This is a genomic window from Cupriavidus sp. 05T41, from assembly GCF_056396525.1.
This window is the reverse complement of record NZ_JBFTLQ010000041.1, coordinates 1-90,535: the sequence shown is the minus strand read 5'-3', so window position 1 is coordinate 90,535 and position 90,535 is coordinate 1. Positions and strand designations below refer to the sequence as shown.

Below are 90,535 nucleotides of genomic sequence, written 5' to 3'. Positions count from 1 at the left end.
GCCCAAGGTCGACTTCGCCAAGTTCGGCCCGGTCGAGCGCAAKGAACTGAGCCGCATCAAGAAGATCTCGGGCGCCAACCTGCACCGCAACTGGGTGGTGATCCCGCACGTCACCACGCACGACGAAGCCGATATCACCGACCTGGAGCAGTTCCGCGTGCAGATGAACAAGGAACTGGAGAAGAGCGGCGTCAAGATCAGCATGCTGCCCTTCATGATGAAGGCAGCCGTGGCCACGCTCAAGAAATTCCCCGAGTTCAACGCCAGCCTGGACGGCGACACCCTGGTGCTCAAGCAGTACTACCACATCGGCTTCGCGGCCGACACGCCCAACGGCCTGATGGTGCCGGTGATCCGCGACGTCGACAAGAAGAGCATCCCCGACATCGCGCGGGAGATGGGCGAACTGGCCAAGCTGGCGCGCGAGGGCAAGCTCAAGCCCGACCAGATGTCGGGCGGCACCTTCACCATCAGCTCGCTCGGCGGCATTGGCGGCATCAACTTCACCCCCATCATCAACGCGCCCGAGGTCGCGATCATGGGCGTGTGCAAGAGCTTCTGGAAGCAGCACTCCAGCGATGGCAAGAACTGGGCTTCGCGCCTGACGCTGCCGCTGTCGTTGTCATGGGACCACCGTGTCATCGACGGCGCCGCGGCGGCCCGCTTCAACGTCTATTTTGCCAACCTGCTCGCCGATCTGCGGCGTGTGCTGTTCTGAGGGGCGCGCTGCAATGACCCAACGTGTCGAAGTCAAAGTGCCGGATATCGGTGATTTCAAGGATGTCACGGTGATCGAGGTCATGGTCAAGCCCGGCGAGACCATCGCCGTGGATACCAGCCTGATCGCGGTCGAGTCCGACAAGGCCTCGATGGAGATCCCATCCACCCACGCCGGCGTGGTMAAGGAGATCACCGTCAAGGTCAACGACAAGGTGAGCGAGGGATCGGTGATCCTGGTGGTGGAGGCTGCCGAGGCCGCTGCAACCGCTGCGGCACCCGCCGTGCCCGCGGCCCCATCGGCGCCGCCCAAGCCAGCGCCAGCCGCCGCGCCCGCGCCCAACGCCGCCAGCTACACCGGCAAGGCGGACCTGGAATGCGAAATGCTGGTGCTGGGCGCCGGCCCCGGTGGCTATTCCGCCGCGTTCCGCAGCGCCGACCTGGGCATGAAGACCGTCCTGGTGGAGCGCTACGACACGCTTGGCGGGGTCTGCCTCAACGTGGGCTGCATCCCCTCCAAGGCGTTGCTGCACACCGCATCGGTCATGGATGAAGTGGCGACCCTGMCCGACCACGGCATCCGCTACGGCGCGCCCGAKATCGACCTGGACAAGCTGCGTGGCTTCAAGGACAGCGTCATCAAGAAGCTSACCGGCGGCCTGGCCGGCATGGCSAAGGCGCGCAAGGTCGAGGTGGTGACCGGCGTCKGCAGCTTCCTCGACCCGTATCACCTGGAGGTGGTGGCGGCCGATGGCGGCAAGCGCGTGATCAGGTTCGCCAAGGCCATCATCGCGGCGGGCAGCCAGGCGGTGAAGCTGCCGTTCATGCCCGACGACGAGCGCGTGGTCGACTCCACCGGCGCGCTGCTGCTCAAGTCGATCCCCAAGCGCATGCTGGTGGTGGGCGGCGGCATCATCGGGCTGGAGATGGCCACGGTCTACTCCACGCTGGGCACGCGCATCGACGTGGTGGAGATGCTCGATGGCCTGATGCAGGGCGCGGACCGCGACCTGGTCAAGGTGTGGGAGAAGAAGAACACCCACCGCTTCGACCACGTCATGCTCAAGACCAAGACGGTGGGCGCCAAGGCGACGCCCGCCGGCATCGAAGTCAGCTTCGAGGGCGAGAAGGCGCCGGCCCCGCAGGTCTATGACCTGGTGCTGGTGGCGGTGGGCCGCAGCCCGAATGGCCGTGCCATCGGCGCGGAAAAGGCCGGCGTGGCCGTCACCGAGCGCGGCTATATCGACGTCGACCGGCAGATGCGCACCAACGTTGCGCACATCCACGCCATCGGCGACATCGTCGGCCAGCCGATGCTGGCGCACAAGGCCGTGCATGAAGCGCACGTGGCGGCCGAGGCCGCGCACGGTGAAGCGGCATTCTTCGACGCACGCCAGATTCCGTCGGTCGCGTACACCGATCCGGAAGTGGCGTGGGCCGGMAAGACCGAGGAGCAGTGCAAGGCCGAAGGCATCAAGATCGGCAAGGCAGTGTTCCCGTGGGCCGCGTCMGGTCGCGCCATCGCCAACGGGCGCGACGAGGGCTTCACCAAGCTGCTGTTCGACGAAGCCACGCATCGCGTGATCGGCGGCGGCATCGTCGGCACGCACGCCGGCGACCTCATCAGCGAGGTGTGCCTGRCCATCGAGATGGGCTGCGAGCCCGCCGACATCGGCAAGACGATCCACCCGCACCCGACGCTGGGCGAATCCATCGGCATGGCCGCCGAGGTATTCGAGGGTCATTGCACCGACTTGCCGCCGGTGAAGAAGAAATAGGCTTGTCGGGCGTCCGAGTGAGCGCGATGCCGCACCACGGCAGCAGTGTTTATGCGCCCACCTGGAAGTCCGACCCACCAGACAGATCTGGCAAGGCCGCCACACCGGCCTTGCATCCCGCACCAAGCACACCTGATCCGACGCCCCGGCGGCGCCATGGAGACAATATGACMGACAACCTGCGCGAAGCCGCACTCGATTACCACCGCTACCCGACCCCCGGCAAGATTTCCGTGACGCCGACCAAGGCCATGGCCACGCAGCGCGACCTCGCCCTCGCCTACTCGCCGGGCGTCGCCGACGCCTGCATGGAGATCGTGCGCGATCCGGCCGAGGCGATGAACCTCACGTCGCGCGCCAACCTGGTCGCCGTGATTACCAACGGCACCGCGGTGCTGGGCCTGGGCAATATCGGGCCGCTGGCGGGCAAGCCGGTGATGGAGGGCAAGGGCTGCCTGTTCAAGAAGTTCGCCGGCATCGATGTATTCGACATCGAACTGGCGGAGGACGACCCGGATGCGCTGATCGATACCATCGCCCGCATGGAGCCGACCTTTGGCGGCATCAACCTGGAAGACATCAAGGCGCCCGAGTGCTTCTACATCGAGAAGAAGCTGCGCGAGCGCATGAAGATCCCGGTCTTCCATGACGACCAGCACGGCACCGCCATCGTGGCTGCCGCGGCCATCCTCAATGCGCTCAAGCACGTCGGCAAGGATATCTCCGAGGTCAAGCTGGTGGCTTCCGGCGCGGGCGCGGCGGCGCTGGCCTGCCTGGATCTGATCGTCAGCCTGGGCCTGCCGATCGGCAATGTGTTCGTCTCCGACAGCAACGGCGTGGTCTATCTTGGCCGCAAGGAGCAGATGGACCCGAACAAGGCACGCTACGCGCAGGACACCTCCGCGCGCACGCTGGCCGACATCATCGGCGGCGCGGATATCTTCCTGGGCCTGTCGGCTGGCGGCGTGCTCAAGCCCGAAATGGTCAAGGTGATGGCACGCGACCCGATCATCCTGGCCATGGCCAACCCCACGCCGGAGATCGCGCCGGAGGATGCGCTGGCGGTGCGCCCCGATGCCATCCTGGGCACCGGGCGCTCGGATTACCCGAACCAGGTCAACAACGTCCTGTGCTTCCCGTTTATCTTCCGCGGCGCGCTGGACGTGGGCGCCACCACCATCAACGAGGAAATGAAACTGGCCGCCGTGCGGGCCATCGCCGAACTCGCCCACGCGGAGATCCCTGAAGTGGTCGCCCAGGCATACGGCGCGGTGGGCCTGCGCTTCGGCGCCGAATACCTGATCCCCAAGCCGTTCGACCCGCGCCTGATCGAAGCGGTGGCGCMCGCCGTGGCCCGTGCCGCGATGGACAGCGGCGTGGCAACGCGCCCGATCGCCGACATGGAGGCGTATCGCCAGCGCCTTGGCCAGTTCGTCTACCAGTCGCGCAGCGCCATGGGGCCGGTGTTTGCCGCCGCCAAGCGCGCGCCMAAGCGGGTGATCTACGCCGAAGGCGAGGACGAGCGCGTGCTGCGCGCCGCCCAGGTGGTGATCGACGAGGGCATCGCGCGCCCGTTGCTGGTAGGCCGCCCCGATGCGATCGTCGAGCGCATTTCCCAATTCGGCCTGCGCCTGCGGCCCGGCGTGGATTGCGAGTGCGTGGATCCGCTGGACCCCGCCGTCTACCGCGACGCCGCCGAGGCGTACTACCAGCTGAGCTCCCGCGACGGCGTCTCGCGCGCGCTGGCACAGACGGAGGTGCGCAGCCGCGGCACGCTGCTGGGCGCCATGCTGGTGCGCCAGGGCCGGGCCGACGCCATGCTGTGCGGCACCGTTGGCCGCTTCCAGGACCATCTCGCCTACGTGCGGGACACCATCGGCCTCAAGTCCGGCAGCGAGACACTCGCGGCCATGCAGATGCTGATGCTGCCCGGTCGGCAGCTGTTTATCTGCGACACCCACGTCAACCTCGACCCGACGGCCCAGCAGATCGCMGACATCACCCTGCTGGCGGCCGAAGCGGTCCGGCGCTTCGGCATCACGCCCAGCGTGGCCCTGCTTTCCCACTCCAACTTCGGCGGCTCCACCGCGCCGGCGGCGGTGAAGATGCGCGAAGCGCTGGCACTGGTCAAGGCGCGCGAACCCTCGCTGGCCGTGGAAGGCGAGATGCGCGGCGATGCGGCGTTGTCCAGGCAGATCCTGGAGCACGAGTTCCCCGAATCCTGCCTGCCCACGGAAGCCAACGTGCTGGTGATGCCAAACGTGGATGCCGCMAACATCTCGTACAACCTGATGCGCATCGCCGCGGGCGGCGGCATCACGGTGGGAGGCATCCTGCTCGGCGCCGCGCGCCCGGTGCACATCCTGACGTCCTCGTCCACGGTCCGCCGCATCGTCAACATGAGCGCCGTGGCAACGGTCGACGCCAACGCGCAGCGCGCAACGGCCTGGGCGCTCGATTGAGCGGCCCTCCCCCCGGCGCCGGCGACAAGTAAAACCACAAAGGAGACACCCATGGACAATCAGAGTCACCCCAAGCCGTTTTACCGATCCCTGTACTTCCAGGTCATCACCGCGATCGTTATCGGCGTGATCCTGGGGCACTTCTATCCGCAGGCCGGCGCGGCGATGAAACCGTTGGGAGACGGCTTCATCAAGMTGATCAAGATGATCATCGCGCCGATCATCTTCTGCACCGTGGTGGTAGGCATCGCCGGCATGGAGGACATGAAGAAGGTCGGCAAGACCGGCGGGCTGGCGCTGCTGTACTTCGAGGTGGTGAGCGGCATTGCGCTGGTCGTCGGCCTGGTGATCATCAATATCGTCAGGCCCGGGGCGGGCATGAATGTCGACGTGAGCACGCTYGATACCAAGAGCATTGCCGCCTACACCGAGCCGGGCAAGATGCAGGGCACGGTGGATTTCCTGCTGCATGTGATCCCCAATACCGTGGTGGACGCCTTTGCCAAGGGCGAGATCCTGCAGGTGCTGCTGTTCGCCGTGATGTTTGGTTTCGCCCTGCATAAGTTTGGCGGGCGCGGCACGCTGGTGTTCGATTTCATCGAGAAGTTCTCGCATGTGCTGTTCACCATCGTCGGCTACATCATGAAGGTGGCCCCCATCGGCGCATTCGGGGCGATGGCGTTCACCATCGGGAAATACGGCGTGGGCTCGCTGCTGCAGCTTGGCCAGCTGATGGCGACGTTCTACGCGACCTGCCTGTTCTTCATCTTTGTCGTGCTTGGCGGCATCGCGCGCGCGCATGGGTTCTCGATCTGGAAGTTCATCAAGTACATCAAGGAGGAACTGCTGATCGTGCTGKGCACGTCGTCGTCCGAGTCGGTGCTGCCGCGGATGATGGCCAAGCTGGAGAACCTGGGCGCGCGCAAGTCCGTCGTGGGGCTGGTGATCCCTACCGGCTACTCGTTCAACCTGGATGGCACGTCCATCTACCTGACCATGGCGGCCGTGTTCATCGCCCAGGCGACCAACACCGACATGAGCCTGACGCAGCAACTCACGCTGCTGGCCGTGCTGCTCCTCACCTCCAAGGGCGCCGCCGGCGTCACCGGCAGCGGCTTCATCGTGCTGGCGGCCACGCTGTCGGCGGTGGGGCATGTGCCGGTGGCTGGCCTGGCCCTGATCCTGGGCATCGACCGCTTCATGTCGGAGGCGCGCGCCCTGACCAACCTCATCGGCAACGGCGTGGCCACGGTGGTGGTCGCCAAATGGACCGGCGACCTGGATGTTGCGCGTATGCACCGCCGGCTGGACAACGAATCGGATGCCGAGGCCGACGAGCCGGAAGCGGTGCTGGATCCGCTGGTTGCCCGCATGCCGGCCCCCGGCACCACCCTGACCCGGTGAACGGCAGGCCACGATGAAACCCTCCACMTATCGTCCCGGTGCTTCCCTGAAGGCACCGCATCGCATCGTCATCGTCGGCGGCGGCGCGGGCGGGCTTGAACTCGCCACCCGGCTGGGCGACACCCTCGGCCGGCGCGGGCAAGCCGAAGTCACGCTCATCGAGAAGACCCGCACCCACGTGTGGAAGCCCAAGCTGCACGAGATCGCCGCCGGCAGCATGGACATGAGCGCCCACGAGGTGGGCTATCTCGCGCAATCGCACTGGCACCACTTCCGCTACCGCGTCGGCGAAATGGTAGGCCTGGACCGGGAGCGCCGGGAGGTGCTGGTGGCGCCTTATGTAGACGACGAAGGCGCGCAGATCACGCCGCTGCGCACCTTTGGCTACGACACCCTGGTCATCGCGGTGGGCAGCCAGAGCAATGACTTCGGCACGCCGGGCGTCTACGAGCACGCCATGCGCCTGGAGTCCGCCGCGGACGCGCTGCGCTTTCACTCGCGCATGGTCAACGCCTGCATCCGCGCCCATGCGCAGACCGCGCCCCTGCTGGCCCAGCAGCTGCACGTAGCCATCATCGGCGCCGGCGCCACGGGCGTGGAACTGGCGGCCGAGCTGCACCGCACCACCCGCGAGGTGGTGGCCTTCGGCCTGGACCGTGTCGACGCCGACAAGGACATCCGGGTCACGCTGATCGAAGCCGCGCCGCGCGTGCTGCCGGCGCTGCCGCCGCGCTTGTCCAGCGCCACGGAGGGCCTGCTGCGCAAGCTCGGCGTGGAAGTGCTCACCGACGCCAAGGTGGCCGAGGTGCTGCCCGGTGGCGTGCAGCTGGGCGATGGCCGGCTGCTGCCGGCRGAGCTGGTGGTATGGGCGGCGGGCGTGAAGGCGCCCGACTTCCTCAAGGATCTTGCCGGCCTTGAAACCAACCGGATCAACCAGCTGGTGGTGCACCCCACGCTGCAGACCAGCCGCGACGAGAACATCTTCGCGATTGGCGACTGCGCGGCGTGCGCATGGCCCGAGGCCAACCAGGGCAAGGGCGGCTTCGTGCCGCCGCGCGCCCAGGCCGCGCACCAGCAGGCTTCGCACATGGCCAGGCAGGTCCGCGCCCGCATGGCGGGCAAGGCGCTGGCCAACTATCGCTACCGCGATTTCGGCTCGCTGGTATCGCTGGGCGAGTTCAGCACCGTGGGCAACATGATGGGCGGCCTGATCGGCGGGAGCCTGATGGTGGAGGGATTGTTCGCCCGGATGATGTACCTGTCGCTCTACAAGATGCATGAACTGGCATTGCACGGCTTTGCCAAGGTCGCCCTCGACACGCTGGCGCGCTCCATCGTCAGGCGCACCGAGCCGCATGTGAAGCTGCACTGAGCCCCGTGCCGCCGTCCCGCACACGCACACGCACAAGCACAAGCACACGCACAAGCAACCGCACTCTTCCGGACCCCATGACCAATCCCACCTCCGATCCCTCCCGCTGGATTGCCGAGCTCTTCAGCGCGCAACAGACCATGCTGCGCGCGTTCGGCGCCGCACCCGGAGAGGCGCCGCAAGACGCCGACGCCACGCCCGCGCCGGTCTCCATGCTGGCGGCGGCGCGCGCGCTCGCCGCCTGGCCGGAACAGGCCCTCAGGCAAATGAGCGCGCTCTGGCCGGCGGGCGAGCCCGCCGGCAGCCCGGACCGCCGCTTTGCCGCACAAGCCTGGCGCGACGACCCGCGCTTTGCGCTGGCGGTGCGCCATTACCAGAGCTACGCCACGCTGCTGCAAGGCGCGATCGAGCAAGCGCCGGCCGATGCGCAGACMAAAGGCCAGTGGCAATTTGCGCTGCGCCAGGTGCTGGATGCGCTCAGCCCGGCCAATTGCCTGGCCACCAACCCCGAGGCGCTGCAGCTGGCGGTGGACTCCGGCGGCGCCAGCTTGGTGGAAGGCATGCGCCTGTTCCTGCAGGACCTGGCCAAGGGACGCGTCTCGATGACCGATGAGCAGAGCTTCGAGGTCGGGCGCAACGTGGCCACCACGCCGGGCGCGGTGGTGTATGAGAACGAGCTGATGCAGCTCATCCAGTACGCGCCGGGCGCGGGCAARGTCCATCAGCGCCCGTTGCTGATCGTGCCGCCCTGCATCAACAAGTTCTACATCCTCGACCTGCAGCCCGAGAACTCATTCGTCGCCCATGCGGTGGCGCAAGGGCATACGGTCTTMCTGGTGTCCTGGCGCAACGTGGAGCAAGCGCAGGGACACCTGACCTGGGACGACTACCTTGAACAAGGCGTGCTGCGCCCCATCGATGTGGCGCAGGAGATCAGCGGCGCCGACCGCGTCAACACCCTGGGCTTCTGCGTCGGCGGCACGCTGCTGGCCTGCGCGCTGGCCGTGGCCGCCGCGCGCGGCCAGGACAAGGTTGCCAGCGTCACGCTGCTCACCACGATGCTGGACTTCGTTGATACCGGCGAGATCGGCCTGCTGGTCAACGAAGCCATGGTCGCGATGCGGGAGGCCACGATCGGCCGCGGCGGGCTGCTGCGCGGCCGCGAGCTGGCCCATGTGTTCGCCGCGCTGCGCGCCAACGACCTGATCTGGCCCTATGCGGTCAACAGCTACCTGAAGGGCAGCGCGCCGCCGGCGTTCGACCTGCTGTCCTGGAACTGCGACGACACCAACCTGCCGGGGCCGATGTACTGCTGGTACCTGCGCAACGCTTACCTGGAGAACCGCCTGCGCGTGCCGGGCGGCACCGTGCAATGCGGGGAGCCGGTGGACTTTGCCCGGGTCCGGGTGCCCGCTTTCCTCTATGCCTCGCAGGACGACCACATCGTGCCGTGGGGCAGCGCCTATGCCACCACGCGCCTGTTGGGCGGCCCGACGACCTTCGTGCTGGGCGCCAGCGGCCACATCGCCGGCGTGATCAACCCGCCGGCCAAAGGCAAGCGCCACCACTGGACCGGCCCGCTCCAGGGCGATCCGCAACGCTGGCTTGACGGCGCCGAGCGCGCCGAAGGCAGCTGGTGGCCGGCCTGGACCCGCTGGCTGGCGCAACACGCCGGCGCGCGCACCGCTACGCGCCGGTCGCTCGGCAACGCCGCCTACCCCGTGATCKAGCCCGCACCCGGGCGCTACGTCAAGGCGAAGGCCGGCTAGCTATCCGCAGTCTGGCCTGCCAATCCCCTATCCACCCTACCCCCGATTCACCMAGGAGAGTCACATGGAAGATGTTGTTATCGTCGCCGCAGCCAGAACCGCCGTCGGCAAGTTCGGCGGCTCGCTGGCCAAGGTGCCGGCCCCCGAACTCGGCGCCACGGTCATCAAGGCCTTGCTCGAGCGCAGCGGCCTGAAGCCGGAAATGGTCGACGAGGTGCTGCTGGGCCAGGTGCTGACCGCGGGCAGCGGGCAGAACCCCGCGCGCCAGGCCGCCCTCAAGGCGGGCCTGCCGAACACCGTGCCCGCCATGACCATCGGCAAGGTCTGCGGCTCCGGCCTGAAGGCCGTGCACCTGGCGGCCCAGGCCATCAAGTGCGGCGATTCGGATATCGTCATCGCCGGCGGCCAGGAGAACATGAGCGCATCGCCGCACGTGCTGGCGGGATCGCGCGACGGCCAGCGCATGGGCGACTGGAAGCTCACCGACACGATGATCGTCGACGGCCTGTGGGACGCCTTCAACCAGTACCACATGGGCACCACCGCCGAGAACGTCGCCAAGGCGTACAACATCTCGCGCGAGCAGCAGGACGCGTTCGCGGCCGCGTCGCAGCAGAAGGCCGAACAGGCGCAGAAGACCGGCCGCTTCAAGGACGAGATCGTGCCGGTCTCGATCGTCTCGAAGAAAGGCACCGTGATCTTCGATACCGACGAGTTCATCAAGCACGGCACCACCGCCGATGCCCTGGCGGGCCTGCGGCCGGCCTTCGACAAAGCCGGCTCCGTCACCGCCGGCAATGCCTCCGGCCTGAACGACGGCGCCGCGGCGGTCCTGATGATGTCGGCCAGCAAGGCGCGCGAACTGGGACTCAAGCCCCTGGCCCGCATCGCCTCCTATGCCTCGGCCGGGCTCGACCCGACCATCATGGGCATGGGCCCGGTCCCGGCCTCGCAGCGTTGCCTGCAAAAGGCCGGCTGGAGCATCAACGACCTGGACCTGATGGAGATCAACGAGGCCTTCGCCGCCCAGGCGTGCGCGGTCAACCAGGAGATGGACTGGGACGMCAGCAAGATCAACGTCAATGGCGGCGCCATCGCCATCGGGCATCCCATCGGGGCATCGGGCTGCCGCATCCTGGTCACCCTGCTGCACGAGATGGCCCGGCGCGACGCCCGGCGCGGCCTGGCGTCGCTATGCATCGGCGGCGGCATGGGCGTGGCGCTGGCTGTCGAGCGCTAAGACAGCATTCATTACACAAGGAGAAAACGATGAGCAAGCAACGCGTAGTACTGGTCACGGGCGGCATGGGCGGCCTGGGTGAAACCATTTCCACCAAGATGGCCGATGCCGGCTACCGGGTGGCGGTCACCTATTCGCCGGGCAACACCACCCATGGCGAATGGGTCCAGCAGATGAAGGCGCGCGGCTACGACATCCTCGCCGTGCCCTGCGACGTGGCGGACCTCGATTCGTGCGCGAAGGCGGTGGCGGCCGTGATGGAAGTCGCCGGCCCGGTCGACGTGCTGGTCAACAACGCCGGCATCACGCGCGACATGACCTTCAAGAAGATGGACAAGGTGAACTGGGACACGGTGCTGCGCACCAACCTGGACAGCCTGTTCAACATGACCAAGCAGGTCGCCGACGGCATGGTGGAGCGCGGCTGGGGCCGCATCGTCAATGTCTCGTCGGTCAACGGCTCGAAGGGCGCGTTCGGCCAGACCAACTACTCGGCAGCCAAGGCTGGCGTGCACGGCTTCACCAAGGCGCTGGCGCTGGAAGTCGCCAGGAAAGGCGTCACGGTAAACACCATCTCGCCCGGCTACATCGGCACCAAGATGGTCACCGCCATTCCCGAGGAGATCCTGAACACCAAGATTCTGCCGCAGATCCCGGTAGGCCGGCTGGGCAAGCCGGAAGAAGTGGCGGGCCTGATCATCTACCTGGCCTCCGAGGAAGCCGCCTTCGTGACCGGCGCCAACATCGCCATCAACGGCGGCCAGCATATGCAGTGACGTCTGGCAGTGGCGGCCGGCGCACGGCCGCCGCATGGCCACCGCATGGCCACCGCATGGCAACAGAACAACTACGCAAGGCAGCAACCGGAGACCACATGAAATCCATGGGCATCGATCGCGACGCGCTGATTCAGCAGTTCACGCAAGCGTCGGAGAAGCAAGGCGAATCCCTGCAGCAAGCGGTCCAGCAAGCGACGCTCAAGGCATTGCAAAGCCGGGAACTGACGCTCAAGAGCATCAAGGACACGCTGAAGATGGTCACCCAGGCGGCCTCCTCCGGGGCGGCCAGCAGCGGGCTCGCGGGAGCAGGGCTCGAGCCGATGCTGTCGCAGGTGGCGCAGGGCATGGACGCCGCGCTGGTGCAGGCGGTGGAGGCAAATCGCCGGGCGTTGCAGCAGATCGTCGACCAGGGCGCGCAATTGCGTGAAACGCACCTCAAGAAGGCCGTGGCCKACATCGAGAAGATGGAGGACGCGCTGTTCAGTACGGTGGCCAAATCCATCGGCGAGTTGCCGCAGGCCGTGCAGGGGCCGTGGTCGACGGTGCTGGACGGCATGAAGCTCAAGGGCACGGCCACCGGGGCCAGCGCGACGGCGGTGGTCGAGCAGCTGGCCACCCAGGCGCGCGAGTTCACGCGCGAGGGACGGGCCTTTGCGCAAAACAGCACCGAGGCCTGGCTCGAGCACTACGCCACGCTGGTCAGCGGCGTGCTGATCGGCATGTCGAATGGCTTGAGCGGCGAAGGCAAGCGCTGATCTCGTTCAAGCCACACCGCGGCCCGGCAATCTGCGTTGCCGCACGCCCCTCTCCCGCAAGCGGGAGAGGGGCGCATACCAGCCGCCCCCGCGGCGCCCATCCATAACCCACGGCGGAGGCCCGGATAGATGGATCCCATCCTGCTGGCGCGCATGCAGTTCGCTGCCAACATCACTTTCCATATCCTGTTCCCGACCATCAGCATCGGCCTGGGATGGTTGCTGCTGTTCTTTCGCTGGCGCTACCTGGCGGCCGACTCGCCACAGGTCCGCCATGCATGGCTGAATGCCTACCGGTTCTGGACCAAGGTGTTCGCGCTGACGTTCGCGCTTGGCGTGGTCAGCGGCATCACCATGAGCTTCCAGTTCGGCACCAACTGGCCGGGCTTCATGGAAACGGTCGGCAATATTGCCGGGCCCCTGCTCGCCTATGAGGTCCTGACCGCATTCTTTCTCGAAGCCGGCTTTCTCGGCGTGATGCTGTTCGGCCACGGCAAGGTAAGCGAACGGGTGCACCTGATGTCGACCTTCTTCGTCGCCTTCGGCACCACGCTCAGCGCCTTCTGGATCCTGGCGCTGAACTCCTGGATGCAGACGCCACAGGGCTACGAGATCATCAATGGTGAGTTCCACGTGCAGAGCTGGGTGGCCGTGGTCTTCAACCCCTCCTTCCCCTACCGCTTCTGCCATATGCTGCTGGCCTCGGCGCTGACCTGCGCCTTCCTGCTCGCCGGGCTGAGCGCGTGGCAGCTGCTCAAAGGCACGGCGCAGCTGTCCGCGCCCAAGGTGCTGCGGGTCGGGCTGACCCTTGCCGCGGCCGCGATCCCGCTGCAGATCGTGGTCGGCGACATGCACGGCCTGAACACGCTCGAGCACCAGCCGCAGAAGATTGCCGCCATGGAGGGCGTATGGGAGACGGAGCGCGGCGCGCCCTTGCTGCTCTTCGCCATTCCCGACGCAGGCGCTCGCACCAATCGCGCGGCCATCGGCATCCCCCATCTCGCCAGCCTGATCCTGACCCACCGCTCCGATGGCGAGATCCGCGGGCTGAACACGTTCGGCGATGCGCATCCGCCGGTCCTGCCGCTGTTTTTCGCCTTTCGCGTGATGGTGGGCATGGGCGTGCTGATGCTGGCGGCCAGCTGGCTGGGCTGGTGGTGGTACCGCCGCGCCGGCTGGCAGCCGCAGCGGCTGCCGCGCGCGCTCCTGTGGGGACTCGCGGGCATGACCTTCTCCGGCTGGATCGCCACGGTGGCCGGCTGGTACGTMACCGAGATCGGGCGCCAGCCCTTTATCGTCTACGGCCTGCTGCGCACCGCCGATGTGGCCTCCAGCGTGCCGGCGCCCCATATCGCGCTCACGCTGGCGCTGTTCGTCACGGTGTACCTCGCGCTGATCGTCGCCTATGTCAGCGTGTTGAAGTACCTGGCGGAGAAGCCGGAGGCGCCGCCCGGGGACGAKCCCGCCGGACAAATCACCACTGCGCCCGGCGCCGTCGCCACGCACGCCTTGCCAATMGGGAGCCAGCCATGACCTGGATGCGTTTTGACGATGCCCTGCCCGTGATCTTCATGGCGCTGATKGGCGTGGCCATGCTGGTCTACGTGATCAGCGACGGCTATGACCTGGGCGTCGGCATGCTGATGCACCGGGCCACCCCGGCCGAGAAAGACGTCATGGTGGCATCGATCGGCCCGTTCTGGGATGCCAACGAAACCTGGCTGGTGCTCGGCATCGGCATCCTCMTCGTGGCTTTCCCTAGGGCGCACGGATTGATATTGACCGAGCTCTACCTGCCTGTCACGCTGATGCTGGTGGGACTGATCCTGCGCGGCGTGGCGTTCGACTTCCGGGTGAAGGTGAAGAGCGCGCACAAGCCGATATGGGATCGCCTCTTCTTCGCCGGCTCGACGATCGCGTCGGTCTCGCAAGGTTGGATGCTGGGACGTTACATCAGTGGCTTCGGTACCGGTTGGAACTATCCCCTGTTCGCTGCGGCCATCGCCGTGGCGTTGCCAATGGCTTATGTGCTGCTCGGCGCGTGCTGGCTCATCATGAAGACCGAGGGCGAACTCCAGCAGCGCGCGGTGCACTGGGCCAGGATCGCGTGGGCACCGATGGTATGCGGGCTGGCATTGATCTCGATTGCCACGCCCTGGATCAGCCCGGTGGTGCGCGAGCGCTGGTTCGTGCTGCCGCAGATCGTCGCCCTCGCCTCCATCCCGCTGGTGACCGGCCTCGCGCTCGTGGCCCTGCGCATGCTGCTGAACACCCGCGTGGTGCGCGGGCCGGTGAGCTGGCTGCCCTTCGTGCTGCTGATCGGAGTCTTTGTGCTCAGCTTCCTCGGGCTGGCCTACAGCATCTTTCCGTTTGTCGTGATCCACCGCCTGACCATCTGGCAGGCCGCCAGCAGCCCGGAGGCCTTGAAGGTGATCCTGGTGGGCGTGTGCATCTCGGTGCCGGCCATCGCCGGCTATACGGTGTTCTCGTACCGGGTATTCCGTGGCAAGACCGGCGAGCTCCGCTATGCCTAGCTGGCCCCGGAACATGCTGCGGCGCGACACGACGCACATCCCCGCCGACGGCTGCGCGGGTTTCGCGCAGCCGTGCTCCGGGAGTACACTGCATTCACTCGACCTGTGCCTGGACGAGCACAGGTCTCGCTTCCATCACTGGTATCCGCACGACAAGTCCTGCCTCGCCGAGGACCGCGGAGAAAGGGCTCGCGACATGAATCTMGGCCGTATGCGCATGGGAATCTGGTGCGGTATGGCATTGGTAGCGATCGCGCTGGCCACGTGGCTGGCCTATGCCATGGCGTTGCGCGCCGGGCTCGATCAGCTGCGGGTTGCCGCCCAGCATCGCCTCGATGTCGTGTCCGCGCGGCTTGACGGCGAGTTGTCCCGGTTCGACTACCTGCCATCGTTGCTCGAATCCACCACGGATGTCTTCGCGTTGCTCAGCCGGCCCGATGACGTGGCGCTCAAGCAGCAGGTCAGCCGTTACCTGCACGGCATCACCGCAACCGCCGGCGCCGACAACCTGTACGTCACCCAGCGCTCCGGCCTGACCCTGGCAGCGGCCGACTGGKACCAGCCGGGCACCCCGGTGGGCGCCGATCTCTCGTTCCGGCCGTATATGCGCGATGCGCTCGAGCACGGCCGGGGCCGCTTCTACGGCGTAGGGTTTACCTCCGGGCGGCCCGGCTATTACCTCGCCTACGCGCTACAGCAAGGCGGCGCGCAGCGCGGCGTGGCTACCGTCAAGGTCAACCTCGACGCGGTGGAACGCAACTGGGTCCAGATCCCGGGCAAGGTGCTGGTGGTCGACGCCCGCGATGTGGTCATCCTGGCGTCGCTCGCGCCGTGGCGGCTGCGCCCGCTGGCGCCGCTGACGCAAGCGATGCTGGCCGAGGCCGGCCTGGCGCGCACCTACGGCAAGTCCGACCTGATGCCGCTGGACTGGCAGGTACGCGCCAGGCTGGACGCCCACACCACGCGCGTGCGCCTCGATGGCATGGATTACCTGGCCTCGGAGCGCACGGTCAACCACGGCCTCTGGCGCATCATGCTGCTCGATGACGAACTGCCGGCGCGCAACCTGGCCCGCAACGCCGCCATCGGCGCCCTGCTGGCCTGCATGGTGATACTGCTGCTGGCGCTGGTGATTGCACTGCGCCTGCGCGCCGGGCAACAACAAGCCGCGGCGCAACGCGCGCTGCGCGCCGCGCACGATGGCCTGGAGGCCAAGGTGCTGGAGCGCACGGCCGAGCTGCGCGCGCTGCAGAACGACCTGGTCCATGCCGGCAAGCTGGCCGCGCTCGGGCAGATGTCCGCCGGCGTGGTGCACGAGCTCAACCAGCCGCTGGCGGCCATGCGCACGCTGTCGGACAACGCCGAGGTGCTGCTGGAAAAGGGCCGGCTCAAGGATGTGGCGGGCAATCTCCAGCGCATCGCCAAGCTGATCGACCGCCTTGGCCGCCTGACGCAGCAGCTCAAGGTCTTTGCCTTCAAGTCCCAGGACGCGGTGCAGCCGGTGCTGGTACGCCAGGCGGTGCAGGACGCACTGCTGCTCGTCAGCACCCGGATGCGCGAGCGCGATATCACGGTCAGCGTGGCGATCGACCCCGCCGACATCAGCGTCCTGGCCGACGAGATCCGCATCGAGCAGGTGATGGTCAACCTGCTGGGCAATGCCGCCGATGCCTTGTCGGGCGCGCCGGTGCKGGAGCTGGAGATCCACGCGGCCCGGCAAGAGCACCTCTGCATCGTCACCATMCGCGACACAGGCCCCGGCATCCATCCCGACGTGCTGCCCCGCCTGTTCGACCCATTCATTACAACCAAGCCGGCGGGCAAGGGCCTGGGCCTTGGCCTGATGATCTCGGCGCATATCGTGCGCGAGTTCGGCGGCCGCCTGTACGCCCGCAACCTGGCGCCCGCCGGTGCCGAGTTCGTGGTCGAGCTGCCGCTGGCGCCGTCGCATGAGAGAGAATCCAATGACTGACACCCATCCCATCCGCGTGGTTTTTGTCGAGGACGAGGAGGATGTGCTGGTGGGCAGCTCGCAGGCCCTCGAACTGGCGGGCTTCGCCGTGGACGGCTTTGCCTCGGTGGAGCAGGCGCGCAGCAGCATCGGTATCGGCGAGCCGGTGGTGGTGGTCTGCGATGTCAAGCTGCCGGGCATGAACGGCGTGGCCTGGCTCAACGAGATCCGGCACATCGACCCCGACCTGCCCGTGATCCTGATGACCGGCCACGGCGACATCACCATGGCGGTGCAGGCCATGCGCGAGGGCGCGTACGACTTCATCGAAAAGCCGTGTTCCTCCGAGCGGCTGGTCTCCGTGGTCAGGCGTGCCGCCGACCGGCGCAAGCTCAGCCTGGAAGTGCTGGGCCTGCGCGAGCAACTGGAAAGCTGGCACGGGATCCAGGCCTGCCTGATCGGCCGCTCCGCGCAGATGGAACGGGTGCGCCGCGCCGTGCGCGCGCTGGCCGATGCGCCGGCGGACGTGGTGATCTATGGCGAGACGGGCACGGGCAAGGACCTGGTGGCGCGCTGCCTGCACGACCACAGCGCGCGCCGCAGCGGCAACTTTGTGCCGCTGAACTGCGGCGGCCTGCCCGAAGCCCTGGCCGAGAGCGAGCTGTTCGGGCATGAGGTGGGCTCTTTCACCGGCGCCACGCGGCGGCGCTGCGGCAAGTTCGAGCATGCGCAGGGCGGCACCCTGTTCCTCGACGAAATCGAGAGCATGCCGATGTCGGTGCAAGTCAAGTTCCTGCGCGCGCTGCAGGAGCGCTCCATCGAACGGGTGGGATCGAACGAATCCATCGCGGTGGATTGCCGGGTCATTGCCGCCAGCAAGGAAGACCTGAAACTGCTCAGCGAGCAAAGGAAGTTCCGTGCMGACCTGTACTACCGCATTGGCGTGGCCTTTATCGACCTGCCGCCACTGCGCGAGCGCCGCGAAGATATCCCGCTGCTGTTCGAGCATCTCATCCTGCAGGCCGCCACCCGCTTCAACCGGCCGGCGCCGCTGCTCGGGAACGCGCAGTTCGAGCTGCTGCTGTCCCATTCCTGGCCGGGCAATGTGCGGGAACTGCGCAATGTGGCCGACCGTTTCGTGCTCGGGCTGCTGTCCGATGATTTCGAGCTGCACCGCAGCCACGCCGGCCACGGCAACAGCCTGCCCGAACAGCTTGAGCAGTTTGAACGGGTCGTTGTGATGGAGGAGCTCAAGCGCAACAACTGCGATGTGGCGGCTACCGCTAGGGCGCTCTCCATCCCCAAGCAAACGCTGTACTCCAAGCTGCGCCGCCTGCAGATCGCCTATGACAAGGTGCAGGCCKAGGAGTGATCCACGCTTGAACCTCAATCCCCCCGGTAGCGCGGGGGACGCCCCCATTTTCCAGACTTACAGGCATTCCCCATGCTTTACCAATTCCACGAACTCAAGAGCGCCATGCTGTTGCCGCTCACCGCGCTGGCGCAGGCAACGTCGCGCACTTTCACCAATCCGCTCAGCCCGTTGTCCATGATGCCGGGCGCCAACCGGATGGCCGCCGGCTACGAACTGCTCTACCGCCTGGGCAAGGACTACAAGAAGCCGCCCTTCGACATCAAGTCGGTGCGGTGCCACGGCCGGGACATTCCCATCGTGGAACAGACCATTGTGGAGAAGCCCTTCTGCAAGCTGCTGCGCTTCAAGCGCTATGCCGACGATCCGCAGGTCATCCAGTTGCTGAAGGACGAGCCGGTGGTGCTGGTGTGCGCCCCGCTGTCCGGCCACCACGCAACCCTGCTGCGCGATACGGTGCGAACGCTGCTGCAGCACCACAAGGTCTACGTGACCGACTGGATCGATGCCCGCATGGTGCCCGCGGAGGACGGCCCGTTCCACCTGACCGACTACGTACACTACATCCAGGACTTCATCCGCCAGATCGGCGCGGAAAACCTGCATGTCATCTCCGTGTGCCAGCCGGCCGTGCCTGTGCTTGCCGCCATCTCCCTGCTGGCTTMCGCCGGCGAGGCCACGCCGCGGACCATGACCATGATGGGCGGCCCGATCGATGCGCGCCGCAGCCCCACTGCCGTGAACGCGCTGGCCACCGACAAGTCCTTCGAGTGGTTCGAGAACAACGTGATCCATGCCGTGCCGGCCAACTACCCGGGCCACGGCCGCAAAGTCTACCCGGGCTTCCTGCAGCACGCCGGCTTTGTGGCGACCAACCCGGATCGCCACCTCTCATCGCACTACGACTACTACCAGAACCTGGTCGATGGCGACCTGGACGACGCCGAGGCCCATGTGCGCTTCTACGACGAGTACAACGCCGTGCTCGACATGGCCGCCGAGTATTACCTGGATACGATCCGCGATGTGTTCCAGGAATTCCGGCTGGCCAGCGGCACCTGGGAGATCGGCKGCAAGCCGGTACGGCCGCAGGACATCACGGGCGCGGCGCTGCTGACCATCGAGGGCGAACTGGACGACATCACGGGAGCGGGCCAGACCGCGGCGGCGCACGATCTTTGCTCGGGCATTCCCCGCGCGCGCAAGCAGCATGTGACAGCGCAGGGCTGCGGGCACTACGGCATTTTCTCCGGCCGACGCTGGCGCGAGGAAATCTATCCGCAACTGCGCGCGTTCATCGCCAGCCATCGCTGAGCGTTGCGGGCGCCCGCGGCCAGGCCGGAGGCGCTGAGGATGAATTCCGCAGACGCCGCCGCCGAATCGCGGCGGCGGCAGAGCAAGCCTGACCGAAGCAGCCGGCCGATCTGCCACTGATGGACATACAGCGCGCCGGCAGGCATTTCCGGCGCCTCCAGAAACGCGCCCTGGAGCGGCTCGCCCCAGGGATTGCACGCGACGCGCAGGCGCGCTCCCGCGGCCATCCGGCATAGCAGCTCGATCTGTTTCATGATTCGCCTTCCGGCTGCGCCAAAGCGCGCAGCCACGCCGACCCGACCGCTAGTCCCTTGGTCTGACTGGTCCCTTATTCCGACTGGTCCGGAATGGCCCGTATCAGCTCATCGAGCTGCGCGCTCATGGGCAAGCCGAGCCGCTCGCCGGTGGGCAGCTTGTTCATGAACCATTGCTTGTACGTGCGGTCCAGTTCCCCGGACACGGCCATCTCGCGCACGGCCTTGTCCACCATGGCGGCAAACTGCGGATCACCCTTGCGGAACAAGATCCCGTAGGGATCGTAGGAGAGGAAATCGCCGACAATCTGGAACTTGCCGCCAGCGCCGCCGCTACGCAGAAAACCGTACAGCAGCACATCGTCGCCCGCATAGGCGTCCGCGCCACCGTGCTGCAAAACCTGGAACGCATCGGCATGGTCCCGCGCCTTGATGACGTTCAGCTGCAKGCCGAAGCGAGCCGAGAGCCGCTCGAGCGCCTCCACATTCGTGGTGCCGCCGGTCGCGACTACGGTCTTCCCCTTCAGGTCCCTGAACGACTTGACCGGCGATCCCTTCGGCACCATCAGCTTGGTCCCGGCCACGAAGATCACCGGTGAGAACGACACGCGCTTCAGGCGCTCGACGTTCCTGGTGGTCGAGCCGCATTCCAGGTCGACCTTGCCGGACGTGACCGCATCGAAGCGGTTGTCCGAGGTGACCGGCGCCCATTGAATGCTGACCTCGCGGCCCACCTCCACCGCCGCCGCGTCCACGATCGCGCGGCAGATATCGATGGAATAGCCGACCGGCTTGCCAAGCCTGTCCAGGTACGAGAATGGCAAGGACGACTCGCGATAGCCGATGGTCAGGGTGCCGCTTTCCTTCGCCTTCTTCAGCGTGCCGGCCAGTTCCCCCGCCGGTTGCGCCGACGCCGCGCCGGCAGCCAGTGCCGCGCACAGCGCAACCGCCGMCCACGTCGCGATTCGCCGGCACCTGCGGCTGCCGCGCCCGCCGCCCACCCGTGTTCCATTTGAAAGCATTTGATTTGCACTCCTGCAGTGATCGTTCGCACAATGCCCGGCACACCACGCGCAAGGCCGCCTGCGAGGCGCCCCCGCGCAGGCTGGTCAGGCCTGGACCACGCCCGGCTTGCCKAGCGGGGCGCGCGCGTCGGATGCCGCGCTGTCGCCCTCACCGTCCAGATCCKACTCGCTCGCCAGCTGGCCCTCCCATTTCGCCACCACCGCGGCGGCAATCGAGTTGCCTACCGCATTGGTCGCCGAACGGCCCATGTCCAGGAACTGGTCGACCCCCATGATCAGCAGCAAACCGGCTTCCGGAATGCCGAACTGGTTCAGCGTGGCGGCAATCACCACCAGCGATGCGCGCGGCACCCCGGCCATCCCCTTGGAGGTCAGCATGAGCAGCAGCAACATGGTGATCTGGGTCCCGATCGGCAGATGGATATCGTAGGCCTGGGCGATGAACAGCACGGCGAACGTGCAGTACATCATGGTGCCGTCGAGGTTGAAGGAGTACCCCATCGGCAGCACAAAGCTGGAGATCCTGCGGCTGACGCCGAACCGGTCCAGCGCGGTAAGCATCTTCKGATAGGCGGCCTCCGAGCTGGCGGTGGAGAACGAGAGAAGGAAGGGTTCGCGAATCAGCCGGATCAGCGTGAATACCCGCTTGCCGAGKAAGAAGAAGCCGGCCAGGACCAGCAGGCCCCACAGCACCGCCAGGCCAAGATAGAAGCTACCCATGAACTTGGCGAAGGTGACGAGGATGCCCAGCCCCTGCGTGGTCACGGTGGAGGCAATGGCCGCAAACACCGCCACGGGCGCCATCCACATGACGGCGCCGGTGATCTTGAGCATCGTCTGCGCGAGATCATCGATGACGCCTGCCAGCCGCTTGCCGGTCTCCCCCAGCGTGGACAGCGCGGTACCGAAGAAGATCGAGAACACCACGATCTGCAGGATCTCATTGGTGGCCATGGCCTCGGCCACGGACTTCGGCACCAGGTGCGTGATGAAGTCCTTGAGCGTAAAGGCATTGGTCTTCAGATTGGTGGCCGCGCCCACATCCGGCAATGGCAGGCCGATGTTATGGCCAKGCTGCAGGAAGGTGGCCAGAACGAGGCCAAGCGACAGCGAGATGAACGAAGCCACGATAAACCAGCCGAGCGCCTTCACGCCGACGCGGCCAACGGTACTCGCATCGCCCATGTGCGCGATGCCAACCACCAGCGTGGAGAACACGAGCGGTGCGATGATCATCTTGATCAGCCGCAGGAAGACGTCGGTGAAGATCGATATATAGCCGGCGATCTCCTTGGCCGTACCGGGATCCGGGAAGGCCTTGTTACAGCTATAGCCGACGATGATGCCGAGGATCATCGCAATGACGATGTAGGTGGTAATCGGGCGCTTTTTTTTCATKACTGCTCCTTGGATTCTTGCGAGCCTGCTTTTCCGGTGCGTCAGACTTTCATGTGGGTCGATGCATCGCCGGGCAAATTCCGGCGCTGCCGTAGCTTCCCTCTCCCGCATGGCGGGAGCGGGAGAGGGAGCGGGAGCAAACCAGCAGCGTTATGCTTCCGGCAACTCGCACCCGCATGCAGTGCCCACACTAAAGTCCAAAGCACCACGTTTTCCGAAGCCGCCAACCCCTGATATGTTCAGGCGAATTGGGTCGCCGCGGACCGGAACGGACCGCGTCCTCTTTGTATTCCAGCGGATCAGATGGTTAGCGTTCGGCCAATGGCCGCGCGGTATCTGGTATCTATATGCATGCCTTCCCCGATGACCGATGAGACTKGGAAACTMACTGAAAACTACCCACATCGTCGAGCATCCACCGGCGCGCCGGCGCCACCGCGTGCGGCAGCGCCGTGCTCTCCACGTCGAACTCGATCATTCGGGCGCCAGGCAGGAAATGGCTGCAGGACTGCCGCCAKACGGCATCTGGCCAGACCATCTCGACGGAGCCGTCATAGGGGTGATAGACAGCGCTGTACAACGTGCCGTGGCCACGCCCGTAGGAAGTCTGAAACAGTGGCGGGCGTAGCAGCGCGCGCAGGACAGCCTTGGCATCCTCGGCCTGCCGCACGGCAACCGCCAGCGTCTGCTCCCTGGCTTCGGCCAGGGTCGCATTGGCGTGCGCCGGCCACTCGACGCCATGCTGCAGGTTGCTCACCGCCTGCTTGCGCACCACCTCCAGCGGCCGGTCCGGCGTGACAAACACCGTTGCCCACTGTGCGCGGCGGTCAAGCAGGCTCACCGTGTAGCTCATATGCACCGGGATGCGCGCGAGCATTTCCACCGCCTGGTCGACGTTCTCCGCGAACTCCAGCACGTAGCGCAGGACCAGTGGAATGCCGAATCCATTGCCTACCGCCTTGCGGCCCCCGAACGACAGCGACGCGGCCAGGCCGCTCTCGTTGATGCCGTCAAGCGCGCCCCACAGGCAGTCGTTGACCGCCACCACCCGCTGGCCATGCCACCTGGAAGCCAGCCACACGCCCTCGAGCAAAGCCGGGGCGAAATCGTAATTGCGCAACAGCGCAGGCGTGGCGCCGGCAGCCTGCTGCCCGTCCACCGGCAGCCACACCGCCTGGGAACAACCGGCAATGTAGGGCGGCGGCCCCCACATCGACAGGAAGCGCGCTTCCAGGTCGCCACCCCCGGCCAGCTCGACCAGCCGCTCCCAGGTCGGGACCAGCTCCGGCATATGGTGGCGCAAGGCCTTGCGGCACATCAGGAAGCCGGGCCGCGCGCGATCGCCGTCGCGCAGATACCATTGCCGGTATCCAGGCCAGAATTGCCGGAAGATGTTCTGCCATCGGTGGCCGGGCAAGTCCTCGCTGATCGCTTCGAATGTACAACGCATGAATTCTTGCCCTCTCGTGGTTGGACCTTCGGCCTACAGGATCTTGAATGCGCCCGGCTGCGGCGCCATCTCCGCCAGCGCGGGAACCAGGGGCTTGGCCACGTAGTACTGCTTGATGCCTCGGATCCATTGGTGCGCGCGCTCGTTGAGCTTGAACTCGTCGTTCATCGAACGGCCCCGCGTKATCAGGATGCCAAGATCGGCGCCTTCGTAGCGATAATCGCCCGGCCCGGTGATGCGCAGGAAGAAGGCTTCCTGCTCGCTTTCGATCTCGCGCCGGTTGGAGTCGAAGCGGTGGTAGGACACGGAGCCGTCGGACGCCATGCGATAGATGCCCGAGGGCGGTGYATGGGTCACGATGTCCACGTTGTCCTCGGTGTACTTGATGACCAGCTGGGACCAGCCGTCGATGAACGACTTCTCGGCCCAGCGCTMATTGAGTTCGCGCACATTGAGGTCGAACGGCACACCAGAGAATTCCAGCAGGTGGAACAGGAACAACGGCGCGTCCGCATAGGCGAAGGCCGCGTGATTGGTCATCGGGCTGGCGCCGCAGATGCGGGGATTCAGCTCGCCGAGATACACCTCGCCACTATCGACGTCGATCAGGAAGTCCAGGTCGAAGTAGCCGCGATAGCCCTCCTCCAGCAACTGGTTGCCAAAGCGGAAGGCCATGTCGCGTGCCTTCATCCTGACTTCTTCGGAGAACGCCCCAGGGAAGATCTCGTTGCCGCACCAGCCGCCCTTGTAGGGGGTCAGCTGGCGCGCGCCCACCACCTCGGTCAGCAGCGGCCCGACCAGCGTGCCGGACTGCGTGGCGCGTGCCTCCAGGGTCGCGCCGCGGCAGTTGATGCGCTTCATGATCTTCACTTCGGGGTCGTTGACGATCTCGTCCTTGTGCTTGTTGAAATCGTCCTCGCCGGAAATAAAGAAGGTGGTGTGGCCGGAGTCGCCGAACGCGCTCTGCACCACCAGGTCCCTGCCGAGACCGTAGTGTTCCGCGATCTGCATCAGGTGCTCATAGCTGTCCACCTTCTCCAGGGCATTGGGCACCGAGTGCACGCCCGCCTTGTTGCCGATGCGCACGGTCTCCATCTTGTTGTCGCAGCGGCTGCGCAGCGCAGCCGGAGGGAACCACACGTCCAGCCCGAGTTCGTCGGCGAGCTCTTCGGTCTTCTCGTCGAACATCAGGAAGGTCGCCGCCGCCCTTCCCCCCCGCTGCTCGATCAGCTCGACCACATCCTTGTGCTGCAGCAGGTAGTTATTGATGTCTTCGATCGAGGTGAACTCCTCGTGCGGCAGTTCTTGCGGCACGAAGACATTGGGATGGCGGCCGTCGAAGCAATCGATATAGTTGATGTACTTGAATCGGTTGACCCACTGATCGATGCCCAGGAGATTGAAGTTGGTGGCGCTGATGAAGTAGATGGGCTTCTCGTTCCTGTGGAACATCACGCGCAGATCTGAGACATTACGGACTTTTTGCATCGTGGCTTTCTCCTGATGAACTCGGGGCCGGCTGGACGCGGGTTTCCCGCGGCTCCTGGACAGCCAGGACCGGCATTTTTTCTTTGTCGACATGGGCTCTGTTGCGAGAAGCCGGGCGCCAATCCCGGCCTCCCGCCTCGCTACTTTTTTGCCGCCGGGCGTTCCGCCATGGCCACCGCCGCCACTTCATCGACCGTTGCCGTCGAGACTTCCACAACGGTCGAGACCGACGCCTTTGCCGCGGCCGCCACCGCCGCCGCGGCCTCGCCGGCTGCCTGGAGGGCCAGTTGCTGGAGCGCCCCGTCGCTGAACACGCGGAATCCCAGCTCCGGGCGGTAACCGTGGATCTCGCGCACATCCAGCGCCTGCATGAACTCGAGGATCTCGGAGCTGATCACCTGCCCCGGCACCAGGATGGGGAAGCCCGGGGGATAGGGAATCACGAACAAGGCCGATACCACCTCACGGCCCTTGGAGATGGCCCTGGCCACCTCGGCCATGTTCAGGTACTCGCAGTTCTCCTCGTCATAGGACATGAAGAAGGCCTTGCGGATATCGCCGTCCGGCGTCTCGATCTGCCCGCTGTTGCACACGCTGCGGAATGCAAAGTGGAAGTGCGAGAAGTCCGGCAGCGGCGGCAGTTCCTTGGTCAGCGACGACACGCGCCGCTCGTGCAGGCGGCGCTCGATCACGCTCATGTCCGCCGTGCGCTCCTCCAGTTCCCTGGCGATCTTGATCAGCACCTCGATCAGGTAGGCCACCGACGAACGCGTGGTACCGATGTTGGTCATGAACAAGACGGTATTGCGCGACGTCTTGTTGATCTGGATGCCGTACTTGTCCATCAGGTACTTGTTCTTGAACGTATCGCCGTCGATGCCGGAGGTGCCGATCGACAGGGTCAGCCGGGTAKGATCCAGCGCGAATTCATCGACGCGCCACGCGGCTTCCATATTGGCCCAGCCGGATTCCGGGCTGTAGTACGCCTCGATGCCGGACGGCCGGTACGCGGTCGGCACCACGCGGGAGACGTTGAGGAACTGGAAGTACTTCTTGAGCAAGGGGTGGGTGTGGATCCACTCGCGCAGCGTCATGGCCAGTTCCATCTGGCGCTGCACCAGCTCGTAGCCTTCCAGCTCCACCTGGCGGCGGCCGACGTCGAGCGAGGCCAGGATCTGGTAGTTCGGCGAGGTCGAGGTGTGCGTCATGTACGCCTCGTGGAACGCCTCTTCCGCCTTGTCCTTGAAGTCCTGATCCCACACATGAATCATGGAGCCCTGGCGCAGCGAGGTCAGGGTCTTGTGGGTGGACTGGGTCGCGTAGACCCGCACCCGCGCGCGGTCCGGATCCGGCATCAGGCGGGTGGCGACGACCTTCTCCTCATCATCCCAGTCCGCCCCGCCGAACGATTCGGTGAATGCATCGTAGCGCCGGCGATAGTCTTCGCTATCCAGCTCGCGGCGCAGGCGCGACGCCGAATCCATGCCGGTGCGCTGGCGGTAGGTGGGATGAAAGCGGGCGAAGGCAAACCAGGCCTCGTCCCACAGGAAAATCAGGTCCGGCTTGATGGCCAGGCACTCCTCCATGACGCGCTTCACGTCATAGACCACGCCATCGAAGGTGCAGTTGGTMAGCAGCACCATCTTGACCTTGTGCAGCGTCCCCGCCTGCCTGAACCGCAGCAGCGTGCGCTTCATCTGGGCGATGGGGACCGCGCCGTACATCGAGAAGTCATTGAGCGGATAGGAGTCGAGGTACGCCACCTTGGCGCCCGCCAGCACCATGCCATAGTGGTGGGACTTGTGGCAGTTGCGGTCCACCATCACGATATCGCCCGGCTTGACCAGCGCCTGCACCACGATCTTGTTGGCCGTCGAAGTGCCATTGGTCGCGAAGAAGGTGCGGCGCGCACCGAATGCGCGCGCCGCATATTCCTGCGCGACCTTGATGGGGCCGATCGGGTCCAGCAGCGAGTCGAGCCCGCCGGACGTAGCCGAGGTCTCCGCCATGAACAGATTCAGGCCATAGAACTGCGCCATGTCCTGAATCCAGTGGGAGTTCATGATCGACTTTCCGCGTGCCAGCGGCAAGGCGTGGAACACCCCGGTCGGCTGCTTCGAATACTCCTTCAACGCCGTGAAAAACGGCGTCTTGTAACGCTCCGACACCCCTTTCATGATCGACATGTACAGCTCGGTGTGGTCCTCTTCCCGGAAAAAGATCCGGTTGAAGACCTCGCCCAGCCGCGACGCGATCTCCTCGGCCTTCACGTCCGTGACCAGGTACAAGTCCAGTTCCGGCCGCAGCTCKGCAATCTTCTGGCCCAGCAAGGGGCCGCGCTCGGACTCCGGCTGCTCCTCGATGCCCTCGTCCAGCCCTTCCAGGAACTTGCGCAGCAGGTCCAGCTCATACTCGGACTTGAACGGAAATCCATGCCGGATCACGCAAGCCTGCAGGTTGAAGTTGAAGAGCGTTGCTATTAGCGCATCCTCGAAGCTTGGCACCACCACCACGTCCCACACGAAGGGATCATCCACGCGCTGCTTGCGCTGAACGCGCCGGCGCAGGGCCTCTTCATCCTCGCGCGTCATGTCGTCGACGATCAGGACCTCAAAGTACGGCCGTGCTATTTGCGCCTGCATCTCCTCTTCCGTCTCGATCTCGGACGGCTCCTCCGACTCCGCATCCAGCGACAGCTTCTTGTGACGGTAGGTATCGCTGGCCAGCATGCGGTTGATACGGTGCACGGCGATGTTCAGCCGGCCCAGATCGCCAGCCTCGAACCACGCGTTCAGCTCCTCGAACAATCGGTGCCCCGGGAATGCCCAGAACCGCTCGATCGGCTCKAGCATGGCCAGCGTCTCTTTTACCCGGGCGTGGCGCTCGATGAATTCCTTGCACTCCCGCGCGAGATTGACCAGGCGGCCCAGGTCATCAGTCAGATTCATCCAGCCATCCGCGCGCATTTCCCAAACGCTACGGTAACGGTTTAGGGAAATGTGTTGCCCGGTCTTTGCTTTTCGTGCCGTGCTGCGTGCCATGTTATTCCTCTGCTAACTAGATAATCTCAATGCGCGGATCCGCAACTGCAAATCCGTTTAATCGAACGACCGTTTTATTCCAGGCCTGATATTCACCCATTCCTGTTTATCAAGCGGGTCAATAACAACMCGAAAGGCAAGCGCCATCCATTGGGCCAGCAATCACGCTTTCCCTCGGAAATTCCAATTCTGTTTTTTCCCGCCATGCGGGAATAACGTGACGGCCTGCCGGGGCCTTGCCCCCGGCGGCTACTCGCCAGCCGGCCCGGTCACTTCCGGCTGCGCGTCTTCCAGGACACCMGGCTTCACCAGCTTGCCAAGCGTGTGGAGATAGGCATCCGCGCCGCTGTCGCGCTGGTAGACCGGGAACTCCACCACCCGGTCGCGGAAGCTCTTCAGCGGCTGGCCAAGCCCGCGCAAGCCGCGCTCGCGCTCGCGCCGGACCTTTTCGAAATCGATCTCCACGGGGATGATCTCCGCGGTGCCCGGGCCGGCTTCATGCAGCACATAGCCAGCGGGATCCACCACGATGGAGCGGCCCACGCCACCGTCCCCGACTCCGTTGATATCGAAGAAATAGACCTGGTTGGTTGCCGCCGACGCCCGCACGATCGCCAATTCGATGTCGCGGTCGATGGTGTCCGTCATGGTCGGGTGCAGGATGACTTCGGCGCCCATCGCAACCAGCGTCCGGGTGGTTTCCGGGAACCACATGTCATAGCAGATCGAGATGCCGAAGCGCCCCGCGTCCGGCACGTCGAACACCACGAACTCGCTGCCCGCGGCGATGCCTTGCTCATAGGGCCTGAAGGGAAACAGCTTGCGGAAACGGGCAACCACGTTCCCTGCGGGGTCGATCACCGGCGAGGTGTTGTAGATGGCACCGTCACGACGCTCKAACAAGGATCCGGGGATCAGCCACAAGCCGTACTTGGCGGCCAGCTCGCACAGGCGGGCCTCGGCCRCGCCCGGCATTTCCTCGGCCTTGGCCGGGCTCGGGCCAAACGCCGCCAGCTCGGAGAACATCACCATGTCGACCCACGGAAAGCGGTGCCTGACATGCGCCAGGTAACGATTCATCTGTGTGATGTTCTCTTCGAATGCCGACACCGGCATCTGGATACCTGCTACTGCAAAACGCTTCATTTAATGCCTCGGGAAACGCACCATGCCGGTGAATATCTACACACCGATATGGGGAGAATCGCCATCCCCCTTTTCCAATCAATTAAGTGCCCGCTAAATTGCGGGACTTTTCACGCTTGATGGGGGTTATGGCGGTGCTCTGTTACTTAAATTAAATAGTTATGTGGTAATGCCACGACACGATGGGATCTACTCTACAAGCGCGGTGGCTCCACTGTATAGTGCCGGTACAAATTTTCAGATGGAGCCAAGAATTGAAAGAGACGCCGTTGACCGATTGGCTTCTCGCGCGCAGTCATTGGAGCCACCCCGAACGATCCGGTGCTCCGCTGAACAGGCAGTTGTTTGACGACATCCGCGAGGCAATCCTCGCCGGCCAGCTGTCCCCGGGCACACGGTTGCCACCCACGCGCGAACTGGCCCGGGAACTKAGCATTGCCCGCAACACCGTTCTGTATGCCTATGAACGGCTCACCGATGAAGGCTACACCCATACGCATGGCGGCAGCGGCACCTACGTCGGCGATACCGCTCCCGATCCCGCCTTGCTCGCCCGCATCCTCGACACGAGCCCGACTGCCGATCCGGTACTCCCAAGCGTTGCTTCGCGCCTGTCCCTGCGCGCGCACGAGCTGCTCGCCAGCGTCGGCGCGTCGGACTTGCAGGTCGGCGCGTTCGTCCCCGGCATTCCGGATGTGAGCCAGTTCCCGCGCGGCGTCTGGCAACGCTTGATCACCAAGGTGTGGAAGACCGCCAGCCAGGAGCAACTGGGATATGGCAGCCGGCATGGCTGCCCCCCGCTCAAGCGCGCGTTGACCGAGTATCTGACGCTCGCCCGCGGTGTCGATTGCACCCCGGAGCAGATCATCGTGACCCAGGGCAGCCACCAGGCCATCGATCTGTGTGCCCGCCTGCTCGCCGATCCGGGAGACCTCGTATGGGTCGAGGATCCGTGCTATTGGKGCGCACGCAGTGTCTTTCGCTCGGCCGGCATGCGAATGGAGGGCGTGCCGGTGGACGAGCACGGAATCCAGCCGCCGCTTGCGCCAGAGACCGCGCCAAGGCTGATCTTCGTCACGCCGTCTCACCAGTACCCAAGCGGCGTCGTGATGAGCCTTGCCCGGCGCCGCCTCCTGACCGAGCTGGCGCATCGCCACAATGCGTGGATCATCGAAGACGACTACGACAGCGAATTCCGCTATCACGGCGCGCCGCTGCCGTCGCTACAGGGCCTGGACCCGCATCGCAATACGATTTATGTCGGCAGTTTTTCCAAGGTGCTCTATCCCGGCCTGCGGCTGGCGTTCCTGATCGTGCCGCCGGAACTTGTCGATGCGTTCTCGGTAGCGCAATCCGAGCTGCATCGCGGTGGGCAATTGTCGGCGCAGGCCGCGCTGGCGGAGTTTATCTCCGACGGCCACTACGCAGCGCACGTACGGCGCATGCGCAAGATCTATGGCGAGCGTCAGGCCTTGCTGACGCGGGAGCTGCAACTCCAGCTTGGCGATCAGGTCGATATCGTCGGCACGGATACCKGGCTTCACCTGACGGTGAAGCTCCGGCACGCCAACGATCACCTGGTATCCCGTGCGGCGCTTGCCCACGGCATCGTGGCTCGGCCCCTGTCGTCCTACTTTGCCTCCCAACTGCACTCCCAGAACGGCCTGGTCCTGGGCTACGGCGGGGTGAGCGACGAGGATATCGAACCGGCGGTCCGGAAACTGGCCCTGGCGATCGATCTGGTGAACCGCGCCTGATGCGGATCACCATGGCGGGCACCTGGGTGCCTTGGTGAAAGGTGCCTTAGTGAAGCCGGGTCACTCCCGGGCCTTCACTACCAAGCGCTCTAGCAAGTCATCGAATTGCTTGCGCTCGTCTTCGTCGAGACAGGACATGATTTCGGCATTGCGGCGCTCGATCAGGGCCATGGTCCGAAGCCAGATACGCTCCCCCTGGGTCGTCACCGTCAGGACGACGCCGCGGCCGTCCGTCGCACTTGCCGTCTTGCGCACGAGCCCCTTGTCGACCAGCGATTGCGCCGCCCGGCTTGCCTGCCCTTTGTCCAGGTTCGCGCGACGCGCCAGATCGTTGACCGATAACGGGCTAAATGAGCCGATCGCGGCCAGGCAGCGGCCTTCATGCATCGGAATGCCGACTTCTGACTCGTAGGCTAGCTGCGTGACACGGTCCGTAAGCTTGTTCAATTCGTGCAGGCGGTGTGTCAGGGTGCGGTCAAGGGCAATCGGGATATATCGGGAAGTCACCGGCAGAGACCTTTGAAAAAGTGAGGCAAACGGCTGCACAGCTGACCGGTTGCTGACGCGATGAAGGTGCGAATTATAGTTCCGTCACATAGTTGCGCGCACAACTAGTGCAAACCCCAGTGACGGTCCGCCTGCCGCTGACACATACTAGTTGCGCGCACAACTAAATCAAAAGCCGTGTCTGCCAATCGCTGCGCCAGACGCCTGTCACGTCGTTCCAGCCCCGATTGTTGTGGCGACGACGCATTCTCGTTATCCAGCCGACGGCGCAGCCGTAGGAGACAAGTCGCGTGAGATCCCCCATTGCAGCCCCCCCGCCCGGGAACGCCACCGCAGCGTTGACCGAAAATCAGTTCACGGCCGAAGCGAACAGCGTTATCGCCAAGGTATCGCGCCATCTGCTGTGGTTCGTGTTTCTCTTGTTCGTGGTTTCCTTCCTGGACCGCATCAACATCGGCTTCGCCGCCTTGACGATGATGAAGGACCTGGGGCTGACCAGCACCCAGTTCGGCCTGGCCACCACCCTGTTCTACCTGGCCTACATTGCCTGCGGCGTGCCGAGCAATGCCATCCTGGCACGCGTTGGTGCGCGACGCTGGATCGCGACGATCATGGTCGCCTGGGGATTAGCGTCCACGGCCACGCTCTTCGCTACCGATGCGCATACGCTGTACTGGCTCCGCGTGCTGGTGGGCATCACGGAAGCGGGCTTCTTGCCGGGGATGCTGCTGTACCTGACTTTCTGGTTCCCGGCGGCTTACCGGGCACGCGCCAATGCGCTGTTCATGATCGCCATGCCGGTCACGGCTGCTTTCGGTTCAGCCATCTCTGGGGTGATCCTCGGCATGGATGGGCTGCACGGGCTCAAGGGTTGGCAGTGGCTGTTCCTGCTCGAAGGGTTGCCGGCCTCGGTACTGGGCGTGGTCGTGTACTTCTATCTCACCGACACGCCGGAGCGTGCGCGCTGGCTCTCGCCGGGCGAGAAGCAAACGCTCGCGCAGATGCTGGCTCGGGAGCATCGGGCCGACCCCGTGGCACAACAGCGTGGCGAGGCGTCGCGCAGCCTGTGGTCCGAATTGACCTCACCCACCGTGCTGAAGTTCTCGCTGGCCTATTTCTGCCTGGTAAACAGCCTCGCCATGGTGGCCGTGTGGACGCCGCTGATCGTCAAGAGCTTTTCCGGCGGCGCCACCAACACAACAATCGGGCTGCTGGCGGCGATTCCCCAGGTATGCACGATCATCGGCATGATCTGGTGGGGCCGGCGCTCGGACCGCGCGCAAGAGCGCCGCTGGCACACCGTCCTGCCGATGCTGTTCGCGGCGGCKGGCTGGCTGCTGACGGCATATTCGTCGCATCCTGCGGTGCAACTGCTGGGCGTGTGCCTGGCTTCCACCGGCGCCTATACCGCCATGTCGATCTTCTGGACCACGCCKGACCATGCGTTGAGCTTCGCCGCGCGGGCCTTGGGCATCGCGGTGATCAACGCGACCGGCAACCTCGGCTCGGCCCTCAATCCGCTGGTCGTGGGCTGGCTCAAGGACGTCACCCACAGCTTCAACACAGGCCTGCTCTACGCGGCGGCCCTGCTGGTCGCGGGCTGTGTGATTTTCCTGGTCTTGCCGATCCCGCGCACGCTCAAGCAAACKACTTGAGAACGAGCTCGCATTCCCCGCTTTTTCGATGACCTGCTGCACGGTTACCCATTAGCTCACCTTGAAGCGACGTAGCCGCTGCGCGCTACGCCGGACCCATTCTATTTAAGTCGGAGTCACGTCCATGCATTTGCCCACCGCCGAAGCCCGTCCTTCGATCTACTACGACTATCAGGTGTTCAAGCCGTGGCTGGCTTCCGCCCACGCAAAGCAGGACCGCAAGAAGGTCGTCATTGCGGGTTCCGGCCCGGCGGGCCTGGTCGCCGCCCTGGAACTGGCCCGCCATGGCGTACCCAGCGTCGTCGTCACCTCTGAGTTGCAGGTGTCCCAGGGCAGCCGCGCCATCGTCTTCACGCGTCGCTCGATGGAAATCCTGCAGCAGGTCGGCGTGGCCGACCGTATGACCGAGAGCGGGCTGCCCTGGCGTTACGGCAATTCGTACTACCGCGGCGAGCGCGTGTTTCGCATGGAAGCCCCGCACGACGGCGACGACCGCTTCTTCCCGATGCTGAACATCCAGCAACAGTATATGGAGGAGTATCTGCTCGATGCCTGCGCCGCCAATCCCCTGATCGATTTCCGGTGGGGCAACAAGGTGGCCAAGGTCGATCAGGAAACCGATTTCGCGCGCGTCGAGGTGGACACGCCGGAAGGCCCATATTGGCTGGAGACTGAGTGGCTGGTCGCGGCCGACGGCGGACGCTCCGGCATCCGTACCGCGATGGACCTGCAGATGGAAGGCGCCTCCTACGAGGGCTTCTTCGTCATCGCCGACATCAAGATCGACCTGCCGCTGCCGACCGAGCGCCTGGCCTACTTCGACCCGGACTGGAACCCGGGCAACACCATCCTGATGCACCGCGAGCCACATGGCATCTGGCGCGTCGACTACCAGTTGCCGGCCGGCGAAACGCCCGAGGACGCGCTCAAGCCCGAGTCGCTCAAGGCGCGCATCGATGCCCAGCTGGCCATGATCGGCCATGCMGGCACCCCCTGGGAAATGGACTGGTGCTCCGTGTACTCCGCCCGCACGCTGACGTTGCCCGAGTACGTGCACGGCCGCGTGATCTTTACCGGCGATGCCGCCCACCTGCTGCCGATCTTTGGCGTGCGCGGCGCCAACACCGCCTTTCAGGACGCGCAGTCCCTGGCCTGGCACCTCGCCTTCGTGCTCAAGGGACTGKCCGGGCGGAAGCTGCTGGCCAACCACAGCGCCGAGCGGGTCGGCGCGGCACGCGAAATTATCGAGGAAGCGGGCAAGAGCACGCGCTTCATGACGCCGCCAAGCGAGGGCTTCCGCCTGCTGCGGGATGCCGTGCTATCGCTCTCGCTGACCGAGAAGTTCGTGCGTCCGCTCTACCACTGGCGCACTTCGCGCCCGCACGAGTACACCGCTTCGGTGCTCAACTGCCCCGGTGACGACAACGCGCTGTTCGTGCACGGCCCGGCCCACGGCGCCCCGCCGCAAAACATCCGACTGGCGGCCAACGACTACTTGCTCGACCATCTGGGCGCAGGGTTCGACCTGTTGTACTTCACCGAGGCCGACGCCGTACCCGGCGCCCTGCAGAGGGTAGTGGCTGCCACCCGGGAGCGCGGCGTGCCGCTGCGCGTCATCGCCGTCGGGGCCGCCAGCCCGGTGGCGGGCGCCGACCTGACGTTCGCCGACGCCGATGGCCACTTCCGCCGTCGCTATGGAGTGCAGGCCAGCGGCGCGGCTTACCTGCTGCGCCCCGACCAGCACGTGTGCGCGCGCTGGCTCACGCTGGACGCGACGCGTCTGCAAGCCGCCCTGAACACCGCCCTGCCCCAGTGAAGATCCATTAGGAGAGAGTCCCATGACTACCCCTCACAAGACCCTGAGCATCCCCGGCCTGGAAGCCGTCTATGACGCCCTGGCCACCGCCATCGATGAGGCCGGCGTGGACAAGGCCCAACTGTTCCTGGTCAAGCTGGCGCTGCTCAACGCCAATGCGCTGGGCGAGCCCGGGCAATTCCAGCAGCACGTGCAGGCTGCGCTCAAGAACCTGTAATGCGTCCAGGCCTGTCGCTGTCTGGGCGAATCGAAGGCGTGACCACCACAGTGCAGCTTAATCCAGCGTTACCCCGGCCGCCTTTGCCACCTTGGCCCACTTGGCGATGTCCGCCTTCTGGAAGTCGGCCAGTTGCTGGGGCGTGCCGCCGACGATCCTGACGCCCAGTTCATCCAGATGCGCGATCACGTCGCGGTCCTTCAGGATGCGGTTGATCTCGGTGTTCAGCCGCTGCACGATCTGCGGTGGCGTGCCCGCGGGCGCGAATATCGCTTGCCACTGTTCCGCCTCGAAGCTGGGGACGCCGGCCTCGCCCATCGTCGGCACGGCCGGCAGGCTCGCCACGCGGGCCTTCGTGGCCACCCCGAGCGCGCGCAGCTTGCCGCCTTGCACATGCGGCAGGATCGGCGCGGTCGGCGCGAACATGAAGTCGACGTGGCCGGCCATCACATCCTGGATGGCGGGCACGTCGCCCTTGTAGGGCACGTGCGTCAGCTTGACATGAGCCTGCGCCTTGAGCAGTTCCCCGGACATCTGGAGGATGGTGCCATTGCCGCCCGAGGCGAAGCTCACGGACCCTGGCTTCTTCCTGGCCGCGGCAAGCAGGCCCTGCACATCGTGGTAGGGGCTGTCCGCGCCGACCACGAGCACGCTCGGAATGGTGCCGATCAGCACGACGGGCGCGAACGACTTSACGGCGTCGTACGGCAGTTTCGGGTTCAGCACGGGGTTGATGGCGTGGGACGCGGTCGATGCGCCAAGCAGTGTGTAGCCGTCCGCCGGGGCCCGCGCCACGAAGGCGGAGCCGATCGCGCCCGTGGCGCCTGGCTTGTTCTCGACGACTACCGTGGTCTGCAGGGCCTGGCCGAGCTTCTGCGCGATCAGCCGGGCGAGGATGTCGGTGGTGCCGCCCGCGGGGTAAGGCACCACGTAGGTGATGACCTTTTTCGGCCAGTCCGCCTGGGCGTGGGCGTGGCCCGCGATGCAAGCCAGCGTCGACAGGCACAGCGTTGCGACGATCTTCCCGAGTGTCATGAGAGGGGTCTCCGGTCTTGTTGTCATGCGGCTTCGGCCCTCGCGGCGAAGCCATATAGTCGTTGGGGGTTGTCGACGAGGACGGCCCGCACCAGGGCATCGTCGCCGYACCACTGGCGAAACAGCGCGTGCAGGGCGCCATCGTCGCAGCGCGTCTTGTCCTGCGCGCGCAGCGTGGGATGCGGCCAGTCGGATGCMCACAGCATCTGCCCGGGCGCCAGCGCCAGGTAGCGGCGCGCCAGGGCTGCCACGTCGCCGTAGCGGGGCGCGCCTTCGCGCGATTCGATGTAGGGGCCGGAGAGCTTGACCCAGCCCTTGCCCTCGGCCAGCAGCCGCGCGATCACGGCGAACGCCGGCTCGAACGCCGCGTCGCCGAACGGCAGGTGGCCGTAGTGGTCGAAGACCACGGGCACCGGGCACGCCGCGAGCATGGATTCCATCTCCGGCAACCACGCCGCGGGCGCATTGAGCTGCACGTGCCAGCCCAGGGGCGCGATCCGCGACGCAAGCGCAGGCAGCATGCCCGCATCCACCGGTCCGGGCATGGTGAGGTTGAAGCGGATGCCGCGCATGCCCCGCGCGTGCAGGTGCTCCAGGTCTGCGTCCGTKACGGAGGTGTCGACCACCGCCACGCCGCGCGCGTCGGCGCCAAGCTCCGCCAGCGCGGCGAGCGTGGCACGGTTGTCGGTGCCATACGTCGACGGCGTCACCACCACGGCCCGCGTGGTGCCCATGTCCCGTTGCGCCGCGCGGTAGTCGGCGACGCGCGCGTCCGCCGGGCGCAGCGTGGCGCCCGGCGCGCACGGAAAGCGCCCGTCATAGAAGTGCACGTGGCAATCGCACGCATCCTGCAGCAGGGCGTTCGTCATCCGCGTTGCGCCTCCAGGTTGTCGTGTAATGGCATGCCGGGCACATCCATGTCGATGGACAGGATCTCGCCGGCGGTGGAGTCGGTGATGAACAGCCGCTTGCGGTCCGCCCCGCCGAACGCCATGTTGGTCAGCGAATGGCCGGGCGTGCCGCGTATCACCACCACCGGCTCGGCGCGCTGGCTKAGTACCCAGACATACGCCAGACCCGGGTTGGCCACCAGCAGGCGGCCTGCCTCGTCCATGGCCAGCCCGTCCGGCCCGCTGGGCCCGTACGAGGTGAAGAACTGCCCCGTCTTCGACACGCTGCCGTCCGCCTGCAACGGCATGCGCCATACGCAGTTGCCGCGCGTGACCGCGACAAACAGGAAGCGCTCGTCCGGCGACAGCACGATGCCGTTCGGGCTGGGCACGTTGGCCAGCAGCAGTTCCAGGCGCCCTTCCCGCGTCAGCCGGTAGACGCGCCCGGTCGGGTCGTGCAGGCCGGTCTGGCCCTGGTCGGTGAAGTAGAGGTTGCCGTGCGCGTCGAGCGTCAGGTCGTTCACGCCCTTGAAGCTCTCGGTATGGCGGCGTGACAGGAACGGCCGGACGTTGCCCGTGCGCAGGTCGACGGCCATGAGGCCGTTGCGGTAGTCGGTGACCAGCAGTTCGTGCGCGCCGATGCGCTTCATGCCGTTCGGCTCGCCGTCCCACTCCGCGATCAGCTCCCACTCGCCTTCTGCGTCGACGCGCAGGATGCGGCCGTTCGGGATGTCCGTGACATAGAGATTGCCGCTGTCGTCGGTGACCGGGCCTTCGAGGAACGAATCGATCTCCCGGCCGCCCTGGTTGGCGGCGGACCACGCKGTATGGCGGCGCTGCCGGTAGCGCGCCGGCAGCCGCGCGAACGTCTGAGCCTCGCGGACGGCCGGAGGATGCATGAGGAACATGATGATGCCTTGTGGTTTAGCCTGCGCAGGAGGATTGGCCGCGCGATCCCTGCCAGCTTATCTCTATTGKAATCGATGCGGCCGGCCCTGGCTACTGCTTCTGGAAGCCCGTGCCACTGGCCACCTTGCCCCAGAATGCCGTGCGCTCGACCATCTCCTTCGAGAACGTCCGGGTGTCCCAGTAGCCTGCGTCCGCACCGATGCTTTGCGCGTACGTGCGCATGTCCGGCGTGGCCATCGCGATGGCGACTTCCTTCTGGATGCGGTTCAGCACCTCCCGGGGCGTGCCCTTGGGTGCCCACAGGCCGGTGAAATTGGTGACGCCGTACCCGCGCAGCCCGGCTTCGGCGAACGTCGGCACGTTCGGCAATGCCGGCAGGCGCTTGTCCCCGCTGACCGCCAGCACGCTGAGCTTGCCGCCGGCAACCTGCCCGATCACGCCGGGGATGGAGGCGATCTGGAAATCGACGGTGCCGCCGAGCAGCGCCACGGTAGCCTCGCCGGCGCCCTTGAACGGCACATGCAGGAAATGCGCGCCCGCCGCCACGCCGAGCGCCTCGCTGGCGAAGTGCGGCGTCGATCCCGCGCCGCCCGAACCGTACGACACCTTGTTGTCTTCCGCCTTGGCGGCGGCCACCAGGCTGGACAGTGTCTTGTACTTGCCGTCGGCCTTGACGACCACGCCCATCGGCGCGAACACATACGCGGAGACCGGCTGCAGGTCTTCGGCGTAGTCGAACGGTAGCTTCTTGAAGATATGCGGCAGCAGCGAATACGTAGTGTCGTTGGCCAGCAGCGTGTAGCCGTCGGGCGCCGCGTGCACGACCTGCAGCGCACCGATCGTTCCGGTGGCGCCGGCCTTGTTCTCCACATAGAAGCTCTGCCCGGTCTGCGCGGTCAGGCGCTGGGCCATCTTGCGCGTGACCGCGTCGACCGCGCCGCCCGGCGGGTAAGGCACGACGATCTTGACCGGCTTGGCCGGCCAGGCTTGCGCGGGCGTTTGTGCCTGCGCCTGCATCATCGCCGGCAKGATGGCAAGCAGGCCCAGGGCCAGCCGCCACGGCGCTGCCGCGCCGCGTTGAATCGCTTTCATGTTCTGTCTCCTTGCACCACCATTTGCTGCGAGGCCCTGCGCACTCCTCTCGTGGGAGCCGCGCCTCGTGGCCTCGCCTGTCCGTCCTGCGTGCCGCCTATGCGCGGGCGAGCGCCGGCTCGCTCGCCGCGGCCAGCGCCGCGAGCGTGTTCCTGGCGGCGGCCATCCCCATGTTCACGTAGGCCGCGCTCGTCACGCCCMCGATATGCGGGCTCAGGATAAAGCCCGGCTCGCCATGGAAGACATGCGGCACGGTCATCGGCTCGGCGGCGAAGCTGTCCAGCCCGGCCGCGGCCACCTGCCCGGAGCGCACCGCCKACAGCAGCGCGGGCTCGTCGATCAGCCCGCCGCGCGCGGTATTGACGACCAGCACGCCGGGCTTGCAGCGCGCCAGCGTCTGCGCGTTGACCATCTGCCGGTTGTCCGCCGTGAGCGGGCAATGCAGCGAGATGACGTCCGACTCCTGCCAGATGGCATCGAGCGCGGCCGGCTGCACGTAGGCCGGCAGGTTCGTCGCGAACGGGTCGAACCCGATCACGCGCATGCCGATGGCATCGCACATCCTGGCGAAGCGCAGGCCGATGGCGCCCAGGCCGACGAGGCCGACCGTGCGGCCGTCGAGTTCCACGCTCTTGTGCGTGGCCTTGTCCCACTGCCCGGCATGCATGCGCTTGTCGAGCGCCACCACGGACTTCGCGCATGCCAGCATCAGCGCCAGCGCGTGCTCCGCCACGGCGGCGGCATTGGCCCCGGCCGCGGCCGTCACCGCCACGCCACGCGCGGCGGCGGCGGCCTTGTCGATGGTGTCGGTGCCGCTGCCGTGCTTGGAGATCACGCGCAATGCGGGCGCGGCGTCCATGATCGCGGCGGTCACCGCGCCATAGCGCACGATGATGCCGACCGGGTTGTGCCGGCGGGCCAACGCGAGGAGATCGTCGTGCTGCGGGGTCTTGCCGGCGAATACGATGTCATAGCCGTCCAGCAGCGCGAGGGCCTGCGGCGCGAGATCCGCCGCGGTCACGAGAATGGCGGGACGCGTCGTCACAGCGCTTCTCCCTGCTTGAGCACGCCGGCGGTCACCAGCGAGGCCAGCAGCCACGGCGCATTGGTATTGCCTTCCTTGATCTGCGCGATCCGCCTGGCTTCCGCCTCTTCCTTCCTGGCCGCGACCTCGAGCAGCGCTTCGATCTTCTCGCGCTCCACCACCACCAGCCCGTCGGCATCGCCGCTGATGAAATCGCCCGGGTTCACGGTCACCCCGCCCACCGACACCGGATGGCCGATGCGCCCGGCGACTTCCTTGGTCGGCCCGTTCGGGTTGGTGCCCACGGAGAAGACCGGGAACTGCATCTCCTCGAGGTCGAGGCTGTCGCGCACCGCGCCGTCGATCACCACGCCGGCGAGGCCGCGCTGGCGTGCCGCGTGCATCATGATCGTGCCCATCAGCGCGGAGGTCTGGTCGCCCTTGCCATCGATGACCAGCACGTCGCCGGGCTGCGCCAGCGCCAGCGCCGCGTGGATCATCAGGTTGTCGCCGGGGCGCACCTCGACGGTGAAGGCCGGGCCGGCCACCTTCATGCTCGGGCGCAATGCCCGGATGCGTCCGTGAAGCGCGCCGCGGCGCCCGGCGACGTCGGCGAGGATGGCCGGCTGGAACTTGGCGGCCTTCGCCACAACGGCGGCGGACACGCGWTCRAACGACKKGWTGATGTTGGGCAGGCTCATGGCTTGGCTCCGGAAGGACGTGAAGTGGGACGTGAAGTGGGACGTGGAATGGGGAACGCGCAAACGAGGCAGGACGGCAGCGCTCAGTCCAGCGTGGTGCCGGATGCCTTGACGACCGCCGACCAGCGGGAAATGTCCCGCTTGACCAGCGCGCCGAACTGGTCGGGCGTGCCGCCGAGCACCGTCGCGCCCTGCTCGTTGAGCTTCCTCGCGAGCTCCGGCGCCTGCAGCGCCTTGTTGAACTCGGCGTTCAGGCGGGCGACCACGGCTGGCGGTGTCGCGCCGGGGGCTGCGAAGCCGAACCACGTGGCAGCTTCGAAGGCCGGATAGCCGGACTCGGCGACGGTCGGGATCTGCGGCAGGTCGGCAACGCGCTTKAGCGAGGTCACCGCCAGCGCACGCAGCTTGCCGTTGCGGATATGGCCGAGCAGCGACKGCACGGAAGCCATGTACAGGTCGACCTGGCCGCCGATCAGGTCGTTGACGGCCTGGGCGGCGCCCTTGTACGGGATATGGGTGAGCTTGAGGCCCGCGGTCTTCTGGAGCAGTTCGCCGGACAGATGCGCGACCGTGCCGTTGCCGGGCGACGCGAAGTTGATGGCGCCCGGCCTGGCCTTGCCGGCCTTGATCACGTCCGCCAGCGTCTTGTAGGGCGAATTGACGGGCGTGACCAGCACCAGCGGCGCGCTGGCCACCAGGCTGATCGGGGCCAGGTCCTTCACGGGGTCGTACGGCAGGCGGCTGTACAGCGTGGGATTGATGGCAAGGTTGCTGGTCTGSCCCAGCACGATGGTGTAGCCRTCGGCCGGTGCCTTGGCGGCGGCATCGACGCCGAGGTTGCCGCCCGAGCCCGGCTTGTTGTCCACGACAAAGATCCAGCCGGTGGCAAGCGCCACCTTGTTGGTCACCTCCCTGGCGATGATGTCGGTGCCGCCGCCGGCCGGGAACGGCACGATGACGCGAATGGGCTTGGCGGGATAAGGCACCGCGGCGATGGCGGTGGCCGAAGCCGCGGCAACGGCTACCGCGCCGGCGCCGGCCGTGACGGCGAACGTGCAGCGGCGAACCGCGCCGAGGACAACGCTCAGGACTGCGTTCATGACTGTCTCCAGATCTCGTTATGTTGTGAGCTGGATTGTTGTCTAGCGTTTCACGGCATACAATACCGTTTCGTACCGTGCAACGCGTACCGTCATATGAACCGAAAAAGAGATGCCTCKACCACCCCTGGCCTKGAAGAGGGCGCCAGCGGCGGGGTCACCGCCGTCACGCGTGCCCTGCGCGTCCTGGAAGCCTTCGGCGTCAATGACGCGCAGCTGACGCTGGCCGACCTCAGCCGCCGCACCGGCATCCACAAGACGACGGTGCTGCGCCTGGCGCGCACGCTCGCCGCCGACAACTACCTGGTGCAGAAGGAGGACGGCAGCTGGCGCCTGGGCCGCGCGGCCGGCTGGCTGGGCGCGTGCTACCAGGCGACCTTCAACGTGCAGGAGGTGGTGGAACCGGTCTTGCGGGAGCTGACCATCAAGACCGGCGAAAGCGCATCGTTCTACGTGCGCGAGGGGCAGCAGCGCACGTGCCTGGTGCGGGTGGAAGGACCCCAGGCGATCCGGCACCACGTGCGGATCGGCGCGGGCCTGCCGCTGGACAGCGGCTCGCCCGGCCGGGTCATCCTGGCCTTCTCCGGCGAGCCCGGCGAGCTCCATGAACTGATCCGCCGCCGCGGATTCCACCTGTCACTCGGCGAGCGCGAGCCGGAGGTGTCGAGCGTGTCGGCCCCCGTCTTCGGGCTGCACTGGCGGCTGCTCGGGTCCATGTGCATCTCKGGACCGACATCGCGCCTGGGCGAGGCGCGGCTGCTGGAGCTGGCGCAGACGGTGATGGATGCCGCCAACAGGCTGTCCTACGCCATGGCGGGCAGCCAGCGGCCGGCGATGCAGATCGAACGGCCGTCGACCTGGYACCCTTGAGCCGCAGGGGATCTTGCGCARCAGGGTCGGGCGGGCCCCGGCTMAGTCCGGCTGGCGGCGTTTCCGGTTAGGCGGGCGCCGAGCCGGTCCTGGCCGCCCACCGTGCAGAGGTCGACGCCTTCCGCGGGCACGCAGCGGATCTCGCCGGCTTCCTCGCTGCCGGCCGTCAGGCCGGCGGCCAGCAGCGCCATGCGCGTGGTATTGCGCCGTCATCGGAGCGCGTGCCGCGCCGCCGTGATGAACGGCTCGATGAAGGGGCTATCCAGATCGCGGCGCCGGCAGACGGCCACCTCGAACCCCTCCGTGACTTCCTTAAGCTTTCGGAACGCGACACCCGGAGGCCTGCCGATTGCCGCGCACGCCGGCACGATCGCAACCCCCTCGCCTGCGAGCACCAGAGCCAGTGCCGCATGAACCGTCTCCACCCGCTCGACTATCTGCATGGTTACCTGGTGGCGCCGCAGCAGAGCGGCAACCATCGAAGTGTCCCCGCCCCCTGTCAGTGTGGGCAGCGCAATCAATCTCTGCCCGTGCAGCCGTGCCACCGGCACCGACGAAAGCCGCGCGAGCGGTGCACGTKCCGGCAAGGCCAGCCGTAGCGGTTGCATGCCGACGATCGTCGTGGACAGGTCAGGCCGCTGAAGCGGTGGCATGCACAAACCAACTGTCACCTTGTGGTCGATGATCTGCGCTTCATATGTCGAGGTGCTCATCTCGACGAACTGCAGTTCGACATCCGGGAGTACGCGGTGCAACTGCGGCACGAGCTTCGGCAGTACGGCGTAGCCAAGCGAAAACATGTAGCCGACAGACAGCCGCCCGCGCCGCCCGGACGCTACGGCGCGTGCGGCCTCGAACCCCTCGTGTGCCAGCGCCAGGGCTTCGCGCGCGCGCGCGAAGAGCGCGCTACCCGCGTCTGTCAGTMGCATGCCGGTGGATTCGCGCACAAAGAGCGCCGTACCGAGTTGTGCCTCGAGGTTGCGAATCTGGACGGACAGCGGCGGTTGCGCCATGTGAAGACGCTCGGCGGCCTTGCCCACGCTGCGGGCCTCCGCTACAGCAACGAAATAACGCAGGCTCTTGAGGTCCATGGGTCATACGATTCCGATATGCCTTGATTGTGAACGAGTATTGGACCGGGCGGGGGGTGTATGTCAACTTTGATTCGTTGCCGGTCACTTGAGCCGGGCTCTCCCAGGATGTCTTGGATGAATGAGGAACTTTGCTTCTTGCCTGCCGTGCGGCTTCGCGAAGCGATAGCTGCCCGCGAGGTTTCCCCGGTCGAGGTAACGCGTGCCGTGCTGGATCGTGCGGCCAGGCTCCAGTCGGAACTCAACTGTTTCATAACGCTTTGCCCCGACGAGGCCATGCAGGAGGCACAGGCCGCGGAGCAATCGATCATGCGCGGGGAACCCACAGGATTGCTGCACGGGATTCCTTATTCCTGCAAGGACCTGGTTAACACCCGCGGGGTGCGTACGACATTCGGCTCCCTGCTGTTCGCGGACAACGTCCCGACCGAGGACGCGGTAGCCGTTGCCCGACTACGCCGACAAGGAGCCATCCTTATCGGGAAGACGACCACATCGGAGTTCGGAGCGAAGTGCCTCACCGATGCGCCTCTGTTCGGTCGTACCCGCAATGCCTGGCATMCCGGCCACACCAGCGGTGGTTCCAGCGGTGGCGCGGCGGTGGCAGTAGCGGCCGGGCTCGCCCCGATCGGCATTGCCACGGACGGCGGCGGTTCCACCCGGATTCCGGCGGCCTGCAATGGTGCCGTCGGCCTGAAACAAAGCATCGGCTTGGTACCGCACTCTCAGGTGGAGGATGCCTTTGGCAACCTCACCTATGTCACGCCTATCTCACGCACGGTGGCCGATACTGCATTGATGCTCCAGGCGATGGCCGGTGAAGACGCTTCAGACCCTTGGTCCGCTGGCGCGCGCGCGGCCGACTATGTAGATGCGACGCGCACTGCCACCGACCTGMGGGGCAGGCGCATCCTGTTCGCGATCTCGCCACCCGGGCGACCGGTCGCCGCAGATGTGGCCGCGTGCTTCGCGTCTGCCCTGGACCGGTTGCAGGACCTGGGCGCGGATCTCGCAGAGATGCCTGGCTCGGCCTTCGACATCGAGCCGCTCTGGCGAACCATCAACCACACGGTATGGCGAGCGCGCTTCGGTCAGATGGCCCTGCAGCAGCCTGACCGGCTCAGCCCTTCGCTGTTGCAACAGCTGGCCCTTGCCAATGAATTCAGCGCGGTCGACTACCAGAGGGCCAACTTCGAACGCACCCGCTTGTTCCGGCACGTGCAGGCGCTGCTTCGTGACCACGACTTCATCGCCGTTCCCACCATCGCGCGCACCGCCCTGCCGATTGACCAGGATCTGTTCGGGCAGATAGAGATCGACGGCCGGCTGTACGACGAGGTGCGATCCAACTGGTTCCCCTGGACCATGCCGTTCAACCTGACCGGCCACCCCGCCATCACCCTGCCCTGCGGTTTTGGCCGTGACGGACTGCCCGTCGGCTTGCAGTTGGTGGGGCGTCTGCGCGGGGAGTCCGACCTGCTCGGCGCGGCTGCGCTGTTCGAGGCCTCTCAGAATCTCTTGTCCCGCTGGCCAGACGTGGAGGTGCCATGAAGAAATCGATACGCCGTTTGCTTGCGGCTGCCTCGGTGGCCGGGCTGGCCGCCGTGCAAGCGAATCCAGCCGGCGCGCAGCCTCCTGCAGCGACGGGAAGCACAACTCCCTTGCGGCTTGTTGTCGGCTTCCCGCCCGGGGGCGCGCTGGACATCCTCGGGCGCTCGCTGGCCGAGCAACTGCGGTTGGCCGGCATGGGCCCGGTGATCGTGGAAAACAGGCCGGGCGCGTCKACGCGCATCTCCATCGACTACGTGAAGCGATCACAGCCGAACGGCAGGACTGTGCTGCTTTCATCGAATGCGCCGATGGTCATCTTCCCGATGACCTACCGGCGGCTTGACTATGACGTCGATCGCGATTTCATTGCTGTGGCGCAGCTTGCGGAAGTCCCTACGGTGATATCGGCGGGCGCGGATCGCCCCTACAAGACGCTGCGGGAATACGTGAGCTGGGTCCGTGCGAACCCATCACAGGGCAGCGTCGGCCTCACCTCGCTGGGCGGGACACTGCATTTCGCCATCCTCGGCATGGGCCGAACCGTAGGCGTACCGCTCAGGCCGGTGGCCTACAAGGGAGGCGCGCCGCTTGTGACGGACCTCGTGGGCGGGCACGTTMCGTTAGCCACCGACGCCCTGGCCAGYCAGCTGGAGCTTTATCGCGCTGGCAAGATTCGCATTCTGGCCGTGTCCGGCACCCATCGAAACGCGGCCCTCCCCGATGTGCCAACCGTGCGTGAAGATGGCATCGACGCATTMGATCACGCGAATGCGTCGTACAGCGCCTTTGTGCCTGCGGGGACGCCCCCGGAGGTGGTGCAACGGTTGGAGCAGGCATTCGTTGCCGCCATGCAGAAACCGGAGATGAAAGCCCTGTTGCCGCGTGTCGGTCTGGAAGCGACTGGCCTGCCTGGCGCGGCCGTGACCCGCACGCTGCACGCCGAGCGCGAGTTCTGGCGCCCGCTCGTCCAGGCATCGGGATTTCGCAACGAGGACTGAGCTGGCGGCGCGCAGACCACCAATAGCAACAGCAACAGCAACAGCAATAGCAAGGAGACAAAGACATGAGAAGCGATACCGAGCAGCTTTCTTCCCCGGCAATGCCCGACGGCATGGATCCGGCCGAGTGGCAGCTGCGCTGCGACCTCGCCGCGTGCTATCAGCTCACCGACCTGTACGGAATGTCTGACCTCGCGTCGACGCACATCTCGGTCATGCTGCCCGGGCCCGAACACCATTTCCTGGTCAACCCGCTGGGCACGCTGTTCGACGAGATGACGGCTTCGGCCCTGCTCAAGGTGGACCTGGCCGGCCGCGTCGTGAAGGGCGATCCGTCATTGCTCAATCCCGCCGGCTTCATCATCCACAGCGCCATTCACATGTCGCAGTMTGATCTGCAATGCGTCATGCACAGCCACACGCGCGCCAACAACGCTGTCGCGATGCAGGCCATGGGGCTGCGGCCGCTCAGCCAGAAGGCCTGCGTCATGCTGGACTTGCTCGGCTACCACGACTACGAGGGCGCAGCGCTGGATGAGGACGAACGGCAGCGGCTGGTGCGCGACCTCGGCCCGGAAGGTCGCGTTCTGATCCTGCGCAACCACGGTGCGCTCACGGTTGGCCGCAGTGTGGGAGAGGCGTTCTGCTGGATGCTGCGCCTGGAGACGGCATGCCAGTACCAGATCGATGGCCAGGCCGGTGGCGTGGCCCTTCACGAACTGTCCGAGGCCACCATCCGGCACACCCGCGCTCAGGGGCGCAAGATGCTCGGTCCCGGCGGCTTCCTGGAGGTTGGCAAGGTGGAATGGCCTGGCCTCTTGCGCAAGCTCGAACGGGAGCGAGGTACCTCGTACCGCACTTGAGAGCCGGCCTTGGCGGCCGCAGGCCGCGGCCTGGATCCTAAGGATCTACGGATCTAAGGATCTAAGGATCTAGAGGATAGAGAAACTGATCGACTTCGCAACCGCATCGCGGATGTGCTGKATGCGCTCCCGGTTTAGCTGCTCCGCCGCAGCGCCATCGCCGCGCCTGATGGCATCCAGCAGCTTCTCGTGTTCCTCGATCGCGGCTTCCATGCGGCCCGGCAGCACGGCGGTTCGATTGCCCATCAGGCGCAACTGATTCTCGATGGCGAGGACGTACTCAGCCAGCGTGTCGCTGCGGCAGCATTCGACGAGCACACGGCGAAACGCCAGCGCGTGGTCAAGATAGCCGGCGACATCTCCCTTCTTCGCGCAGGCAGTCAGTTGCTGGAGCGACTTCTTCAGCGTCTGCAGGTGCGCGGCATCCATATGCCGCGTCGCCAGACGTGCCACCAGACCCTCGAGCACCTCGCGGATGTCCAGCAACTCAAGCACATCTTCCGGAGTCAGCTGCCTCACCGTGACACCTACGAACGGCGTCCGGCTGACGAGTCGCTCGGTCTCCAGTTGGCGGATGGCCTCCCGGACGGGCGTGCGGCTCACTTCGAATTCCGCGGCAAGATCCTGCTCTGTCAGCTTTGCGCCTGGCCGCAGGTCTCCGCGCAGGATGCCGGAGCGAATCCGCTCGCAGACCTGCTCCACGGACAGCGGCTGGGGATCGCGTTTACGCAATGCGTTTGATTTTGGTTCACTCATGAGGACTTTATACAGGAGTCTGTGAGGTGCTTCAACGCAGAGCCAGGTACTCCGCAGCCATGGCCGGCATCTGCAATATGAGGAGGTGAAGGCCGTCCGGGCCGGCACGGCAGGCACCGCCGTGCTCACCCGCCGAGATGAACCGGCTCTCCCACTCCTGCAACCGGCTTTCCGGTGCGCTCAGCTCACCCGCAAGGACGAGCTGGAACTGCCCCGAGCCACGGGCGGCCGGGACGCTCACTTCCGAAAACGGCGGAAGCTGCAATGCATAGGCCTCGGGTTCGCTTCCATCGGCGCCAATCAGTTCGGCACGCAGCGGGGCCTTCAGTGCCCGGAGCTGCCCGATCGTTCGGGGTTCATGTACTGGCCCGTGCGCGTTCCGCTTCGGTCCGCGGCGCAGCTTGTCGCGCGCAAGCGGAAGAAAGTTCGCGCCGGTTTCGAACGCCGCGCGGATCGTGAAGTAACTCAGCCCCTGCGGCCCCGCCACCAAGGGCCCATACCCTGTGAATGCGCCGGCGTAGTGGACGGAGCCGGGCCCGACCGCACGAGACCCCAGGGATCCCGATCCTTGCTGGAAGACCTGGAATTGATTCTGTGTATGAAAGTGCGCAGGCAGCACCGAATGCGCAGGCTGCTCCACCAGGAATATGGTGGGAGACAGGCACGGGTCGGATCCGGCCTGCATCCACTCACTGCGATGGAAGCTGAAGCCGTTCTCCAAGACCCGGTGGTGCCGCGTGTCACGAGCGAGCGTGGCAGAGCCGATAGCAATCATTGCATCACTCCAGGCGGGCGCCGGACGCCTTGACGACGGCCGCCCACCGCCCCATCTCGCCATGCATGAAGGTCCTGAATTCCGCCGCGGTACTGCTGCGGGGGCGGCCACCCAGGGCGGCGATCCGCTGGGACAGTTCGGGAGACTGGACAATCCTGGCGAGTTCTGCGCTCACCTTGTCCACGACAGGTTTCGGGGTGCCCGCGGGCGCGAGCAGACCCACCCACGGGACCACGTCGAAGTCTTCCATGCCCATGCCGCTCTCGGCGACTGTCGGTACGGACGGCAGTGCGGTCAGGCGCTCCCGGGAACTCACCGCAATCGCACGCACCTTGCCATTGGCGAGGAAGGGCTGCGCGCCCGCAAAGGCATCGAAGGCAACCTGCACCTCACCCGCGGCAAGGTCGGTCAGCGACTTGGCAGAACCGGCATAGGGGACGTGCGTCATTTCCATGCCGGTTCGCCGCATGAGCTCCGACATCGCCAGATGGGACACCGAACCGTTACCTGGGGAGGAATAGTTGACCTTTCCCGCGTTCGCCTTCGCGTAGGCAACCAGCTCCTTCACAGAGTGGATGGGAAGCGCGCTATTGACCATCAGCAGGAGCGGCGCATCGTAGACCAGGCCGATCGGCTCGAAATCCCTGGCCGTGTCGTAACGCAGGTTCCGATACAGGAAAGGATTGCCAGCCAGAGCCGCCGAGGCCGACAGCGTCATCACGCTGCCGTCGGCGGGCATGCGCGCAACCGCCGCCAGCGCCAGGCTGCCGGACTGCCCCGGCATATTCTCCACGATCAGCAATCGCCCGATCGCCGGACCGAGGCGGTTGGCCAGGATCMGGGCGACCACGTCGACAGATTGGCCCGAGGGATAGCCCACAATCAATTTCCCCGTTTCCTTCTGCGCGAAGGCTGCGCCGCTGACGAACAGAACGGCAACGACAGCMAGCCGGACGATGCTTCGGACGATTGCCATGGTTGGTCTCCTTGCTTCTTGATTTGGCTACGGGCAGCTTACGCGCCGAGCATCTTGATGATGGAGGAAAAGTCGAGCCGGCCACGCCCGGCGGCACAGTGCATGGCGTAGACCGAGGCGGCCGCCGCACCCAGCAATGCCGGCGACTGGCTGGCAACCRCAGCCTGCTCCGCCAGCCGCAAGTCCTTCAACATCAGCTCGGAAGCGAAGCCGCCTTCGTAATCCCGGTTGGCCGGCGCGGATGGCACCAGGCCGGGCTCAGGCGCATAGCTCGTGAGCGCCCAGCACTGGCCCGAAGACGCCGAGGCAATTTCGTGGAACCTGCGTGRATCCAGCCCCAGTCGCTTGGCCAGATGCAGGGCCTCGGAGACGGCCACCATGGAAATGCCCGCCAGCATGTTGTTGCAGATCTTCGCCGCCTGGCCGGCGCCCGCCGCGCCTGCATGGAAAATGTTCTTGCMCATCGCGCGCAGCAGTCCGAGGGCACGCGCGAAGGCTGCTTCCGTGCCTCCGACCATGAACGTGAGTGTCCCCGCCGCCGCGCCGCCTACGCCGCCGGAAACGGGAGCGTCAAGCGTGACAAGCCCCTTCTTGCGCAGCGTTTCGTGGAAGACAGCGCAGGACGCGACATCGATCGTCGAGCAATCGATCACAAGCGCTTCAGGTGCGAGCGGCAGGGTGTCTGCCGTGAGCACATCCAGCACATGCCGGCCGCTGGGCAGCATGGTGATGACGACCTCCGCCCCGGATACCGTTTCCTCGACCGAAGCCCGCGGCCGGAGGCCCGCATGCAATGCGCGCTCCATCGAGCCCGCGTCGAGATCGAAACAGCGAACGTCATGCCCTGCCTCCTTCAGCCGGCACGCCATGGGAAATCCCATATTGCCCAATCCAATGAAACCGATCGCAGCCATTCTTGTCTCCTCGTACCGAGCGCAGCTCAGTTCATGTTGAAGATCACGGTCTTCTTGTGCGTGAAGTGGTCCAGCATTGCCTCCAGCGACGCCTCGCGGCCAAGGCCGGATTGCTTCACGCCCCCATAGGACAATCCCGGCTGGACCACGATGTTCTGGTTCACCTGCACGAAGCCTGCCTGCAGGCGCCGGGTGGCATCCAGCGCGGTCTTCAGGTTCTGCGTCCAGATGGTTGCAGCCAGTCCATAGTCGCTGTCGTTGGCTTGCGCCACGGCTTCTTCGTAACTTGAGAAGCGGATCACGCACGTCACGGGCCCGAAGATTTCCTCGCGTGCCAGCCGGGACGCGTTGCMCAAGCCGGTAAAGATGACCGGCCTGATGAACAGCCCCTGCCGAAGCGACTCGTCTGCAGGCAATTGGGAGCATTCGAGCGCGCGGGCACGAGGCTCGGCTCGACCGCTTTCGATGTAGCCGAGAACCTTGTCGAGCTGGGCGCGCGAGATAACGGTGYCGATGTCCGTCGCTTCATCCAGGGGATCGCCCATCTTCAGCGTGTCAACGCGCGCCTTGAGCATGGCGACGAACTCATCGTGCACCTTGTCCTGCACGAAGATTCGGCTGGCGGCCGTGCAGCTCTGTCCCTGGCGGGTGAAGCGCATGCCGCTCACCGCGCCGGCGACGGCCTTCGCGATGTCGGCGTCCTCCATCACGATCATGGGGCTCTTGCCGCCGAGCTCGAGCGTGACGGGGATGAGCTTCTCTCCAGCCGTGCGTGCCACGATTCGCCCCGTTTCGACGGAGCCGGTGAACGTCACCTTGCCGACCGCGGGGTGCGCGACCAGCGGTGCTCCGCATTCGGGCCCGAAGCCCGAGACGATGTTCAGCACCCCCGGGGGCAGCGCCTGGCTGAGGATCTGGCAGAGCCTCAAGACTGCCAGTGGCGCCTCTTCGGCCGATTTCACGACAACCGTGTTGCCGGCCACCAGCGCCGGGGCGATCTTCAGCGCCATCAGCATCATGGGGGCGTTCCAGGGAATGATGACGCCCACCACCCCAATCGGTTCGCGCTGCGTGACGGTCAGCATGTCCGGGCTGAACGGCACGCTTTCGCCCTTGAGTTCCGAGGCCAGGCCGCCATAGAACTGCAACGCGTCGGCAACGACAGACGCTTCGACCCGGCTCTCGGTGCGCAGTGCCTTGCCGGTCTCCAGAGCCACCAGCCGACCTAGTTCCTCCACGTGCTCTGCAATCAGGCGCGAGCAGTCGGCCAGCAGGGCGCCACGCTTGCGCGCCGGCATTGCAGCCCAGGCGGGCTGCGCCTGGGCCGCCGCATTCGCTGCTCGTTCGACGTCGCTTGCGTCGCTTTGCGCCGCGTATCCGATCTCGCGTCCGGTTGCAGGGTTGACTACCGGGAACGTATCTCCCGAACGGGCCCTCACCAGGTCCCCGCCGATCAGGTTGTAGCCGCTTATCGCGCGAGCCAGACGGTGCKGATCGATGTCCGCCGTGAGYTTGTTCTGAGTCATMATCGGCCTCCGTTMACTTAGCGGCGGACGCCACGGCCGGCCAGCGCTTTTTTACCTTGATCACGCGCGCGCTGCCCCGGCGCACAAAGCGGCGTGTGTCGTCCGTGCCCGCCTGGTAGTCCCAGGTAGGCTGAATGCCCTCGGGCAGCGAGTTGATAAACTTGCGGCGCGCCTGGCTGGCAAGCACCTGCTGCGTGATTGCGGCCGGATCCCACCGGGAGAGCACGCGTGCCTTCAACTCGGCAAGTACCTGCGGCTGTTCTTGCGCGATGTTCGCCAGCTCGTTCGGGTMGGCCTCCATGTCGAAAAGCAGGTCTGGATGGCCATGGGTGTACACATACTTGTATCGGCCACGCCGCAGCATGCAGCATGGACCAGTGACGCCCTCGGCGGTGTACTCGACGAACGCTTCCGCCTCGCCGTCGTCATCGCCTGTCGCGAGCAGCGGCACGAGGCTGCGACCATCAACCGGCTCGACCCAGGCCGGCGTTTGCCCATCCATCGCAAGATCCAGCAATGTGGGGAGCAGGTCCACGTGAGAAACCGGCTCCGCGATGCGCCGGGGTTCGCGCTTGCGCGGGTCATAGACGAGCAGCGGAACCTTGGCCGACCAGTCGAAGAACACGCGCTTGAACCACATGCCGCGTTCGCCCAGCATGTCACCGTGATCGGACGTGAACACGACGATGGTGTTGTCCTCGAAGCCCGCGCGCTTGAGCGTCTCCAGCAGGCGGCCCACTTTGTCGTCGACATAGCTCACCATCGCATAGTAGGCGTGGCGCGCACGCCGCACTTGCTCGTCGGTGGCCCCTTGCTTGTCCAGCCCGTGGGAATACTGCACCCACTGGCTGAGCTTGTCKCGCGCCTGCATCGGCATGTCGCCGACAACGGGCAGGTTGATCTCCTCCGGCGAGTAACGATCCAGGTATTCGGGAAGGATGTGATAAGGCGGATGGGGGTGCGTATAGGAAACGCACATGAAGAACGGTTGCTCGTCCTCCCTCGCGAGGTCGTACAGGCGCTGGATCGCCTTCGCCTCGACCTCCTCGTCGTAATCGAGTTGCAGGCTGCGGAAGCAAGAGCCGCTCTCGTCCACGGTGGTCAGGTTGTGTCCAGGTGAATAGAAGCTGAACTCGCMCTCCGCCCAGTCCGCTGCCCAGCCGAAGTCAGCCGGGTAGATATCGGTTGTAAGGCGCTCCTGGAAGCCGTGCTTCTGGTCAGGGCCCACGAAGTGCATCTTGCCGCCGAGGATGGTCTTGTAGCCCTGCTGCGCGAGGTAATAAGGCAGCGTGGGCGTGGCGGCCTGGAACTCGCACGCATTGTMGAACGCGCCGATGCGCGTGGCGAACTGGCCTGCAAGCAGCGAGAACCTGGCAGGCGCGCACAAGGGGAAGTTGCAGTAGGCGTTGTCAAAGACTGCGGACCGTTCGGCKAGCGCCTGGAGGTGAGGCGCCTTCACGGCGGTGTTGCCATGGAAGGGTAAAACCGGCGCCGAGAGTTGGTCGGCCATGACGAAAAGAATGTTGGGCTTGCGCATGATTCTCCTTTATTGCACAACGGTTGCATTTCCGTTGTATGCAATATAGAGTGGGACATGCGATCTTACAAGTGGAGAAAGCATGACCGACCCAACTTCCTTGCCGCTTTCGGGGATTCGCGTCCTGGATCTCACCAGGGCGCTTGCCGGCCCCTTCTGCACGATGGTCCTGGGCGACCTGGGCGCCGACGTGATCAAGGTCGAGCCCGCGGGCGGCGACATGATCCGCCATTGGGGGCCTTTCGACCGCGGCACCAGCGCTTACTACCTGAGCGGCAACCGCAACAAGCGCGGGATCGCCATCAACTTCCGCGATCCCCGCGCGCTTGACCTGCTGCGCGATCTCGCCGGCCAGTACGACGTGATCGTGGAGAACTTTCGTGCCGGCGCCATGGAATCCATGGGTCTTGGGTACGAAGCGCTTGCCGAAGCGAACCCACGGCTCATCTATGCGAGCGTCACCGGCTTCGGCCGGTCGGGGCCGGCGAGTCAACGTCCAGGGTTCGACCAGATTGCGCAGGGGTACTCGGGACTCATGAGCGTGACGGGCATGCCGGAATCGGGACCGGTCAGGGTGGGTGTGGCGATCGGTGACCAGACTGCCGGGATGTGGTGTGTCATCGGCATCCTTGCTGCCGTAGCACAGCGCCATGCGACAGGGCGAGGCCGCCGGGTGGAGACATCACTGCTGGCAGGACTCGTCGGGCTCATGAGCGTCCAGGCCCAGCGTTACCTGAGTCTGGGGGAGATTCCCGGTCTCGCCGGCAATACGCACCCTGTGATTGCGCCGTACGGCGTGTTCCAGACCGCGGATGGGCCATTGAACATCGCACCGGCGACAGCCGAGATGTGGCGGCGCCTGTGCGAGGTGCTTGAACTCCGAGAGCTCATCGATGATCCGCGCTACGCGACGAATGCAGCGCGGATCGAGCGGCGCGCCGAGCTCAAGGAGATCATCGAGGCCAGGTTGAAGGCGCACAGCCGCAAGGAGTGGACGGAACGACTGCTGGCGGCCGATATTCCGGCTGGGCCGATCTACAACGTTGCGGATGTCTTCGCTGACGAACAGGTCATTCACTCGCGGCTGGTGGAGCAAGTCCAGCATGCGGAGCTGGGTTCTATCCGCCAAGTCGGCAGCCCGATCGCCTTCGACGGCCGCCATGGGGAATCCATTCGGCGCGCGCCGCCCTTGCTCGGCGAGCACACGTTCGATGTCCTTCGGGAGCATGGATTCATCACGCCTGACCTGGAAGCACTGGCGCGCGAAGGCATCATCCTGCAACACGGCCACGACCCCAAGCCATGACATCCGCAAAGCCTACCCTTGAAATCGCCGGCGCGACGGCGACGATCACACTCCGACGCCCTGCCGAGCACAACCGGCTTGACCCAGACGATATCGGGATCCTGCTGCGGTTCGTGGAACAAGTGAGGTGCGACCCGGCCTTGCGGCTGCTCGTGCTGACGGGCGAAGGCGAGAAAACCTTCTGCTCGGGCTATACGCTGAGCCAGATCGGCACGCGCCTGGACCGGTCGCTCGAAGACATGATCGACGCCCTGGAAAACCTCGAGCTCCCGACGTTATGCGCGATGAACGGCAGCGCCTACGGTGGCGGCACGGACCTCGCCTTGGCTTGCGATTTCCGTGTCGGCGTTCACRGTTGCAAGCTGTTCATGCCCGCCGCGAAGTTTGGACTGCACTACTACCCAGGGGGTCTGCGGCGCTTCGTTTCGCGYCTGGGCTCTCCCGCAGCCAAGAAAATCTTCCTGACTTCCATGACGCTCGAAAGCGAGGAATTGCTCCGGATCGGCTTTCTCACCGACCTTGTGCGCCGCGAGGACCTCCCCGACGTCATCGACACGTATGCAGGGAACATCGGGGATTGCGACCGGGACGCCGTTCGCTMCATGAAGCGGCACATCGATGCGATTGCCGGCGGTGAATGGAACGAGAGCATCGGCAGATCGGCCTACGAAGCCTCCMTGCGCGCCGAGGAAACTGTGCGACGCCTTGCCGAGCTCGCGGCCAGGTAGGCCTCCAGCCCTGTCCGTTCCGCAGTCTTGGCCCTGGCAACGAACGTCCCAGGCCGTTTAGCGCCGTCCCTCGACAGCCAGGTGTGCCCGCTCAACGGCTGGACAGGTCGTATGGACCGCGAACGAAGCTGCATACGCGTGCGGAGGTCTGCGCAATGAAATCCAGAGCCCTGGAAAAGCTGGCTTGGCGATAGACGGCCGAATACACGAGCGCAGGCGGCATTGGATCGGTACGGACAATACGCAGCAGGCCGGCTTCGATGTCCGGCGCGAAGTAATMGACGGCCAGCTGACTGATGCCGAGCCCTTCGATGGCAAGCTCGCGCAGCACCGTCAGGCTATTTGTCGAGAACACCTTCTTGAAGCGGAAACCGTGCTCATGGAGCCACGCGCCGTAGAAAGCATTCTTGGCTGACCCCGCCGACTGCTCCAGCACAGGGTAGTCGGAAAATTCCGCGGGTTTCAGGGGGCGGTCGGGCAAGTCCAGCTTCGGGCTGGCCATCCACAAATCCTCCACCCGGCCCACCTCGACGCACTTGTAGGCGTCGCCCCAGAAGGTCCCGGGCAGGATGGCCAGATCGATCGTATTGGCCTCCAGCGCACCAAACAGGTTCATGCCCGCATCGACGACCAGCTCGACGTGCAATGCCGGATGCTGAGCCTTGAGTTCGCGCAGCAGCTTTGTCAGCCATGTCAGCGCCACGAGTTCGGTGACCCCGATGCGAAAGGTACCCTTGATATCGTCGTCCAGACCGATCTCGCTGGCAATTCGCCCTTTGAGGTGCATGGCCTCCTCCGCGAGCGGGAGCAGCCGTGTACCGGATTGCGTTGGGACCAGCCCCTTGGGCATGCGATGCACCAGCTGAACGCCTAGTGCCTGCTCGAGTTCGATTACCCGCTTCGAGACCGCGGACTGCGTCGTATTGAGTTTTGCCGCCGCCGAGGTGAACGATTCATGCGAGACGCTGAAATAGAAGGCTTCAAGCTGCTTTAAAGTCACATTCACATTGATCTACCCCGCTCCATCTGCTTTCCGCTCGCACCACGAAGCAGCACTATACGAAAAAATGGAATGGCTGGGGTGGCCGATTACTCGTTTGTGGCGTGCCGGACAAGGCTGGATACTTCTTTCAAGCCCAATCACCCCTAGCCGGACATCCATGCTGACACTCTCCGATCGCCTCAACCGCATCAAACCATCTCCGAGCTCGATGGCGGGCCAACGGGTCAGGGAACTCCGGTCTGCCGGCCGCGATGTCATCGGCCTGACGGCCGGCGAGCCAGACTTCGCCACGCCGGCTCATATCCGCGAGGCGGCATGGCAAGCCATGAACACCGGCAAGACGGGATATACCGATGTCGGCGGCACGGTGCCATTGCGCKAGGCCGTGGCACGCAAGTTCGCGCGCGAAAACAATCTGCACTACCAGCAGAATGAAATCATCGTCAGCACCGGCGCCAAGCAGGTGATCTTCAACGCCATCCTTTGCACGATCCAGCGCGGCGATGAGGTCATCGTGCCCGCGCCGTACTGGGTGTCGTACCCGGACATCACGATGTTTGCCGGTGGCACGCCCGTGTACGCGGCCTGCGAGCCGGAGCACGATTTCAAGCTGATGCCTGAAGAACTTGAGCGCGCCATCACACCGCGTACGCGCTGGCTTATCCTGAATTCGCCGAACAATCCTAGCGGCGCCGCCTATACCCGCGACGAACTGGTCGCGCTGGCAGAGGTGCTCGAGCGCCACCCCCATGTCTGGATCATGACCGACGACATCTACGAGCACCTGATGTACAACGGCACCKGATTCGTATCCATGGCGCAGGCGGCGCCGCAGCTCGCCGACCGGACGCTGACCATCAACGGCGTATCCAAGGCCTATGCCATGACAGGATGGCGCATCGGATACGCAGGCGGGCCGGCCGCGCTKATCAAGGCCATGGTCAAGCTGCAATCGCAGAGTACTTCCGGCGCCAACGCCATTGCGCAGGCCGCGGCTCTCGCGGCACTCGACGGCCCGCAAGACTTCATCGCTGCGAACCGCGAGGTTTATCGGCAGCGTCGGGATTTCCTGGTCGATGCCCTCGACAAGATCGACGGCATCGAATGCAAAGCGCCCGCCGGGGCCTTCTACCTCTTTGCATCGTGCCACCAGCTCTTTGGCTCCCGCACACCCGATGGCCGCGAGATTCGCACCAGCGATGACTGGACCGCATGGGCGCTGGAGTCGGCCAACATCGCCATGCTGCAGGGCTCCGCATACGGCGTCGACACCCATTTCAGGCTCTCCTTCGCAACAAGCATGGACGTGCTTGCCGAAGGAGCGCGACGTATCGCGGCCGCGGCCCAGGCGTTGATCCGGCCATAGCCCGACACCGTATTCCCAGAGATCCGATACGGATCCACATTGTCCTTGCCTACCACTACCACACGCCCTCATCCATCATGCGTAGCCTGCCAAAGCGTTCGCTCCCTTCGCGCTTCCTTCAAGTTCTTGCTGCCGGCCTGACGCTGGCGGCTTGTCTGCCCGCACACGCCGAGGAGGCCTATCCGTCCCGGCCGGTCCGGATTCTCGTCGGTTTCTCGCCGGGCGGCTCCAACGACATCGTGGCCCGCATCATCGCCCCGAAACTGGCCKACGCGCTGGGCAAGCAGGTCCTGATCGACAACCGGCCCGGCGCCGGCGGGAACATCGCCGCGGACGTCATGCTCAAGGCACCCGCCGATGGCCATACGCTCATGATCTGCACCACGGGCATGCTGTCGATCCAGCCGTTGCTCCAGAAGATGACGTACGACTCCCAGACCGACATCGTGCCGGTCTCGCTGATCGCCAATACGCCTTACGTCGCGCTGGTCAACGCGTCGCTGCCGATCCATAACGTCAAGGAACTGATTGCCTACGCCAAGGCCAATCCCGGCAAGCTCAACTACGCATCGTCCGGCAACGGCACTGCCGGGCACCTTGCCGGCGAGATGCTCAAGCTGCGGACCGGCATCGACATCGTGCACGTACCGTACAAAGGCACCGGCCAGGCCATGGCCGACCTGCTGGGCGGCCAGGTGTCGCTGATCTTCGACCAGCCGATCAGCTCGCTGCAATACGCGAAGTCCGGCAAGCTGCGCGTGCTCGGCGTTGCCGCCCTGCGCCGCCTCGACGGACTGCCCGACGTCCCGACCTTCGCAGAATCCGGTGTCAACGGCTTCGATCCCGTCGCATGGACCGGCCTATGCGCCGCCAAGGGTACGCCGGCGGCAATCGTTGCCCGTCTTCAGAAKGAGGTCCAGCAAGTGCTGCGCCAGCCCGACATCGCGCAGCGGCTGAAACAGGACGGCATGGAAGTCGTAGGCAGCTCTCCCGAGAAGTTCCGCGAATTCCTCGTGACGGACAAGCGCAAGTGGTCGGATGTCATCAAGGCAGCCAACGTGACAATGAACTGAAGGGAAGAAGATCATGGCAAACKAACATGCACAACGCGCTATCGAACAGGATTTCAAGCGCGTATCACCTGAGCTGATTGCACGCGCATCGCAATTTCCATCGTCGATCCTGGCCGACGTCGCCGGCCGCCGCGGCGGCATGCACGGACGGATAACCGCAATGGATCACCGCAGCCGCTTCTGTGGGCCGGCGCTCACCGTCGAAGTCCGGCCCGGTGACAATCTGATGATCCATGCCGCAATGGCGATCGCGCAGCCCGGTGATGTCATCGTCGTGGACGGCAAGGCAGACCAGTCCTGTGCACTGATGGGCGCAATCATGGCCAATCAGTGCAAGGCCATCGGCGTCGCGGCGGCCGTGCTGGACGCCGCAGCCCGTGATCGTGATGAAATCTGCGAACTGGGCTTTCCGATGTATTCKGTCGGCACCAATCCGAACGGCCCGACCAAGCTGGTGCCCGGCCGCGTCAATCGCCCGATCCAGTGCGGCGGCGTGGCCGTCCAGCCAGGCGATCTCGTCGTCGGAGATGCCGACGGCATTGTMGTGATCGAGCGCGACATGGTCGCCACGGTGCTGGACAAGGCCGCCGAGAAGGTGGCTGCGGAACGCGCCCGCATCGACAACATCCGCTCGGGAAAATCGATCCGACCGTCCTGGCTGGAAGCCGCACTCATCGCCGCAGGTATCCTGAAACAGGGAGAGGCGCTTTAATCGCTGCCGGCGCGAACGAGCAGATGAAATCCAGCAAAGGGGCCAACGCCGTCGTTGTGTTGGCCCTCGAAAACATTCGATACCCGACCCGCGAGCAAATCGGTCATCGCCTGGCCGGCATGATTTCTGTTCCAAGCAGTAGAACAGAACGGCACGTCGCCAGCGCCGCCCGTCACCCCGATTTAAGGCGATAGCCAGACGATGGCGTGCAAACCTGGATTGCGGAAGTTGCCACGCGAGTTAGCGTGGCCTCGCCTGGCGGCGTCCTTGACTACGCCTCCGGAATCAGGAACTTGTCACGGTTCTTGCCTAGCCAGGCTGGTGCACGACCGCGACCCGTCCAGGTAGCGCCGGTCTTCGGGTCCTGGTATTTAGGCGGCAGCGAAACCTTGATCTTTTCTGCAGGCGCCACGCTCGAGGCAGGACGGCCGCGACGTCGTTTTGGCGCGAGGTCTTCGGCGGTCAATTCGTACTGGGCCATCAAGGTCTGAATCTGCTCGATAACATCKGCAACTTCAGTGGCACGCACTTCCACAAGTTGTGCTTCGAGCTTTTCCTTCTCTGCCAGCAACTGCTTGTATGTGGCMATCGCCTTTCTCCAATTGGTTCCAATTCTCGGAATCGTACATTAATTATCACGATGGAGCATGTCTAGATCGTACTTTTTCCCGCACCATTGAATAATGGAAATGGATTTCTTCCTTCAGCTTGCTAGTCAGCATGTCGATCCACCTGGTGCAATCGCCCGGTCGGATATGGCCGCGGCACAAGGTGCAATTTGCATGCGTGGCTGAATTGCCAATTTGAATTGAGCACGTTGTCAGCCGCCGAGTTGGTGCGCCTTGAGGCGAAGGCAACATCACCGGGCGACGACATTCTCGCGGCGAGGCTGAATGCCGCGGTGATCGGCTTGGGATCTGGTTGGGATCGGCCAGACCCGACCGCTGCGAGAAACCCGCAGTACGCGAGTTCTGGCCGATGCGTGCCTCCCAGATATTCTCAAGGCAACCCAGTCCGAACCGTTGGACCTCGGCGGCAGAGAGGGGCGGCATCACCAAACGCGTGGGCCTGCTACAATCGGCACACTTTTTTTATGGCTGGGCACGATGGGTTTCGAACAACTGGCGGCACTGAAAGAACAACTGGCGAAGCAGGCGAAGTCCGCGCCGCAGGCCAAGGCACCACGCGTACGCCCCGCCGTGCCGGTCAAGCGATCCAAAGCTGTGGTTCCCGCGGATCGATCCAAACCCGTGGATCCGGTATTGCAGGCCATCGCGAAGCTGCAAAAGCGCTTCCCGGCAGCGTTTCCGAAGAACCCCGCGCCCAAGGTGCCGTTGAAAGTTGGCCTCTTCGAGGACCTGACCAAGCACGCTGAGGAGCTCGCCCTGGCAGAGCCCGCATTGCTCGACGCGCTCCGGACCTGGTGCCGCGGCACCCGATACTGGACCTGCCTGGCGGAAGGAGCGCCGCGCGTGGATCTGTCGGGCCAGGAGGCKGGACAGGTATCGCAGGCCGATGCGAAATGGGCGCAGCAGCTGCAAGCCCGTCGCGCAATGCGACCGGCGCAACACCCAGCGAAAGCCGCCAAGGCCAACTGAACGGCCAGCAAACAACCGCCGCGGGCGTGCCGGGTTCGCGCATGACCGCAAAAGAGCACCGGGAGTCGCCCGCATCCATGTGGGCGTCAGCCTCCCACGCTGCGTGCCGGGAGGCTTTGCCCGCATGGGTGGCATGCCTGCTCGAGCGTGGGGAAACTGCGCCTTCGGGACGACGAGCTTCGTCAAACTCGTACCGTCCGGCGCACCCAAAGCCACGCGCTCCAGATTCGCCCCCTCTAGCGTTCTCCGCCTGGACAGGTTCTCCGCCTGGACAGCACGCCGACGGATGCACGCAATGCCTGGTGGCTTGGCCAATTGGCAACCTCGGCAACCCTYGGTAGCCCTCGGTCCTCCTGGCAGGCCACGACATCGTCACAGATGGACGAGAACAGGCGATTAATTGCGTTTTACTCCGCCCACCGACGTCTGGGCACTGAACTCACTCGCTGCCAGCGGMAGTACGGTTTCGCAGTCCGACTCCCTCCGAGAAGAGTGCGGCAAAAATGTGGCGCTTACGATAATCAGAAAAATGCGGAATTTTTAAACGTCCGCGAGCCGGATTAAACGAGCGGTGCGTGCCTTGACGACAGAATGAATGGGATAGTGGCTCACAGAGCACTACAACATCACTCCCGTACAAGACTTCCAGATCACTAGCGAGATCGGCCCCGTTCATCGCTCCGTCGGCAACGACAAAGGCCGCAAGAGATCTACCCGGCCGCCATACCGCGGTTTCGGCCTGGGGCAGACATATTGGGGATTAATTGCATTTCTCTTGCCGCAAGGATTCTGTCGCAGTCAGGACGCAGGTAAAGATGGACGCCGCAGAAACAGTTGACCCGGTATCCGGCGGGCGATTTCTGCAAACGGACTAGTTGCCCGAGGTAGGTCAGAAGCCGAAGCGCAACTATGCTCTCATAGCATGGCGGCCAAAGCCGCCGGGTCTGGGAGGAAGATATGCGCTTMGCGGCATTCCATGCATCGTACTTGTCGATGCTTCTGCTAGCTGGCTGCGGTGCCCGCGAGCAGTCGGCCGCCCCCGGGGGCGGCAAAGTTGCGGCATCGGGAAGCAGCGAAGCGGCCGTAACCACCGKACCGCAAGAAGCCCTCGAGAGGCCTGCGCCCGCAGGGCCTGGGCGATACGAGATCGCCATTAGTCCCCAGGGCCATGCGAGCCCCCTTCTCCTCGACACGCAAACGGGTCGGATCTGGCAATTGAGGGAGTTCTCAGGCCTGGAAGGCAAGCCAACGGCATGGCAGGAGATGACGATCATCGATGACAAGGCCGGGATGGGAATCACGACTGCCCAATTCCAGAAACTCTATCCCCCTCGCAATACCGCGCCGCCAAGAGAGATTGGCAGACACAAGAGATAAATATCGGCGCAGGCAACGGAACTGGCCACGCGAAACGCAATCACCAGTGACCGGCTATCCCGCCGGATTGYCTGGGGAAGAGCGCCGCGGGTGCATCGGTTGTCGGGCTGGTTTTTTTATAGCACCGGTCTCGCATTCCCTATCGCGTTTGTGCGCCGGGGGACGGTTGCGCCTATATTGGGAACATCCGCGTACGCGGTCGGGCGACGATTTTCCAGTCATTTCGCAATGGGGGTGTCGAGATGAAGATGAAACTGCTGGCCGCCGTCGGCGCTGCCATGGCAGCTACCGGTGCATACGCGCAGTCGACCGTAACGCTGTACGGCATCGTTGACGCGGGGATCGAGTACCAGAACAACCAGCCTGGGGGCAGCCACAGCGTCACCCGAATTACCTCCGGGAATATGTCCGGCAGCCGCTGGGGCTTGCGTGGCGTGGAGGACCTGGGTGGCGGACTGAAAGGGGTCTTCGTGCTGGAAAGCGGCTTCACGGTGGATGACGGCAAGTCGGCCCAGGGCGGGCGCTTGTTCGGCCGCCAGGCCTACGTCGGTGTGCAAAGCCCCTATGGCGGCGTGACCCTGGGCCGCCAACAGACGCCACTCTATGAATTCGGCCTGAAATATGACCCGATGGGCATCTCGACGAACTATTCGATCATTGCGCAGGATGCCAGCCTTACCAGTCGCGCCGACAACTCGATCAAGTACGCCGGCACCTTCAACGGCGTGACCGCCATCGCCATGTACAGCTTCGGCTCGAACACTGGCGGCGGCGCCGCTGGCGAGGTCCCTGGCAGCTTCAAGGTCGGTCAGGAGTACAGCGCAAGCGTTGGTTACACTGCGGGCCCCCTCTCGGTCGGTGCTGCGTACGATGAAATCAACCCCGGCCTGGCGGCCTCCGGCGCCCTCAAGGAGGCCAAGATCCGGCGCGCCACCGTGGCAAGCACCTACTCGTTCGGACCGGCCAAGATGTACGCAGGCTATCGCTGGGCCAAGGCGCTCGATGGCGCCACGCTGCCGGGCAACCTGGGAGCCAACAACCTTTCCAACCTGTACTGGCTGGGCCTGGGTTACAACCTGACGCCGGCATTCTCGCTGACCGGCGCAGCCTACTACCAGGACTTCAAGGGTACCGGTGCCGATCCGTGGCTGTTCGTCGCATCGGCTGACTACACCCTGTCGAAACGCACCGACGCTTATCTGAACCTGGCCTATGCGAAGAACAAGGACGGCTCCAATCTAGGCGTGACCTCGGGCGGTGCCGGTGCGATCGGGGGCACCGGCTTCGGTACGGTCAATGGCAGCGAGAACCAGTTCGGCGCGGTCCTCGGTATCCGGCACAGGTTCTGACTCGACGCGGTTGCAGACGAGCACGGGCGGCCGCGCGCCGCCCGGCCGCCCGGCCGCCCGGCGCCTGCCCTTCTTCCCCTTCCCGTGCCGGGCTGCCTGCCTGGGTGAGGCGTGAAGCGGATTCGGACAAAGGCAAAAGAAAAGGCGCCTCAAACTTCGAAGCGCCTGCGGGAGCCCGCCATCTTGCTGCATCGGACATCGACTGCCCAGGATCGCAATCGGACCCTGACAGGTTCRGCGAGCAGCGGGTACCGTCCGCGATACCCCGTTCAAGCCTGGCGACTCATCGCCAGATCGCGCGCACGACAGGGCGTGGCCATGAACCGKACGAATTCACTATGTCCCCTGCTGCTGGCGCGGCCAACCTCGCACCTTCCTGCGTCACGGTGACGCTGGCCGGCCGCTTCGGCGGCTCAGTGCGTTTCCTAAGTATAGGAGACAGCCTTCTCGCGATAAGCCTCGGGCCGGATGAATCCGTGCCGGATTCATCACGCGCAGCGGCACGCAAGAGCCCGCAATCTGCCAAGGTATGGAAGCCTCTGCGCTACCCGCTGAAAGCGATACCGAGATACCGGCACTGCGCGGTTTCCGTCACCTCCCTGCCGATCTATGCTTGTTTTAGAACATCAATGCGCACCCTGATGAATTGCGCAATCTACAGGCGGGAATCCATGAACGACGACCAGTCCTTATCGCGGCAGCAGGCCGAGACGCGCGAACCCGTCCTGGACGTTGTCGACCGCGTCTCGGAAATGTGCTTCGGCCTGTTCATGGCGCTGACCTTCGTCGGCGCGGTATCKACAACCACCGCGGGGCAGGACGCGGGCCAGACCATGCTGCGCACAGCCCTGGGCTGCAACCTGGCGTGGGGACTGGTCGACGCCGTCATGTTCCTGGTGCGCACGCTCGTCAACCGCGGCAGGCGCCTCGGACTCGTGCTGGCAGTGAGGCACGCACCGGATCCCGTACAGGGGGTGCAGGTCATCCGCAACACGTTGCCGAAGTTGATGAAGACGCTGGTTGCCGACGCGGAACTGGAGGCCATCCGGTCCCGCCTTGTCGCATCCGCAACGGTGCCCAACCGCCCCGCCCTTGATGCGCAAGACCTGCTCGGCGCGGTGCGCATCTTCTGCATCGTCGTGCTTTCCACGTTTCCGGTTGCCCTGCCGTTCGTGCTGCTGGACGACGTCGCGCAGGCCTTGATCCTCTCGCGCTTGCTGACGCTGGTCATGCTCTTCGGCGGCGGCGCGGCCCTCGGGCATTACGCGCKATTCGGCGCCCTGCGCACCGGCCTCGGCATGATGGCGCTCGGCGTGGCGCTGACCATGGCCATCATCGCGCTGGGTGGATGAGATGCGCGCACTGGCGATTGCCCTGGGCTTCGCCGCGTTGGTCCAGTACCGTTCAAGGCGGCGTCAGGCCGCATCCCGGCGCCACTATTGGCGAGCCTTTTGCATTGCCTTGCTGCGCTGCTCCTGAGCTTCCAGGAGCAGCCGGTAGGCCGCGTAGTACTTGTATATGTTCCGCACATAGGTGGTGGTTTCCAGCCCGATCTGTTCCGCCACCACGATCTCGACATTGTTGAACCACTTGTTCGGGTCCAGGCCCCGCTCTTCGGCGGCCTTGCGCATTTTCGCAATATTGCCAGGGCCGGCATTGTAGCTGGCGAAGGCAAATAACGGACGGTTGTTCTCGGTAAACCTGGCATCCGGGAAGTACCGCGTCATCAGTTGGTCCATGTACTTCGTACCGGCATGGATATTCGACTCGACGGTCCTGATGTCGCCCACGTTCAGGCTCTTGCCCGTGGATGGCATGATCTGCATGACGCCGATCGCGCCCACGCGACTGTGCGCTTCCTGGTTCAACTGCGACTCCTGAAAGCCCTGCGCCGCAAGCATCAACGGATCGAAGTCATATTGCTTGCCGTATTTTTCAAACAGGGCAAGCGCTTGCTGGAAGCGCTTGAGCTCGGCGGCCTCGGTGTTATTGGCAATCTGCTTGACCCGTTTCATGGCTTGTTTCAGCCGATAGTCGACCACCCCTTGCTTCTTCGCGTATTGAAGATAGAAGTCGCTGGCGACCTGCTGCAATTGCGGACTGTTCTTGCGCATAGCCCAGCCGATCACGGCATCGGAACGAACCGCGATGTCGTTGTGCACTTTCACCTTCGGCAGGATTTGCGCCCACATCGCGGCCTTCCAGTCATCCACGACCGCAATCTGGAGCAGGCCGGCATTGAGCATCTCGAGAACATCCTCATCCTCAAGCGCGTCGGGCAGCAGCGTCAGCTTGATGGGTGGCTTGCCCGCATCGCGCAGGCGTTTGTCGAGCGCGGTGAGGCTTTMGTAGTAACTGGACGCGCGCCGCACGTGGACAGTCTTGCCGGCAAGGTCCTCCAGCGTGGCAATCTGAGGCGACTTCGGTCCGGTCACGACCAGTTCGCGAACCGGCTTGCGGTCCCGTGGCGCAAAAAAATCCGCTTGCTTGAGCCGCTCGTCCGTCACGGTCAGGTTGCCCGCGGCGATGTCGCCAAGCCCCTGCGCCAGGCCGGGCAGCAAGCGATCCCGCGTGGTCGGAATGATGAAGATGGTGAGGGGACGTTTGCCCAGCCGGTCAGCGTAGGTCTTGTTMAGGTAGCGCTCGAAGTCGCGCATCAGTTCCGCGGTCAGGCCGCGTTCGCTACCTTTGTCGTTGAAATAGAGTGTGCGGCTATAGGGAACGAGGACGCGAATCATGCGCCGCTCAAGCATGGCGTCGAAGTCACCTTGCCACGGCTTGACCGCMAGGTTGAGCTGGCGGGCAGGTGCGGACGCAGCCGGCGCGGAGGCGCTTGCTGCCGGCACGGATGCGCTTGCGGCCGGCGGTCGCTGGTCAACTCCCTGCGCCCCCTGTGCGGCAAAGACAGCCAGGCAAAGTAGTCCAGCCAGCCAATGGAACAATGTGGACGGGCGCATGACGAGATCCTCCGCGCGCATCGGCGCAACGCCCCGGCTGGAAAATTTCGAGTGCTTTGCTCAATACACGGCAGCGCTCGCGATGCAATGCCAGATGCAAAGCGGCAACGCTGGACCTGTCATGCCAGCGTACCCGTGCTGCGGACAAAAGCGAAAGGTAGGCTGCCATTCGCCTCTGGGGCGACATCTAAAGTCTAGTGCATCGTACTTCGGCAAGAAGGCCGCAAATGCACCTGACGTGGCGAATCAGCCGGGCCGCGCCGCCCCCCGCAGCGCCTTGAAATACCATMCCCCCGGGACTTGAGGCGATGACAGCATCATCAACCCCGGCGGCTTCATGCCGGCGTCCGTCGCCTGGACGACCATGACGTTGCGCGCGCCATCCACCAGCCGAGGCAAGCCTGATGGAACGCAATCGCAATACCGCGAACGTCTTCCACGGTCGTCCAGCACTGTCCACCTTGGCGGCGGCATGAACTGTATCTGTGCGTTGCCTTGGGCTAAAGGTACAGTCCGTAATCGATCGGATTTGGGTGTGAGGCCTTGCAAAGGACCTGCACGTATTTCCCCCGTCATCTCGCCACAGGGTTCCGGACAGGTATCCGCCAATGTCGGTAGTGGCTCTGCGCTCTTCTCGCACTGTCCGGATTGACTCGATCACCAGTGCGACGGCGCCCGCTGCCCTGGCGCGATAGTTGTCGCCCGGGTAGTCGTCCCACGGATGATCTCGGACGGCGCCAACCKGAATCCTCGCGATGTGCGGCGCCCAGGCAAGTATCCGGAGACGATCCCCMATGGAAATCACAATAGCTCGCTGTCAGTTTCAGGTCCRTCCTGTTMATGACATTTAAACGGGCCTGAAAGAAAGTGCAGAATGAAGATAAAACGCCAGGCAATTGACTTAGATACAATTTTGCCGCCGTTTCCGCGCTMCGAACAATGGCTGATGGAAGTGGCTGATGGGAAGACAACGCTAGCGTTCGATGATTGGTTTGTGATCAAGCTGGCTTCGGCAGAGGGCGAAGAAACCGGTACTGCGACGKACGTTGCCTGTGGTCGCACCATGACGTTCCACCAGGGCCCCGTCGAGTTTGAATTAACCCACGGTGCCTGCTACACGGCAACCCATCCGCAAAAGGGTGTTMGCCACTTCAAGTGCATCCTTGACGGCCACTACCCGATGATTTCGTTCTACCGCCCGGGTACCGCGCTTCGTTTCCCATGGATCACCATGGCGCGAGTCTTCGTGGCCGATGAGCTACGTTCATTGAAGCGAGCACCAGTTCMTGCATGGCCTTCGCAATACACGTAAGACAGGCTCCGGGCAGCCGTTTGCCACGCAGCATTACGCCAAGAGGCATTGGCGGAGCACACCAGCCAGTTGCCGCCGCATTTACCTAGCCAGGGCTGCGACCCTGGCGCTGACCTCGCTCAACGCCGATTGGAACAGTTGATGGCGATGCGACGAGCGCCGTTAGAAGAACTGGCGAAGCCTGGGTGTTCCCCGCGCACTTGGCGCATAGGCATCGCCGGGCCCGGAACTGTGATGTCGKAGTCGGCGGGGCACTGTATCCTCCGCCGCCCGTGCCCCTCTCCTACCATGGCTTCCATGGTTCACCGACATCGGTCTCCGGATTGCCGGCAACGACGACATGGACCATCTCAAGTGTTTTCCAACCGACTTATAGAGAGAGATCCATCATGCAAAGCCGTTCCGTCGCCACCGTCCTGCAAGCCCTGATCCTCGCAGCGAGCGCCGTCACTGCACTGCACGTGCAGACTGCCAGCGCCAGCACCGTGAACGAAGCGCGCAATGTGTACACCGATGGCGCACGCGGCGTACAGGAACCGCGCAGCGTCTACACCGACGGTGCCCGCGGCGCGCTCGAATCGCGTTCGCCCTACACCGACGGCGCAGACAGCAAGGGCGCTTCATTCACGCTGGCCGGCATGGATCGCACCGGCGTGTCCGCGCCCCCCGATGGCGCCGCCTGATGTTGCGCGCCCATCGGCAACCGCGGCCCGGCATCCCAATGGAAATCAGCGTTGGGCGACAAGACGGCGGTTGAAACCTGTCCAATCAAGGTTGAGGACCAACTCCTTGGCGCCAGAGTCGGGATCGTCGACATCAAAGTAGCGGATGGAAGAGGAATCTACCTGTGGGGCGCCGTCCCGATATGCGATGAATAGCCGGAAGATGGCGGCCAGCTTGCCATAGCGTAGAAACGCCTTGACGAGCTCGCGGAAAAACTCGACATCGGTTTCCGGGAGGACGGCGAGGGCCGACTCGAGCCGCGTGACATGTGGGTTACGCTGGTGGGCGAATCCGAAAGACGCAGAAGTGGCCGGCGCGAGCACGTAATAGCACAAGCCTTCGCCGTAAGGCTTGGGGAACGGGAACCGAATCGTGAAATTGCCTGCGTTGGTATAGGTGGGCCGCGTMTGCATCTGCTTGTGTTGGGCTGGCAAGATATTTGAGATGATCCTCATCCGCGTGGTCTGCACGGGACAGGGCTGCTCTCATTTGTTGTGACGTCGCAGATCGAGGAGTGCGCAGCTGGGCCAGCCTGCCTGTAGTACGCGGAACATCGCGATGAAATACCGATAAATGATTGCCTTACGGCGCTTATGCCAAAACCTTGGGTCACAGGCAGCCCCCACCGAGACCGCGTATTTAATCTGGTTGTATCAAGTTCGCGTGCTTTAGCGATATTGGGTGAATCACGATGAGCGCAGACGTCGGCTATCCGCCTTTGGCGTGATTGCGCTTCCTCACCCTATCGGCAACAGATCATCATGCGATAACCCCTCGAAGTGGGGGGGTGCGCTTCAAGGAGCGAGTATGGTATCGGCGCACCGTCCGTTGCACGGTACCGCGTACGATCAAGATGGCCGTGGGTCCCGTCCGTGCCAGCCTCAGCCTTCACCCAGAAGCCGTACCGCAGGGTCGACAGGGCAAATCCTGACCACCTCCCCCGCGAATCAGTCCACGCGTCAATGTCCAATCCCGCGATGGCTGAACCCKATCAGACGACCCCGGCATTCACGAATGGCAGGAAACGTACCCGACTGGCCTCTTCGATTCCAACCATGACATTCCGATTAAAGTTTTCATGTGGCAAGCCGTTGACATTGGATATTCGATTCGCGTGGAATTAAATTGTCTTTCTCCTTCAATGATCACCCGGCTAGCCGTGCGCAGTCCTGTGAATTTCCAGGTTCCAGCACGAACGGAGAGTCGCCTGTCATTGAGTGGTTGCTTCATGACGATCAGGTGATGCGGGAATGCTTCCGACACGCCACCAGTATCTTGAAAGCGGTGACCGGCGCATCKATTGCTGCGATCTTGTTGCTGGACGCCGAGCATCAGCACTATCGCGCGGAGATCGGCCTGTCCGTTTTGCCAATACCTCGCAGGCAGTCGCTATGCAACTACGCCGTACAGAATGACGCGCTTTTTGTCGTCGAAGATGCCGGCGCGGACCCTCGCTTCGCCCACTGCGCACTCGTGCGGAACGCGCCTTTTGTACGGTTCTATGCGGCCATCCCGCTGCGGGGACCTKACGGCGAGATCGTGGGAGCCTTGTGTGCCATGGATGCGGCACCCGGCCGCATGACCGCCGCGCAAGCCGATGTCTTTCGCCATCTGCGCGCGATGATCGAGAACGATCTGAAGCTGCGAAGCGCGAATGCAACCGACCCGGGCACGCAATTGTTCAACCGGCGCTTCATGCTCGAAAGCATTCGCCGAAAGTGGGATGAGGCAKCAGACGGCGATGAGATGGGTGCAGTGATGGTCGATATCGACTGGTTCAAGCAATACAACGATACCTATGGGCATCAGGCTGGCKACGCGTGTCTGCGCCGGGTGGCTTCGGTCCTGCAGTCAATCGCTGATGAGCACCAGATGATTGCAGGGCGTCTGGGCGGTGAAGAGTTTGGGCTTCTGCTCTGCCGCCTGCCACCGCCGGCCCTGGAGGCGGCACTGGAAAAGCTGCGCGCCGGTGTAGCTCGCCTCGCGATTGCCCACCGCCGCTCCCCGGCCGGCGTGGTGACCGTCAGTGTCGGCGCGGCGGTGAGGCGCCGACTAGGCAGCACGGATTCCGCGCACCAGACAACGTTCGCGGCCGCCGATCGCGCGTTGTACAGAGCCAAGAACAACGGGCGCAATAGAGTCGTGATTCTCTAGCCAGTCCGAGGCGACCGCTCGACGCGCAACGCGAGGACGGCGTATTTGCGAGGTAGCTTCTGTCTATAATCACGCCTCGAATCGCCTGCAGATGGATTGCCATTCATGCCTGTCCCAGCCTCCGTCCCTGCCCTGCCCCTCGCCACGCTGCCGGCATCGCCGCTGGAACAACTCGCCCTGCCTCCCGCGCTATCGGGCGCCGACGGCAGCAACCGTGCCCGTGGCGGCGTCCCGCAGATCGCCGCGCAGGATGACGTGGCTGCCGTGGCTGCCTGGCTGGCGCGCTACAGCGGCACCCCCGCCACGCTGCAAAGCTACCGGCGCGAGGCCGAACGATTGCTGCTATKGGCAGTGATGCAGCATGGCAAGCCGCTGTCATCKCTGACGCATGAGGATCTGCTGGTGTACGAGCGCTTCCTGGCCGACCCGCAGCCGGCTGCTCGCTGGGTGATGACGTCGCGCAAGAAACTGGCGCGCGACGCGCCCGACTGGCGGCCTTTCGCCGGCGCGCTCTCCCCKGCCAGCGTGCGGCACGCGCTGGTGATCATCAACGCGCTGTTTGCCTGGCTGGTCGAAGCCGGCTACCTGGCCGGCAACCCGCTCTCGCTGGCACGCCGGCGGCGCGGCCATGCCAAGCCCCGGATCACGCGCTACCTGAGCCACGAACTGTGGCAAGCGGTAAAGGACACCATCGAAAGCATGCCGGCGCAAACCGAACGCGAGCGCCAGCACGCGGCGCGCTGCCGCTGGCTGCTGACGGTGCTGTACCTGGGGGGCCTGCGCGCGGCCGAGGTGGCCGACACTACCATGGGGGCGTTCTTCAGCAGGCGCGATGCGCACGGCGTMGAGCGCTGGTGGCTGGAAGTGACCGGCAAGGGCGGCAAGACGCGGCTGGTGCCTGCCACCGATGAGCTGATCGCGGAGCTGGCGCGCTACCGGCGCGCCTGCGGCCTGCCGCCCAGCCCGCTGCCAGGCGAGGCGCGGCCGCTTGTGCTGCCGGTGACCGGGCAGGCGCGCGCACCGCGCCCGCTATCGCGCGGCGCGCTGCACCTGGTGCTCAAGGAAGTGTTTGCACTGGCGGCGCAACGCCTGCGCACGCGCGGGCCCGAATGGGAAAGCCGCGCCGACCTGCTGGCCAGCGCCTCGGCGCACTGGCTGCGCCACACGGCTGGCTCGCATATGACCGATGGCCAGGTAGACCTGCGCTTCGTGCGCGACAACCTTGGCCATGCCTCGATCGCCACCACCAGCGGTTACCTGCATACCGAGGACGATGCGCGCCACCGCGCGACGGAGGCAGCCCACCGCATTGCGTGGACGGCGACGCCGCCGGATGCTTCGGACTAGGCCTGCCTCAGCCGCCCAGTTCCCCCACCGCCCGCCACGCCTGCTCGATTGCCGCCGTCATCGAAGGGCTGCCGGCGCTGTCGCTATTGGCGATGACCACATTGCCCGCGGCGGCGCGCGCGCGGTTCAGCGTGGCCTGCGCGGCGGCCTGGTCTTCGTATAGGCTGTTGGGCATGTAGCTGTAGCCGTGCGCCCAGCGGTTGACGGTGATGCCGCGGATAACGTCGCCGGACCGGAATCCGCCTCCCGCCAGCATGCGGTCGAGCTGGCCGCGGATGCCGGCTTCGAGCGCGTCGAACGGCGTGCCGAGGAGGAAGGCGCGCCCGGCGCGGAAGCGATCACGGGCCTGCATGCCGCTGTCGGGCACGGTGGGCACGTAGAGCATATGCAGCACCACGGGGTCGGACGGGCGCGCGCCGGCCGGGGTTTCCAGCCACAGGTCGGTGTAGGCCATGGCGGGCGCATGGATCCGGCGCGCCTTGAGCGCGGCAAAGGCCTGCCAGTTGTCGAGCGCCACCTTGCTGTAGACCACGGGTGCCTTCACATCMGAGCGCAGGGCCTGCTTCTGGGCTTCGGGCAGGCTGGGCATGATGAACGGGATCATCATGTTGTAGCCGGCCAGCACCACGTGCGCGGCTTCCACGCGGTGGAGGTTGCCGTTCCAGCCGTAGGTGACGCGCGTGATGCGCTGGTCAGGTTCGATGGCGATGGCGGTGCTGTTCAGGCGCACCCGGACCGTGGCGTCGTCGGTGTCGAGCCGGCTGTAGTCGAAGGCCGCCGTGCCGATGGCCTCGGGGCCCGCCCCCCTGGCGACGCCAGGGACCAGGCTCTGCACCAGCAGGCGTGCCAGCGAGGCGTTGCCATCAGGGAACCACAACGTGGAGGCGGCCGATTTGCCCAGACGCGGATCGAGGCTGGCCGGCGGCATGTTCTTGCCGCCCGGCAGGCCGATGCCGAGCGCGTCGAACACGGAGATGCCGTCCGCGTCGAGCGCGTAGKCGTCGTTGCTGCGGCTGCGGAAAAAGCGCTGGCCATCSAGGCCGAGGCCCGCCTTGTCGCGCAGGAAGACGGCGTACGGGGTGCGCTTGAGATAGGCCAGCCGCTCGGCATCGCTCATGCCGGGCAGGAAATCCGTGCCGCCATCGGCCAGGCGCGCCAGCGCGGCGCGCTCCTGCGGCGGCAGCGGCGCCTTGTCGAGGAAGGTCTTGAGCGCATCTGCGGAGGGCGGCTGCGCGCGCCCCGCGTTGCGCGCGTCGATGAGCTCGGCGAAGGGATCCCCGGCCACCAGTTGCTCGCGGCCAAAATGCTCGGCGTCGAAGAACACCGCACGGCCCATGCCGAGGTCACGGTAGGGATCGCGCGCCACCGGCGGCGGGCGCTTCGTCTCGACGCCAAGGCCAGCCAGCAGCGTGGCAACGGCGCGGCTATCCAGCGCGGTCGAGGGCATCTCGGCGCTGCCGCCATAGGTAACCAGCTTCCGCCCACGCACGGTGAACTCGTTGCGCTTGGCATGGCCGCCGAAATCGTCGTGGTTGTCGAGGATCAGTATGCGCTTGCCGGCGCCGAAGCGGCGCTGGTAGAACCACGCGGCCGCCAGCCCGCTGAGCCCGCMGCCCACCACCACCAGGTCGAACACTTCGCGCGCGAGCACGCCGGGGTATTTGGCGCCCTCGCGCGCCAGGCTGTGCGCCAGCGTATAGGTGCCGGCATGGTTGCCGCGCAGCCCCGTGAGTGCCGGCGGATAGACCGCGCCGCGCTCGGCGGCCTGCAGCAACTGGGCGGGCGCCAGGCCAGCGGCGATGGTCAGCGCGGCGCCGTTGAGGAAATCCCTGCGCGTAATGGTCATGTCGGGGTCGGGGTCATGTCGGGGTCGKGGTCATGCCGGTCTTTTGCTCTTCGCGTGCCCGGGCGTGGCGCGGGCTCAGCGCCCGCTCATCGCTTCCTTGTGGCGGCCGAGTTYGGCGCGCCGCGCGGCCACCGTTGCCTCGCTGACCGGGCTGGCGTTGTTGCCCCAGCCGCCGCGGATGAAGGTCAGGACGTTGGCCAGTTCCTGGTTGTCCAGCGTCCAGCCGTAGCCGGGCATGTGGTAGTCGGTGGCGGCCGTGCCCACCTGGGCCGTGACGGCGCCGTCGAGCAGCAGGCTGGCCAGCGCCGACGGGTCCGGGTCCATCACGGTGGGATTGCCCGCCAGCGGCGGGAACACCCGCGCGAAGCCCTTGCCGCCCGCACCGTGACAGGGCATGCAGAACTCCGCGTACTGGCGCGCTCCCGCGGTATCGAAGCGGCCCTGGGCGAGGCGGTCGGCAGTGCCGGCATCGTAGCGGTATGGCGCTTCGTCGCGCGCGCCGGGGATGGACTTGAGGTAGGTCGCCACCGCGTCGAGATCGGGCCGGCTCATGAACTGCGTCGACGACGCGATCACCTCGGACATTGGCCCGAACGAGGTGGCGTGCGCGTTGCGCCCGGTATGCAGGTACTCGGCGATTTCCTCGCGCGACCAGCCGCCCAGCCCGGTGCGCGGATCGCCGCGCAGGCTGGTCGAGGCCCAGCCGTCCACGCTGGCGCCGGCCAGGAAATGCCGGCTGCGCTCGTCGAGCCCGCGTTCAGCCATCAGCGTGCCGCGCGGCGTGTGGCAGGCACCGCAGTGGGCCACGGCCTGGACCAGGTAGGCGCCGCGCTGCCAGTCGGCGCTCTGGCCGGTGCCGGTGTGCACCGGCCCGCTCTCCAGGAACAGCCAGTTCCAGATACGCAGCAGCCAGCGCATATTGAATGGCCAGCGCATATCGGGCTCGGCGGTTTCGCTGCGCACCGGCTTCACCTCGGCGCGCAGGTAGGCATAGAGCGCCTGCACGTCGGGCTCATCGAGCCTGGCGTAGGACGGATAAGGCATGGCCGGGTAAAGCCGCTTGCCATGTTTCGCCACGCCCTGGCGCAGTGCGCGATCGAATTCCTGCAGGCTATAGGCGCCGATGCCGGTATCGGGCTCGGGCGTGATGTTGGTGGAGTAGACGGTGCCCACCCCGGTGCGCAGCGGCAGCCCGCCGGCAAACGGCGCACCGCCGGGGCTGGTGTGGCACGCCGCGCAGTTGGCGACCTTGGCCAGGTAGCGGCCGCGCTCGATCTTCGCGGTGTCCGCCGGCTGGGCGGCGGCGAGCGGCGCCAGGCCCGCGCACGATGCCAGCAGCAGCATGGCGCCGAGGGCACGGCGAACGTTCTTGCGCAGGCCGCCGGCCAGCAAGCTGATGTCGCTGATGTAACCGTTGGCAGCGGCGGGCCGCCCGGGGATGAGGCTCATGTCGTCATGTATCGTTGTCCGCACCATTGCACACGGCGCGCTTGCCGGCAGGCCAACGCAGCACAGCCCGCACGCGGCGGGCAAGTCTGTGCGCTGGCCGCGCGACCGGGCACGAAACCCACGCGCTCAGCCGTGCGTCACCGCCCAGTGCGCCAGCGTGAGCAACAGCAGCACCAGCCCGGCCGCCAGCACCACGCCGGTCAGGATCAGCGGCACCGGCCGCACCGCCTGCAAGTCGCGCATATGCTCCTCGCCACGGCGCAGGCCGAGGAATCCCCACAACACGGTGGTCACCAATCTCAAGGGGTTCATTTTGCTTTTCCTTCCTTGTACGTCCGGCCGCCGAGGGGAGATCCGGGTGCAAATCCTTTACGGGTTGGAACGGATTATGGCTGTTGCCGGCAAGCAATAACAGCATCAGATCTGCGATAATTTTGCGTATCAGTTTTGACAGCCCGCCGGACCACCCGGCTGTTGCCCAACCCATGAAGCGCTACGAAGAACTGGCGGAGACGCTGGCCAGGGACATCCGCAACGGCAATTTGCCGCCCGGCACCAAGATGCCGTCGATCCGCAAGACGGTGGCGCAGTACGCCGTGAGTCCGGCCACCGCCTTCCAGGCCTATTACCGGCTGGAAGAGCGTGGGCTGGTACGGGCGCGCGAGCGCTCGGGCTACTACGTGACCGGCCCGGTCGGACGCACGCTGCCGTTGCCGCAGACCGCGGTGCGGCGCACGCACCAGGTCTCCACCGACGTGGATATCTCCAAGCTGGTGTTCTCCGTGCTGGACGCCGCCCGCGATCCGCAACTGATCCAGCTTGGCTCGGCCTTCCCGTCGCCCGAGCTGTTTCCGTGGGAGCGGCTGGGCAAGTCGCTGGCGCGCGCCGGCCGTGAGCTCGATCCGTGGTATTCGGTCAACGACATGCCGGCCGGGCATCTGGCGCTGCGCCAGCAGATCGGGCTGCGCTACCTCGGCGCGGGCGCGCCCCAGCCGACCGAGGAGATTATCGTCACCAGCGGTGCGCTGGAGGCGCTCAACCTGTGCCTCATGGCGGTGACCCAGCCCGGCGACGTGGTGGCCATCGAATCGCCAGGCTTCTACGCCTCGCTGCAGGCGCTGGAGCGCCTGCGCCTGCGCGCGGTGGAGATCCCCGTGGACCCGAGCGAAGGCATCGATCTCGAGGCGCTGGAAAATGCCCTCGAGCGCCACCCCATCAAGGCCTGCTGGTTCATGACACAGTTCCAGAACCCGCTTGGGGCCAGCATGTCCGAAGCACGCAAGCAGGCGCTGGTGACGCTGCTGGCACGCCACCGCGTGCCGCTGATCGAGGACGATGTGTATGGCGAGCTGTACTTCGGCAACCGCTGTCCGCTGCCCGCCAAGGCCTTCGACCAGGAAGGCCTGGTGATGCAYTGCAGYTCSTTCTCCAAGACGCTGGCGCCGGGTTTCCGCGTGGGCTGGGTGGCGCCGGGACGCTACGGCGATATCATCCAGCGGCTGCGCCTGATGACCACGCTGTCGGCCGGCGTGCCGACCCAGGTGGCGCTGGCGGAATACCTGCAGAACGGCGGCTACGACAAGCACCTGCGGCGCCTGCGCCATGTGCTGGAAATACAGCAAGGCCAGCTGATCGCGGCGATCGGCCGGCACTTTCCGGAATCGGTGCGGGTCTCGCAGCCGGACGGCGGCTACTTCCTCTGGGTCGAGTTTCCCGAGGGCTTCGACGCACTCGCCCTGCACCGCGCGGCGCTGGAGCACGGCATCGGCATCGCGCCGGGGCCGATCTTCTCGGCGCGGCAGGGCTACCGGAACTGCATCMGGCTGAACTACGGCCATCTCTGGAGCGATGCGGTGGAGAACGCGGTGGCGACGCTCGGCGCGCTGGCCAAGGCCCAGCTTCAGCTTCAGCGATAGCGCTGCTCAGTGCMTGCTGCCGGTGCGTCCGTGCCGGCCCAGGTACCACTCCGCCAGCTCGAAGCCGCCCTGCACCACCAGCGCCAGCACGGCGGCCGGGATCGCACCGGCCATCAGCAGCCTGTCGTCGTTCAGCGCCAGCCCCGTGACGATGCGCTCGCCGTAGCCGCCGGCGCCGACAAAGGCCGCAATGGTGGCCGTGCCCACGCTGATGATGGTGGCGGTCTTGACGCCGGCCAGCAGCACCGGCATCGACAGCGGCAGCTCTACATAGCGCAGCACCTGGCCGGGCCGCAAGCCCAGCGCGCGCGCCGCGTCGCGCATGCCGGCGGGCACCTGGCGCAGGCCGGTCAGCGTATTGCGCACGATGGGCAGCAGCGCATAGAGGAACAGCGCCACCAGCGCAGGCCATACGCCGATGCGCCCCATCAGCGGGATCAGCATCGCCAGCAAGGCCAGCGACGGCACCGTCTGCAGCACGCTGACCAGCGCCAGCACCGCCTGCCCCGGCCGCGGCCGGCGCGCCGCCACGATGCCCAGCGGCACGCCCAGCAAGGTGGCCGCGCCCACCGCGCCGAGCACCAGCCCCAGATGGCGCCATGTCAGGTTCAGCGTGTCGCGGCTGAACAGTGTGCCGGCGAGCCCGGCGCGCGMGCCCGCCGCCGTCTCGCCCGCCTCCACGCCGCCGATGCCGCGCGCCAGGAAATTGCGCGCCACGGTGACGAACGAGTTTCCGTCCAGTTCGGCGGCCGCGTTCATGGCGATCATGTCMGCCGTGCTGATCTTGCCGGCCAGCCCTTCGAGCGCCTGCCAGGCACCGGGAAATCGTTGCGGCACGTCGCGCCGGTAGAGCACCACGGCGTCATAGCGCGGGAAATAGTGACGATCGTCGGCCAGCACGCGCAGCCCGTACTTGCGGATCTTGGCGTCGGTGGAATAAATGTCGATCGCGTCGACCTGTCCGCTGGCCAGCGCCTCGTAGGCCACGCCGTGGTCCAGCCCGAGCGGCCGCTGCCGCAGGCCGTAGCGCCGGGCCAGGCCGGGCCAGCCGTCCGCGCGGCCCAGGAACTCGTGCGACAACCCCAGGCGGAGATCGGGATGCGCGGCCAGGTCATCCAGCGTCGCCAGCCCGAGCCGGCCCGCCTTCGCGCCTGCCATGGCCACCGCGTAGGTATTCTCGAAGCCGAACGCGATGCCCGCCGCCAAGCCGAGCGGCGCCAGACCCTGGTTGATCTGCTCGAGGCTGGCGCCGGCCGGCAGCCTGAGGATTTCGCTGGCGATGGTGCCGGTGTAGTCCGGGTAGAGGTCGATGCTGCCGCTCTTGAGCGCCTCGAACACGATCGCCGTGTTGCCCAGGCCAGGCGTGTTCTCCGTGCTGGCGTGGGCGGCCGCGGTCTGGCTGAGGATCTCGCCGAGGATATAGGACTCGGTGAAGCGCTTGGAGCCAACCCGCAGCGTATCGGCGCGCACCGGCGCCAACAATGCCAGCCACGCCAGCGCCCAGCACAAGGCCAGCGCCAGCCGGGGCCGCAATGGATACCGGCGGGCGAAACAAGGTTGCGGTGTCGAAGGCAGGCTTTCCATGAGCGGCGGCATGCGGATGGCGACGTCGGTTGATCGCATGATACGTGCTCGCCCCATGCGGCGCCTCGGCCATCTGTCGTAGCACGAAGGAATGCAAAAATAGTATTTGCAATCAGAATACTTAACGATGGAGAATGCTAAAACCACATACATCGTGCCAAACCATGGAAATCCGGCAGCTGGAAGCCTTCGCGGCAGTCATCACCAGCGGCAGCATCACGGCTGCTGGCCGCCTGCTGGGCCGYTCGCAGCCTGTCATCACGCGGCTGATCCAGGAACTGGAGGCCGAGATCGGCTTTGCGCTGTTCGTGCGCAGCGGGCCGCGCGTGACGCCGACCGAGCGTGGTTTCCTGCTGTACGAGGACGTGGAACATGCGCTGGTGGGCCTGAAGCAGATCCGTGCCCGGGCCGACGAGATCGCCCGCGACGCGAACCGGCCGCTGCATATCGCCGCCACGCCGGCGCTGGCGGCCGGGCTGCTGCCGCTGGCGCTCGCCKGGCGCCTGCCGGATCACGCCGTGGGCCAGGCCATGGGCCAGGCCGCAAACCAGGCCGGCCATCCCGCGCACGGTACGTATGGCGCGCATGGCGTAGCGGGCCAGTCCAGCCAGATCCATATCGATAGCCTGTTCCCCGAGAAGGTCGTGCATGCGGTGCTGACCGGCGCCGCCGAGATCGGCGTCACCAGCCTGCCGCTGGAGCATCGCGGCGTGACCGTGCACTGGATCGGACAGGCCGCCTGCGTGGCCGCGGTGCGCGCCGACGATCCGCTCGCCGCGCTGGCTGCGATTCCACTGTCGGCCTGCAGCGGCCGGCGCATCATCACCATGCACAACCCTTACCGGCTGCGCCGCCGCGTGGACGAAGGCTTTGCCCGCGCCGGGGTGACACCGGCCGCACTGATCAATACCAATTCGTCCTTCAATGCGCTGACCTCGGTGCGTGCCGGCCTGGGCATTGCCGTGCTGGAGCCGGTTACCGCGCGCGGCGTGCCGCTGGCCGACATCGTGGTGCGCCCGATCGATACCGACATTCCCTTTTACTTCGGCGTGATCACGCCCCAGGGCCGCCCGGCCAGCGCGGCGGTGCTGGCGCTGATCGACGCCCTGGCCGATGCAGCCCGCGCGCTGCTTCMCGACTTCACGCAGCGCGGCCCCGAAGAGCATAGCGCGCTGCTGCAAGCGCTCTATGGCCCCGCCGACGACGCGCACGCCTCCCAAGATACGGAAACGAACGAATCATGACCCTGACTGCCGACATCACCCCGGCCCGGCCGGCCGCCGCCGGCGCCGCCCAAGGCCTGGCCGCACTGGAAGCACGCCTACGTCAGGACCTGGCCTGGCTTGAGCTGCCCGCCAAAGCGTGGGTTCCCGCGCGCACGCATCAGGGCCAGCCGGTGCTCGACGTGGCGGTGGTCGGCGGCGGCATGGCAGGCATGGCCGCGGCCGCCACGCTCAAGCACCTCGGCATCGCGGTGCGCATCTTCGACCGCTCGCCCGAAGGCTTCGAAGGCCCGTGGGCCACCACCGCGCGCATGGAGACGCTGCGCTCGCCCAAGCAGCTCACCGGCCCCGCGCTCGGCCTGCCCGCGCTGACCTTCCGCGCCTGGTTCGAAGCGCAGTTCGGCACGCCGGCCTGGGAGGCGCTGGACAAGATCCCGCGCCTGCAATGGATGGACTACCTGCGCTGGTACCGCCGCGTGCTCKAACTCGATATCCGCAACGCGCACACCGTGGCGCGCGTGCTGCCGCGCGCCGACGGGCTGGTGGCGCTGGAAATGCGCACCCCTGACGGCATGCAGACCGTGCTGGCGCGCCGCGTGGTGCTGGCCACCGGCCGCGACGGCCTCGGCGGCGCCTATGTGCCACCCTTCGCGCAAGCGCTGCCGCGCGCGAGCTGGGCGCATTCCAGCGACGAATTCGACTAYGGCACGCTGCGCGGCAAGCGCGTGGGCGTGATAGGCGCCGGCGCATCCGCCATGGACAGCGCCGCCACCGCGCTGGAAGCGGGCGCGGCCAGCGTGGACCTGCTGATCCGCCGCGCCGACATCCCCCGCGTGAACAAAGGCAAAGGCGCCGGCAACGCAGGCATGACGCATGGCTATCCGGGGCTGCCCGACGAATGGAAATGGCGCATCCGCCATTACATCAACGTGCAGCAGGTACCGCCGCCGCGCGGCAGCACCCAGCGGGTGTCGCGCCACGCGAACGCGMGCTTCAACCTCGGCTRCGCGATCGGGCGCATCGAGCAGGCCGGCGACACCTTGCGCGTCCATACGTCCAGGGGCGTGTTCGAGCTGGACTTCCTGGTGTTCTCCACGGGCTTTCGCATCGMGCTCGAGAGCCGCGACGAGTTCGCCGCCTTCGCCCCGCATATCCGCTACTGGCGCGACCGCTACGCGCCGCGCGCGGGGCAGGAAGACCAGGAACTGTCGGACTCGCCGGACCTCGGCCCCGCCTTCGAATTCCTGGAGACGACGCCGGGCGCCTGCCCGGGGCTGTCGCGCATCCACTGCTTCAACTACCCCGCGGCACTGACGCACGGCACCGTGTCGGGCGACATCCCGGCCATCAGCGATGGCGCCAGGCGGCTCGGCCAGGGCATTGCCGCGCTGCTCTACCAGGAAGACGTCGAGACGCACTACGCCAATCTGGAGGCGTTTGCCGAGCCCGAGGTCTTCGGCGACGAATGGGTGGCCGCCGACCCGCCGCCAGCGCGCTGATCCCGCCATCCGGACCAACCGATTCCCGAGCCAGAACGAAACCGTCAACCGAACCGAGACGAAGACAAGGTCATGACCCAAGCCAACCCCAATCCCGACGTGGTCGACCGCGTGGCCGGCATCGCGGCCGGCTCCGCCACGCATGCGCTGCGCCACCAGCGCGACAAGGTAGCAGCCGCCACCCAGGGCAGCTACGATGCCCTGTTCGATCCCGCCCTGCCCGGCCTCCCGCTGGCCGAGCGCCTGCTGGTMGCGCTCTATGCGGCACGCCTCACGCCCTCGCCGGAACTGGCCGCGCACTACCGCCAGCGCCTGGAGGCAGCCGGCGCCGACGCCGCACTGATCGAAGCCGCCGGACATGGTGATCCAGCCACGCTGGCCGACGCGCGCCTGCGCGCCATGCTGGCCTTCACCCGCACCTTGATCGAGAACCCGGTGGCCGGCKACGAAGCCGCGCTCAGGACGCTGCCCGCGGCGGGCCTGTCCACGCCGGACGTGGTGACGCTGGCGCAGCTGATCGCATTCCTGTCCTACCAGGTGCGGCTGGTGGCCGGCCTGAAGGCCCTCAAGACCCTGCAAGCCGAGGAGAACGCAGCATGAGCGCKCCCGCCAACTTGTCCGCCAACTTGCCCGCCAACGCACCCATCAAGGCCCACGGCTTCACCAACGAAGTGCTCGACTGGAAGGCATGGCTGGATGTGGCCCGGCTGGACCAGGCCACGCCCGCACAGATCGCGGTGCTGGAGGAAAGCCACCCCAAGGCCAAGGTATCCGACTACTACCTGTTCCTGGTGCACCAGCCCGAGATCCTGCGCCAGCGCTCCACCGCCTTCAACGCCATCATGTACGCCCCCGGCGGCATGGCGCGCGCCGAGCGCGAGCTGGCCAGCACGGTGGTGTCGCGCGTCAACGGCTGCGTGTACTGTGCCTCGGTCCATGCCCAGCSCTTCGAGCAACTGGCCAAGCGCAACGACGTGATCGCCCAGGTGTTCGAAKACCCGCGCGGCGCCGGCACCACCGCGCGCGAGCAGGCCATCGCGAAGTTCTCCATCGAACTGACCGAGCAGCCCGACGAAGTCAGTGCCGACAGCCTGCGCGCGTTGCGCGAAGTGGGCGTAAGCGACGCCGAGATCCTGGACCTGATCCACTCGATCGCCATCTTCGCGTGGGCCAACCGCCTGATGCTGAACCTGGGCGAGCCGGTGTTCCCGGCGCCGCAAGCCGCCTAGGCTGGCCGGGGGCGGGCACGCGCTGCCCGCCTGCCAACATGGCGCGCGCAAACTGCATGCCCGCCAGCAGGCGCCGCCGCGCCGCCCAGGTGCGCGAGCGCCGCCACGCAAGCAACGCCCGTCCCGCCAGCCCAGGCGCCATGGGGGTTGCGCGCCCTGCGCCGCGCCGCGCTAGCACAGCGCGCCGGCAGCCACAAACGCATATCCGAGTAAGCATCTACGCAAATATTCGTGGGAAGACCGCGGGGTGCCATGCTGCAATGCACGCATGGTTTTTCCTGCCCAGACTCCCCGATCCGATGCCACCCCGGCCGCCAGCATAGCCGCGCCGCTGCTMGCCGTGCGCGGGCTCGATGTGCACTTTCCCGGCAAGCACGCCGTGCAGGGACTCGACCTGCAGCTCGCCGCCGGCGAGATGCTGGCGCTGGTGGGCGAGTCCGGCTGCGGCAAGTCGAGCGCCGCGCTGGCGCTGATGGGCCTGCTGCCCGCCTATGCGCGCAGCACCGGCAGCGTGCGCCTGGACGGCCGCGAACTGATCGGCCTGGGCGAGCGCGCGCTGAGCGCCGAGCGCGGGCGCAGCGTGTCGATGATCTTCCAGGAACCGATGACCTCGCTGAACCCGGTGCTCAGCGTGGGCCAGCAGGTAGCCGAGGCCATCACCCTGCACCAGCCGCTGTCGCGCCGTGCCGCGCGTTCGCGCGCCATCGAGCTGCTTGAACTGGTGCGCCTGCCCGAACCCGCGCGGCGCTTCGACGCCTATCCGCACGAATTCTCCGGCGGCCAGCGCCAGCGCGTGATGATTGCCATGGCGGTGGCCTGCGGCCCGCGCCTGCTGATCGCCGACGAGCCCACCACCGCGCTCGACGTCACCATCCAGGCGCAGATCCTGGCCCTGATCGACAGCCTGCGCCACACGCTGGGCATGGCGGTGCTGCTCATCACGCACGACCTCGGCGTGGTGGCGGACTACGCCGACCGCGTGGCGGTGATGCACGGCGGGCGCAAGCTGGAGGAAGGCGCCACCGGAACCTTGTTCGCCGCGCCGGCTCATGCCTACACGCGCGGCCTGCTGGGCGCCTCGCTGCACGTCGCCGGCGGGCTGCACTATAGCCGCKACAGGCTGGCGGAGATCCGCGCCGGGAGCGACGGCGATTTCCGGCTGGTGACGCCGCCCGCCGCGCCACGGCGCATCGAATCGCGCGCTGCGGCGGCCGCCATGCCACTGCTCAGCGTGCAAGACCTGACGCTAAGCTACCCCGGCGACGATCACCAGCGCGTGCGCGCGGTGGACGGCCTGTCGCTMGACATCGCCGCCGGCGAAACGGTGGGCCTGGTGGGCGAATCGGGCTGCGGCAAGTCCAGCCTGTCGCGCGCCATCGTGCGCCTGGCGCAGGCCGATGCCGGCCGCGTGCTGTTCGCCGGCCAGGACCTGCTGGCGCTGGCGCCGCCCGCCCTGCTGCCGTGGCGGCGGCGCGTGCAGCTGATCTTCCAGGACCCATACGGCTCGCTCAATCCGCGCCAGCGCGTGGAAGAGATCCTCGGCCACGCGCTGGCCATCCACGGCGTGCGCGAGCGCCCCGAACGCGCGCGCCGCATTGCCGCCATCCTCGACGACGTGGGCCTTGGCCGCGCCGCCGGCGKGCGCTATCCGCATGAGTTTTCCGGCGGCCAGCGCCAGCGCATCGCGATTGCGCGCGCACTGGTGCTGCGCCCCGAGCTGGTGATCTGCGACGAGCCAGTCTCGGCGCTGGACGTGTCGATCCAGGCCCAGATCCTGAACCTGCTGGCGGACCTGAAGGCCGAGCATGGCCTGACCTACCTGTCTATCTCGCACGACCTGTCGGTGGTGCGCTATATCGCCGACCGCATGTGCGTAATGCAGGCCGGACGCATCGTGGAAAGCGGCACGCCCGATGCGCTGTGGGCCAGCCCGCGGCACCCGTACACGCGCTCGCTGCTGGCCGCCGTGCCGGGCACCGCGCGGCCGTGCCGCGACGATGCGCCGGCACCGCCGCAACTGGCGCTGGCCGGCTGATTCGATTCCATTCCGTCTGACTTCGTTTTYCTGCGCTACGCCTTCGCTGCACCTTCGCCGCTTTCATCGCGCCGCTTTCGTTCCTTCGCCCTTTCCAACATTCCGCCTTCCGGCCTCACAGACGCCCCATGACCGCTCCAGACCGCGCCATCGCCGATCCGTCCTCCGCTGCCGACGCAGCCTCTCCCGGCACCGCCGACCTGCAGAGCCCGCAGCGCCGACAATGGCTGGGCGCCGGCGGCGCGCTGCTGGCCGGCGGCCTGTTCGGCGGCCTGTTGCCCGAGGCACAGGCCCTGACCAAGTCCGCGCCGAATACCGAGCAAGGCGCTCAGCGCGGCGGCGCGCTCGATGCCGTGGTGCACCCCGAGCCGCCCACGCTGGCCTTCTTCATCAATACGTCGACCCCGGGCCGCACGGTGGTCAGCAAGATCTTCGACGGCCTGCTCGACTACGGCCCCGACCTCAAGCCGCGCCMGCAACTGGCCGAGAGCGTGGACGTCTCGCCCGATGGCCTGACCGTGCGCATCAAGCTGCGCCGCAATGTGCTGTGGCATGACGGCAAGCCCTTCGGCGCCGCCGACGTGAAGTTCTCCGCCGAGCAGATCTGGTCCAGGTACGCGCCGACCGCGCGGCGCGTGTTCCAGCACCTGCGCAAGGTGGAGACGCCCGACAACTACACCGTGGTGCTCACGCTGGCCAAGCCGACCCCGGTGATCCTCAACGCGCTCGACGTGGTGGCCGCGCCGGTGCTGCCGCGCCATCTCTACGAAAACACCGACATCCCCAACAACCCGTACAACAACAAGCCGGTCGGCACCGGCCCCTTCGTCTTCAAGGAGTGGGTGCGTGGCCAGCACATCGCACTGGAGCGCTTCGACAAATACTGGGCGCCGGGCCTGCCTTACCTTGACAAGCTCACCTTCAAGATCATTCCCGACGTGGCCGGCCGCGCCACCGCGCTGGAAACCGGCGCGGTGCAATACGGCKAGCGCAACCCGGTGACCTTCGCCGATGCCGACCGCCTGGCCAAGTCGCCCAACCTGGTGGTCAGCACCGAGGGCTACAACGGCTTTGCCGGCTGGCTGTGGCTGATCCCCAACCTGCGCGACCCCATCATCGGCAAGCTCCAGGTGCGCCAGGCCATCCTGCACGCGATCAACGACCAGGCGCTGGTCAAGACCGTGTGGGGCGGCTACGCGGAACCCGCCACCGGGCCGGTGTCCTCGCTGCTCAAGACCTTCTACACGCGCGACACCAGGCAATACCCATACGACCGCAAGAAGGCCGAAGCCCTGCTCGACGAAGCCGGCTTCCCGCGCAAGGCCGACGGCTGGCGTTTCAAGCTGGACCATGACTACATCCCCTTCGGCGACGATTACCGCCGCACCGGGGAGTTCGTGCGCCAGTCGCTGCGCGCGGTGGGCATCGACGTGAACCTGCGCGGCCAGGACCTGCCCACCTGGACCAAGAACGTCTTCAGCGACTACAACTTCCAGCTGGTCAGTTCCTGGGGCATCAACTGGCAGGACCCGCAGATCGGCGTCGAGCAGCACTACTGGTCCAAGGCCGAATCGAAGGGCACGCCGTGGCAGAACGCCTCCGGCTACGCCAGCCCGGAAGCGGACCGCCTGCTCGAAGCGGCCCAGGTGGAACCCGACCCGGCGCGCCGCGTGCGGCTCTACCAGGATTTCCAGAAGCTGGCCCAGCAGGACCTGGCGCTGCTCAACCTGTTCGAGTTCCGCTGGTTCGGCGTGTGGGACAAGCGCCTGCGCAACGTCACCGACACCTTCGACCACAGCCAGAGCAATTTTGCCCGGGTCTGGCTGGCCGCCAAGTAAAGCGAGGACGCCGTGCGCATAGCCAGATCCCTGCTCAGGTCGCTGCTCAGGCGCCTGCTGCAACTCCTGGGCGTGGTGTTCGCCACCGCCGTGCTGGACTTCGCCCTGCTCAAGGCGCTGCCGGGCGACCTGGTCGACGTGATCGCCAGCGAGAGCGGCAACGTGCCGCCCCAGTACGTGGCACAACTGCGCCAGCTCTACGGGCTGGACCGCAGCCTGCCGGAACAACTGCTGGCCTACCTGGGCCGCATCGCGCAGGGTGACCTGGGCTACTCGTTCCGCTTCGGCGAGCCGGTGCTCAACCTGCTGCTGGACCGGCTCGGCCCCACGCTGGCGCTGGTCGGCGCGGCGCTGCTGCTGTCCACGCTGGCCGGCGTGCTGCTGGGCGTGGCGGCGGCGCGGCGCCCGCACGGGCTGACCGACACCGTGCTGTCGGCGCTGGCCACGGTGGGCTATTCGGCACCGATGTTCTGGACTTCGCTGATGCTGATCGTGCTGTTCGGCGTACAGCTCGAATGGCTGCCGGTAGGCGGCCTGCGCGAGGTCAACGCCGGCTACCACGGCGTGCAACTGTGGCTGGATTACCTGCGGCACCTGGCGCTGCCGGTGCTGACGCTGGCGATCTACTACGTGGCGGTGTACGCGCGGCTGGCGCGCGCCGCCATGATCGAGACGCTGGCCGAAGACTACATCCGCACCGCGCGTGCCAAGGGCGCGCGCGAGCACCAGGTGATCTTCCGCCATGCGCTGCGCAACGCGCTGCTGCCGGTGGTCACCATGCTGGGCGTGCAGAGCAGCGCCCTGCTGGGCGGCTCGATCGTGGTGGAGACGGTGTTCGCCTGGCCCGGCCTCGGACAGTTGTCGTTCGAAGCCATCAAGAGCCGCGACATCCCGGTGCTGCTGGCCGTGCTGATCTGCAGCGGCGTGCTGGTGGTGCTGGCCAACGTTCTCGTGGATCTGGCGCAGGCCGCGCTCGATCCGCGCGTGCGCCGCGCGGCCTCGCCGGCGCGCCCGCCTGCATCCGCTACCGGGAGCGCCGCATGAAACGCTGGTACCTGCAACCTTCGATCTGGCTCGGCGGCATCGTGCTGCTGGTGGTGGCCGCGGCCGCCGCGCTGGCCGGCGTGCTGTTCCCCGACGACCCGCTCGACATGGTGGGCGCGCCCTACACCTGGCCCGGCGCCGGTCCCGCCACGCCGCTCGGCACCGACCTGATGGGCCGCGACCTGCTGGCCGGGCTGGCGCACGGCGCGCGCGTGTCGCTGCTGGTGGGCGTGTCGTCGGCGCTGGTGGCGCTGGCCATCGGCGTCACGGTGGGCGCCGTGGCCGGCTTCTACCGCGGCCGMACCGACGCCGTGCTGAGCCGCATCACCGAGTTCTTCCAGACCATCCCGGCCTTCCTGCTGGCCATCATCCTGGTGGCGGTGCTCAAGCCCACGCTGGGCACCATCGTGTTCGCGCTCGGCGTGACCTCGTGGACCAGCGTGGCGCGGCTGGTGCGCGCGGAATTCCTGTCGCTGCGCGAGCGCGAGTACGTGCGCGCCGCGGTGGCGGTGGGCGCCGGCGACGTGCACCTGATCTTCCGCGAGATCCTGCCCAACGCCTGGACGCCGATCATCGTCTCCACCGGGCTGCTGGTGGCCAACGCCATCCTGTCCGAGGCCGGGCTGGCCTTCCTCGGCCTGGGCGACCCCAATGTGGTGAGCTGGGGCTCGATGATCGGCCTGKGCCGCGACGCCCTGCGCACCGGCTGGTACATGACCGCCATCCCCGGGCTGGCGGTAGTGCTGACCGTGCTTGCGCTCAACCTGCTCAGCGATGGCCTTCAGGCCGCCCTCAATCCTCGCCTGCGCCGCGTCCGCACCACGGCGCCGGCCTAGCTTTTCCTTTCCTCGACTGCCATGACCCGACTGTCAGATTTTCCTGCTTCCGCCCTGCCGGCCGCGCCGGCGCGCCTGCCCGACCCCGAGCGCGTGCGGCGCATCGCCACCGACGCCCAGGCCCTCGAGGCCGCGCGCGATCTTGCCACCCGCTTCGCAGAGGGCGCGTCCGGGCGCGACCGCACGCGCCGCCTGCCATGGGAAGAACTGGACCTGTGGTCCGAGAGCGGCCTGGGCGGCATCACGGTGCCGMGCGCCTACGGCGGCGCCGAGGTGTCCTACGCCACGCTGGCCGAGGTCTTCGTGATCCTGTGCGCGGCCGATCCGGCGCTGGGCCAGATCCCGCAGAACCACTTCGGCCTGCTGGGCGTGCTGCGCGAAGCCGGCTCCGCGGCGCAGAAGCGCCGCTTCTACAGCGAGGTGCTGTCCGGCGCGCGGCTGGGCAACGCCGGCCCGGAACGCCGCTCCGAGCATAGCCCGGACGTGCTGCAAGGCACCACGCGCTTGAGCGAGACGCCGCAGGGCCTGCGCCTGAACGGCCGCCGCTTCTATTCCACCGGCGCGCTGTTCGCGCACCGCGTGCCGGCGCGCGCGCTCGATGCGCAGGGCCGCGCGGTGCAGGTGTGGTCGCCGCGCGAGGCGCGCGGCCTGTCCATCGTGGACGACTGGTCCTCCTTCGGCCAGCGCACCACCGCCAGCGGCGGCGTGGTGTTCGACAACGTGCCGGTCTCGCCCGACGACGTGCTGCCGGTGTGGCAGCTGGCGGAGCGCCCCGGCCTGTACGGCGCCACCTCGCAACTGATCCAGGCCGCCATCGACCAGGGCATCGCAGAGGCCGCGCTGGCCGACGCCATTGCCTTCGCGCGGCAGTACGCGCGCCCGTGGATCGACTCCGGCCTGGAGCACGCCACCGACGACCCCCATCTCATCGCCGACGTGGGCCGCCTGCAGATCGATGTGCACGCCGCGCGCGAAGTGCTGCTCGAAGCCGGCCGCGCGCTGGACGCCATCGCCGCMGCGGCCGCGCCGCAGGGGCCGGACGCCGAGGCCAGCGCACGCGCTTCGGTCGCCGTGGCCGAGGCCAAGGTGCTGACCACCGAGGCCGCGCTTGCCGCCAGCGAAAAGCTGTTCGAGCTGGCCGGCTCCTCCGCCACGCGCGCSMRCCACAACCTCGACCGCCACTGGCGCAACGCGCGCACCCAYACSCTGCACGAYCCGGTGC

At 66.0% G+C, this 90,535-nt stretch carries 71 protein-coding genes and 2 pseudogenes; 43 read left to right on the top strand and 30 right to left on the bottom strand.

Features of this window, described 5'->3' with window-relative positions; all coding sequences use genetic code 11:
- The 14 genes from AC1DKV_RS23435 to AC1DKV_RS23370 all read left to right on the top strand — a co-directional run.
- Positions 1 to 718, top strand: a 718-nt coding sequence (locus AC1DKV_RS23435; protein WP_477138097.1) for a 2-oxo acid dehydrogenase subunit E2, incomplete at its 5' end; no start/stop codon positions are given.
- Positions 719 to 731: 13 nt separating this feature from the next.
- Positions 732 to 2,495, top strand: a complete 1,764-nt coding sequence (gene lpdA / locus AC1DKV_RS23430) for a dihydrolipoyl dehydrogenase (protein ID WP_477138096.1) — start codon at positions 732 to 734, stop codon at positions 2,493 to 2,495.
- A 167-nt stretch (positions 2,496 to 2,662) separates the two neighbouring features.
- The gene (locus AC1DKV_RS23425; protein WP_477138095.1) at positions 2,663 to 4,957 is read left to right on the top strand and encodes an NADP-dependent malic enzyme; all 2,295 of its coding nucleotides are present in this window, start codon (positions 2,663 to 2,665) and stop codon (positions 4,955 to 4,957) included.
- A gap of 51 nt (positions 4,958 to 5,008) precedes the next feature.
- A complete protein-coding gene (locus AC1DKV_RS23420) occupies positions 5,009 to 6,361 on the top strand; it encodes a dicarboxylate/amino acid:cation symporter (RefSeq protein ID WP_477138094.1) in 1,353 nt (450 codons plus the stop codon).
- A gap of 13 nt (positions 6,362 to 6,374) precedes the next feature.
- Entirely contained in the window at positions 6,375 to 7,733 is a 1,359-nt protein-coding gene (locus AC1DKV_RS23415; protein WP_441615725.1) for an NAD(P)/FAD-dependent oxidoreductase, read from the top strand.
- A gap of 77 nt (positions 7,734 to 7,810) precedes the next feature.
- Positions 7,811 to 9,502, top strand: coding sequence for a class I poly(R)-hydroxyalkanoic acid synthase (phaC, locus tag AC1DKV_RS23410; RefSeq protein ID WP_477138093.1), 1,692 nt, complete (start codon positions 7,811 to 7,813; stop codon positions 9,500 to 9,502).
- A gap of 64 nt (positions 9,503 to 9,566) precedes the next feature.
- On the top strand, positions 9,567 to 10,742 hold the full coding sequence (locus AC1DKV_RS23405) for an acetyl-CoA C-acetyltransferase (protein WP_477138092.1): 1,176 nt from the start codon (positions 9,567 to 9,569) through the stop codon (positions 10,740 to 10,742).
- Between the two features lie 29 nt (positions 10,743 to 10,771).
- Positions 10,772 to 11,518, top strand: a complete 747-nt coding sequence (gene phbB / locus AC1DKV_RS23400) for an acetoacetyl-CoA reductase (protein ID WP_441615720.1) — start codon at positions 10,772 to 10,774, stop codon at positions 11,516 to 11,518.
- A gap of 98 nt (positions 11,519 to 11,616) precedes the next feature.
- Positions 11,617 to 12,276 (top strand): DUF6781 family protein, encoded by a 660-nt coding sequence (locus tag AC1DKV_RS23395; protein WP_477138091.1) that lies wholly within the window; start codon positions 11,617 to 11,619, stop codon positions 12,274 to 12,276.
- A gap of 129 nt (positions 12,277 to 12,405) precedes the next feature.
- Positions 12,406 to 13,809: a cytochrome ubiquinol oxidase subunit I gene (locus AC1DKV_RS23390; protein WP_477138090.1), complete on the top strand. Its 1,404-nt coding sequence runs from the start codon at positions 12,406 to 12,408 to the stop codon at positions 13,807 to 13,809.
- 5 nt (positions 13,810 to 13,814) lie between these two features.
- Positions 13,815 to 14,810 carry a cytochrome d ubiquinol oxidase subunit II gene (locus tag AC1DKV_RS23385; RefSeq protein ID WP_477138102.1) on the top strand — a complete coding sequence of 332 codons (996 nt, stop codon included), beginning with the start codon at positions 13,815 to 13,817 and terminating at the stop codon, positions 14,808 to 14,810.
- Between the two features lie 196 nt (positions 14,811 to 15,006).
- Positions 15,007 to 16,782, top strand: a complete 1,776-nt coding sequence (locus AC1DKV_RS23380) for a sensor histidine kinase (protein WP_477138089.1) — start codon at positions 15,007 to 15,009, stop codon at positions 16,780 to 16,782.
- Positions 16,775 to 18,133 (top strand): sigma-54-dependent transcriptional regulator, encoded by a 1,359-nt coding sequence (locus AC1DKV_RS23375; protein ID WP_477138088.1) that lies wholly within the window; start codon positions 16,775 to 16,777, stop codon positions 18,131 to 18,133. The genes AC1DKV_RS23380 and AC1DKV_RS23375 overlap by 8 nt, the downstream gene beginning before the upstream one ends.
- 72 nt (positions 18,134 to 18,205) lie before the next feature.
- A complete protein-coding gene (locus AC1DKV_RS23370) occupies positions 18,206 to 19,447 on the top strand; it encodes a polyhydroxyalkanoate depolymerase (RefSeq protein ID WP_477138087.1) in 1,242 nt (413 codons plus the stop codon).
- On the opposite strand, the gene AC1DKV_RS23365 is transcribed toward AC1DKV_RS23370, so the two are convergent.
- The 7 genes from AC1DKV_RS23365 to AC1DKV_RS23335 all read right to left on the bottom strand — a co-directional run bounded on the left by AC1DKV_RS23365 (position 19,408) and on the right by AC1DKV_RS23335 (position 29,249).
- Positions 19,408 to 19,701 carry a hypothetical protein gene (locus tag AC1DKV_RS23365; RefSeq protein WP_441615710.1) on the bottom strand — a complete coding sequence of 98 codons (294 nt, stop codon included), beginning with the start codon at positions 19,699 to 19,701 and terminating at the stop codon, positions 19,408 to 19,410. The genes AC1DKV_RS23370 and AC1DKV_RS23365 overlap by 40 nt on opposite strands.
- Before the next feature lie 74 nt (positions 19,702 to 19,775).
- Positions 19,776 to 20,723: an amino acid ABC transporter substrate-binding protein gene (locus AC1DKV_RS23360; protein WP_477138086.1), complete on the bottom strand. Its 948-nt coding sequence runs from the start codon at positions 20,721 to 20,723 to the stop codon at positions 19,776 to 19,778.
- Between the two features lie 87 nt (positions 20,724 to 20,810).
- Entirely contained in the window at positions 20,811 to 22,124 is a 1,314-nt protein-coding gene (locus AC1DKV_RS23355) for a dicarboxylate/amino acid:cation symporter (RefSeq protein ID WP_477138085.1), read from the bottom strand.
- A 343-nt stretch (positions 22,125 to 22,467) separates the two neighbouring features.
- The gene (locus AC1DKV_RS23350) at positions 22,468 to 23,574 is read right to left on the bottom strand and encodes a C45 family autoproteolytic acyltransferase/hydolase (RefSeq protein WP_477138084.1); all 1,107 of its coding nucleotides are present in this window, start codon (positions 23,572 to 23,574) and stop codon (positions 22,468 to 22,470) included.
- 33 nt (positions 23,575 to 23,607) lie between these two features.
- Positions 23,608 to 25,155, bottom strand: coding sequence for a biotin carboxylase (locus AC1DKV_RS23345; protein ID WP_477138083.1), 1,548 nt, complete (start codon positions 25,153 to 25,155; stop codon positions 23,608 to 23,610).
- 47 nt (positions 25,156 to 25,202) lie between these two features.
- Positions 25,203 to 28,010, bottom strand: coding sequence for an aminotransferase class I/II-fold pyridoxal phosphate-dependent enzyme (locus AC1DKV_RS23340; RefSeq protein WP_477138082.1), 2,808 nt, complete (start codon positions 28,008 to 28,010; stop codon positions 25,203 to 25,205).
- A gap of 342 nt (positions 28,011 to 28,352) precedes the next feature.
- The gene (locus AC1DKV_RS23335) at positions 28,353 to 29,249 is read right to left on the bottom strand and encodes a carbon-nitrogen hydrolase family protein (protein WP_477138081.1); all 897 of its coding nucleotides are present in this window, start codon (positions 29,247 to 29,249) and stop codon (positions 28,353 to 28,355) included.
- A 254-nt stretch (positions 29,250 to 29,503) separates the two neighbouring features.
- Here AC1DKV_RS23335 and pdxR point away from each other — a divergent pair, with 254 nt between their 5' ends.
- On the top strand, positions 29,504 to 31,006 hold the full coding sequence (gene pdxR / locus AC1DKV_RS23330; RefSeq protein WP_477138080.1) for a MocR-like pyridoxine biosynthesis transcription factor PdxR: 1,503 nt from the start codon (positions 29,504 to 29,506) through the stop codon (positions 31,004 to 31,006).
- 60 nt (positions 31,007 to 31,066) lie between these two features.
- On the opposite strand, the gene AC1DKV_RS23325 is transcribed toward pdxR, so the two are convergent.
- Complete coding sequence (locus AC1DKV_RS23325; protein WP_441615695.1) at positions 31,067 to 31,513, bottom strand: MarR family winged helix-turn-helix transcriptional regulator; 447 nt, start codon at positions 31,511 to 31,513, stop codon at positions 31,067 to 31,069.
- 290 nt (positions 31,514 to 31,803) lie between these two features.
- Here AC1DKV_RS23325 and AC1DKV_RS23320 point away from each other — a divergent pair, with 290 nt between their 5' ends.
- The 3 genes from AC1DKV_RS23320 (at position 31,804) to AC1DKV_RS23310 (ending at position 35,201) form a co-directional block, all read left to right on the top strand.
- On the top strand, positions 31,804 to 33,168 hold the full coding sequence (locus AC1DKV_RS23320) for an MFS transporter (RefSeq protein ID WP_441615693.1): 1,365 nt from the start codon (positions 31,804 to 31,806) through the stop codon (positions 33,166 to 33,168).
- 124 nt (positions 33,169 to 33,292) lie between these two features.
- On the top strand, positions 33,293 to 34,984 hold the full coding sequence (locus AC1DKV_RS23315) for an FAD-dependent monooxygenase (protein WP_477138079.1): 1,692 nt from the start codon (positions 33,293 to 33,295) through the stop codon (positions 34,982 to 34,984).
- A 22-nt stretch (positions 34,985 to 35,006) separates the two neighbouring features.
- A complete protein-coding gene (locus tag AC1DKV_RS23310; protein ID WP_441615690.1) occupies positions 35,007 to 35,201 on the top strand; it encodes a DUF2783 domain-containing protein in 195 nt (64 codons plus the stop codon).
- 57 nt (positions 35,202 to 35,258) lie between these two features.
- On the opposite strand, the gene AC1DKV_RS23305 is transcribed toward AC1DKV_RS23310, so the two are convergent.
- From AC1DKV_RS23305 to AC1DKV_RS23275, 7 genes are all read right to left on the bottom strand, one after another.
- Positions 35,259 to 36,236 (bottom strand): Bug family tripartite tricarboxylate transporter substrate binding protein, encoded by a 978-nt coding sequence (locus AC1DKV_RS23305; protein WP_441615688.1) that lies wholly within the window; start codon positions 36,234 to 36,236, stop codon positions 35,259 to 35,261.
- Positions 36,237 to 36,259: 23 nt separating this feature from the next.
- Complete coding sequence (locus AC1DKV_RS23300; protein WP_477138078.1) at positions 36,260 to 37,105, bottom strand: amidohydrolase family protein; 846 nt, start codon at positions 37,103 to 37,105, stop codon at positions 36,260 to 36,262.
- Entirely contained in the window at positions 37,102 to 38,034 is a 933-nt protein-coding gene (locus AC1DKV_RS23295; RefSeq protein ID WP_441615685.1) for an SMP-30/gluconolactonase/LRE family protein, read from the bottom strand. Before AC1DKV_RS23295 ends, AC1DKV_RS23300 begins: the two co-directional genes overlap by 4 nt.
- A 91-nt stretch (positions 38,035 to 38,125) precedes the next feature.
- On the bottom strand, positions 38,126 to 39,127 hold the full coding sequence (locus tag AC1DKV_RS23290) for a Bug family tripartite tricarboxylate transporter substrate binding protein (RefSeq protein WP_477138077.1): 1,002 nt from the start codon (positions 39,125 to 39,127) through the stop codon (positions 38,126 to 38,128).
- 97 nt (positions 39,128 to 39,224) lie between these two features.
- Positions 39,225 to 40,172, bottom strand: coding sequence for an NAD(P)-dependent oxidoreductase (locus tag AC1DKV_RS23285; protein ID WP_477138076.1), 948 nt, complete (start codon positions 40,170 to 40,172; stop codon positions 39,225 to 39,227).
- Positions 40,169 to 40,852 carry an RraA family protein gene (locus AC1DKV_RS23280; RefSeq protein ID WP_477138075.1) on the bottom strand — a complete coding sequence of 228 codons (684 nt, stop codon included), beginning with the start codon at positions 40,850 to 40,852 and terminating at the stop codon, positions 40,169 to 40,171. Before AC1DKV_RS23280 ends, AC1DKV_RS23285 begins: the two co-directional genes overlap by 4 nt.
- 83 nt (positions 40,853 to 40,935) lie before the next feature.
- Entirely contained in the window at positions 40,936 to 41,952 is a 1,017-nt protein-coding gene (locus AC1DKV_RS23275) for a tripartite tricarboxylate transporter substrate binding protein (RefSeq protein ID WP_477138074.1), read from the bottom strand.
- 96 nt (positions 41,953 to 42,048) lie between these two features.
- Between AC1DKV_RS23275 and AC1DKV_RS23270 the strand changes: the two genes are divergently transcribed.
- Positions 42,049 to 42,822 carry an IclR family transcriptional regulator gene (locus AC1DKV_RS23270; protein WP_477138073.1) on the top strand — a complete coding sequence of 258 codons (774 nt, stop codon included), beginning with the start codon at positions 42,049 to 42,051 and terminating at the stop codon, positions 42,820 to 42,822.
- Positions 42,823 to 43,031: 209 nt separating this feature from the next.
- On the opposite strand, the gene AC1DKV_RS23265 is transcribed toward AC1DKV_RS23270, so the two are convergent.
- On the bottom strand, positions 43,032 to 43,913 hold the full coding sequence (locus tag AC1DKV_RS23265) for a LysR family transcriptional regulator (RefSeq protein ID WP_477138072.1): 882 nt from the start codon (positions 43,911 to 43,913) through the stop codon (positions 43,032 to 43,034).
- Positions 43,914 to 44,030: 117 nt separating this feature from the next.
- On the opposite strand from AC1DKV_RS23265, the gene AC1DKV_RS23260 reads away from it, so the two are divergent.
- From AC1DKV_RS23260 to AC1DKV_RS23250, 3 genes are all read left to right on the top strand, one after another.
- Entirely contained in the window at positions 44,031 to 45,464 is a 1,434-nt protein-coding gene (locus AC1DKV_RS23260) for an amidase (protein ID WP_477138071.1), read from the top strand.
- Positions 45,461 to 46,462 carry a tripartite tricarboxylate transporter substrate-binding protein gene (locus tag AC1DKV_RS23255; RefSeq protein ID WP_477138070.1) on the top strand — a complete coding sequence of 334 codons (1,002 nt, stop codon included), beginning with the start codon at positions 45,461 to 45,463 and terminating at the stop codon, positions 46,460 to 46,462. The genes AC1DKV_RS23260 and AC1DKV_RS23255 overlap by 4 nt, the downstream gene beginning before the upstream one ends.
- A 65-nt stretch (positions 46,463 to 46,527) precedes the next feature.
- A complete protein-coding gene (locus AC1DKV_RS23250; RefSeq protein ID WP_477138069.1) occupies positions 46,528 to 47,325 on the top strand; it encodes a class II aldolase/adducin family protein in 798 nt (265 codons plus the stop codon).
- Between the two features lie 69 nt (positions 47,326 to 47,394).
- Here the strand turns inward: AC1DKV_RS23250 and AC1DKV_RS23245 are convergent, their stop codons facing one another.
- From AC1DKV_RS23245 to betC, 6 genes and pseudogenes are all read right to left on the bottom strand, one after another.
- A complete protein-coding gene (locus AC1DKV_RS23245; protein ID WP_441615668.1) occupies positions 47,395 to 48,081 on the bottom strand; it encodes a GntR family transcriptional regulator in 687 nt (228 codons plus the stop codon).
- 31 nt (positions 48,082 to 48,112) lie between these two features.
- Positions 48,113 to 48,856 (bottom strand): hypothetical protein, encoded by a 744-nt coding sequence (locus AC1DKV_RS23240; protein WP_441615666.1) that lies wholly within the window; start codon positions 48,854 to 48,856, stop codon positions 48,113 to 48,115.
- A 4-nt stretch (positions 48,857 to 48,860) separates the two neighbouring features.
- Positions 48,861 to 49,832: a Bug family tripartite tricarboxylate transporter substrate binding protein gene (locus tag AC1DKV_RS23235; RefSeq protein WP_477138068.1), complete on the bottom strand. Its 972-nt coding sequence runs from the start codon at positions 49,830 to 49,832 to the stop codon at positions 48,861 to 48,863.
- Between the two features lie 38 nt (positions 49,833 to 49,870).
- Positions 49,871 to 50,746 carry a 3-hydroxyisobutyrate dehydrogenase gene (mmsB, locus tag AC1DKV_RS23230; protein ID WP_477138067.1) on the bottom strand — a complete coding sequence of 292 codons (876 nt, stop codon included), beginning with the start codon at positions 50,744 to 50,746 and terminating at the stop codon, positions 49,871 to 49,873.
- A 26-nt stretch (positions 50,747 to 50,772) separates the two neighbouring features.
- A complete protein-coding gene (locus tag AC1DKV_RS23225) occupies positions 50,773 to 52,272 on the bottom strand; it encodes an aldehyde dehydrogenase family protein (protein WP_477138066.1) in 1,500 nt (499 codons plus the stop codon).
- Positions 52,273 to 52,363: 91 nt separating this feature from the next.
- Positions 52,364 to 53,782, bottom strand: a pseudogene (betC, locus tag AC1DKV_RS23220) (choline-sulfatase); the annotation flags it as partial.
- A 109-nt stretch (positions 53,783 to 53,891) separates the two neighbouring features.
- On the opposite strand from betC, the gene AC1DKV_RS23215 reads away from it, so the two are divergent.
- Positions 53,892 to 55,115: a CaiB/BaiF CoA transferase family protein gene (locus AC1DKV_RS23215; RefSeq protein ID WP_441643406.1), complete on the top strand. Its 1,224-nt coding sequence runs from the start codon at positions 53,892 to 53,894 to the stop codon at positions 55,113 to 55,115.
- Entirely contained in the window at positions 55,112 to 55,843 is a 732-nt protein-coding gene (locus AC1DKV_RS23210) for an enoyl-CoA hydratase/isomerase family protein (RefSeq protein WP_477138065.1), read from the top strand. Before AC1DKV_RS23215 ends, AC1DKV_RS23210 begins: the two co-directional genes overlap by 4 nt.
- Positions 55,844 to 55,934: 91 nt before the next feature.
- Here the strand turns inward: AC1DKV_RS23210 and AC1DKV_RS23205 are convergent, their stop codons facing one another.
- A complete protein-coding gene (locus tag AC1DKV_RS23205; RefSeq protein WP_477138064.1) occupies positions 55,935 to 56,849 on the bottom strand; it encodes a LysR family transcriptional regulator in 915 nt (304 codons plus the stop codon).
- A 154-nt stretch (positions 56,850 to 57,003) separates the two neighbouring features.
- On the opposite strand from AC1DKV_RS23205, the gene AC1DKV_RS23200 reads away from it, so the two are divergent.
- The 3 genes from AC1DKV_RS23200 (at position 57,004) to AC1DKV_RS23190 (ending at position 59,997) form a co-directional block, all read left to right on the top strand.
- The gene (locus AC1DKV_RS23200) at positions 57,004 to 58,212 is read left to right on the top strand and encodes a pyridoxal phosphate-dependent aminotransferase (protein WP_477138101.1); all 1,209 of its coding nucleotides are present in this window, start codon (positions 57,004 to 57,006) and stop codon (positions 58,210 to 58,212) included.
- Positions 58,213 to 58,289: 77 nt separating this feature from the next.
- Positions 58,290 to 59,285 carry a Bug family tripartite tricarboxylate transporter substrate binding protein gene (locus AC1DKV_RS23195; RefSeq protein WP_477138063.1) on the top strand — a complete coding sequence of 332 codons (996 nt, stop codon included), beginning with the start codon at positions 58,290 to 58,292 and terminating at the stop codon, positions 59,283 to 59,285.
- Between the two features lie 13 nt (positions 59,286 to 59,298).
- Positions 59,299 to 59,997, top strand: coding sequence for an RraA family protein (locus tag AC1DKV_RS23190; protein ID WP_477138062.1), 699 nt, complete (start codon positions 59,299 to 59,301; stop codon positions 59,995 to 59,997).
- Between the two features lie 271 nt (positions 59,998 to 60,268).
- On the opposite strand, the gene AC1DKV_RS23185 is transcribed toward AC1DKV_RS23190, so the two are convergent.
- A complete protein-coding gene (locus AC1DKV_RS23185) occupies positions 60,269 to 60,586 on the bottom strand; it encodes an H-NS histone family protein (RefSeq protein WP_441615647.1) in 318 nt (105 codons plus the stop codon).
- Positions 60,587 to 61,103: 517 nt separating this feature from the next.
- On the opposite strand from AC1DKV_RS23185, the gene AC1DKV_RS23180 reads away from it, so the two are divergent.
- The 3 genes from AC1DKV_RS23180 (at position 61,104) to AC1DKV_RS23170 (ending at position 65,673) form a co-directional block, all read left to right on the top strand.
- Complete coding sequence (locus tag AC1DKV_RS23180; RefSeq protein ID WP_441615645.1) at positions 61,104 to 61,595, top strand: ProQ/FinO family protein; 492 nt, start codon at positions 61,104 to 61,106, stop codon at positions 61,593 to 61,595.
- 1,619 nt (positions 61,596 to 63,214) lie between these two features.
- Entirely contained in the window at positions 63,215 to 64,321 is a 1,107-nt protein-coding gene (locus tag AC1DKV_RS23175) for a porin (protein WP_477138061.1), read from the top strand.
- A 671-nt stretch (positions 64,322 to 64,992) separates the two neighbouring features.
- Positions 64,993 to 65,673, top strand: a complete 681-nt coding sequence (locus AC1DKV_RS23170) for a hypothetical protein (RefSeq protein ID WP_477138100.1) — start codon at positions 64,993 to 64,995, stop codon at positions 65,671 to 65,673.
- An 84-nt stretch (positions 65,674 to 65,757) separates the two neighbouring features.
- Here the strand turns inward: AC1DKV_RS23170 and AC1DKV_RS23165 are convergent, their stop codons facing one another.
- On the bottom strand, positions 65,758 to 67,278 hold the full coding sequence (locus tag AC1DKV_RS23165) for an MltF family protein (RefSeq protein ID WP_477138060.1): 1,521 nt from the start codon (positions 67,276 to 67,278) through the stop codon (positions 65,758 to 65,760).
- A gap of 874 nt (positions 67,279 to 68,152) precedes the next feature.
- On the opposite strand from AC1DKV_RS23165, the gene AC1DKV_RS23160 reads away from it, so the two are divergent.
- The gene (locus tag AC1DKV_RS23160) at positions 68,153 to 68,590 is read left to right on the top strand and encodes a hypothetical protein (protein ID WP_477138059.1); all 438 of its coding nucleotides are present in this window, start codon (positions 68,153 to 68,155) and stop codon (positions 68,588 to 68,590) included.
- 389 nt (positions 68,591 to 68,979) lie between these two features.
- On the top strand, positions 68,980 to 69,273 hold the full coding sequence (locus tag AC1DKV_RS23155; protein ID WP_441615637.1) for a hypothetical protein: 294 nt from the start codon (positions 68,980 to 68,982) through the stop codon (positions 69,271 to 69,273).
- A gap of 45 nt (positions 69,274 to 69,318) precedes the next feature.
- On the opposite strand, the gene AC1DKV_RS23150 is transcribed toward AC1DKV_RS23155, so the two are convergent.
- On the bottom strand, positions 69,319 to 69,768 hold the full coding sequence (locus tag AC1DKV_RS23150; RefSeq protein WP_477138058.1) for a hypothetical protein: 450 nt from the start codon (positions 69,766 to 69,768) through the stop codon (positions 69,319 to 69,321).
- A 670-nt stretch (positions 69,769 to 70,438) separates the two neighbouring features.
- On the opposite strand from AC1DKV_RS23150, the gene AC1DKV_RS23145 reads away from it, so the two are divergent.
- Both AC1DKV_RS23145 and AC1DKV_RS23140 read left to right on the top strand, forming a co-directional pair.
- Positions 70,439 to 71,467, top strand: a complete 1,029-nt coding sequence (locus AC1DKV_RS23145; RefSeq protein WP_477138057.1) for a sensor domain-containing diguanylate cyclase — start codon at positions 70,439 to 70,441, stop codon at positions 71,465 to 71,467.
- A 105-nt stretch (positions 71,468 to 71,572) separates the two neighbouring features.
- Positions 71,573 to 72,814 (top strand): tyrosine-type recombinase/integrase, encoded by a 1,242-nt coding sequence (locus tag AC1DKV_RS23140; RefSeq protein ID WP_477138056.1) that lies wholly within the window; start codon positions 71,573 to 71,575, stop codon positions 72,812 to 72,814.
- A 7-nt stretch (positions 72,815 to 72,821) separates the two neighbouring features.
- Here AC1DKV_RS23140 and AC1DKV_RS23135 read toward each other — a convergent pair whose 3' ends face one another.
- From AC1DKV_RS23135 to AC1DKV_RS23125, 3 genes are all read right to left on the bottom strand, one after another.
- Positions 72,822 to 74,660, bottom strand: a complete 1,839-nt coding sequence (locus AC1DKV_RS23135; protein WP_477138055.1) for a flavin monoamine oxidase family protein — start codon at positions 74,658 to 74,660, stop codon at positions 72,822 to 72,824.
- A 75-nt stretch (positions 74,661 to 74,735) separates the two neighbouring features.
- A complete protein-coding gene (locus AC1DKV_RS23130) occupies positions 74,736 to 76,004 on the bottom strand; it encodes a cytochrome c (protein ID WP_477138099.1) in 1,269 nt (422 codons plus the stop codon).
- 231 nt (positions 76,005 to 76,235) lie between these two features.
- The gene (locus tag AC1DKV_RS23125) at positions 76,236 to 76,421 is read right to left on the bottom strand and encodes a DUF2970 domain-containing protein (RefSeq protein ID WP_441615628.1); all 186 of its coding nucleotides are present in this window, start codon (positions 76,419 to 76,421) and stop codon (positions 76,236 to 76,238) included.
- 173 nt (positions 76,422 to 76,594) lie between these two features.
- Here AC1DKV_RS23125 and AC1DKV_RS23120 point away from each other — a divergent pair, with 173 nt between their 5' ends.
- Complete coding sequence (locus tag AC1DKV_RS23120; RefSeq protein ID WP_441615626.1) at positions 76,595 to 78,025, top strand: aminotransferase-like domain-containing protein; 1,431 nt, start codon at positions 76,595 to 76,597, stop codon at positions 78,023 to 78,025.
- A 6-nt stretch (positions 78,026 to 78,031) separates the two neighbouring features.
- Here AC1DKV_RS23120 and AC1DKV_RS23115 read toward each other — a convergent pair whose 3' ends face one another.
- On the bottom strand, positions 78,032 to 79,609 hold the full coding sequence (locus AC1DKV_RS23115; protein WP_477138098.1) for an ABC transporter permease/substrate-binding protein: 1,578 nt from the start codon (positions 79,607 to 79,609) through the stop codon (positions 78,032 to 78,034).
- A 164-nt stretch (positions 79,610 to 79,773) separates the two neighbouring features.
- Here AC1DKV_RS23115 and AC1DKV_RS23110 point away from each other — a divergent pair, with 164 nt between their 5' ends.
- The 8 genes and pseudogenes from AC1DKV_RS23110 to AC1DKV_RS23075 form a co-directional block, all read left to right on the top strand.
- A complete protein-coding gene (locus AC1DKV_RS23110) occupies positions 79,774 to 80,853 on the top strand; it encodes a LysR family transcriptional regulator (protein ID WP_477138054.1) in 1,080 nt (359 codons plus the stop codon).
- On the top strand, positions 80,850 to 82,331 hold the full coding sequence (locus tag AC1DKV_RS23105; protein WP_477138053.1) for an NAD(P)-binding domain-containing protein: 1,482 nt from the start codon (positions 80,850 to 80,852) through the stop codon (positions 82,329 to 82,331). Before AC1DKV_RS23110 ends, AC1DKV_RS23105 begins: the two co-directional genes overlap by 4 nt.
- A gap of 72 nt (positions 82,332 to 82,403) precedes the next feature.
- Positions 82,404 to 83,560, top strand: a pseudogene (locus tag AC1DKV_RS23100) (CMD domain protein).
- Positions 83,561 to 83,828: 268 nt separating this feature from the next.
- The gene (locus AC1DKV_RS23095; RefSeq protein ID WP_477138052.1) at positions 83,829 to 85,595 is read left to right on the top strand and encodes an ABC transporter ATP-binding protein; all 1,767 of its coding nucleotides are present in this window, start codon (positions 83,829 to 83,831) and stop codon (positions 85,593 to 85,595) included.
- A gap of 128 nt (positions 85,596 to 85,723) precedes the next feature.
- Positions 85,724 to 87,433 (top strand): ABC transporter substrate-binding protein, encoded by a 1,710-nt coding sequence (locus tag AC1DKV_RS23090; RefSeq protein ID WP_477138051.1) that lies wholly within the window; start codon positions 85,724 to 85,726, stop codon positions 87,431 to 87,433.
- Between the two features lie 12 nt (positions 87,434 to 87,445).
- A complete protein-coding gene (locus AC1DKV_RS23085; protein WP_441615616.1) occupies positions 87,446 to 88,477 on the top strand; it encodes an ABC transporter permease in 1,032 nt (343 codons plus the stop codon).
- Positions 88,474 to 89,313 carry an ABC transporter permease gene (locus AC1DKV_RS23080; protein ID WP_477138050.1) on the top strand — a complete coding sequence of 280 codons (840 nt, stop codon included), beginning with the start codon at positions 88,474 to 88,476 and terminating at the stop codon, positions 89,311 to 89,313. The genes AC1DKV_RS23085 and AC1DKV_RS23080 overlap by 4 nt, the downstream gene beginning before the upstream one ends.
- Positions 89,314 to 89,334: 21 nt before the next feature.
- Positions 89,335 to 90,535: SfnB family sulfur acquisition oxidoreductase (locus AC1DKV_RS23075; RefSeq protein ID WP_477138049.1), on the top strand; the 1,201-nt coding region annotated here is incomplete at its 3' end.

What these genes read in the sequence shown, in the direction of transcription:
- phbB (WP_441615720.1), top strand. Translation starts at nt 10,772, where the DNA reads ATGAGCAAGCAACGCGTAGTACTGGTCACGGGCGGCATGGGCGGCCTG.
- AC1DKV_RS23365 (WP_441615710.1), bottom strand. Translation starts at nt 19,701, where the DNA reads ATGAAACAGATCGAGCTGCTATGCCGGATGGCCGCGGGAGCGCGCCTG.
- AC1DKV_RS23310 (WP_441615690.1), top strand. Translation starts at nt 35,007, where the DNA reads ATGACTACCCCTCACAAGACCCTGAGCATCCCCGGCCTGGAAGCCGTC.
- AC1DKV_RS23240 (WP_441615666.1), bottom strand. Translation starts at nt 48,856, where the DNA reads ATGATTGCTATCGGCTCTGCCACGCTCGCTCGTGACACGCGGCACCAC.
- AC1DKV_RS23215 (WP_441643406.1), top strand. Translation starts at nt 53,892, where the DNA reads ATGACCGACCCAACTTCCTTGCCGCTTTCGGGGATTCGCGTCCTGGAT.
- AC1DKV_RS23175 (WP_477138061.1), top strand. Translation starts at nt 63,215, where the DNA reads ATGAAGATGAAACTGCTGGCCGCCGTCGGCGCTGCCATGGCAGCTACC.
- AC1DKV_RS23155 (WP_441615637.1), top strand. Translation starts at nt 68,980, where the DNA reads ATGCAAAGCCGTTCCGTCGCCACCGTCCTGCAAGCCCTGATCCTCGCA.
- AC1DKV_RS23125 (WP_441615628.1), bottom strand. Translation starts at nt 76,421, where the DNA reads ATGAACCCCTTGAGATTGGTGACCACCGTGTTGTGGGGATTCCTCGGC.